This window comes from Afipia sp. Root123D2 (genome assembly GCF_001425835.1).
GTDB lineage: Bacteria > Pseudomonadota > Alphaproteobacteria > Rhizobiales > Xanthobacteraceae > Afipia.
In genome coordinates this window covers 904470-1017383 of the sequence record NZ_LMDP01000001.1, presented here as the reverse complement: position 1 = coordinate 1017383, position 112914 = coordinate 904470, and the positions used below count along the sequence as shown (strand labels likewise).

The window sequence follows — 112914 nt, the reverse complement described above, 5'->3', positions numbered from 1 at the left end:
GGCTGCGAGTTGTCCGGGTGTCGGCAAGGCGCTGGCCTGATTGTTCGCGCCGGCGCTCGACGAGTCGCGCATCATCGCGGTGACGGCAATGCCGATGGCAAGAAGCGTGATGACGGTGAGCGCGCCGTTCGCAAGCGAGCGATCGGCGCGGAACACCGTGATCACGAATATGACCGCGAAAAATCCGGCGGCGATGAGAGTCAGCCACATCGGAAAGTTCGGCGACTGCCAAAAGTGTTCCAGCGAAGATGCCAGGGTCTGGTCGATCGGCTGGTTCATTCGTGATGTCCTCAGGCCGCACCAGATAGATCACGCCGTTGCGGCGCGCAGCTCTCACGACGCGGCGAGCTGGCTTTCCTTGGCAACCCGCTCGAAAGCTTCAGTCGAATTCTTGATCCGGTATTGGCAATCGTCGCCATCGGTCGGGAGAAGACGGATCACCTCGTAGGTGCCACTGGCTGCGGGACGGGCCACGTTGCTGGCGGTGAAATAGACAGTCTCTCCAACTATATACTTGTGCTTCAACACACTGCTCCATTACGCGGTAGCGGAAGGTATAGGCCCGCCGGGGGCCCATGGCGGGGCGGTGGCGGGGCGGCTGAATGTCGGAGATAATGTATACCACCGCGAGGCCGTTTTGGCCAGTCAAACCCGCACATGGCAAATGTGCAAATTTTTCATATTTTTCAGCGTGATAGCGGTGTTTTGGCCTGCTCCGAATGGAACTTTTTGTGTCGATTTCGTGGTGCAGCGCCGCAATCCGGATAATCCACCCGGAAAGACGAAAATACTCATCAGGAACAATAGCCTAATCAGAGTTCTCCGCGAACGGAATCACAGCGCCCCGGCAAGCCGCGGGGCCGGCGCGACCGGCCTCCAACAGGGCGATCGGTAATGTGCTTGCTGTGACCGTTCTGTGACGGAGCGCGATGCGCCCGTCAGGCGTCCTAGAAACGGTCGATCACCAGCGTTTCGGCCAGCGCCGCCTCGGTCCACTCGGCAAACGCCGGGTTGGCCAACATGGTTTCCATGTAGGTGCGCACCGGCGGCCGCACCTCGATGGCATAGAGGCGGAAGCGATGGACGACCGGCGCGAACATCGCATCTGCGCCGCTGAACGCGCCGAACAGATACGGCCCCTGCTGGCCGTAACGCTCACGGCACTCGGTCCAGATCTGCTGGATGCGCGTGATGTTGGCCTGCGCGTCGTCCGACAACGCCTTGGCCTGCACCGGGCGATGGATGTTCATGCCGCATTCGGTGCGAAGAGCGACGAAGCCCGAATGCATCTCCGCCGAGATCGAACGCGCATGCGCCCGCGCGGCAATATCCTTCGGCCACAGGCCTGCATCGGGAAATTTCTCGGCGAGATATTCGATGATCGCCAGTGAATCCCACACGGTGATGTCGCCGTCGATCAGCGCCGGCACCTTGCCCGACTGGGTGAAGCCGAGAATCCGTTTCTTGTCGGCGTCGCCGGTGTAGAGCGGAATCAACACCTCGTTGAACGGAATGCCCGCGCCTTTCAGCGCCATCCATGGCCGCATCGACCACGACGAATAGTTCTTGTTGCCGATCACCAGCGTCAGCGTCATCGCGAGTCTCCGTGAGAAGCCGCCATCCTGACACAGGCCACGCGCAAGGATCAACGTCCCGGCTGCTGCTCTCTCCGTTGCCGCGCTCACCGCATCGTGGCAGCATCCGGATCCTCGCATCAACCGAAGTGCACCATGGCCCCCTTCACCGTTCCCGACATCCTCGCTGTGAGCTTCTTCGTTCTGGCGTGGGCGGCTTACGCCTTCCTGCTCGAGCGCAGCCGCTATGGCAGCGACAGCCTCAGCGCGCGCATGAACATCTACCGCGAGGTGTGGATGCGACGGATGCTCGATCGCGAGATCCGCATCGTCGACACCCAGATCATGGCGTCGCTGCAGAACGGCACCGCCTTCTTCGCCTCCACCACCCTGCTCGCGGTCGGCGGAACCCTGACCCTGCTGCGCTCCACCGATGAGGCGATGTCGGTGCTGGCGACGCTGCCGCTCGGCATCCGCAACACCCCGGCGATGTGGGAGTTCAAGTGCATCGGGCTGACGTTGATCTTCGTCTACGCGTTCTTCAAGTTCGCCTGGGCCTATCGCCTGTTCAACTACGTCGCGATCCTGCTCGGCGCGATGCCATCCCACCATAAAAGCGACACCCCGGAAGCACAGGCGCAGGTGATGCGCCTGACGCGCGTGTTCCAGTCCGCCGGCCGTCATTTCAACCGCGGCCAGCGCGGGTTCTTTTTCGCGCTCGGCTATCTCGGCTGGTTCATCAGCCCATGGATCCTGTTCGCATCGACAGCCGCCGTCGTGATCGTACTGGCGCGCCGCCAGTTCCGTTCGGCGGCATGGCGCGCGCTGGCCCGATCGGAATCACCCGGGCCATAACCTTCGCTTGCCCGCCGCGCCCGAGTAGGTCATGGCATGGGCCATGCCCAAAACCGATTCGAAGACCTCTTCCGCCGACCTGCCGCTCGACGATGCGATCCTTGCCGTGCTGGCGCGTGCCGGCGGCAAGACCCTGAGCGCGCCGGAGATCGCGCATGGCATCGCCACCGAGGGTGACTGGCATGGCTTGCTGATGCCGATCCGCCGAACCGCGGTGGCGCTGGCGCAGGCCGGACGCCTCGTGATCTATCGCAAGGGCAAGCCGGCCGACCCCAGTGATTTTCGCGGCGTCTATCGTCTCGGCCTGCCGCGCCACGATTGAACAGATCCCCTCATCCTGAGGAGCATCGCGCGGCGATGCGTCTCGAAGGAACAGGCCTCCCGGGTGCGGCAAACTGTGCCGGAGGACCAATCAGCGCCGCAAAGGCGTGAACCTATCGGGCCCGCGAACGTTAGACCTTCACGGCAGAGATGAATCTTGCTGGAAGGTCCACGAAAATCTCATGAAAAAACCTGTCGAATCTGACGCCGGCAAAACGCCCGCAGCCTCCGTGATCAGCTTTAGTGCCGCCGACGAGCTGCGCGACTCCATCGCGGACTGGGCCGACCGTCAAACCGATACGCCGACGCTCTCCACTGCCGCACGCCGTCTGGTGGAAATCGCGCTTGCCGATGCGACGGTGGGGCGGCCACAGGCCGATGAGAATTCAACGACAGCCAGAGACCTCGCCGCGGCCCAGATCGACCGGCTCAGTGATGAAAATGCGCCCGCCGCGGAACAAGCGGTCCGCAAACGCCGTCTGCTCAAGGGTCCCAGCGAATTTCGCGACGAACGCGTCGATCGGCCGAAGAAGCAAAATCGCTGAATATCCCGAACTCTGCTCGTGTGACCTTGTATTCGGACACCGACTCGCCATCTGCTCTGGGAATACCACGCGACACCGCGTCCCGATCTCCCACCGAAGGCAACAACCTTGAAGAAGCCGGTCCTTTCAATCGACGAGCCGCAACCGCGCGCGGCTCCAGTGCGTGCAGACATTCCGCCGACCGATGGCTTCGTGCTGACGGTGGATGGCCACTTCAAGACCAAGTACGAGACGGCGAAAGCTGCCGAAGAGGCCGGCCACGCCCTGAAAGCGAAATTCGACCGGATTCAGGTTCAGATTTACGACGCCGCCACCGGAACGCGCACTCCGCTGAGTTAAAGCACGGCGCTCCGTCTCGGCTCGCCTCGCCTCCTCATCCCGCGGAGCGCGCCCCGCTTGCGGAGAGAGGTGAAGTTGCCGCCTCCTTGCCGTCTATTCAATGTCGTCCCCGCGAAGGCGGAGACCCAGGACGACGTGCCCCGGATGCGGTGCGGCGTCCTTCATGCCGCTCCGCTGATCCGGGGCCGTTCCACACTCTGCATATGCGACGATCCCGGGTCTGCAGCGCAACGTGAAGAACGCTGCGCTGCGCCCGGGACACTGCGATTTATGATTTGGCCTTCGGCCCCGGAAACAGTTCGCTGCTGCGCCCGGTGAGCCAGTAGGCGACGAGCCCGATCCATTCATGCATGGCGACGTCGGTGCGGCCGAGACCCCAGCTCAGAGTCTCGAACGGAGTCGCCGCATCGATCCATCCGCGCGAATGCCAGTCCACCGGATAAGCCTCGACCTCGAAACCGGCGGCGCGGAACGAGCCGATGGCGCGGGGCATGTGCCCGGCGGATGTCACCAGCAACCATAACTCACCCGGCTTCGGATCGACGAGGCTGCGGGTGAAGGCGGCGTTCTCGAAGGTGGTGCGCGAACGATCCTCGACAATGAGGCGACCGCGCGCAATCCCGAGGTCTTCAAGCACCGGCACGGCGAACTGCGCTTCCGGCAGCGACCGGTCGATCAGATTGCCGCTGCCGCCGGTGAACACGATTTTCGCCGAGGGAAAGCGGCGCGCGAGATCCGCCGTCGCCGTCAGCCGGTCCACCGCCGTGTTCAACTCCGGCGTGCCGCGCGCGGCGGAGACTTCGGGATTGATCGCGCCGCCGAGCACGATCACGCCAGTCGGCGTCCGCCCATTGTCCTGCCATGCCGGAAACCGCTCCGACAGCGCCAGCGTCATCACCTCGCCGAGCGGCGAATACCCCACCACCAGCGCCAGTACGATACCGACGGCCATCACCCTCACCGCACAGGCGCGCCATCGCGTCGCCAGCAGCAGCACGCCGGCAAGGCAGATCAGGCCGATGACATTGGACGGCGTGGTGACAAAGCCCAACACCTTGGACAGGACAAAGAACATCAGAAACTCATGCAGGCGAGAGGATGAGGCAGGATCAATCCCACTTCGGCGCGAAGCCGTAATCGACGATCCGGCCCTTGGGGTGGGCCATGGCAGATATCGCAGCCATGTCGTCCTCGGCCAGCACGAAATCGAACACGCCGATGTTTTCTGATAGCCGCTCGACCTTGGTGGTGCGGGGAATCGCGATCACGTTCTGCTGGACCAGCCAGCGCAGGCAGACCTGCGCCGGGGTCTTGCCGTAGGCGGCGCCGATGCGGTTGAGCGTCTCGTCGGTCTTCACCCGCCCCTTGGCCACCGGACTGTAGGCAACCAGCGCCATGCCGTTGTCGCGGCACGCCTCCAGCACCTTGGTCTGGTCGAGCCATGGATGATATTCGACCTGATCGCACGCCAGCGGTTCTGGACACTTCGCCACCGCTTCGGCAATCAGCGCCACGGTGAAATTCGACACGCCGATATTGCGCGCGTGACCCTGCTGCTTCATCCGCGCCAGCGCGCCCAGCGTCTCCGCCAGCGGCACCTGCGGGTTGGGCCAGTGCAGCAACAGCAGGTCGACATGGTTGAGCCGCAGCCGCGCCAGGCTTTCCTTGGTCGAGCGTTCGAGATCGAGCGGCGCGAAATGCGTGGTCCAGACCTTGGTGGTGATGAACACCTCGTCGCGCGGAACGCCCGAGGCGCGCACGCCGTCACCGACCTCGCGCTCGTTGTCGTACATCTGCGCGGTGTCGATATGCCGGTAGCCGAGTTTCAGCGCCTGCTCGACGACGCGCGTGCAATCGCGGCCGCGCAATTCCCATGTCCCCAGCCCGATCGCCGGAATCCGCGCGCCATTGGCCTCGACGACATCCATGACGTCTCCCGATTGGTGTTTTGACGCGCTTTCGTCACGCGAAACGGCACCCACTCGCTCGAAAACGCGATGCGGCCGACACTGCAACCGGAGCAGGTTCGGACGCCGACAATATGGCGTGCCTCAGCCGGGCCGTGCGCGGCCGGCCAGGGCCGCGAAGACCGTGTCCGGGGCATGGGCAATGACCGCGAGCAGCGCCTGCGCCGGTCCGCGCGGCGTCCGTTTGCCCTGCTCCCAATTGCGAATGGTCTCCAGCGGCACGCCGAGCCGGGTTGCGAACTCGGCCTGGGTCAACCTGGCGCGCATCCGCAGGTCGCGGACCGCCGGCGTCGCCGGGCGTGGTCCGGAAACGGCTTCGGGGTGTTCGGGCACAAGCGGGGCTTCTTCGCCGTTTTTCAGTTCGACGATCCGTCCGTCCGCCTTCAGCCGCAAGCGCTGCATGTCCGCCTCCGGAAAATGGTATCTGGATGGTCGGCCCGTTATGGTTAAGGGGCGGTTAATGAGGCTGCCGCGCCCCTGCCTTCATCCTGAGGAGCAGAAAGCGCCCATGTTGCGGAAAATTGCGAAATTGCGGACCTCCGCCCGCAAATTCCGCACGCGACACCGCCGCGCCCGGTGCTAAATGTCGGGCGCGCGGACAACCGCGCCCGGACAGGCTCATGACCCCGCTGAAACTTCTGCCCCTCGTTCTCGCCGTTTCGCTCACCGCCACGGCGCAGGCCGCGCCCTGCCCCCGGCCGGACGCGCTCGGCACCGCGCGCACCCTCGCGGTCGATGCGAAAACCTATCCGTCGGTCGGGCTCAAGAGCTTTCCGCAAACCCTGCCGCTGGCCGACAAGGAAGTGGTGCTGACCTTTGACGACGGTCCGTCGCCGCCGTTCACCAACCGCGTGCTCGCGGCGCTGTCCGACCAGTGCGTGCAGGCGACGTTCTTCCTGGTCGGGCGCACCGTGGCTGCCAACGCCGCGCTGGTGCGCCGGATCGCGGCCGAGGGCCACAGCGTCGGCATCCACACATGGTCGCACCAGATGCTCGACACCCTCCCCCCGGCCAGGGCGCAGCAGGAGATCGACCGCGGCATCGCGGCCGTGCAGGCCGTGCTGGGATCGAACACCGCGCCGTTTTTCCGCTTTCCGTTTTTCGCCTCGACCCCGGCGCTGCTCGATTACGTCCACAGCCGCGGCTACAGCGTGTTCGGCGCCGATCTATGGGCCAGCGACTGGAACAAGATGACGCCGGAGGTTCAGCTCAAGCTCTTGACCGAGCGGCTCGCCTTCGCCCGCAAAGGCATCATCCTGCTGCACGATCCCCGGCAGCAGACCGCCGCAATGCTGCCTGCCTTTCTGCGCTATCTGAAAGCCAACGGCTACAAGGTGGTGCATGTGATTCCATCGCAGGCTAGAACCCTCGCGACTCATTGAACCGGAGTCCGGACCGCGCGACTGACCTCTTAAGGCCACGTTCATCGCGCGGGCTTACATTTCGACGGGACTGATTTTGAAACCGCACGCCATGCCTTCCGTTTCGACCTCCCTGTGCCGCGCGGCGGCGGTTGCCGCCTGCGCCATCGTGCTTGCTGCCAGCAACGCGCGCGCGGAGAGCTGCGCCAATCCGAACGCGCTCGGCACCTCGCGCACGCTGGTGGTCGATCCCGCCGAACATCGCCTGATCGGCTCGATGCAATATCCGGAGACGCTGCCGCTCAGGGATCATGAGGTGGTGCTGACCTTCGACGACGGCCCGCTGCCGAAGCACACCAAGCCGATCCTCGCGACGCTCGCGGCCGAATGCGTCAAGGCGACGTTCTTCATCGTCGGCCAGATGGCGACCGCCTATCCCGAAACGCTGCGCGAGGTGTACGCAGCCGGCCACACCATCGGCACCCACACCCAGCACCATCCGCTGGGCATGAACAAGATGCCGCTCGACAAGGCCGAGGCCGAAATCGCCGACGGTATTACCAGCACCGCCGCTGCACTCGGCAATCCCGCCGAAGTCGCGCCGTTCGTGCGGATTCCCGGACTGCGGCGCTCGCCCGCGATCGAAGGCTATCTGGCGTCGAAGGGGCTGATGGCGTGGAGCGCCGATTTCCCCGCCGACGACTGGCACCACATCTCGTCCGCCAAGGTGGTGCAGACCGCGCTGACCCGGCTCGAAGCCAAAGGCCGCGGCGTTCTTCTGCTGCACGACATCCAGCAGCGCACCCAGGACGCGCTGCCGGTGATCCTGCGCGAACTGAAAGCGCGCGGCTATCGCATCGTCCATGTCGTTCCGGCGACGGCGAAGCGGCCGAAGACGCCGACGCAACCGTGGCAATGGCATATCAGCCCAAGCGATCCGTCACTGATCTCCGCCGCGCCGGAGGCGATGCGGTTCGTGTTCACGCCACCGAAGGCGCATCCGTCGGCGGTCGCCAAGGTCAATGCGGTGTCGGCGGTGTCGTCGTCGGCGCGGCGCGGCAAGACTCATGCGCGCAGCGACATGATCTGGCTGGCGCGAACCGGCGCGGCGCGCCCGGACGCCGCCGCGCGGTTGCTGTCGCCGGTGCCGGTCGCTTTCCAGCTTTCAGGCCAGCAACGGCGCACGCACACCGCATCCGGCGATACGCTGTCGCGGCGATAGGCTTGCTCCTTAGCCCTTCTCGACCTCGCCGCCGGCATCGACCCAGCCCTTGAAGCCGCCGAGATTCCGCACGTCGGAATAGCCCATCTCCTTCAACGTCTTGCCGACAAGCGCTGAACGGCCGCCTGAAGCGCAATAGGCCACGACCGTCCTGGCGCTAGCGAACGCGGCGTCATGCATCGCCGATGCCGGATCGGCGCGAAACTCGACGAGGCCGCGCGGCACGGCGAGCGCACCGGGGATTTTCCCGGACGCCGCGACTTCGCTCGGTTCCCGCACATCGAGAAACAGCACATCGGCCCGGCCGACCAGCGCTTTGGCATCGTCGGGGCTTATGCGCGGCACCTCGGCTTCCGCGTCGGCCATCATCGACTTCACGGTTTTCATTCTGTCGTTCCTCCGGTTTGTTAGATGCGCGGCAGACTATCGCGAGTCTGGAACCCGAACCAACCAAATCGCCCTGACCACGCGTGGTCCCGTGACGCAGCAGAAGAACGAAAAATGTCGGGCGCATAGCATGGGATGTCATGGCCGGACTTGTTCCGGCCATCTCGCTTAGGCGAGCATAGTGCGTCCCTAATCGGGGTCACCGGGACAAGCCCGGTGACGACATTGATATGATGGAGCGCCTCCCAGCGCTTCTCAACAACGGAACAGACCCGATCATAACATCACCGCATCGCTGCGCTGTGCGCGTGCCTGCCGTGTGCCACAGCCGGACCATGGTACTGCCGGATTTGGCGACGAACCTCCGCCGATGTTCGCGCGGCCGTTCCGGCGCGCCGATGAAGGAGATCGACGCATGGATGGAACCGTGTACGGCGCGAATGTCGCCGAACGCAGCGTCGCCGCGACTGAACGGGCCGCGGCGACGAAGCGCCTTGTCACGGTTTCGGTGGTGCAGTTCTTCGCCAGCGTCTGCATTCTCGCCCGCCACTATTCGTTTTTCCTCGAAAAGGATTTTCCGGCGGTGACGGCGGCGTTGTCGGGCATCACCTTCACCGATTATTTCTTCTGCTGTTCCGGTTTCTTCATGCATTACGTCAATGCGAGGAAACCCGACATGACCGTTGGCCCGCTGGTCAAGAAGCGATTCATCAAACTCTATCCGCTGCATCTGGCGACGACGCTGTTCTACGTAGCGATCCTGATCGCGTCGGCGCATCTCAGCTCGCTCGGCGGCACGCGGTCGGGCTGGGAATGCGTGCTGCCGACCATCACCCTCACCCACGCCTTCGGCACGGTGGACCAGCAGTGCCTGAATTATCCGTCGTGGTTCCTGAGCGCGCTGTTCGCGCTCACTCTCGCCTATCCCGCGATCCGGTGGACGATCAACAAGTTCGGCGCGGCCAGCGTGCTGACGCTCACCGTGCTGATCGTCGTCGCCTACGAGGCCGCCTATCGCTTCGGCGATGCCCCGCACTGGAGTTCGCTGACCTACAATTTCGGAATCCTGCGCGGCATCCCGACATTCCTCGCCGGAATCCTGATCGCCGAATACCTTCCGCGCATCGCGCCGCATATCAAAAGCTTCACGCTTGGCTATGCGGCGTTCGGGGCGGCGCTCATCGGCATGATGACCGGGCTTGATCCATTGATCTGCTACGGCATCCTGCCGGTGGCGCTGGTCGCGCTGCTCGCGGGCGCGGAAGCCAACGGCGCCCGCAGCGTGCTGCGCAACCGCCGCCTCGCGGCGGTCGGCGGCTGGTCGTTCCCGCTCTATCTGCTGCACGTGCCGATCGCGGCGGTGCTGCTGAACTTCGCCGCCGTGCGCTTCCTGCATCTCCACGGGTGGGTGCTGGTCGGCGCGGCGCTGGCGACCGCCGCCGTGGCGATCATCGCGTCGTGGATCGCCAGCCACGTCCTCGACTCGTGGACGCCGGCACCGGCGACCAGGCGAAAGCCGGCGTGAGAGCGGGAACCCGGATTCCAAAAGGATTCTGACTCTGTAGCCCGCATGAAGCGCAGCGCAATGCGGGATGATGGCGGATCTATTCCCGGATTACGCTTCGCTGCATCCGGGCTACGAACTCATTCGATGTCATGGCCGGGCTTGTCCCGGCCTCCGCTCAGGTGCGCACCGTGCCCATCTGATCGGGGTCACCGGGACAAGCCCGGTGACGACATCGCGTGTGGGTTTCATTCAGCGAGACGTGTCCCGGGCGCGGCGCGGCATTTCATTCCTCAGGACGACGAACTCACCCCAGCTTCGGCTGCCGCAGGTGCCAGTCCGTCGCGTTCTGGTAGGCGAAGCCGATGCGCAGGATCATCGCCTCCGCGCCCGGAGCCCCCACGATCTGCAGCGATGTCGGCAATCCTTCGGCGCTGAAGCCGTTGGGCACCGCGAGGCCGCAGCGGCCCGCCAGATTGACCGGCCGGGTGAAATAGCCCGGATTGAGCGTGGTGGTATCGACCTCGCTCACCGGGATTGCCGTCACCGGCACGGTCGGCGTCAGCAGCGCATCGACGCCTGCCAGTTCGCGATCGAGGCTCGCACGCAACTTCTCCTGCTCGCGCAACACCTGCTGGAAGTCTCCGCCGAACAGCTTGATGCCGCGGCGGACGCGGCCGCGCACCTGCTCGTCGAGCGGCGCCTTGTCGTCGTCGAACAGCGCGCGATTGAACGAATAGGTTTCCATCGCCATGATCGCCGAGGCGACGTCGCTGAACTGATCGAATTCCGGCAGCGAGCGCAGCACCACGATCTCCGCGCCGAGCGACGCGAGTTTCTCCAGCGCGCGGTCGTAGTTTTCGAGCACGGCGGGTGCGACCACCGCGCGATTGCGATCATCGAGCGCACCAAGAATTAGCCCCTTCACCCCGCGCCTGAGCGAAGGATCGGCTGTGCCACCCTGCCCGCGCAGAACATCGAACAGGATCGCGGCATCCTCGACCGAACGCGCCAGCGGGCCGATGGTGTCGAGCAGGTTGCTGAGCGGCAGCACGCCGTCGGTCGGAATGAGTCCGGCAGTGGTTTTCAGTCCGGTGATGCCGCAGAACGCGGCCGGGATGCGGATCGATCCACCGGTGTCGGTGCCGATCGCCCATGGCGCCATCCGCGATGCCACCGCGACCGCCGAGCCGCTGCTCGATCCGCCCGAATTGCGATGGGTCGTCATGTCCCACGGATTGCGCGGCGCGCCCATGTGCTGGTTGGTGCCCCAGGCGCCGAACGCGAACTCGACCGTGTGGGCTTTGCCGAGCAGGATCATGCCGGCCGAAAACAGCCGCCGCGCGAGCTCCGCGGTGACGTCGGCCTTCTCGCGCCCCCTCGCCTTCGAGCCGCCGGTGGTGACGCGGCCCTTCACATGGACGATGTCCTTGAGCGCGAACGGCACGCCATGAAACGGGCCGACCGCATGCCCGGAGCGGATCGCCATATCCGCGCCCTGCGCGGCCATCAGGGCATCATCCGCGAATACTTCAAGATATGCGTGCAGCTTCGGATCGAGCGACGCGATCCTCTCAAGACAGGCTTTGGTGAGATCGACGGATGACAGCTTCCGCTCCTGGAGGAGATCGCTGCTCTCTTTCACGGTGAGATTGGTCAGGTCGGTCATTCAGGCATTCCCTCTGCAAGACCCGATTGGCTTAGCCGAAGTTGTTGCGGGCGGGAACATGCCAGCGCCCGTGTCTTGGCTGGTATGCGGTTTGATCACGTTCGCAAGTTGCTCCCCTCGCCTGTCACGCCTTACGATGCTGCCGCTCGCAACGGCGAGCAAAAACAAGAACACTGCATTTCTGAGAGATCCGTATGGAACGGTATTATCCGGTCGCTATCGTCACACTGCTTTGCGGATTGATGACATTCGGAATGGCGCTGACGGTTTCGAGAACCCATTCGAAAACGGGACTGCTGGCGCCCACCATGACAGGCGATCCTCTGCTCGAACGCGCTATCCGTGGTCATTCGAATACGGTCGAATGGGTCCCGATCTTCCTCCCTTCGCTATGGCTGTTTGCGATCTACTGGAGCGCGACGTGGGCTGCGGGCCTCGGTGCGCTGTGGCTGGTCGGCCGGATCGTCTATTTCGTCGGCTACCTCTCCGCCCCCGCGAAGAGATTTCCGGGCTTCTTCATCCAGTCGATTGCAGCCTTCGCGCTCCTGCTCGGTGCACTGGGGCGCGTGCTCTATCTCGTCATGAACTAGAGCCGGCCGCCGGCGCAAAACAGAAATCGTCCGCTGTCGAGGGATGCTGCGGCGGATCGGGCAGCAATTGCGGCCGCACAATATCGCCACACCAGCTTCATCGAATGGATACAGGGCAACCAGCCCGTCACCGCATTCCGGCGGTATCCGTGTCATCCCCTCCACGATCCGGAAAGGAATGACTCATGCGCGCTTTGACAACTTCAGCAATTCTCCTCGGCCTCGCGCTCGGAACGCCCGCCTTCGCGCAAGGCACGACACAACGCGCGCCGTCGCAATCGGCTCCGCAGGCGCAGCAGTCCGCCCCGCAGATCAAGAGCGTCCAGATCGTCGACATCAAGGACCTGCCGCAGGACGTGCGCTCGCAGGTCGATGAGCTGGCGTCGAAAACCAGCGAGCAGGATATGCAATCGCTTCGGAAGTCGATTGACGCCTCGCCCGGCGTCACCTCCGCGTTGAAGGCCAAGGGCCTGAGCTCGGCGCAGGTCGTGGCCATGAATGTCGACAAGGATGGCGTCCTGACGCTTTTCGCCAAGAAGGCGACCTAGCCCGAACCACATCGCATCGCCGTCTTCCCGGCCGCAGCGGACGCCCCGCTGCGGCCGTTGGCGTTTGCGTGGGCGATTCAGCCTCTGGCCTCGGGCTTGCAGAAAGCAACGTCAGCGACGTTCAGCCCAAGGAAGGTATCCCATCATGAAACAAGCGGTGCTCCGAAGCGGGACGGCTTGTCCCGCAATTCCAGTGCCGCTCATCCGGCAGCGGCGCCCGACCGCGAGGGTGTCGCGTCCTCGTCGCGGCGGGCCGCGATGGGCCTCAATCGTGCTTCTCATTGTCGTTGGCGATATCGCGCTCGCCGCCGCTGTCTGGTCCATCGTCGAGCACATCGCCAAATAGAAGAGACCTGATCCTCGATCGCGAGCGAACGAACACGCCGCCAAGATAGGCAATCTGGCTCACCAGCAGCGCGCCGACGAGAATGATTGCGCCGTCCTTGAATCCAAAGCCGTTGAACTGGAGAAGGAACGCGACTGAAAAGGCGACAGCCAGCGAGACCAGTTCGAGGACGAAAGCCGTTATCCATACCCCCGCGGCGAACCCGAGCAGCCCGCTCGCCACCATCAAGACCAGCCCCAGCCCCATATCCCCGACCCAACCCGCATTCCAATTTCGCGCGCATGTTGCGGATCGGGCCCGCCGGGAACAGAACAACAGGACAAGTTTCCCCAGACGCCGGGTGGTATCCTTAACGTCTCCAAAGCGGTTCAATGTCGGCGCGATTTTTAACGACCCGATCGGGATAAATCGCAGACAGACGCCGGACAGCGGTTCGCCGGACATCGCGCGAACCCGCTTCCGCCATGTTTGCGCCCAGTCAGCCTGCGTTCATGTTCCCTGTTCAAGATGACGCCAGCCATTCCCGAAACGACAGAGGATACATTTGATGAAGATGCTGAAGATCGCCGCCGTTGGTCTCGTTGCGCTGAGCGCATCGCTTGCCGGTTGCGCGCAAACGCCCGGCGAGCAAAGGGCCCTGACAGGCGCAGCCATCGGTGGCGCCGGAGGCGCGCTCCTCGGCCAGGCGATCGGCGGAAATACCGGAAGCACGCTACTCGGCGCCGGTGCGGGTGCACTCCTTGGTGCCGCCGTGGCGAACTCCAGCGGCCCGCGGCCGGGCGAGCCGGAGATGTGCCGCTATCGCGCGCCGGACGGACGAATCTACATCGCGGAATGCGACGAGCGTTACTACCGCGGCGGTTACTGACGGTCAGCGGTCACACGACACTTCAGAATCATGGAAGCCCCGCCCGTCATCGCGCGGGGCTTTTTCTGTTTGCGTTTTTCACGTCCGGCTATGGATGAAGAGCGCTCACAAATGGGCCGGAAAAATCGCGTTTCAGACCGGCGACAGCACGCTCTACATGGAGGAGAACAACGTCAAGCCTGACAAGGACGGCGACCTGGCTCTTGATTTTGTCTGTAAAAAACCAAAGGTGCCGGATGACGACGATGATTTCCCGTTCTGATCGTGCGTGCGTAAGAGCGCACAACGGCCTTCCGCTCAATCCGCCGATCTCAGCCGCTTCATCGTGAACTCGATCTCACCGTCCGGCAGTTCGCGCCAGGATTCGACGGCCGACATGTAGGCTGCGGCCGGCCATTGATCGAGGAATGCCCGTGCGGTCCGGCGGGCTTCTTCCCGGGACTGGGTGAAGGTCTGGCGGATGTAGCCGTCTTCGGCGGATGCCGACCGACGGCGGGACATCCGATCTGCCAAATCTCTGGGATTCCGGTAAGCCATCGCCCCACTCGCAAATGTAGAAGGCCTCAATATGGGGCCTTTTGCCGTTGCGTTGGAGTCCGGAAATCCGCCACGTCGCCAAAACGGCAGTTCTGGAACATGGTCATCCTTTTGGGTGATGAAACCAAACCAGCGGCTGTTAGGTCTTCTCAGGTCGCCATGTTGCGTATCGGCGGCTAAGGCCCGGCCGGTGGGAACCCCCCGCTCTGTAACCGGCCGGGCTGATTATCCGTCGGGGCCGAATAGCTCTATTGGATGAGTTGAACGGATTTGATTTGTGCTTACCGTGCTCCATTACCTTGAGCGAAGGGATGACCACGATGAGCAAATCTCCAGGGACGGAAGCCGACGAGGACCGCCGTAAGTTTCTCGCCACCTGCGGGAAGTTCGCAGCCGTCACACCTCCCGCAATCACGATGCTTTTGTCGACCAGCCTGACTTCGACCGCCATTGCTCATTCCAGCGGGCGAGGAAACACCAAGGGAAACAATGGTTGGGGCAACGGCGGAGGTGATGGAAGCCCGAACGGCAAAGATGATAGCAATCGATAGGCCCGGACGATTTAGGAAAAACCAGTGTATTCACGGCCGATGCCGCGAGAGTCGTGGTGTACCTCTGAATATCCTCTACAAACAGGTCGTCAGCTTAAAGGCGCGGGCGATTCATCACTTTGACGCGAAATGGTAATTTTCGCGATGTCCCGCACCTCCAGCAGCTCCTATCGCCGGGCTTATGGACCGCCCGCACATTTCGCGCGCTGCAGCGGGCAGGACCTCCCAAATCCGGATCAGTTCACCAATTGAACCGGCTTGCATCTTCCGCATGAGATTGCCGCGGTGAAGCTTCACCGTCACCTCGCTGATGCCGAGATCGAACGCGATCTGCTTGTTGACCCGCCCGCGCGCAACTTCGTGCAAAACTTGCCGCTCGCGAGGGGTCAGCTTTTCCAGGCGTTCGACATTGATCCTGACGGCAAGTGCTTTGGCGCGGTACGCCACATCGCGGTCAATGCCGGCGATCACCGCATCCAGCAACGTTTGGTCGCGAACCGGCTTCGTCAGGAAGTCGACGGCGCCGCCCTTCATTGCCTCAACACTCATCGGAATATCACCATAGCCGGTCAAAAACACGATCGGCTTTGGGTTACCGGTTGCAGCAAGATGCCGCTGCAGGTCCAGGCCGCTCGATCCCGGCATACGGACATCGAGAACAAGGCAACCCGGCCGGTCGAGCGCCTTCGCAGCAAGCAGTTCGCCTGTCGACGCAAACGCGATGCATTCCATGCCGGCTGACAACATGAGATTCTGCACGGCATCGCGCACCGATGCATCGTCATCTACGATCATCACGACAGGCTGATCTGATAAAGTGATCGGCCGTTGATATGTCGATCTTCGGAGCCCTATTGGATCATTGATCATTTTCGCCCTCCAGATTGGTATTGCGCAACGTACGATCGATGGCTGCGAGCAAATCCTGACCACCGAATGGTTTCATGAAGAAGCCGCTAATGTCTTTGCCAGTCGCGCGATGCTGATCGCCGATCTCATGACGGCCGGTCAAAAGAAACACCGGCAGCCTTGGCCGCACCTTTTTGACCAGGTCCAGCAATTCAAAACCATCCATACCCGCCATGCCGATGTCGGTGATCAGACAGTCGACCTCCGATAAACCAGTGCCGAGCAATGATGGACCTGATTGAAAAGTCAAAACCGAATAGCCGGCCGATTCAAACAGGTTCTCAAGTGACTCAAGAACTCTCGGATCGTCGTCGACCACCGCGATGACAGATTTTTTGTTCACGCTTATTCTTCTCCTGTCCGGCGCGAATGAGTCACCGGGATTTTCAACCGTTCCGCAATGCGTACGAGATCGGCCAACGATGCCGCCGCCATCTTCTGCATCACGTTTCTGCGGTGAATCTGCAGGGTCACCTCGCTGATCCCGAGTTCTGCGGCCGCCTGCTTGTTAAGCAACCCGCTGATCACAAGGGGCAATACTTCTCGCTCGCGCGGCGTCAATTCGTTATAGCGGTGCCTGAGAACATCGAGGTCCGCCCGCTCCGCATGCACTCGCCTGTCCTGTGCAACCGCCGCACGGATCGCCCGCATAAGGTCCACGTCACTGAATGGCTTGGTCAGAAAGTCCACAGCGCCGCGCCTGATGGCGCGCACCGACGACGGAATGTCGCCATGTCCGGTAATGAACACGATTGGCGGATGATCACCGTCCGCAATCTGACCCTGCAGATCCAGACCGTTGATGTCCGGCAGTTCGACATCGAGAATAAGACAGGCCGGTTTCCTGGGCTTCTCCACATCCATATAAGCGCCGGCGGAAGCGAACGTCATCGTCGTCACTCCGTATGATGTCAGCAATTCGCCAAGTGCTTCCCGAATTGCGGCATCGTCGTCCACGATAAAGACGATGTAGTCTTCGTCACTCATGCCGCTTCTTTCGCCTGGATTGGCAACGTAAAGAGGAACGTTGTGCCATGCGACTTGTTCGTTTCAACCCACAGCTTTCCACCATGGGATTCGATGATGGATCGACAGATGGCGAGCCCCATGCCCATTCCCTGCGCCTTTGTCGTAAAGAACGGCTCGAAAATCCTGTCCGGACTTTCTATACCGCCGCCGCGGTCGCTGACCTCGACCTGCACCGAATCTCCGAGTTCGCGTGCGCAAACCTGCAGGATCTTGTCGCCGCCAAGGGCGTCCATCGCCTCCATCCCGTTTCGTATGAGATTGATCAGAACCTGCTGAAGCTGAACCCGATCGACTTCGACAGGCGGCAGACGATCCTCCACATTGATGTGCATTTGCACGGAGCGGCGCATCGCCTCTTCCGCCATAAGCTCTCGGACTTCAGCCATGATGCTGCCGATCGCAGCAGAACTGCGGGAATCCATCGACTGTCTGAACAAGGCACGTATGCGGCTAACGACATCAGCGGCCGCGTTGGCATCGCGAATGATGCTCTTCACAGTGCGATGGGCTCGTTCGGCATTTGGCGGCTCTGCCATGAGCCAGCGCTGGCAGGCATATGAGTTGGCAACAACAGCGGCCAGCGGTTGGTTCACTTCATGGGCGATCGAGGCCGAGAGTTCGGCAAGGCTCGCCGCCTGACTGGCGCGCGCCAATCTCTCCTGTGCAAGACGCAACGCCTCCTGCGCCCGAACCTCGGCATCGATGTCAAGACACATGACATTCCACTGCACAATGGCGCCGTCGGCATTTCGCATCGCCTCGGCACGAGTCTCGACCCAGCGATATTCACCATCGAAGCGTCGTAATCGGTGCCGACGGGCGTACGGCTCACCGGTTGCGAGGCAATGTGCATATCGTTCCCTGACACCTTCAATATCGTCGGGATGAACACCGGCATCGAGCGTTGCGTCTAACCGGGTTTTGCCCATGCCATCCAGAGCTTCAAGGTCGTAGCCGAGAAACTGGCGCAACCGCTGGCTGCGGTAGATCGGCTCCCCTTTCGGAGAAGCACAATCAATCATGGCCGGAAGCGTTTCCACGAGCTGCCACAAAAATCGTTCTCGTTCGCGGAGTTCTTCCTGCGTCCGGACCTCGTTCTCGATATCAATTGAAACAACATACCATTGCACAATCGCGCCAGACGCATCGTGCAGCGGTTGAGCACGAGCCTCGATCCAGGGGTAGGCACCGTCCTTGTCACGCCGCCGAAATCGATTCACGAAGGGCGTTCCGGTCGTGAAGCCATCCAGTGCTCGCTTCAGCATCGCCGGAAGATCGTCGGGATGGGCAAGATGCCTGGCCAACGCCTCGAAGGTCTCGACATGAGCCGGCGGTGAGCCGACCCCGTCCGCATACCGCTTACTGGCGTAAGTGAGCCTGCGCGAAGCATCGAAGCTCAGGATATTGATGGGCACTGCATCGATCATTTGCTGCAGTTGTCGCGTCGTGTTCCGCAGCGCCTCCTCAGCCCGCACCTGGTCGCCGATATCGATGGAAACCTGATACCAGTGCAAGATTGTGCCATCTCGATCGCGCAGAGGCTCGCAACGACCTTCTAGCCAGCGGTAGCTGCCGTCTTTCCAAAGTCGGCGATATCGCATCATGAAAGGGTCGCCAGTTCTGAGACAGTTGGCCGATATACGCAGCACCTCCGGTGCATCTTCAGGATGAACCAGTGTTTCTGCCACCTTTACGGTATCTTCGAAGTTTGCTTTGGAGAGGCCGAGATCCTCCAGGGATCGCTTGTTGACGTAAGCGAGCTTGCCGGCTGGCGTCCAGCTCCAGATGTGGATTGGCAGGGCGTCGACGAGTCGCTGAAGATTTTGTTCGCTCTGTCGCAACGCATCCTCGGCGTGCATCTGGGCGTCGATATCGAGGCAGACGCCGTACCATCGCACAATTTCGCCTCCGGCATTGCGCATCGGCTCCGCACGGGCGTCGACCCACCGATACACACCATCTGAACGGCGAAGACGATGCCTCAACGAAAAACCTTCGCCGGTCCTGACTGCGGTCGCGACCGCATTCCTGACAGCGACAGCATCATCCGGATGTATGATAGTCCTGACGACCGCGTCGAAACGCTCCGTTTCGGAAGAGCCCAAGTCGTCGATAAGCACACCGCCGTATTCAACCATCTGCTTGTTGAAGTACGTGGGATTGCCTTCGGGCGACAGGCACCAGATCAGCACCGGAACAGTATCGATCAGTTGCTGTAGCGATCGCTCGCTTTCGCGCAGCGCCGCTTCAGCCATTTTCTGTTCGTCGATATCGATCGTCGTGCCGTACCAGCCGACGATGCGGCCGGCGGGATCGCGCTTGGGCAAACCAGAACTCCGATACCAGCGATATGCGCCGGCTCGCCACATACGATGTTCGCAATGGTAGTCCCTGCCCGTTCGGAGGCTGCGCCGCCAGGCTGCGAGAAGCCGGTCGAGATCATCGGGATGAATGACCTTTCGAAAGCCAAACTCGTCATCCTCTGTGGCAACGAGGTCCTCCCTGGGCAAGCCCGTGAATGCCCGGGGACTACGGCTCATATAGAGAAACTTCCCGTTCGCATCGGCAAACCATGCAAGTGCGGGCATGCTCTCGATGATGCGCATGGCCTGTTCAGCCTTGCTGGTCGCCCTCTTCACGCGCTTGCGATCTCTCAAGCTACCCATGGCGGCGATCGCAACGCCGACAGCGGCCACCAGGGCGGCAACTACGGTGATATGGCCGATCGGCACATTGACCAGTTGCGCCGAAACGAACCCGATGCCGCAGCCCGCAAGCGCAAGGCCAAGGCGATCCACATAAGGCACTCCAAGTGTCATCGACGGCTCCCGGCGCGATAGCCCGCCGCATCGGCCCCTGGCTTGGCATCACACCCAACTCAGGGATTTCGATGAAAATTTATCATGGCAGGGCCTGACGGCATCCTATGGAAATCCATGATAGGCAATTGCGCCAAACCATGGAAGCGGCCGGCTTCCGGCCGCGACGGCGTATCCTTTCACCGCAAGCTCTCTTCAATCGCGGCAATTACTCTGGCGCAGCGGCGGGCGCAAACTGATCTCCTGCCTTCACCGATCACCCCATCGGATGACGCTTCAGAGGCCATCCTGCTCGACCAGGGCCGAGGTCAACCTGACCATCGACAGGCGCGAGCTATTCCAAGAGACAGTACCGGCACTTTCAGAAATCTCGCAGTTTTCCCGCGTCAACCAAGGCGCCTGAAGGTCTTCAATGGCCGTAAGGGTGCGGTTACGCGAGGGAAGCCGCCATGAATTTTCCAGCCTGGACCTACGTCATGGGAAAGCGCGGCAACCGGCATTTCGTTTGCGCGCCATGCCGTCCGGGGGTGCCGCAATGAGCAACCCGTGTCGCGTCGACTCCTCGCCATGTTCTCAAACCAACGACCGAGACAGCGCACCGGTCGCCGGTCTCCGCCGCCCGGTGAACGAGATGTCGCGCGTTCTCAAGACCGCGCCGGTTCGGATTGCATCGGACCTGTCGGGAGGTGCGATCGCTCAATGGAGCCACGACCCATTTCACGAGATCGTCGAACCGATGACTGATCATGTGATCATGACATATGTCGGCACCGTACAGCGGCTGGAACGGCGAAACGGCAATTCAATTGTATCCGGCACCGCACGTGACGGCACCGTGACCATTATCCCCGCTGGCTCGACGTCACGATGGGACATCTACCAGCCCATGAATATCATTCAGCTCTATCTTCCAGGAGCAACGCTTGCACGTCTGGCTCTCGAAGCCAGCATTGCCGCGCCTACCGATCTGCTGGAACGGACGGCCCTTCCCGATCTGGTGACGTCGCGCCTGCTGACAAGCGCGGCGGATGTCGCGGAAGGCAATCACACGCTGGATACGTTCTTCAGGCAACAACTAAGCGATCTTTTGGCTACGCGCTTGTTGTCCGCACACACCGGCAGGACGCCTGCCTATCAACCTGCACTTGGCGGCCTCGCGCCAACCGTACTAGCGCGGGCGATCGAGCGTCTGCGATCGGATAGCGATGCAGATGTATCTCTCGCCGCACTGGCCTCCGATTCGGGGCTATCTCGCTTTCATTTCTGCCGCGCCTTCAAGGCAAGCACAGGCCTTTCACCCCACAACTGGCTGCGAAGATATCGGCTGGAGCAAGCCATGAACATGCTGCGTAACACCGACAACTCGATCGCGATGGTCGCCGCATCGCTGGGTTATACCTCGCAGACCGCCTTTGCTGCCGCATTCCGCAAGCTCACAGGAGAAACGCCGACCGATTGGCGCAAACGCAGACGTTAGCCGCAATTTCTCTTCAAGTGCGCCAATCGCTCTGGCGCAGCGAATGACAGGCCTCGCTAAACCACCATCGTGTCCACGCCTAGGAAGACGGAGACAATAGAATGGTCTGCAAAAAGAAGATCGGGCTTCTCTTAGCCCCATCAAGGCGAAGCGTCCTGGCATCAGCGTTCATGTACGGCATCTCGTCCACATTTCATTTCTCATCGGTAGCCGGTGAACAAGGATCTACCTCAACTCGCAATAAGCAAGGGATTGATACGATGACGTCCATTACGACCCGAGACGGCGTTCAGTTGTTTTACAAGGACTGGGGTCCGAAATCCGCCCAGCCAATTGTATTTCATCATGGCTGGCCGTTGAGTTCCGACGACTGGGATAACCAGATGCTCTTCTTTCTCAGCAAGGGCTTTCGCGTCATCGCCCATGACCGCCGTGGCCACGGCCGGTCAACACAGGTGAGCGAGGGGCACGACATGGATCATTACGCGGCGGACGTGGCCGCGCTGGTCGAACATCTAGATCTGCGCAATACGATCCACATCGGCCACTCCACCGGCGGCGGCGAGGCAGCCCGCTATGTTGCACGCCATGGCAAAGGCCGCGTTGCCAAGCTCGTCCTGATCTCGGCCGTTCCGCCGTTGATGCTGAAGACCCCTGCAAATCCCGGGGGCCTGCCCATCGGAGCGTTCGATGGGATTCGCACCGAACTTGCGGCCAATCGCTCGCAGTTCTATTTGGATTGCGCGAGTGGTCCGTTTTTTGGCTATAATCGCCCCAATGCCAAACCTTCGCGGGCTGTCATCTGGAACTGGTGGCGCCAGAGCATGACAGGAAGCGCGAAAGCGCAGTACGACGGCATCAAGGCCTTTTCAGAGACCGACTTCACCGAGGACCTGAAGAGCATCACCTTACCAGCACTGGTGCTGCATGGTGATGACGATCAAATCGTTCCGGTCGGCAACTCTGCACCCCTGTCGGCGAAGCTCCTGCAGAACAGCAAGCTCAAGATCTACGAAAAGTTACCGCACGGTATCTGCACGACCCACGCCGATATCGTCAATGCCGACATTCTGACCTTCATCAAGGCCTAGACGGCACAGCACTCCGAATTCCGCGCGTCGCGATGACTGTCTCTCTCCGCTCATCAGGAGCGGCAACGATGACGCGCGGACCTTCCAAACTCCACCTGATCTACAAACCACGGAGTAGAAAACATGAGACTCGTTATTGTAGGTGCCGGCTTCGCCGGAATGTATGCGGCACTGTCCGCCGCCCGCTTGCGGGACATCGAAGGCGTTTCGCCCGAAGAACTCGAGATCGCACTGGTCGCACCGGAGCCGACGCTGGTGGTTCGTCCGCGGCTTTATGAGCCGAAGCCGGAAACCCTGACGGCACCGCTGCTGGACGTGCTCAATGCCGTCAACGTGGTCTACGTGCAGGGCACAGTCGACAACATCGACAGCAGGGCCCGGACCGTCAGCGTCGTCGGCGTCAAAGGCGACCGCAAGACGGTCCCCTATCATCGCCTGGTGATCGCCACTGGCAGCCGTCTGTTCCGCCCGAATATTCCGGGCCTCGCCGAGCATGGATTCAGCGTCGATCAGCTCGGTGACGCCATTGCCCTCGACCGCCATCTGCATGATCTCCCAAAATGGCCCGTCTCGGAAATGCGCGATACCATCGTTGTTGCGGGCGGCGGGTTTACCGGCATCGAGGTTGCCACGGAGATGCCTGCACGGCTTCGCGCCATCCTTGGGAAGGATGCCTCACCGCGCGTTATCATCGTCGGACGGAACGAGGCGATTGCTCCGGACATGGGAGCCGGTGCTCGTCCCATCATAGAGGAAGCCCTTCGCATGCTCGGCATCGAGACCCGCCTCGGAGCCGGCGTCGCAACACTGGACAAGTCCGGTGTCACGCTTACCAACGGCGAGCGTATCGAAAGCGCGACTGTTATCTGGGCTGCCGGTATGCGCGCCAATCCGCTCACAACACAAATTCCAGCTGAACGCGATAATTTTGGCCGGCTTCTCGTCGATAACCGTCTCCGGGTCGCTTCCGTGCCTGCTGTCTTCGCGACGGGCGATGCGGCACGCGCAGCGTGCGACGGCGTCGGAAACTACGCGCTGATGTCATGCCAGCACGCGACGCGGATGGGTGCCTTCGCGGGCAACAATGCGGCCGCCGAATTGGTGGGCGTTCCGACGCGGCCCTATCACCAGGAAGGCTATGTCACTTGCCTCGATCTTGGCGAAGCCGGTGCGCTGTTCACTCGCGGTTGGGAACGCAAGGTGGAGATGGTCGGCGCGAAGGCGAAAAAGACCAAGCAGGAAATCAACACGGTCTGGATCTATCCGCCGAAAGCCGAGCGCGCCGCGGCACTGGCCTCGGCCGATCCGGAGCATGTAACGGAAGTGTAAGCACGCGCGTCAAACTCATCGGATCGAATGCACAAATGTGCGTTCGATCGACCAATCCTCGCGGCCGCACACAGGCGCGAGGTTGTGCGACGGGCGTCCCCCTCAGCGCCCGGTCCACCGCGACGGCCGGCCTTTTCCCATGTCGAGGCCGGCCGTCGTTTTTCTCGCTATTGCATGCCAGGTCGGGCGGCTGCGACAAGCGGCTTTGTAGCTCACGTTTGTTAGACCTTCGCGGCCGCGTCAGGCAGTTGCTCGTCGCTGCTCAGGCCGGCTGTCCCAAATGTCGGAAGGAAGACAAGACTTTCGGCCGGAAAAGCCAGCGGAAGACCGCTTGTTCTGCATTTGTCATAGAGGAGATCGACGATCTCGTTCTTGGCTAACGTTCCGATGGCGAGGCTGTCGACCCGAAAGTGCAATTCGACTTCGATTGCGATCGCGTCGATTGTCTTCAGGACGACGACGGGCGGGGGATTTTTCACAATACGGCTACTGGCCTGCAGTACAGACCACATGATTTCCTCGACACGCCGCGGCCGCTGCGTGGCGGCGACGCGCACGCTCAACGCAATCTGGTGAGTCTCGTCAGGGCGGCTGCGATTGGTCACGCCCTGCCTTGCCAGAACGCTGTTCGGCAACACCACGACATCATGCGCAGCGGTCAGCAGATTGGTGGAGCGCCAGTTGGTTTCGGTCACCCGGCCCTCGGTCCCGTCGCTCAACTGGACCCAGTCTCCTATCGCATAGGCCCTTCCGAGCGTCAGCGCGATTCCGGAAAAGACGTCGCCGAGCGTATTCTGTAACGCCAGGCCCAGAATAATGGCGACAACGCCGGAGGTCGTGACCAAGGTACCGATCGGCACTTCGAAAACGAAACCGACCACCGAGAGCGCCACGCCGAGATAGATAACGGCGATGGCCATATCCTGGATGAGATGTGCTTCACGCGGTTTTCGATTGAGCCTGACATAGATGTGGATGACACCGATGATGGTCCACGCGAGATGAGTCCACCACAAGATCCTCGCCGATTTGGAGACCAGCGCCGCAAACCCCTGGGTGTAGATGCTATCGGACTGATATGGCGCGATGTGGCCGACGTAAAATACGAGGCTCATGCCGATGAAAAACAGCATCTGGACCATCAGACGGCCCGTCGGGCGGCTTATGCCCTGAAGGTGCCAGACGACGATGCCGGCAATTCCCAGACCGTTTATCAGGGCAAGCTGAAGGAAGCGGTCATCGCCCAACATGGCAGGCGCCCACCGAAACAACGATTCTAGAAATGAAATGTCGATCGCCGATGCTCGCGCCGGCAAGCGCATCCTCGCGATAACGCACAATCAGGGCCGGCCAATTGAGGCCAGCCCTGAAGGTCACACAACGTGGTTCGAAACGAACCTTCACAGAAATCAGTAATCCCAGAAGATGGGGACGAAACGAAAGGTATCGCCGTCGACTGCCACCCGGCCGATCGACGGGAACGGCATATGGGTGGCCACCAGAAGCGACCCCGTCTCCGCGAGCTCCCGCAACAGATCGACCCGCACCCGGGTCGCTTCTTCAGGATCGTGCTCAAAGCCGTTATGCCAATCGGGGTGGTCGAATCCGACGGCAAAAACAGCGTCGCCGGCGAACATCATCCGATCCCCACCTGACGTGAGACGAACCACGGCGTGCCCTGGCGTGTGACCGCCCGTGCGATGGACGACCACGCCCGGCGCCACCTCATGCTCCTCATCGAACTGCTGCAATTGATTGTGGTACGCGTTCACGAACCGTTTGGCAGTCGATCGCAGCGCGTCCGGAAATCCCTGCGGCATGTCGGTGTGGGAGAAATCGGGCGCTTCCCAGAACTTGACCTCGGCCGCTGCCACATGGATACGCAGGTCCGGACGGAGCCGCTCCTTCACCCCGTCGACGAGAAGCCCGCCAACGTGGTCCATGTGCATGTGGGTCAACACCACGTCGGTCACGGACGCAAGATCGATACCGGCGGCTTCCAGCCGCCTGATCACTTGCCCTGCCCGCGGCAGATGCAAATCCGGGTCGGCTCCCAGTCCGGCGTCGATCAGAATAGTCTTGCCGCCGCTGCGCACCACAACCACGTTCAGCGCCCAGTCGAAGGCATCCTGCGGCAGGAACATCTCGTTGAGCCAAGCCGACCGAACAGCAGGATCGGCATTGTATCCCAACATTTTGGTCGGGAGCGGCAGCACACCATCGCTGACGACCATCACGTCGATGTCACCGATCTTTAGCGCGTAGCGCGACGGAACCAATTCTTCAGGCTTCGATTTACCCGGGGCGGGCACGGTCATATCCAGACTCATGTTTTTCTCCTTCCAATCGCCGCCTTACGCACGGCATGGACGACGCTACGTTGGAGCGTGTCTGCGATCGATTGGGCCGACGAATAGGACCATCCATACTTCGGGATAGGTTCAAGCGCGGCGGAATGGAAACCCGACCGACAGGACGATCAGGATGAGCTGGACCAAAATCTACGAACGACGGCGGACTGCGGCCGCTCTCGAATCACGGCCGATCCAATAGGATCGCTGTCGAGAAGCGAAACGGAAACCATCGTCCTCGCACCCATCCACGAGGTGCGGGCGCGAGAGCCGAAAACTGAATAATATCAATGCTGATTTTGCGAGGTGGTGCGCTCGGAGGGACTCGAACCCCCACCCTGTTACGGACTGCCACCTCAAGGCAGCGCGTCTACCAATTCCGCCACGAGCGCTAAACTGACACCGAACCGGCACCAGCGGCGCCCATGTAACAAATCGGCGATGGAGGGACAAGGCCTCGCAGCCTCTCCCGCAAACCTATCTGTGGTCAGGAGATTTCGGCAACATTTGCTTGACTTCGACCGCGATGCGGTTGCGGTTCACGGTCACCACCCCGCTTGCGATCGGCAGGTTGTTGGCGAGAACCTTGACCTCGTCCTGTTCGGTCGCGTCGAGTTCGATGATGGCGCCGCGGCTGAGCCGCATCACCTGATGGATCGGCATCGAGGTGGTGCCAAGCACCACCATCAGGTCGACCGAGACTTTATCGAGGGTTGGCACTGGAGTTTTCGCCCACACATGATGTTGCCAGAGACATCACCACGCTTATGGTTACCCAATGGTTAACGCCCGCCAAAACCTTGCTTTAAAGCCCTTTTCGGCCCCGGCGGCGGGTTCCGTCGAGTGGCGTGTGTCGGATTCGCCGGTTCCCTACCCCGAGGCCGTGGCCGCCATGGAGGCCCGCGCGGCGGCGATCGCGGCCGGCACCGCGCCGGAACTGGTCTGGCTGCTGGAGCACCCGCCACTTTATACCTCGGGCACCAGCGCCAAGGATGCCGACCTGATCGATCCGCGTTTTCCAGTATTCGCCACCGGGCGCGGCGGCCAGTTCACCTATCACGGCCCCGGCCAGCGGGTGGTCTACCTAATGATCGACCTCAAGCGGCGGCGGCCCGACGTGCGGGCCTATGTCGCGAGCCTCGAGGAACTGATCATCCGGACGCTGGCCGCCTTCAATGTGCAGGGCGAACGACGCGAGGACCGCGTCGGCGTCTGGGTCGCCCGGCCCGACAAGGGCGCGCAGCACGAGGACAAGATCGCCGCTATCGGCGTCCGGCTGAAGCGCTGGGTGTCGATGCACGGCATCGCCATCAACGTCGAGCCGGACCTCTCCCACTTCGGAGGCATCGTGCCGTGCGGCGTCGCCGATCCGCGCCACGGCGTCACCAGCCTGGTCGATCTCGGCCTGCCGGTGACGATGACGGATGTCGATGTCGCGCTGAAGCAGGCGTTCGACGAGGTGTTCGGCGCGCTGGAGCCGGCGGGTGCAACAGCGGCAGCTGAGTGAGCGGGTTACACTTGTCGCGCGACCAGGCACGCACTCAACAGCACGTTCGATTGTCATCACCGGCCTTGTGCCGGTGATGACAATGAGGCTGGCACGGTGCGTCCCCAAGCGGGATGGCCGGAATAAATCCGGCCATGACATCCTGAGACACATGGCGACATCACGTCGCGCGTTGCGATCCGCCCTCACACCGCGAGCTGATACGGCGGCACCCACAGCTTGCGCGCGATATAGCGCCGCTCCTGCGTCACGCCGCCGAAGCCGTAGGCGTCCGCGCGCACGTCGTGGACATGGACGTAGCTCTCGGTATGCAGCGGCCCCAGCAGCTCCACCATCCGCTTGTAGACGGCGGTGATGTAGTCGGCCTTCTCGTCCTTGCTGTTGGTGCCGTCGACGATGCGGATGTCGAGCCAGAAACTCGCGAGCTTCTGCTCCGCGAGCGACTTGCCGCCGGCGAACCAGTCGGCCGGATCGGCGGAGTCGACGATCACGGCGGTGACCTTCGGGTCCTTGTGCAAAATCTGCGCGGCGAGCTGGCTGACGGATTCGGCGATGTCGGCCTTCAGCGTGCCGGACTGGCGCTGCGTGGTGTAGCGAACGGTGATGAGAGGCATGGTCGTTCTCCTGTCGAGGCCCGTTGGGGCATGACCGGAAGCTAGACCCGGACCCATCATTTTGATATCTTATCATATCGAATATCAATGATAACATATAGTGATGATGCCATGACCCCGCTCGATCTCTCCAGTGTCCAGGCGTTCCTGCTGGTCGCCGAATTGCAGAACTTCACCCGCGCGGCGGAGGCCAGCGGCACCACGCAGGCCGCCGTCAGCATGAAATTGCAACGGCTCGAAGCCGCGCTCGGCAAGCGGCTGGTCGAACGCTCACCCCGCGCGGTGCGCCTCACCGGCGATGGAGTCGCGTTTCGCGAACATGCCCGCGCACTGATGGAAGCGCACGACCGTGCGCTCAGCGGCACGCAGGCGGTGCGCCAGCAACTCACCCTCGGCATCAGCGATCATGCCGCCGGGCCCGAACTGGTGGCAATCATGCAGCAACTCGCGACACTGGCGCCGTCGCTGACCATCGCGGTGACGGTGGGATTTTCCAGCGAGATGCTGCGGATGTTCGACGCCGGAAAACTCGATGCCGTGATCGTGCGTCAGGAAGCCGGCCGGCGCGGCGGCGAGAAGCTTGCCGACGATGACTTCGGCTGGTTCGCTTCGCCCTCCCTGGTCCGTTATCCCGGCGCGCCGCTGCGGCTTGCGACACTGGCCCCGCCCTGCGGCGTGCGCGCGCTGGCGACCCACGCACTCGACAAGGCCGGCATCAAATGGACGGAAGCGTTCAGCGGCGGCGGCATGGTTGCCGTTGCCGCGGCGGCGCAGGCCGGGCTCGGCGTCGCGCCACTGGCGCGGCGGATCGCGCCGCCGGGCGTCGTCGATGTCGGCGCGGCCTATCGGCTGCCGAAGCTCGGCTCGTCGAAGGTGATGCTGCACTCGAAGGTCAGCGATGCCGTCAAGCTCGCGGCACTACGCACGATTGCGGCCGCGTTCCGCAAAGTCGCGCTGGCGGCGTGAGTGCCGCGTTCCTCATCCTGAGAGTCTGAATCAAACAGCGATCAATGAAATAAGGCACGTATCCATCAACGCGTCATGGCCGGATTTATTCCGGCCATGACATTGAGGAATACAGAAGCACCGCACGGGGTGCCATCCGTTCCGTGCCCTACTTCGCCGCCACCAGCGGACACTGGCTTTCCGACAGCGGCTTGAAGGATTCCTCGCCCGACATTTCAGCGAGCACGTTGTAGAAGTCGCCGCGATACTTCGATTCCGCCGGTGACTTCACCCTCATCAGGAAGGTCCTGTGCATGACGCGGCCATCAGCGCGGATCTGCACATTCTTGTTGTAGAAGTCGTTGACCGGCATTTCCTTCATCTTGGCGGCCACCGCCTTGCCCTCGTCGGTGCCGGCGGCCTCCACCGCCTTGAGATAGTGCAGCACCGAGGCATAGGTGCCGGCGGTGATCAGGTTCGGGATGAAGCCGTTCGAACGCTCCATGAAGCGCTTCGACCAGGCGCGCGTCTCCTCGTTCGCATCCCAGTAGAAACTCGTCGTCAGCGTCAGACCCTGCGCCACGTCGAGCCCGAGGCCTTCGATGTCATTGATGTAGATCACGAGGCTGGCGAGACTCTGGCCCGACTGGACGATGCCGAATTCGCGCGCCTGCTTGATCGACGAGAGAAGATCGGCGCCCGACATCGCAAGACCGATGACCTTGGCCTTCGAGGCCTGCGCCTGCAGAAGATACGACGAGAAATCCGGCGAACCGAACGGGAAGCGCACGCTGCCGAGCACCTTGCCGCCGTTCTGCTCGACGAAGTGGCTGGCGTCCTTCTGCAGCGAGTGGCCGAAGGCATAATCGCTGGTCAGGAAGAACCAGCTGTTGCCGCCCTGCTTCGTCACCTGACTCGCGGTGCCCTTGGCGAAGGCATAGGTGTCGTAGCTCCATTGCGAGGTGGTCGCCGAGCACGCCTTGCCGGTCAGTTCGGTGGTGGCCGCGCCCGAAATCAGCAGCACCTTGTTGCGCGAGCGCGCAACTTCCTGCGCCGCCAATGCGACGGCCGAACCGGCAACGTCGGTGACGGTATCGACGCCTTCGGTATCGAACCACTTGCGGGTCAGCGTGGCGGCAATGTCCGCCTTGTTCTGGTGATCGGCGGTGATCACCTCGATCGGCTTGCCGAGCACCTTGCCGCCGAAATCGTCGACCGCCATCTGGGTCGCCTCGACCGAATGCTTGCCGACCAGATAGGCGAAGCCGCCCGAGTGATCGGTCAGCACCCCGATCCTCACGGCGTCGCCCGAGATCTGTGCATGCGCCACGGCACTGGATGCCATCAAGGCCGCCGCGATCATTCCCAACAAACGTGTTCTCACTATAGTCCCTCCTCTGAATTCCAATGGTCCGGCGTCAAACCGCCAGCGCGATGCCGTCGTGGCCGGGATCGGCGCCGCCATCGAGACGGTCACCGTCGATGCGAATGCCGTGCACGGCGGCAAAGCCGAAGGTCTGCGGGCTGCGGATCACTTCGTAGCCCTCTGCTTCGAGTTTTTGCGTGGTGCCGTGAATGATGCGGTTCGAGACGTCGATCGCGTTGCTGGTCGACGAGAAGCGCGGTGCGCTCACCGCCTCGGTCATGGTCATGCCGAAGTCGAGCACGTTGAGGATCGCCTGCAGCACGCCCATGGCGATCTGCGTCGCGCCGGGCGCGCCGATCACGACATAAGGCTTGCCGTCGCGGAAAATGATCGACGGGCACACCGAGGTGAAGCGCGCCTTGCCGGGCGCAATGCTGCCGGCGCGGCCCGGACGCGGATCGAACACCGCCATGCAGCCGTTATAGAAGAAGCCGAGCCCGTCGGTGATGACGCCGGAGGGCATGCCGAGCGAGTGGGTCATGGTCACGCAGTTGCCGTCGCGATCGACGACGCACACCTGCGTGGTGTCCTTTGACGGAAAGCCGGAGTTGAATCGCGGCACATTGGCCTTGATGTGCGCCACGATGTCCGTCGCCATCGACGCGGCGTAGTCCTTCGAGGTCAGCCGCGCCATCGGAACGTCGTAGAACGCCGGATCGCCGACCGACGTATCCTTGTCGACGGTGGCGCGCTTCATCGCCTCGCACACCACCCGCAAATATTCGGGCGTGTTGTGGCCGATTCCGGCAAGGTCGAACCGCTCGAGGATGTTGAGCATCTCGATCAGCATCACGCCGCCGCCCGGAGGGTGGTTGGTGGTGATGTCGTAACCGCGATAGCTGCCGCGCAGCGGATCGAGCCACTTCGGCTGATAGCTCGCGAGATCCTCGGCGGTGATGAGACCACCGTGCTCGCGCATGTCGCGCGCGATGCGCTGGCCGAGTTCACCCTTGTAGAAGATGTCCGAGCCGCCGTCGGCGATCATCCGCAGCGTGTTGGCGTAGTCGGGATTCTGAACGAGGTCGCCAACTTTCTTGGCGGTGCCGTCCTCACGGCAATAGAGCTTGCGTCCTGAGGCCGAGAACGACAGGCGCTCCAGACCGGAGGCCCGGCCCATCATGCCGGGATCGGACCAGAAGAATTCCACATGCGGGCGCACCATCCAGCCGCGCTCCGCCCATCCGATGGCAGGCGCGACGATGTCGCGCCACGGCAGCACGCCGAATTTCGCATGCGCCTCGAAGTAGGCCTTGAGCGATGCCGGCACGCAGGCCGACTGGTAGCCGAGATCGTTGACCTTGCCCTTCAGGATGAAGCCGTAGCCGTCCCGCGCCTCGCCTTCGATCTGGCTCTCCCACATGTCGGGGCGCGCCGCCGCCGGCGCCGGAGCATGGAAGTCGAGATACTGGTGAAAATTCCGCGACGGAAAATAGATGCCGGCGCTGCCGAATCCCGCAATGCCGGTCATCAGCGGATCGACGACGCCCTGCACCAGCGCACAGGCGATCGCCGCATCGACGGCGTTGCCGCCAGCCTCGAGCATCAAGGCCCCCGCTTCGGCCGCTTCGGCCTGGGCTGCGACGATCATGGCTTTTGCTTTCGGCATTCCGTTCTTCCCTGTCACTGGTTCGTGCGTGTCGTGTCATGAGGCGGCAGCCGCCTCCGGCCATGCCTCCAGTCCCGGCGGATCGGCTGGCGACGCTTTCGATTTGACAGATCACATTGATACCCGTCCAATACCATTTCAGGACCAATTAATGCCTATTGAGCATCAATAAACAGCCGGGACATGATCCATCACGCGTTGCATGCCAGGATGCAGTACTTCCTGGCGGTCGGCGAAACCCTCAGCTTCCGGAAAGCGGCCGAGCAGATCGGGATCGCCCAGCCGGCGCTCAGCCGCAGCATCCGCCAGCTTGAACAGCAACTCGGCTTTGCGCTGTTCGAACGGACCACCCGGCGCGTGACCCTGACGCCCGCCGGCGAAACGCTCTACCGCGACGCCACTGAAGCGATGCAGCGCCTGACGCGCGCCCTCACCCACGCCCGCAAGGTGGCGCAGGGGTTCAGCGGCACCATCATGGTGGGGTATTCAACGTTCGCCGCGACCGGCCCGATGCCCGACATCATCATCGAATTCCGCAAGCAGTATCCCGACGCCCAGGTCGGGCTGCGGCTTCTGGCCTCGTCCGAACAGGCGACGGCTTTCGAGGAGGGTACGATCGATCTCGGCTTCATCATGTCCGTTGTCTCGACGCCGCCGCAGAAGAACATTCCGATCTCGAAAGAACGCCTGATCGCGCTCGTTCCCGCGCGCCATCCCTGGGCGCGGCACCGCTCGATCTCGCTCGAAACGCTGGTGACGGCGCCGATCGTGATCGGCACGGCCAGCCGCTGGCGCGGCTTCCGTTCGCTGGTCAACGACCTGATCGGAACGTATGGACTGTCTCTCAACATCGCGGAGGAAGCCGACGACCTTCCGGTGCTCCTGCAACTCGTCCAATCCGGCTTCGGATGCACGATCCTCGATGCCTCGTTCGTTTCGACGCTGCCGCCCGGAATCAAGGCGGTCGAGATCGAGGACACGGCGGCGACGCTGGATATCGCGCTGGCATGGCGGGACGGCAACCTGTCTCCACTCGCCGCGCGTTTCGTCGCAATTGCCAAAGAGGTTTGCGCGCAGAGGCAGCGATAGTGACTGAGACGACGATGAGATGCGTGCGACTCACTCTCTGAACCGTCATGGCCGGATTTATTCCGGCCATCCACGACCTAGCGAAGCTGCTGCAGAAAAAGACGTGGATGGCCGGGACAAGCCCGGCCATGACAACTGCAACTGCCGCGTCCGTGAAACTGCCGGGCGCAGATTCAGATCCTGCGCGCTGCCGTCGCTTTCATCGATGCGCGTGACGCGTGCCGAGGACGGACCTTGTTTGCAGTCGGCGATCATCGCCGCCACCGCGGCGGACGATCCGGCGAACACCGCTTCCACCGTGCCGTCGCGGCGGTTGCGCACCCAGCCGCCGACGCCATGGCGATGCGCGGCATCCTCGGTCCAGTAGCGAAAGCCGACGCCCTGCACCCTGCCGTGAATGACGACGTGGCGGATGACATCGCTCATCGCAGTCTCCGATGATTGCCGTTACGTCTTCAGGCCGAGCGTTGCGGCGGCACGCGCATTCACGTCATCCTCGCGCGTCAGGCGCGCGGTGAGATCGCGGGACGGCAGGCCCTTGAGATCCTTCGGCGCAACACCGTCGCGCAGCGCCTTCAGCGTATCGTACACCGCCTGCGTCGCGGCGGCGAACGGCGCATGGCCCTGATGGGCGATGCGCACGCGCTGGCTGGCGAGAAAATCCATGTCGGCGAGTTCGCCCTCTGTATTGCCCAGCGCGATCGGCAGCGTCGTCGCCGATGCGATCGCCTGCAGTTCGGCGCGGGTCTTGAGGCCGGTGAAGAACAGCGCATCGACGCCCGCCGCCTCATAGGCCTTGGCCCGCGCGATGGCGTCGTTGAGGGCCGCCGCTGCGGGACCGCCGCCGCGCGTTCCGGTTCGCCCCATGATCACCAGTCCGGGATCGCAGCGCGCATCGAGGGCGGCCTTCATCTTGCCGATGCCCTCCTCGATCGAGATCAGTTGCGGCCCGGCCGCGCCATAAGCCTGCGGCAGCAGCGTGTCCTCGATGGTCAGGCCTGCCGCGCCGGCCGCTTCCAGTTCCTGTACCGTGCGGCGGACATTGAGCGCATTGCCGTAGCCGTGGTCGGCATCGACCAGCACCGGAAGCGCACCGGCGCGCGACATCCGGCGCACCTGTTCGGCAAGTTCCGTCAGTGTGATCAGCACCAGGTCGGGATCGCCCAGCACGGCAAGCGACGCGGTCGAACCGCCGAACATGCCCATCTCGAAACCGAGGTCTTCGGCAATGCGCGCCGAGATCGCGTCATACACCGATGCCGGCCGCACGCACAGCGACCCGGCGAGAATTGCCCGCAAGCTCTCCCGGCGATGACGCCATTGCATGGGGACACCTCACGCGAATTCGAGGATCAGCGCATCCACCGCCAGCGTCGCGCCGGGCTGGACGTGAATTTTCTTCACCACGCCGTCGCGTTCCGAACGCAGCACGTTCTGCATCTTCATCGCCTCGATCACGGCGAGCGTTTCGCCGGCCTTGATCTCCTGCCCTTCGTTGACGGCAATCGAGATCACCAGACCCGGCATCGGACACAGCACCTTCTTGCCGGTGCCTGCCGCCGCGCCGACCGGCATCAGCCGCGCCGCGGTCGCTTCGGTCCCGGTGTAGACCTGCACCGGCACCTCGTAGCCCTGATGCACGAGACGGAAACCATTCGGCATGGCGCGAACCTGCACCACCACCGGCAGTCCGTCGAGCGTGCCCTGCCACACCGCATCGCCCGGCTTCCAAGACGACATCAATGTGTGCGGCTGGCCCGGCTTGCCGTCAGCCTCGATGAAGCGGACCACGATGCCGTCACCCTCGCGGGAGACATCGAGCGCGACTTCGCTGCGGTCGAGCCAGACCACGCGGCTGCGCTCGCGCGTCACCGGACGGCCGTTCATCTGGCCGGAAATCTGGCGCTTGCGCTCGCCGTAGATGTGATCGATGGCGGCGCCGACAGCGGCGATGCGGCGCGCGGCGTCGCCTTCCGGCGTGCGCGGGCCGAAGCCCTTGGGAAATTCCTCGGCGATGAAGCCGGTGGAGAGTTTGCCCTCGCGCCAGCGCGGATGATTCATCAGCGCCGACAAGAATGGAATGTTGTGGCGGATGCCGTCGACGTAAAACGCATCGAGCGCCTGCGACTGCGCCTCGATGGCGGCGGCGCGTGACGGCGCGTGGGTGACGAGCTTGGCGATCATCGGATCGTAATAGATCGAGATTTCGCCGCCCTCCTGCACACCGGTGTCGTTGCGCACGGTGATGTCGCCGGTCTTGCTCTCGGCCGGCGGGCGATACTTCACGAGGCGGCCGATCGACGGCAGGAAGTTGCGATACGGGTCTTCGGCGTAGACGCGCGATTCCACCGCCCAGCCGGTCAGCGCGACATCCTTCTGCGCGATCGTCAGCTTCTCCCCGGCGGCGACGCGGATCATCTGCTCGACGAGATCGATGCCGGTGACGAGTTCGGTCACCGGATGTTCGACCTGCAAACGGGTGTTCATTTCGAGAAAGTAGAAGCTCTTGTCCTGGCCTGCGACGAATTCGACGGTGCCGGCGGAATCGTAGTTCACCGCCTTGGCCAGAGCGACCGCCTGCTCGCCCATCTTGCGGCGGGTGGTTTCGTCGAGCAGCGGGCTTGGAGCCTCCTCGATCACCTTCTGGTTGCGGCGCTGGATCGAACATTCGCGCTCGCCGAGATAGATGACGTTGCCGTGCTTGTCGCCGAGCACCTGGATTTCGATGTGGCGCGGATCGACGATGAACTTCTCGATGAACACGCGGTCGTCGCCGAACGAGGCTTTCGCTTCCGCTTTCGCCAGACCAAAGCCCTCCGCCACTTCCGACGTCGAATGCGCGATGCGCATGCCCTTGCCGCCGCCGCCGGCGGACGCCTTGATCATCACCGGATAGCCGATCTCGTCGGCGATCTTCACCGCGTGCTTGTCGTCCTCGATCACGCCAAGATAGCCCGGCACGGTGGAGACCTTGGCCTCGGCGGCGGCCTTCTTGGATTCGATCTTGTCACCCATCGCGGCGATGGCGCCGGGGTTGGGGCCGATGAACACGATGCCGGCCTTTTCCAGTTCGCGCGAGAACGATTCCCGCTCGGACAGGAAGCCGTAACCCGGATGGACCGCTTCCGCGCCGGTCTTGCGGCAGGCGTCGACGATCTTGTCGATCAGAAGGTAGCTCTCGGCAGCCTGCGGCGGACCGATATGGACCGCTTCATCGGCCATTTCGACGTGGAGCGCATCGCGATCGGCGTCGGAAAACACCGCAACCGTCTCGATGCCCATGCGGCGCGCGGTCTTGATGATCCGGCAGGCGATCTCGCCTCGATTGGCGATGAGAATTTTTTTGAACATGCGGAGCTGACTTACACCTGGATGGGGGGCCGGATTGGCGGACCGTTGGTGGATAATGTGCCATGAACGGCTGGTTGTAACAAATCTGTCGCGGCCAGAAACTACACATTCGGCGCCAAGCCAAGCCCTGCTTTTGATAGCAAAAAGGCTCTTCCACCATGCGCCACAAAACCACCGCCGTTTCCATCGGATTCCTGATATGTTCGGCCCTGCCGGCCCTCGCCGCCAATGCCGCCCCCCACAACCTCATTCTGTTCGTTCCCGACGGGTTGCGGGCGCTGAAAGTCACCCCCGAAACCGCGCCGGCAATGGCTGCGCTGCGCGATCAGGGCGTGAATTTCAAGAATCCGCACGCACTGTTTCCGACCTTCACCATGCCGAACGCCTCGGGCATGGCGACCGGCCATTACCTCGGCGACACCGGCGTGTTCAGCAACACGATCTATTCCGGCTATCCGGTCGGCGCGGCCGGCGGCAGCGTGACGCCGTTCCTCGAGAGCGACCCGGTGATGGGCGACGTCGACGAGCACTATCACGGCAACTTTCTCGATGAGGAATCGATTCTCGCCGCCGCGCGCCGCGAAGGCTACAGCACCGCCGCCGTCGGCAAGCTCGGCCCGACGCTGGTGTTCGACCACACCGCGCGCACCGGCAGTCAAACCATTATCATCGACGACCAGACCGGCGCGATGAAGGACGGCAAGCCGCTCGGCATTCCGCTGTCCGACGACGTCAAGTCCGCCCTGAGCGAATCCGGGCTTCCGCTCGTCACGCCCGCCCGCGGCAAGAATCCCGGCGACAACGGCAATGCCGGCAATTTCGAGAAGCCCGGCGCGACCACCGCGAATGTGATCCAGCAGAAATATTTCACCGACGCCGTCACCAAGGTGATCCTTCCGAAGTTCAAGGCGCGCAACAAGCCGTTCGTGCTGGTGCTGTGGTCGCGCGACCCCGACGGCACCCAACACAATCAGGGCGACAGCTTCGGCAAGGTGACGCCCGGCATCAACGGCCCGACCTCGCTCGCCGCCATTAAAAATGCCGACGACAACCTCGCGCAACTGCGTCAGGCGCTGCGCGAGCTTGGCCTTGAGGCGACCACCAATATTGTCGTTTCCGCCGACCACGGCTTCTCGACCATCTCCAAGGAAAGTTCGACCTCGCCGGCGGCGAAGCGCACCTACGCGAATGTCCGCCGTGGCGATTTGCCGCCCGGCTTCCTCGCGCTCGATCTCGCGCATGCGCTCGACTTACCGCTGGCCGATCCCGATCGAGGCAATGCGGCGGTCGCGGACAACGCCCATCCGCGCGCCGGCAACGGGCTGATCGGCAAGAATCCGGCGAAGCCCGATATCATCGTCGCAGCCAATGGCGGCTCGGACCTCGTGTACGTGCCGAGCAAGGATCGCAGGCTGACGCGCAAGGTCATCGACGCCCTGCTCGCGCAGGATTACGTCAGCGGCCTCTTCGTTCACGACGATCTCGGCAGCTTCCCCGGCACGTTGCCGCTGTCGCGCATCAACCTCGCCGGCCGCGCGCTGACGCCGAACCCGGCGATCGTGGTCAACTTCCGCTCGTATGCCACCGGCTGCGATGAACCGATCCTGTGCACCGTGGTGGTGGCCGACACCGGCCTCCAGCAGGGCCAGGGCATGCACGGCAATTTCAGCCGCGCCGACACCATGAACTTCATGGCCGCGATCGGGCCGGATTTCAAAACCGGCTATGCCGATCCGCTGCCGGTCAGCAACGCCGACGTCGGCATGACGCTGATGAAGGTGATGGGGCTGCGTCCGCCGCACAAAGGCCCGCTGATCGGCCGGGTGATGACCGAGGCACTGCCCAACGGTACGACGCCGAAGGCATTCACCGGCACCATCGCCTCCAGACCGGCGGCGAACGGCTTGCGCACAGTGCTGCACTTCCAGCGGGTGGAGAAGCAGCGCTATTTCGATGTCGCCGGATTTCCCGGCCGCACAGTCGGCATTAATGGGCCGAAGTCGGCGGGTGTGAAGTAGAGATTAGCCCCGATTATCATGGCCGGACTTGTTCCGGCCATCCCGATCAGGGACGCGTGGTGCCCACCTAAGCGAGATGCCCGGCACAAGGCCGGGCATGACATTCTAAGCACGTAATGGCCTTTAGGATTGCGGCGAGGTCCGCCCCTTACATCCCGAGATCGATGACGTTCGGCAGAGTCTGGACCACCGGCAGCGTCGCGGCGCCGACCAGAAGAATCCCCATCATAGCGAACGCGCGATTACTGCGGCGCTTGCCGCGCATCTGGCCCGAAATCCATTCCAGCACTTCGGTGTTGACCCCGACCGCCTTGGTCGGCGCCCAGCTCTCGATCGAGGTGTCGGGCGACAGCGCGACATGGCGCGGCGGCACCGGCAGGCCCGATGCGGACGCGGCGTGATGCACCACCGCCTTGGCGAGCAGGTCGTCGAAGCGGCCGTCGTCGCTGCGCTCGGACGCGGCCTCGTTGATCTGGAACAGCGCTTCGGCCTCGGCCCGGGTGACCGGCTGATCGGCGACCGGCGCGGACATCAGAATGCGCGCGCACCAGTCGGCGTCGGCGGCATCGAGCGACCGCGAAAAATGAACCCGGCCCGCCGTGGTCGGTCCTTCCCCGGTGATGACTCCGTCCCGAACCAGGCCGAGCGCGCGCGCCGCGACGGCGCCATCGGCGATCGACGGGGATTCAATGAACGGCAGCAGGGTGGACAGGGATCGTTGGGTGAGCGTCGTCAAGGCGGCGGTCATGGTACTTTACTCGTTTCTATATCCCGCAGCATTTTCATGCGGGGTTAAATGATTCGTTAAAGATTGGGCTTAACGGCCCGATCTTTCCGCGGTGGTGCCGATAGGTCGCAGCGAAACCACCGCAGGTTCAACGATGTCGCAGTGCGGCCCGGCGGCGTTGCGGCGCATCGAAGGATTCTTTGCGGCACCGCTCACGATTGCGCGCAGTTGTCCCGTTCCGGGATCACTTCAAAATGGGGATAAATTGACTGATCATGCCCCGGTCCGGAGAAGGATATTGTCCTTTTTCCGGCGCGGTTCCGTTCTCACTGCGGCATGGCTATATCTGCCTGCGATTTAAGTGCTTCCCCAAACGATATGAGGCGAGACCATGACACTCCAGATTGGCGCGGTGGCCCCCGATTTCGAAGCGGACACCACCGAAGGACACATCCATTTCCACGACTGGATCGGCAATAGCTGGGCGTTGCTGTTTTCGCACCCGAAGGACTTCACCCCGGTTTGCACCACCGAACTCGGCACCCTCGCCCGCATGAAGCCGGAGTTCGACAAGCGCGGCGTCAAGCTGATCGGCCTGAGCGTCGATCCGGTGGCCCAGCACAAGGCGTGGGGCGATGACATCAAGGATGTCGTCGGCACCGCCCCGAACTACCCGATGATCGGCGATACCGACCTCAAGATCTCCAAGCTCTACAACATGCTCCCCGCCGACACCGGCGGCACGTCGGACGGCCGCACTCCGGCCGACAATGCCACGGTACGCACCGTGTTCGTCATCGGTCCGGACAAGAAGGTGAAGCTCGCGCTGGCCTATCCGATGAGCACCGGCCGCAACTTCGATGAGATCGTTCGCGCGATCGACTCCCTGCAGCTCACCGCCAAGCACAACGTCTCGACGCCGGCGAACTGGAAACAGGGCGAGGACGTGATCATCTCCGGCTCGGTCACCAACGAGCAGGCCAAGGAGAAGTATCCGAACGGCTGGAAGTCGCCGAAGCCGTATATCCGTATCGTGCCGCAGCCGAACTGAGCGCGCATCTCAGCCAGAAACAAAAGGGACGCTGCGGCGTCCCTTTTTTGTTGCGCTTCCTCATCCCGCGGAACTCTCTTTGATGTACAGACACGCCGCGCGCACTCAGGCTAAATGCGCGGATGACAGCGCCCGCTCCCGTCATCGTCTGGTTTCGCGACGATCTCCGCCTCTCCGATCATCCCGCCCTGCATGCCGCGTCAAAGACCGGCGCGCCGGTGATCTGCCTGTATGTGCTTGACGACGAGGCTCCCAAGGCCCGGTCGCTCGGCGGGGCGGCGCGGTGGTGGCTGGCGCAATCGCTGCGCACGCTCGACGAAAACCTGAGGTCGCTCGGACAACGCCTCGTCCTGCGCAAAGGCGAATCCGCCGCGATCATCGAAAACCTTGCGCGCGAAACGCAGGCCGCTGCTGTTTTCTGGAACGCGAGCCACGTCCCGGCGCAGGCCACGCGTGAACGCCGCGTCGCTGAGGCACTCGCCAGCATCGGTGTGCGGCACGAGACTTTTCCCGGCGATTTGCTGGCGCCCCCCGAGCGCATCCGCAACAAGGAGGGCCGTGGCCTGCGGGTGTTCACGCCGTTCTGGAAGCGCGTGCTCAGCCTCGGCGATCCGCCCTCACCGCTGCCCGCGCCAAAAAAGTTTCCGGCGATGAACGGTGTCGCCAGCGATGACCTCGATGATTGGCATCTCGAACCGTCAAAGCCCGACTGGGCGGGCGGGTTACGCGCCACATGGACACCGGGCGAAGCAGCGGCACGCGCGCAGCTTGGCGATTCCTTGAACACGGCATCAAGGGTTACGCAGCCGACCGCGACCGGCCGGATCGCGAGGCGACCTCGCGGCTGTCACCGCATCTGCGCTTCGGCGAAATCTCGCCACGCCGGATTTATCACGCTGCCCGCTTCGCGGCCGACCGCAAACCGGCGCTGTCGCGCGACATCGACAAGTTTCTTAGCGAGTTGGGCTGGCGCGAATTCTGCCGCCATCTGCTGTTCGATCATCCAGATCTGCACACACGCAATCTGCAGGAAACGTTCGACGGTTTTCCGTGGCGGCGCGATGCCAAGGCGCTGCGTGCGTGGCAACGCGGCCTGACCGGCTATCCCATCGTCGATGCCGGTATGCGCGAACTGTGGCACACCGGCGTGATGCACAATCGCGTGCGCATGGTGGTGGCATCGTTTCTGGTCAAGCATCTCTTGATCGACTGGCGCGCCGGCGAAGCGTGGTTCTGGGACACGCTGGTCGATGCGGATGCCGGCAGCAATCCCGCCAACTGGCAATGGGTCGCGGGCTCAGGTGCCGACGCCGCGCCCTACTTCCGGGTGTTCAATCCGATCCTGCAAGGCGAGAAGTTCGATCCCGATGGCGCGTATGTCGCGCGCTGGGTGCCGCAGCTTGAGCACCTGCCGCCGCCGCTGATCCACAAGCCATGGGAGGCGACGCCGATGGAGTTGGCCGCGGCCAACATTACCCTCGGCGAGACCTATCCTGCGCCGATCGTCGATCACAAGGCGGCGCGCGAACGCGCGCTGGCGGCATACAAAAAGACGCGGGAGTGAGAACTTTTGTGTCCCGGGCGCGACGCAGCGTGTAACGCTGCTTCGCAGAACCGGGACCATTCCACACTCAGAGTTTGGAACGGCCCCGGATCAGCGGAGCGGTGTGAAGAACACCGCACCGCGTCCGGGGCACTCTGCCCTAACTCCCCGGCGAAACCTCGACCTTCGCCGGCTTGTTGACCAGAAACACACCCGCCGCACAGATCGCCATGCCGACAATGCCGAGCCAGCCGACGCGTTCGTCGAACAGCACGAAGGCCATCAGCGCCGTCACCACCGGCACCAGATAGAACAGGCTCGCCACCTGCGTCGTGCCGTTGTGACGGATCAGCCAGTACAGCAATCCGATGGAGCCCATCGACAGCGCGATCGCCAGCCAGCCGACGCCGAGCACGAATTCCCACGACCACACAATCTGCCGCGTTTCGAACAGGTATGCGCCGACAGCGTAGAGACAGCCCGCGGCAACGAACTGGATCAGGTTGCCGGTGCGCCAGTCGATGCGGCTGCAGTACCGCTTCTGATAAAGTGTGCCGAGCGTGATGCTGATCAGCGAGACGCAGGTACCGAGCCAGCCCCAACCGAGTTGCCCGGACATCTGGCGCGTATGCAGCACCAGCAGCACACCGGACAGCCCGAGCAGCAGGCCGAGCCATTGCAGCGGCGTGACGCGCTCACCGAGAAAACGATTGGCTAGCGTCGAGGTCAGGATCGGTTGCAGGCCTGGGATCAGCGCCGACAGCCCCGCCGGGACCGAGTGATAGATCGCGATCGCGGTGCCCGCGAGATAGAAGCCATGGACCAGAAGCCCGGCGACCACGCTGTGCCATGTGTCGACACGGTTCGGCCATTTGGGACGCGCGATCGCGATGATGATCGCCATCAGCAGCACCACCGCGGCCATGCGGATGAACAGGAAGGTCAGCGGCTCGGCACCGGCCAGCGCATATTTGGTGGCGATGAAGCCGCTGCTCCACAGCACAACAAAAATCGCGGGCGCCGCCCGCGGCAAAACCCGCTCAAGTGTGACATCCTGATTCATTTGCGGACCTGATTGCCCGAACGTATGCTGGGCCACAATCGTCAATTGCGCGGGTCCACTCGCGCGCAATCACATAACAAGCATCTCCGCCGCCCTCTCCGGCTGCGGCCCCACCGACATTACGAGGATATCACCATGGACGTTCGCGCCGCCGTCGCCATTGCCGCAGGCAAGCCACTGGAAATCACCACCGTTCAGCTCGAAGGCCCGCGCGAGGGCGAAGTGATGGTCGAGATCAAGGCGACCGGCGTCTGCCACACCGACGAATTCTCGCTGTCCGGTGCCGATCCCGAAGGGCTGTTTCCCGCCATCCTCGGTCATGAGGGCGCGGGCGTCGTGGTCGAGACCGGCCCCGGCGTCACCAGCGTGAAGAAAGGCGATCACGTCATTCCGCTGTACACGCCGGAATGCCGCCAGTGCCCGTCATGCCTGTCGCGCAAGACCAATCTCTGCACCGCGATCCGCGCCACGCAGGGCCAGGGCCTGATGCCGGACGGCACCTCGCGGTTCTCGATGGGCGGCAAGCCGATCCACCACTACATGGGCACATCGACGTTCGCGAACTACACCGTGCTGCCGGAAATCGCGGTGGCGAAAATCCGCGAGGACGCACCGTTCGACAAGGTTTGCTACATCGGCTGCGGCGTCACCACCGGCATCGGCGCGGTGATCAACACCGCCAAGGTCGAGCAAGGCGCGAAGGCGATCGTGTTCGGCCTCGGCGGTATCGGCCTCAACGTGCTGCAGGGCCTGCGCCTCGCCGGCGCCGACATGATCATCGGCGTCGATATCAACAACGACCGCAAGGCGTGGGGCGAACGTTTCGGCATGACGCATTTCGTCAACCCGAAGGAGGTCGGCAAGGACCTCGTTCCCTACCTCGTCGACATGACCAAGTCCGGTGCCGACCAGATCGGCGGCGCGGACTATACGTTCGATTGCACCGGCAACGTCACGGTGATGCGGCAGGCGCTGGAGGCCTGTCATCGCGGCTGGGGCCAATCGATCGTGATCGGCGTCGCGCCTTCCGGCGCTGAAATCTCCACCCGTCCGTTCCAGCTTGTCACCGGACGGGTCTGGAAAGGCACCGCGTTCGGCGGCGCGCGCGGCCGCACCGACGTGCCGAAGATCGTCGACTGGTACATGCAGGGCAAGATCCAGATCGATCCGATGATTACCCACGTGATGCCGCTCAATGACATCAACAAGGCGTTCGACCTGATGAAGCGCGGGGAATCGATCCGCGGCGTGGTGACGTTCTAGCCCGTCAGCGCGCGCGCTTTGCCGCCGCCGCGAGTTCGGCGGCGCGGCGCCATTTCGCTTCGGTGTAAAGACGATTGTAGCGCGCGACCTGCCAGCCGGTCGCGCCGTCGAGAAAGCCCGCGCGAAACACCAGCGTTTTGACGAACGCGCCCCACCCGTGCAGCAAGGCCCGCAGCGCCGAACTCTTGCGGCCGCGCGCGGCGATCTGCTGCCCCGCCGCGATCGAATAGCGCTCGATCTTGTCCTCGGCATCGGCCCAGGACTCGATGGAATCGTGATCGATCAGGGCGTCGATCTTGCCAACGGCACCATCGACGACCAGACGCTCGTGGACCAGATCGTCGGAGAACCGTGCCCGGCCGCGGCGAAACAGGCGGACCACATAGTCCGGCGACCAGCCGCAATGATTGACGACGCGCCCGCAAAAACGCGAGCGCCGCGACGTGCGATAGGCGTCCGGCGCGGCGGGATCGGCGATCGCCTGCCGGATGCCCGCGATGAATTGCGGGTCGATCCATTCGTCGGCGTCGAGCGACAGCACCCAGTCGCTTTGCGCGAGATCCAGCGCGCGATTCTTCTGCGCCCCGAAGCCGGGCCAGTCCGCCGTGACGGTGACCCGCGCACCGAGGCCGCGCGCGATTTCCACCGTGCGGTCGGTGCTGCCGCTGTCCACCACGATGATCTCGTCGGCAAACGCCACCGACCCGAGGCAGCGCGCGATCGCGGCTTCCTCGTTCTTTGTGATGACGATCAGGGACAGAGACGGCACGGATCAATTCCGGACATATGAGGATGCTCGTTGCAGCATACCCTGCCCGCGCAGGCAAGCGCGACCGGCACCCGGCGCCGCAGCTTCAACGCTGCATTTCCACGATCGCCCGCTGCAACGGGCGCAGGCGAGACCTGGATCGGGCCCCGGAACGGCACGTTCATGTCAATGATGAGATAAATGGCGCCCGCGATCAGCGCGGCGGACATGATGAAGCTGGCGACGACCACCGCGTTCCGCGGCGCGCGATAGCCGAAACTCGCAAAGATCAACAGCAGCCACGCCACCATCAGCGAGATGATCGGCCACGGCAGCATGCCTTCCGACTGCTCGACCAAAATCCAGTGCAGTTCGACGATCTTGTGAAACTGCTGGATCGCGTCGCTCCACCGCGCGACGTGCTCGGCGTCCGCCGGCTTCATCGCCCGCAGACCGTGACCAACCGCATCGATCAGACTTTCGCGCGTCCGGTCAACAACCAGCGGGGTGCTGTTGCGCATGCGGGACGCCGTCTGCTCGGTGTAAGCCAGCAGCCGCTGCCGCGCCTCGTCGGCATCGGGACCGTACAGGCGAAGCCACCGGTCGAGCAGGATGATGTCGGTCGAGATCGTGTGGACGTTGTGATCGACCGCCTCGAAGGTGCCTTTGGACGAGTTGAGCATCAGCCCGAGCACGAGCGAAGTCATCACCACGAAGATATTGGCGATGGCCCGGACGACGCTTTGCGTATCGTCCTGACGATGTTGCGGCGGAAGCTTCGAATAAAGGACGAGGCTTCCCAGGGAAGCCGCGACCAGACCGACAAAAATCAAACCGGAAACGACAATTTCGCGCATGGATGCTGAAAACCCCGGCGCAGGAAATATCCGGCGCAGGGTATGCTTTCCGTCGCGTTGCAGGAAGAGTGAAAAGCGTCAGAAATCTTCCGGGCACGGGTCGGCGATCCGCCACAGATCGGGGCCGTTCTTGACCTTTTTCATTTCCGGCGTGAGGCCGCCATGACGCGCGATCCACGATTTGATCGCCGGCGTGTAATACGTCATCAGGTCAGAGGTGCCGGCGGCGGTCGTGACCTTGATGCCGAACGTATAGGCCTTGTCGTAATAGGCCTGATGAAAGCCGAGGCTGGCGCGCGGCGTGACGCAGATCTTGCTCAGCGGCACGATGCCGAACACCATGGTGCAGGCCGAGTTGCAGATGCCGTCGATGATCACCCGCTCGCCGCGCTTGCGGATGCGCTCGTACTTCGCCTTGTACTCCTCGACGTAGCCGCCATGGTCGCGGGTGATACGCAGGTCGGCGCGCGCCGGGCCTGCCGCCAGCAACAGCATCGCGATGAGGGACAGAAGCAGAGCACGCATCGAACGTTCGGGAACCTGTTGGGTCGTTGGCGGGCGTGAATCGGCTGCCACCTAACGGCAGAACTCTGGCGTTACTGTGTTTGCAATTCGTTAAGCATGACGGCCGGCCCGGCCAACGCCGGGCACGGCCCATTCGCACCCGCAGGGATGGCCAAATCGTGGCGGATGGGAGGTTTCAGCGAGCCGCGTGAGCCGACGCACACGCGATGTGACGTGCCGGCTTACTTGTTCAGATGACGCCGGATCGCGGCGACCGACGGGCCGACTTCCTGAATCGCAGCAAACAGGGCTTCCGACGACACGTTGAATCGCCCCGCCCAATAGGCGGTTGCCTTGTCGTCCTGCGTGTCGATGGTCTGCGGCGCGCGGCCCGCGGCTTGCGCGGTCACGGCCAGAACATCGGAGACTTTGACGAGGCTGATCATGGCCTCAACGTACCATGATCGGCTCTCGTCAAAATCGCGGGGTGTCCGTGGCGTTAACGAGAGGTTTCCGCCGCCCCGCTCAGAACACCGTCGCCACCGGCAGCCCGAGCGCCATCGCGCCGGCATAATGCGCCTGCGGTCCCTGTTGCAGCGGATGGAACCGGGCGGCCTGAATGTCGCGGAAGCACCGCTCCAGTCCGTTGCGGCGATAGAAGCCCGCCCCGCCCGCCAGTTCGAGCGCCAGTTCGACGGTCCGGATGGCGTTCTCGGCAACCAGCGAACGCCCGATCATCATGTCGTTGACGCTGCCCGCCGACGGCGCATTCCGCTCCATGACCTCGACCATCCAGCGATGGGCGAGCCGCGCGGCGCGCAGCGCGGTCTCCATCCGCCCGGCGAGATCGAGGCCGTACGAGGTCGGCGGCTTGCGCTTCGCAAGGTCGATCGCCAGATCGCGCGCGTGTTCGGCAATGCCGAGATAGACCGCGTAGATCAGCGGAAACGCGGTTGTCGCGATGATCTGGAAAAGCGGATGCCACTCGCCGGCCCTGCGCGTGAGCGAAACTCCAGCATCGGGAATGAACAGATTCTCGATCACCACATCGTGCGAGCCGGTGCCGCGCATGCCGAGCGCGTGCCAGGTATCGGTGACGGTGACTTCCGGCGCTTTCATCGGTGCGGCGAAATGAATCACCGCGGTGCCCTCGCCGGTTTCCGTGATCGCGCCGGTCATCAAGAGATCGCCCGCCGGCGCGCCTGAGGTGAACACCTTGCGCGCCGAGATGCGATAGCCGCCCTCGACCTTGGTCGCCTTGCCCGATCCGCCGATCCAGTCCGAGCCGCCGCTCGACAGCAGGATCAGCCGTTCGGCGACGATGCGCTTGAGCAGAGGCTCGACAGCGGTCACTTTCTGGTGACGCCAGCGCCACGCCGGAATCGCGACCTGGTGGGTGTGCATCGAGAACGCCAGCGCGGTCGAGCCGCAGGCATGAGCCATGATGCGCAGCATCTCGGCCAATTCCGCGACGTCGGCGCCGCCACCGCCTAGTTCATACGGCACGCCCGCCGTGACCAGGCCGGATTCCTTCAGCAGCAGATAGTTCTCGGCGACGAAACTGTCGGTTTCGTCGCACCGCGATGCGCGCTCCGCGAGTATCGGCGCGATCTCGCGTACAACTTTGACGGCAGTGCCAGCGCGGTCGAATGTCGCACCTGCATCCGCGGGCGATATTGATTTCACTGTTCCGAGCATGATTGTCCTCCCATCTATGCTGATGGGCGGAAGATCGGCGTCGGCAGGGTCCGCGTCCAGTTCACGAACTGTACTGCCGCCCTTTCCGGGGATAGCTCTTTTGCATTAGTCTTGCGCACACAGCCACTCGGGTGACCTCAATGGAAGATCGCGGTGGATACTGGCAGTTCTGTCCGGTGGCGATGACCGCCGAAATCCTGTGCACGCGATGGACGACGCTTGTGATCCGCGAACTGCTGTGCGGCACGACGCATTTCAACGAACTGCGCCGCGGCGTGCCGCGAATGTCGCCCGCGCTGTTGTCGAAGCGGCTCAAGGAACTGGAGCGCGCCGGCGTCATCCACGCGACACGCAACACGAACGGCAGCACCGAATATCACCTGACCGAAGCCGGCGAGGAATTGCGCCCGCTCATTCTGGGCTTCGGCTTCTGGGGACAGCGCTGGATTGAATCGCGGCTGTCGCTCAAGAATCTCGATCCGTCGCTCTTGATGTGGGACATGCGCCGCCACCTCAGCCCCCAGCCGTTGCCGCCGAAGCGCTGCACGATTCAATTCCGCTATCCCGAATTGCAGCCCGCGCAGCAGAACTGGTGGCTGGTGGTCGACGCCGGCGCAGTCGACCTGTGCGGATTCGATCCGGGCTTCGAGATCGATCTGCTCGTCACCGGCTCGTTGCGCAGCATGACCGCGATCTGGATGGGGCTGACGGCGGTGCGCAAGGAGGTCGAAGCCGGCCGGCTTGAGATCGACGGCGATCCACGGATTGCGCAGGCGATGCAGCAATGGCTCGGGCTCAGCCCGTTCGCGCCCGGACCGCGCCGCGTGAGCTAAAAATGCCGGATTGATAGTCTGTGGCACAGTCTGGCGATTACGTCATATCTGTTCGCCGCTGGAATTGTATTGCTCACGCGGCGCAGTTGTTAGAGCGGGAATAGTCCACGCCGTATTCCCGACCCGGAGAGGATTGCTGCCGTCGGTGCGTGCGCTGCTCGACTTTCTTGCAGCCGAGTACGGCGTTCTCACCCGAGCCGAGGATGACAAGCCGCAACCGCTGATTTCGATCTGGAGTGAAACCGGCGCGCCCCTCCTGAACATCGTCACGTCGGCGAAAGACGCTGCTGCGATCGGTCGCCGCGACGACTGTCAGTCGTCACCGGAATGTTTGCCGCGCCGGATACTCGAGCTGCATCGCGACGAGATCACCCGTGTGCGGCCCGTAGCGGGCCGAGATCGCTTGAAGAGTTTCGTCCAGTGCTGTGGCCGGCTTCCGATCCCCGATCGGCCGGAGACGCAGGCCGGATTCCTCCGTCACAACCCGATCAGGGAGAACGCGAAGGCCGCTCAGGGTCGGCTGCGCATCCGCGGTACGGGCAAGCGTCACCGCGCGCGAGCGATAGGTTCGCGACCATGCATCCGCGACCAGCGCAAGCGACACCTCGTCGATGCCGCGAACCAGTTCAATGCCGAACTGTTCGCGATTCCAGAACGCGAGCGTGTTGGCGATCGCCGTCAGGGCGAATGGCCGTGTAAATTTGAAGGCGCTGCTGTCGTGCCTCTCGTCCCAATGCGTCAGGCCGAGACTGCGGGCGACATCCTCGGCTTTGCCGCGCCCGGCGATGGCCTCGATCAGAATCAGCGACATCGGCATCGACGCGCTGATGCCGGTTGTCGTTGCAACGCCCTGATCCGCCACCAGCCTCCGGTCCGCGACATACCGGATCGATGGATGCTCCTTTCGCAATTCCTTGAGATAGTACCAGTGGGTTGTCGCCCGCTTGCCATCGAGCAGCCCCGCCTCGCCGACGACCTTGGCGCCCGCGCAAACACCGATGACCATGGCGCCCTTGGCGGCCTGCGCCCGGATCCATGCGAGCGCGGCCGGGTCGTCATCCCGGCTCATGGCAGGCACGATCACATAGTCAGCCCCTTGCGGATGCCGCGCGTCGAAATCGGCGATCGTCGCATCCGGCTCGACCGTCAACGCGGGATACAGTTTCACCGGGCCGGGCCCTGTCGCCAGCGCCACAACGTCCGCGACGTCGGCACGCCGGAGAATGCCGTAAGGCATGACGTAGTCCGTCGTCTCGGTAGCATCATTGATGCCGATAATCGCGATCAGCGGCCGCGAACGCCTGGGCTTCAAGGCCGCGCGCATGGCATCCGCTTCGTCCTGCGCGATAGGCGGCGGCGACGTCGCGGCCGGAGATGAGGGCAACGACAGAAGCCACGTTGCGCCGAACGCCGCGAAAACAGCGACAGCTCCGGTGAGACTCCACAGCAGAACTTTCATCCTCATAGTCACATCCTGGCCACGGCGATTTGCCCCGCCTCCACAATACGCCGGACGGCCCCGCCCGAAATGCCATAGGCCGGGCAAAACCCGCCATATCGCAAACATCCGCTTGAGCGACCGAGCCGGCAGTTCCGTAACCGGGACAACAAGGATATGCTGCGGCCGAGTGACTGGGCGGCGTCGGTTGGATGGAGAGACAACCTTGCGTTGCGTGCCTCGCGCGTTGGCCGAAACCGCCGATCGAATGAGGCGGCGCGATTTCATCGCACTCGCCGGCGGTGCCATGGCATGGATGGTCCCGGCCCGTGCCCAGACCATGCCGGTCATCGGTTATCTCGGCTCCGAAAACCCGGAACGCTACGCCAGCCGTCTCAAGGCTTTCCGCGAAGGCCTCGGGGAAACCGGTTACACCGAGGGGCATAATGTCGCGATCGAATTTCGCTGGGGTGAAGGTCAATACAGCCGGCTGCCGGCGCTCGCAAAGGATCTCGCCGGCCGTCCGGTGAACGTGATCGTCGCAGCGGGCGGCGCAGAAGTTGCGCTCGCGGCAAAATCGGCGACGACGACGATCCCGATTGTTTTCGAGATGGGCGGCAATCCCATTACACTCGGCGTGGTGGACAACCTGTCCCGGCCAAGAGGCAATCTCACCGGCGTGTCGAGCCTGAGTGTCGAGGTCTCGCGCAAGCGGCTGGAGTTCTTGCATGAGGTGCGTCTGGACACCAACGTCTTCGCGGCGGCCATCAATCCGACAAGCCCGACCTCGAACTCGCAACTGGCGAACCTCCAGACCGCGGCGACAGACCTCGGACTTGAGCTTGTTGTCCTGAAAGCCAGTTCCGAACAGGAGTTCGATGGCATGTTCGCGGCGGTGCGTGAAATGCGGGCGGGCGGATTGGTCTTCAGCTCCGATCCCTATTTCGCTTACCGCAGCCCGCAGCTTGCCGCGCTCGCGGTTCGCCATGCCGTACCCGCGATGACGCAATCGCGCGATTTCCCGCTTGCCGGCGGCCTGATGAGCTACGGCGGCGATTTCCATCAGTCGCACCGTCACTCGGGAATGTACGCCGGCCGTATCCTCAAGGGCGAGAAGCCGTCCGATTTGCCGGTGCAGCGGGTCACCAAGGTCGAACTGTTCATCAATCTGAAGGCGGCCAGCGCCCTCAACATCTCGTTCCCGCCCTCGATACTGAGCAGCGCGGACACGGTGATCGAATGATCTGGAGGGCGGCCGTCTCGCGAGACAACACGATGTCTGATCCGCTCGTCGTCCCACGCACGTCACTGTTCAAGAAATACTTTCGCACGCTCTTTGCGGCAACCGTCGTGCCGCTTCTGATCGCGGGCGGAAGCGAGGCGTGGTTCGGCTATCACGACCAGCGCGCCAGGCTGAACGATCTGCTGAACGCGGAAGCCCGGTTCGCGTCCGTGAAGATCCACGACTTCATCGAGGGAATCCGGGATCAACTCGGCTGGACTGTGCAGTTGCCATGGCCGGATAACACCGGCGACAGGCACAGGCTCGACGCCATGCGCCTGCTGCGTCAGGTCCCCGCCGTCGAAAGCCTCAGTCTGGTCGATGCCGCCGGAAAGGAGCGCCTTTTCGTATCGCGCATCGGCCTGAACAGGATCGAGAGCGGTGACGACCATTCCGCAAAACCCGCCGTGGCGGGAGCCCGCCTAGACCGGATCTGGTTCGGACCCGTCACATTCCACGACGGCTCCGAACCCTTCATGACCATCGCAATCGCGGGCAACCGCCCAGCCGATGGCGTGGCTGTTGCCGCGGTCAATCTCAAGTTCATCTGGGAGGTGATCTCGGGGATCCGGGTCGGACAAACCGGCGAAGCATTCGTGCTGGATCGGCCCGGCCGCCTCGTTGCAGATCCGGACATCAGCCTCGTCCTGCGGGCCGACGAAGCCGAACAGCGACCGCTCCAAATCTTGCGGAATGTTCTTCTCGCCCGCCCCGGTCAGGCGGCCATGGGTCAGGACATCTCCGGCAACAAGGTGTTGGCGGCGATGGCGCAGGTTCCCGGCGTCGACTGGAGCGTCATCGTCAAGCAGCCGCTCACCGAAGCCTTCGCGCCGATCTATGCCGCGCTTTGGCGCACGGCCGCGCTGCTCGTGGCCGGCGCTGCCCTTGCAGCAACACTCGCCTACTGGCTGACCCAGCGCATGATTGGACCGATACGCCTGCTGGAGGACGGCGTCGCCCGCATCGGCGCGGGACAGTTCGACCACCGCATCGACATCACAACAGGTGACGAATTCGAGCGGCTGGCGACCCGATTCAACGAGATGGCGAGCGAACTGGCGATCTCACAGGAGCGCTCCGAACGCATCAGCAGGCTCAAGCGCTTTCTTGCGCCGCAAGTGGCCGAACTGGTCGACCGCACCGGCGACGACAGCGTTCTCGATGGGCGGCGCGTCGAAGTCGTCGTGGTGTTCTGTGATCTGCGGGGCTTCACCGCCTTCTCGGCCCAGGCCGAACCCGAAACCCTCATGGGTGTGCTGCGCGAATATTACGACGCGGTGGAAAGAGTGGTCAGCGCCCATGGAGCGACGCTCGTCAACTTCACCGGCGATGGCGCGATGGTGCTGGTCAACGCGCCGGTGTCCTGTACGGATCCGGCATTGCGCGCTGTCCACATGGCGAGCGACATGCAAATGAGCGTGCAGAAACTGCTGGTCGGCTGGCGCGCGCTGAACCACCGGCTTGGCTTCGGCATCGGGCTGGCCATGGGGCCCGCCACGGTCGGGCGGATCGGCTCCGAAAGCCGCCTCGATTACAGCGCGATCGGCAACGTCGTGAACCTCGCATCGCGCTTGTGTTCGAGCGCGGAAGATACCGAGATTCTTATTGATAGCGTCGCGGCCTACGCGATCGGCACGCACGTGTCTCTCGTTCAACTGGATCCGCGGACCCTGAAGGGTTTCGACCAGCCCGTTCCTGTCTTTGCCGCTGTCATCGGGATCGGGCAGCATGTGGGCGCTGGTCATCAGGCGCTCGCGGCGCCCGACCGCATCGCCTAGGCTGGAGCCAAGTGCAGCACGCGACCGCGTCCGCATCGCGCGGCATCGTGGTCTGGGTTGCCAACTGCGAACGGGATCCATGTGAGTATCATCGGCCATGCGCCGCCGCGACGATTCAGGATTTCATCTCACGCAGTTTCGCGAGCAGCGACGGATTGCAGTTGATCGTCGTGAGCTGCGGTGTCGGCTTCCTGTTCGCCCTCATTGCCCTGTGCATCAGCGTCGTCGCATTTCGGGCCGAGAGTGACGGTATCCACTTTCAAAAATAAACGCGCCCGGCGCTTCGGGCGCGTTGCGGCTCAGGAAGCGTTACTAGTCAGCCTCTTCGGCGTCGCCTGCGCCGCGAGCCGACAGCAGCGATCTCAGCGGACTTGGATAGCCGACAATCTCGATCAGATATGACGGCCCCGAAGGATCGTATGTGGCTCTGATGCCCTGCGTCTTTCCGTCTGACAATTCGCCGCCCCAGCGGAATTCGACCGGCACGGGGACTTCGGCGCCCTTGTCATCCTTGTGAAGCAACGCTGCATCGATAGTTCTTATAATTTCACGTTGAACATCGGGCGGATAAAAATCGGCGACCTCCTTGAGCCAGACATTCTCCTGGTTCTGGTCGAGGCCGCAGAACGACGCCGTCAGGTCTCCAAAGCGGTACTGGCCAGACTTGGCGAGCTTTTCGTATAATTTTTTTGTGCGTGTGAGATTCTTTTTCGAAAAGGTCTCGTTGATGTCTGCTTTCCCTGGGATCTGTTTGCGATAAGCGAAACCCATCGAAAGCCTCCCTTGGATGTCAGGACATTTTCAATAGTCATCGACGGTAAGCGCAAAACATAACGCAAGCAAGAAAGGGTGCACGATCGTTTCGATTTGAGCTAGATTGCTTGTCTGGCTGAGGAGATTTCGACCGAGTTCATTTCCGCTGCAGAAGTTTAGATACTTCTCAGAGGCCGGAGGCTCTATGGTCTGCGCGGAGTGCGGCGCCAGAAATTCCCCTCAAGCCCAATTCTGTGGGAGTTGTGGCGCGCCGCTGAGCGAACGATGCGCAGTGTGCGGAGCATCGGTCGCGCGATCGAGCCGGTTCTGCGAATCCTGCGGTTCGGATCGCAGCCCGGAGCGCTTGTACCCGACGAGTGACGACAGAGACGTCATCGCCGCGCCGGTGAATCCACCGCAGCATCTGGCAAAACGCCTTCTTGAATCGCGCGCCGCCATCGAAGGCGAGCGCAAGCAGGTCACTGTTCTTTTTGCGGACATGAAGGGATCGACCAGTCTCATACAGGATCTCGACCCCGAGCAGGTCGAGGAACGCCTCCGTCCAACTCTCCAGATCATGATCGATGCCGTGCATCGCTATGAAGGAACCATCAACCGCATCGAGGGTGATGGCATCATGGCGCTGTTCGGCGCCCCGCTGGCTTATGAGGACAGTGCGGTCCGGGCCGCTTATGCGGCGCTCGATATGCAGAATGCGTTACGCGTGGCATCGGATACCCAACCGGCCATTCGCGTCGGCCTGCACGCCGGAGAAGTTCTGGTCCGGGCCATCAATACGGACCTCTCCGTCGACTACGACGCCATCGGAGCCACAGTTCATCTGGCCGCCCGGATGGAGCAGATGGCGACGCCGGGAAGCATCTACTGCACCGCCGATGTCGTGCGGCTGGCAGAGGGCCTGATCGAAGCCCGGCCGCTCGGCCTTGTTCCGGTGAAGGGTTTTCGCGAGCCGCTCAATCTGTTCGAAATCACCGGCCACACATCTGCCCGCACACGCTGGGAGGTCGCTGCGGCAAGGGGGCTCACTCAATTTGTCAGCCGCGACGCCGAACTGGCTGTTCTGCGCGAGACGATGCGAGTGGCTTCCGAAGGCCATGGCAAACTCGTCGGCGTGGTTGGCGAGCCCGGCGCCGGAAAATCGAGACTGGTGCATGAGGTGCTGCATCTGCCGGAATCTTCGGCATGGACCGTCCTCAGGGCCACGACGGCGTCCTATACAAGGAATACGCCATACCTCGCGTTTTCCAATCTGATCCGGGCCTGGTGCGAAATTCCAGAACAGGCCCCCTCCGATGAAGCCGATCGACGCATCCGCGCAAAGATTTCCGCGCTCGGCGAGGATCTCGCCCTGGCGCTACCGGCAATCCAGTCGCTTCTCGACATCCCCGTCAAGGACGCCGCGTGGCAGTCGCTCGAGCCGGCCGCGCGACGGCAGCGAATTCTGGCTGCCGCAAAGAACCTGATCCTGAGCGCCGCCGCTGTTCGTCCCTTGCTTCTGTGGTTCGAGGACATGCAATGGACCGACGCCGAAACCCGCAGCCTGCTGGAAGAGATCGCAAACGGAATTGAGACCAGCCATCTGCTGATCGTTCTCACCTACCGGCCCGAGTACACGCACAAATGGGCGGGGAAAGAATACTATCGCGAGATTCAGATCGATGCGCTTCCGCAAGCGGCTGCCGATCAACTGGTGCGGAGCGTCCTCGGGAACGACGAAGCCAACGGACAGCTTCGCGAACTCATCGTCCAGCGCACTGATGGAATTCCGTTGTTCATCGAGGAAACGATCCGTTCGCTGGTGGAAGGAGGCGTGCTGCGCGGGCGTATCGGGAATTACAAGCTTTCCCGGGAATTACATGACATCCGGATTCCCGAAACCGTTCAGGCGGTTCTTGCAAGCCGCATCGACCGCCTCATCCCCGCGCAAAGAGACCTGCTGCAAACGGCGTCCGTGATCGGCGCCGATGTTCAAGTGACGTTGCTGGAGAGGATCGCCGGTATCGATGGCCACGAACTGCGAACATTGCTCGCGGACCTGCAGGGTTCCGATTTTCTCTATCAGGTCCCAAACACGACCTCGTTTCAATTCCGGTTCAAGCACGCCCTGACGCATGAGGTCGCCTATGGCAGCCTGCTGTCGAAAACGCGCCGGAATCTGCATGGCCAGATCGTCAGGGCTATCGAGTCCCAGTATCGCGGCAATCTCGCGGAGATGGCCGAGAGCCTGACCCACCATGCTCTGGCCGGCGAGTTGTGGGAAGAGGCGCTGACCTATGCACGCCAGGCCGGCGGCAAGGCTCTGGAGCTTTCAGCCTATCATGAGGCGCGCATCTTTTTTGAACAGGCGCTTCTGGCGCTGACACATCTGCCGCAGGATCGCGCGCGTGTGCAGACGGGAATCGATGTCCGCCTCGGCCTGAGGATGATCTTCGGAGCAACCACCGAGTATGCCGCCCTTGAAACTTACCTGCGTGAAGCCGAGGCGCTGGCAATCTCGATCGACGATCGCCCTCGCCTTGCAGCCATCAGCGTCGCCCAGACTTTCGTCCACAACTGGCAGGGAGATCTGGAAGCGAGCATCCAGTGCGGCGAACGGGGCCTCGAGATTGCGCGAGACATCAAGGACAGCCGCCTCGCACTGTCGGCGAGTTCGTTTCTCGGACAGGCCTATATGTGGCGCGGAAATTTCCGGAAATCCCTCGCGCTCCTGCAAGACAACCGATCCTGGACCACAGGGCCGCTGCGCCTCGAGCGGATCGGAACAACCGGAACCAGCTCAGTGCTATGGCTCGGCATGCTGGCCGCATCACAGGCCTATATCGGCGACTTCGCCGACGCCGAAAAGACCGCGCAACAGGCCTGCGCGATCGCCGATGAGGCCGGCCGTCCCTACGATATGGCCCTCGCCCACTGGTACGCCGGTTTCGTGCAGGCCCATCAGGGGAATCCGCCCCGCGCGCTGAGCTTGCTGGAGCACGGCTATCATATCTGCCGCACCGCCCGGATCAGCTTTCTCATTCCGGTCATTTCGACGAGTCTGGGGCACACCTACGCCTTGGCCGGGCGCTTCGACGAGGGCATCGAACTCCTGACCAAGGCTGTCGAGTACTCCAAATCGGCGAAGTTTCCCTATGGCGTGGCGTGGTCAACGGTCTATCTCGGCTTCGCCAATCTGATGGCGGGGCGCACGCAAGGCGTCACCGAGCAGGCAAAAGACGCAATCGATCTGGCTTCCAGCCATCACTATCGCGCCGTCGAAGCTTCGGCGCGACGTCTGATGGGCGACGCCTGTCAGTGCAGCGACCGTCACGAGACGGCCGAAGCCTATTATCTTGAAGCGCTTCAGATTGCCTCCGACCTCGGTCTGCGGCCCGAAATGGCGCATTGCCAGAACGGCCTTGCGCAGGCCTGCTTCCTGTTGGGCCGCTCAAGCGACGGCGACCGGCTTCGCAGCGCGGCCACCGCGCTCTACTCCAGCCTTAGAATGCCGGCGCCGCCCACGGACTTTACAAGTGCCGGCGGCTCCGCTTACCGCACGTCATGACGAGCGGCTGATTGACGTTTCAATTTGTATCGCACCGGCACGTGCGTGGGGCCGCCGACGAACACCGACGCGCAGCGCCGAGGCTCGCCGCACAACTCGATCTCGTCGATGACGGACAGCATCTCCTCGAAGAAAATACGCATCTCGAACCGCGCCAGGTGCTGACCAAGGCAGACGTGGACTCCATGGCCGAATGAAACATGCGATGCGGAGCCGCGATCGATCCGAAAGCGGTCGGGCTCGTCGAAAACGGCTTCGTCGCGAGTGCCCGACAAATAGCAGAGCATCAGCCAGTCTCCCGCAACGATCCGGCGCCCACCGACTTCGGTATCCCGCACGGCCGTCCGCATGAAATGTTGAACGGGTGTCGTCCAGCGCACCGCCTCCTCGACCAGACCGGGGATCAGACCGCGATCCGATACCGCCTTCCTGAACTCGTGCGGATACTGACATAGTCCCCAGACTCCGCCCGCGATCGAGGATGACGTGGTGTGATGTCCGGCTGTCGCGAGGATCAGCAGATAGCTGATCGCCTCGAAGGGGCGAATGGGCTGCCCATCGATTTCGGCATGCGCGATTGCGGTCAGCACATCGTCGCGCGGCGCAGCGATCCGCGCCTTGATCAGCGGCTTGAAGTAAGCGCGAAAAGCAGACAACACCTCGAAAAGATGCTCTGCGTGCCGCGCCGGATCGCGGACAAGGTCCGTCGGCATCCCGTCATTGTCATCCTGACTGCGAAAAAACGTCTCGGTGAGGCCGAGCACCTGCTCGGTATCCTCCTCGGAAATTCCCAGAATGCTCAGCATTACCTTGAGCGGGAATGGACGCGCGACATCGTTGACGAACTCGCACTGGCTCTCCAATGCCACCATCCGGTCAAGGCATCGGCGTGCGAGGCCGCGGATGCGTTGCTCCATTGAATGGATGCTCTGCCTTGTGAACCAGGCCTGGGTGAGCGCGCGATACGCGGGATGATCGGGCGCGTCCATATGGACCGGAGTCCGAATAAGATGCGGACTGCCACGGGTCAGCGCGCGAATCTTTTCATCGGTGGCACGAGGCACCAGCGCGGTTGCGCGATCTCCATTGTGGAAGACGTCATGCCGGCGGCTCACAGCCAGAATGTCGGCGTGCCGGGTCACCGCCCAGAACGGGTCAAAATCCCGGATATCAACGCGGCCAACCGGATTGGTTTCACGCAATTGGCGGAAGGCGGACAGAAGATTTTTTTGGCGCGCGTAGGCTTGCGGCGAGACGATCAGATTGCTGATCGACTCGGGAATTTGCGACGTCCCCGGAGCAACGTTGCGCATATCGGGCAGTTTGTGCACTCCCGCCATCAGACCCAAGCCATCACCAAATCCTGCATCAGCCGCGCGGTGCGCCCGTCGCGGTCGAGCGCCGGATTGTATTCGACGATCTCGATGCCGACGCAGGCTGGATCCTTGATCAGTTCGCTCCACGGCGCGAGGAAATCCGCCGCGCGAATGCCGTCAGGCGCCGGCGTGCCAACGCCGGGCGCTTCGACAGGATCGAACGCATCGAGGTCGAGCGACACGCCGTAGCCGGCGGTCCCGCTCGCGGCGATTGCGTGCGCCTCCGCGAGCACGGCCTTGACGCCGCGCCGCTGCACCTCCGGCATATCGATGACGCGCACGCCATGGCGCTGCCCGAACGCGGCCTCCTCGGGCTCGAAGCTCCGCGCGCCGATCAGGCACAGGTGACGCGGATCAATCGCAGCACCCCTGTGCGCAACCGAGGTCAGCTGCGGCGCACCGTAACCGAGCAGCGCCGCTACCGGCATTCCGTTAATGGCCCCGCTATGGCTGGTCTCCGGAACGTGCATGTCCATGTGGGCGTCGATCCAGATCAGCCCGAGCGCACCCGATGGCCGCAGCGCATCGGCGGCACCGCTCCAGGTGCCGACCGCGCAGGAATGATCGCCGCCGACCACAAGAAAGCGATTGTCCTTGGTGACGAAATTCCGGGTGACGCGGGCGGTCCAGCGCGCCGTGGACGCCACCACGTCGAGCGGCGACGCCCCGGCGTCGCGCAGGCTCTGCGGCATGTGACGCCACGTCAGCGTGACGCCGCGCGCACGCAATTCCGCCTCCGCCTGTTGCCGAAACCCGGCGGGCCCATCGCGGCAACCGGAATCCTTCGCACCCGCCCCGACCGCCACTTCCACCGCAGCGATGGTTTGCGTCCGCGAATTTGTCCCGAGGCCGTAGAGCATCGCGTGCCCCTGCTAAGAGCAGGCCGAATTGCAGGCGGCCTGTTTTTGATGTGGGGACGGAAAGCGGGAATGCCAGAGCCGGTCAGCCCCTGGGCGACAGATTGGCTGCGGGCGTTGGATGTCAGCTGGCGGACAGCGGCATCTTTGGACGCTGCGGCGAAGGCCATCGGCAAATGCTATGGACGGCGCTCACCAGACGGTGCTGCATCTCAGTCAGGCACAGTTTGCGCGCCTGACGACAGGTGGCATCGGCGGCGAGACGCTTGTTCGGGACATTCAGCCACATCGCGGGGCGAGCGTTCGTGCGCCCTCGTCCGAAATGCACGGCCAGTTCGATCCCAGTTTGCACCGCGCTATGTTGTTTCACTAGAAAAGACATCGGTGCGTTGCGATGTCAGCGCCCTCTGTCCGGACATCAGTTCGAGATCGCATGCAGCGTCCACCTGCACGAAACGCGGACGCCGCTCGACCAGCGTCAATCGCGCTCGCAGCCGAAACGCATCGCCGGGGTGAACCGCATGGCGAAATCGAACGGCGCGGATCGCAGCCACCCGGCCTTGCGCGCCGCCCGTCACCACACAGGCTTCCTGAAGCAGCCTCGGGACAAGAGCCAGCAGCAATTGGCCCGGCACGATCGTCTTCGCCGCCGGCAGCTCACGCGCCGCACGCGCGGCATCCGTATGAATCCAGTTTTGATCACCCGTTAGAGCGACGAAACGATCGATCTCGTCCTGCGTCACCGAAAGCCAGCGGCCCGGCGCAAATTCGCGGCCGACGCAGGCAGCAAGCTCGATCGCCTTGGCGACGTGCAGAGGCGTGCTCACGATCGGCGATGCATGATCGTGCCCGGCTTCACTCATCTCAGCCTGCCTTTCGTCATATCGTCACGAGCAGCGCGCTGCCGAGTCCGCCGGCAGCGGCAATCGCCGCCAGCCCCAGCGCTCCCGGCTCCTCCTTCTGCATTTCATGCCACAACCGCACCGCAAGGATTGCGCCGGATGCACCGATCGGATGGCCGCGCGCCAATCCGCCACCGCTCCGGTTGAGCGCCGATGACGCCACGCCGATCCCCTCTGCACAGGCGATTGCCTGCGCGGCAAAGGCTTCCATGATCTCGGCGACGGCGATCGCCTCCGGAGCAACCCGCTGCCCTGCGAGAAGCTTTTTGGCCGCGCGGATCGGCGCGGCGCCGGGCATTGCCGGATCGTCACCGCATCGGGTTGCGGCCATGATCCGCAACGGCCGCCCCACATTGAGACGCCGCAGCATCGTTTCGGACACCACCAGCAGGGCGGCGGCGGCGTCGGCCTCGACCGCGACTGTCGCGCGCGTCACGCCGGACACCTCATCGCCTGCGATCGGCGGCAAACGCGAACACAGCGCTTCGGTCAGCGCACGGGGAAAGGCATCGCGCGACAATCCCGCCAGCGGCACGATCTCGCCGGAGCCGGGAGGATTTTCGATCGCCTTACGGTGGCTTGCGATCGCGAACGCATCCTGCCTCGTCCGCGAGATGCCGAATGTTTCGGCGAGCACCGCGGCGGCGGCGATCATATCCGGATCGCGCTCGGGCCACGGCGCGAAGGGCGGCCTGTCATACGGCTGCGGGGCCTCGCCGGCATGGCGCGGCCGTCGCGCACGCAGTGGCGCGCGGCTGAAACTTTCGACGCCTCCCGCGATGACAGCATCCGCGCCACCGCTGGTGACCCGGTCCGCAGCCATCATGATCGCATCGAGCCCGCCGCAGCATTGACTGTCGATGGTCAGTGCCGGAACACGATCCGGCAGTCCCGCGCGCAGTGCGGCAAGCCGCACCGGATTGCCGCCGCCATACAGCGCGTTGCCGAAGATCACGTCATCGATCGCATCCGGCGCAATGCCGCAATCGGACAAGACGGCACGGATCGGCGCTTCGCCGAGTTCGTCGGCTTCCACCGCCTTGAACGCACCGTTGCGCGGCGCGACGCCGGTGCGGCGCGCGGCGACGAGATAAGCGGCGGTCACGGGAGCGCCTCGCACACGTCGCTGTCCCAAATGCTGCGCAGCGCCTGAAAATCGTTTTTGCCGGACGACGTCAACGGCCACTTCGGCGGCAGCGCGAACCGGCGCGGTATCTTGTAGGACGGTAGACGGCTGCGGGCATGGCCGATCAGGTCGGACGAAGCAACGGACATCTCCGGATGGAGTTTGAGCAGCGCCAGAAGCCGCTCGCCCCGGCGATCATCGTCGACGCCCAGCACCGCCGCCGCCGTCACCGCGGGGTGGCTCTCAAGCACGCGCTCGATCTCTTCCGGATGCACGTTCTTGCCGGACGTAATGATCATCCGGCTGGCGCGGCCAACAAGCCGGAGATAGCCGCGTTCATCGAGAACGCCGATGTCACCGACGGACACCGCGTCACCATCGCGCAAGAGCGCCGTTGTATTCCCACAGGCGTAGTCGATGAAAACGAAGGGACTGGCCACGAACACCTGCCCGGCCTCACCCGACGGCAGTCGGCGCCCGAGATGGTCCCGGATCGAGAGATCGACGCCGGAAAATGCCCGCCCGACCGAATCGGGCGGCACATCCTCATCATCCTTCACAACCGTAACGAAACTCAATTCGGAAGCACCGTAGAATTCGGCGAAACGCGCGCTTGGGAAATGGTCCCGCAAATCGTCCATCGCGCGGCCCTGCCATTTCGCGCCTGACGACAGAATCCAGCGCATCGTCGCGAATGGTGGCGCGCTATCACGCATGGCCGCGTCGACGATCATTTCAAGCTGTGTCGGCACGCCATAGAGCACGCTTGCCTGATGCGTCGCAATCAGCCGGCAGACCAGATTGGGGCGAAACTGCCGGCAAAGGATGACGGTCGCACCGACGTACAATCCATGCGCAAGCCCGTAAAGAAACAGCGAGTGCGTCAGCGCGCCGGGGGCGAGCACGACATCATCCGCGTTTATATCGAACTCGCGGTCCCCTGCCCGAAAGCTCTCGACCCACGACGAATGGTGGCGTCGATATCCTTTCGGCAGACCTGTCGAGCCCGACGTGAACCCGACATAGAACGGCGTCAACGGATCGGGCTGCGGCACCGACTGGAACGAGGATTTCGCCCCGATTGCATCCGCAACAGTCTCGAACGGACCGTGGGCATCAATCACGGCCAGTGCACCCGCCCCACCGGCCAGCGCCGGATCATGACTGACCACGAGACCCGGCGAGAGCTCCCTGAGCGCAAGCCGCGTCGTCTCGACCGGCCAATTGGGGTCGAGGACCTGCGCCTCCCGCCCCCCGCGCGCGGCGGCAAGAAACAGCAGCGCCAGCGCCGGACCGTTCGGCAAATGCAAGGCAACGCCACGTCCCGCCGGAACGACAGCCGCAAGGTGAGCGGCGAGACGATCCACGGCCAGATCGAGCTCCCACCAGGTAATCGCGTGGCGATCGCAAATCACCGCGATGCGGTCGGGGCTCGCGCGCGCATGTCTCGGAAGCGTTGCCGTGATGGTTGGGTGATCGGTCACGTCCGGCTCGCGATCGCAGCCGGATAGCCACGATACGAAGCCTCTGCGACGAAGGCCGTCGCCAATGCCTTCAGAAGATCGCCCGGCACGAAGACGGCCGTGGCGACAAGCACCTGCAGCAGGCTCATCCGCGCCATCACCATCAAGCCGAAAACACCGCAAGCGTATTCCACCACAATCCCGCCCACGACCGCGGCAACGAGCGCTGCGGCGAACACTGGCAGGGCCTTCAACCGCTCCATCGCGAGACCCGCGACAAATGCCGCGGGAATAAAGCCGAGCAGGAAGCCGACCGACGGTCCGAACAGCACACCGAGCCCGCCGCGACCACCCGACAGCAACGGTGCGCCGAGCAACACCACGAACAGGAACAGCAGCACCGCCAGTGCGCCGTGGCGCGGACCGAGGATAATTCCAGCCAGCATGACTCCAAGGGTCTGCGCCGTGATCGGCACGCCCATGGCGATCGGCAACATCACTCCGGGGAGCATTCCCAGCACACCGATGACGGCCGCCATCAGGGCAATACGGACAATGGCTCGCGATTCCACGTGATCTCTCCTACGATAGCTTCCGTTGACGATCGGCGGCAGCCGTATCGAAGCCCCTTGCATCGAGCGATTCCGCGACCCGATCGGCGAGTTGCAAAATATCGGCAAGGAAGACAGCCACCAGCCGCACCGGAACGCGACGGTGGGTTCGCGCCTTCCAGGCCTCCTCGCGGGCACGCCATCGCGTCAGCAGAACCGGGACAAAGCGCAAGACGAGCGCCACCGCAAGCGCCATCTTGCGCGGATTGACGCCAAGCGGACGAAGCAGGCTGAAGAACGGCGCGAGCACGTCCATCAACGCGGTCATCGTGGTGGTCATGCTGACGAGATCGGCGAGCAAAAGCATTGTCAGCAACCGCAGGCTGACGACAGCCCCCGCGTGCCAGCCGCCTGAGAACGCCTGAACGCCGCCGATGATGAGAAGCAGCGGCACCAGGGGCCGCAGCAATGCCAGCCGCGCGAGCCCCGGGCGCCCGAAGCCTGCATAGGTTGCAAGAACGAGCGTCAACACGCCCGCCAATATCCGCCAGTCATCGACCGGCAGCAGCACAAGGCTGAACAGCGCAAGGCCCGCAAGCTTGACGCCAGCGGGCACGCGATGCAGCCACGTCTTTGGCGCGAGGCCGTCGGTCATCATACCGTGGCGAGATCCGCTTCAGCGGCCATCGCTGCATGCTCACGATAGGCCGGCAGCACATCGGCAGGTGAACCATCCTCGCGAATGCAGCCCGCGTCCAGCCAGATCACCCGATCGAACTGCGCGAGCAGGTCGAGATCATGGGACGCCATCACGATCTGCTGCGGCAACCTCATGATCTTGCGGGAAAGCACCAGCCGGGTCGGAAGATCGAGGCTCGAGAAGGGTTCGTCCATCAGCAGGATCGACGGCTCGGTGGCGAGCACCGCCAGAATGCAGACAAGCTGCTTCTGGCCTCCGGACAGCTCATTGACATTGCGATCGACCCATCCGGTGCAGCCGTGCTGCTCCAGCAGCGTCAGCGCTTGATTTCGCGCCTGCCGGGCGGGCATCCCGCGTTCGGTCAGTCCGAATGCGATCTCCTCGCCGACCGTCGGGAAAATAAGCTGATGGTCCGGGTTCTGAAATACGAAACCGACCTGCGCCGGCAGTTCCTTACGATGACGCGCCGTATCGAGCCCCGCCACGACAATCCGTCCACTGCTCGGCAAGAGAAGCCCGTTGATCAGGCGGAGCATCGTGCTCTTGCCGGATCCGTTGTCGCCGATCACGCCGATGCGCTGCGCATCAAGGCGAAGCGCCGGGATCGAAAGAAGCTGGCGGCTTCCGCGTCGTACTTCCGCGCGTTCAAAAACTATCTTGCTGGCAGAAGCCAGTTCATCGCCTCTGGCTATGGCGGGAAGTTCTCGCAAAACACTAGACATGCACCTGACCATCAAGGGACTCCATGCCCATTTTCCTTGGGACACGGGTCGGGATAATCAGCGCACTATAGTCACTTGAGACGGCCATCACCACCACTGGTCAGGACAGCATTCCCATTGCTGCATCCCCAGCACGTTGGCCATATCCGGATCGCCCAGTCCGATCAGAACGTACGTCCTGGAGGCCTGTAGCACCCGGACGGTGAGAACGACCAAAATCGGCCAAAAATAGTTCCGGCGCGAACGCCGGCAAAATGTCCCTCCCCGCTGGTGCGAACGCGGCTACCTGAGAGCCTCCGTCGAGACAACATGACTGCCGAGGCGCAACTCTTCATGCGACATCCCGAGGGCAAGGCCCACCAGTTGCGGGAGATGAAGAACCGGCATGTCCAGCTTGGTGCCGGCATCCTTCTCAATTTCCTTCTGGAAACTATCCAGCACGGTATGGCACAGCGGGCATGGCGTCACCATCGCGTCTGCACCGTTGGTTTTCGCCGACTGGATGTGCTGGCCCGTCAGCTTGATCGAAATGCGTTCGTCATGAGCGGCGGTATGAAAACCACAGCACTCCGTTCGGCCGGTATAATCGACCGGCTTGCAGCCAAGTAACATGGAGAGCTGCTCGAGCGATTGATTATTGCGGGAATCTATGAAGCCGTATTTGCCCGGCGGTCGCGTAATGTGGCAACCATAAAAAGCCGCGACCGACAGTCCGGTCAGAGGGTTGACCACGAGTTCGCGAAGGCGCTCGGCGCCGATGTCTTCAAACAACACCCACAAGAAATGGGTGACGCGGGTCGTGCCTTTATATTCAAGGCCTTCCTCGGCGAGCCGCAAATTCACCTGCCGGGCAAGATCTGCGTCCTCTGCGAAAATCGCGTTGGCGTCGATAAGGTTAAGTGTGCAGGTATTGCAGATCGTCATCAGCGGCAATTGATCCCGCTCGGCGAGTGCGAGGATGCGCACATTGAGCGCAAGGAATCCGACAGGGTCGATTGCCCTGATCTCGCGGGCTCCTGTGCAGGTAGCCGACTCGAGCTCAGTGAGCTGCAAATCAAGCGCGACCGCAACCTTACGCATTGCCACGTTAAGTTCGGCACAAGTGCTTTTCGCCGAACAGCCGGGATAATAGGCGAATTTCATGATGCAGCCTTCTATCGATCGAGGATACGGGACGCCGCGTTCGCTGCGCTCCCGTTTTTCCCGAATAAAGTTTTGAGTGGATTGATCTTGCCGCGAAGCAGAAGCCGCAACGCACGCCCGACCTGCAGCAACACTTTCGCGCCCTGAACCCGCATCACAAGTTCGCTCGGGTCGATCCGTCCTCGTGAGGCGATAATTGCCCGAAACACGATCGAATGCCGCGCGGCGTGAGGAACCAGGACAGCGGTCTTCGCCTTCAAAGGCTCGATGATCCGGGTCACGATCGGAATCTTGGCGGGGCAGACTTCCTCACATTTATAGCAGGACACGCAGTTGAAAATTCCGGCATGTTCGAGCGCGCTCGCTACTTTCTTCGGGTCGTTCCGAACATCGAGGGCTGTTTGCGCCAGTTGGACCAGCGGCGCCGGTCCCGCAAAATCCGTGAGATCGCCGAGGCCGACGACGGGACAGGCCGAAAAGCACGACATACAGCTAATGCAATCCAAGGCTTTGGACGCATTCTTCATGTCCTTGTGCGACAGCGGTTCAGGAAAGCCGGCATAGTCAGACGAGCGTTCAAGCCAGGGCTCGAATTTCGCGACACGCGCCTCATACGGCGACCGGTCCACCACCAGATCGCGGATGACCGGCAGATTGCGCAGCGGCTCGATCGTCATTTCGGGCTCGACGCTTTCCCAGCACGCCAGCACTTCCCGTCCGTTCATGCGGACGGCACAGGTGCCGCACATCTTGGATCCACATAGCCAGCGGTAGGCCAGATCGGTCGCGAAATGCTCCGCGACATAGTTGAGCGCATCCAGAACGCGCATCGAGGTATCGTAGGGAACCACAAAACTTTCAAAACCGGATTGATCGGCATGATCGGCATCGAACCGCAAAACGCGAATATGCACCGGATCGCCTGGCTGGAGCCGTGTGTTGCGCGCCAGCAACCCGTCGAAATTCTCGGCCTTGCCGATACTTCGCGCGTCGACCTGCACGTTCATCGCGCACCTCCAGACATCGACAGTGTTCGGCGCGCATTCACCACGGCACCGTCATGTTGTCGCGACGAGCGAAACCGGGTTGATAGAACGGCAGTTCGTAGGGACGTTGCTCGAATCGAAACCCATTGTCGGTCTTGACCATGATGTTGGCTGCCAGCCAGTTCTCATTGTCGGTTTCCGGGAAGTCCGTTCGCATGAACGGACCCCGGCTCTCGCGGCGCTCAATCGACGAATGGATAACCAGCTCCGCGGCGTCGATCATGTTGTGAACGTCGATCACGTCCAGCCATTCATAGTTCGCGACCCTCGTCCGGTTCTTGATCTTCATGTTGGGCAGCACCGACGTGCGAAGGCGATCGAGATCCTCCAGTGCACCGGTGAGGCCGGCGAGATTTTTCTCGACACCCACCTTCTCCCACATGATGCGGCGGATCTGCTCCTTGACGGCAACCGGCGAAAATCCGTCACCGGGCATTGCCAGCAAGGCCTCAATGCGCAGCCGCTCCGCTTCGACCTGGTCTTCCGGAAGCGTTGCGGGTTGAAGCTGGTCGAGATCGGCGGCAATGCCGTCCGCAACCGTCTTTCCGTCGAATGTGACCAGCGCGATCAGTCCGTTGCTGTGTCCGCTAACGCCACCTGCGACGTAGAGCCCGGGCACCGAAGAACGCATGTTCGAATTATCGACCAGAATTCCGCCCTGCCGGTAATGCGCTGTGACGGCAGTTTCGATCGGTCCGTTTTTGGGCTCCCGGCCAAGCTGATAGAACGGCTTGCCATAGGTCGTGTAGGCATCGATCTCCTTGGAATCGACGTGATCGAAACCGGCGAAATAGCCGCCATCGTAACGCGCCTTGCCTGCGTGCACCTGCTTCACCAGCGCCTTGAGCTGAACGGTGTAAGGCGCAAACGCCATCGGATCGTCGACCTGCTGATTGAAGAATTCCTCACCGGAGGAATTCACCATGCGCGCCGAGTGATCCGAACCAAGCACGGGGTTGGGATATATCTGGATGCGTTGCCAGGTCGGTGGATGGGCAACATCGTTGGTGTGCCACCACTGCATCTCGAGATTGACGAGACTGGCCCCGGCCCGCCATGCCATTGCGATGCCGTCGCCTGACATCTCGCGCGTACCTGTCGATCGCATATGCAGACGGTCTGAATAACCGGTGGCCAGGACGACGGCACGCCCCAGCACGACGGAGTATTCGCCCGTCATGCAATTGACCGCGAAGACCCCACACACGCTGCCGTCAGAACGCCGCAGCAACGATGTGACCGACGTTTCTTCGAGCCTGCGGATACCGGCTTTCATCACCTGCTTGCGGCGCAGATCCATGAACGGAACGCCCGAATTGCCCTGCGTGTTCGCCGCAACGCTTCGGATCTTTCCGGGATTGGTCACCACGTTGCCGTCGTCGTCGCGGCGAAAATAGAGACCGGCCTCCTCAAGCTCGGGATAGTAGACGTTCTCGATCCACTGACCGCAGCGTTTAGCCCATTTCTGGTCGATCAGAAACTGGTTGTGATACCTGATCAGAAATTCCGCCGTGTTACTTGCCTGTTCCGGCGTGTTGCCGAGCAATCCACCACCGATGACGAGATTTCCGGCGAAAAGAGACGCGCCGCTTTTGCCAACGAGACCCTTGCAGACGATGACCGACTGGATTTTCTTCCGGGACAATTCGAGCGCTGCATAGCAACCGGCGGCGCCACCACCCACAACGACAACATCGGTTGTTATGATCTGCATGGATCAGGTCTCTTGCTGCGCCTGAGCGGTAAACTCGTATCGCCCCGGACCCTCGCCCCGTGACAAGGTTGATGATCAGAACGGCCAGCCCTGTGCAAAACCTAGTGTGGTATAGCGAGCGCCGCATTAGGCGTTTATGCACCCGCCAGTGCTCGCTTGCGACCGGCCGCACAAGCCATTTGCGTTGATCAACGCGCCCGCCCGCGACAATTCGCGCGCCCGATCGGCCTGCAGCAATATTCTTTGTAAATTTCGTATGTTACGCATATCCGGCGAGGAGGAATTAAGATGTCGAAGCTGGAAAGGCTGGCCTGGGACGACCTGCGGGTCGTCCTCGAAGTCGCGCGACAGGGCAGCATTTATGCCGCCGCAAAAATTCTCAAGGTCGACCACTCGACGGTCACCCGGCGCGTCGCACAAGTCGAACTCATCCTCGAGCAACGGCTTTTTGACCGGTCCAATCGCGGCATCCGGCCACGCCCGGAAACCGAGCAGCTTTTTGAGCATATCCGTCAGATGGAGGTGCATGCCGCTGCCTTGAACGAGGAACTCGGGCGGACCATCGGAACGCAGACCCGAACCATTCGGGTCGCAACGATGGAAGGACTGGCAAGTGGATATCTCGCCCGGCGGATTCAGGAGATCACGATGGATGACGCCGGCATCCGCATCGAATTGTTCAGCAACCCGCACATCGTCGACCTCCTGAAGAAAGAGACCGACATCTTCCTCAGTTTTTTCGATCCATTGATTCCCGGCCTCATCAGCCAGCAGATCGGCGAAACCGCAATCTACCTTTATGGTTCGAAACGTTATTGCGCGAATCATGGCCTGCCGAAATCCCGCGATGAACTCGAGTCGCATCGCTACGTCGGTTACATTCCCGAAATGATCACCATCGAATCCGTCAGATGGCTGGAGCAGCTCGTTCCTAATGCGAACCTGGTATTTTGCAGCAACAGCGTGATCGCCCAGCGCAATGCCGCGATCGCCGGCGCCGGGTTGGTCGTTCTTCCGACATTTGTCGGCGAAGAGGCCGGGCTGTTTCGGGTTTTACCCGATCAGATCCGCAGCCTGCGTCCGGTCTGGATGTCGGTGGGGCGCGATCAGCATGTTTTGAAAACCATCAGCCGCTCGGCCAAAGCAATTGCCCGCATCTTCGCCGCAGATGAAAAGTTCCTGCTCGGAGAATCACCGTCGCTTGAAGAGCCCTCCGTTACGATTCCGGCCGTGAAATTCTGACACCACGCTCGGGTAACCGGCACCGTTATGCCGATTACCCAGCGCGCCTGACGCATCACACCGGCATTGCCGACAGATTATGGCGGACCGGCATGTTCTTCAGCAGGTCCTCCTTCGGCACGCGCTTCTGGAGCGCCAGCTTGCCATTCACCACGCGGCTAATATAGCAATCCATGATGCCGACATGATCTTCCTTGCGGATCATCTTGTCGCCCTGCGGATGCCCAAGCGAGTTCTTCATCTCCATGCCTTCAAGCGCCTGGATGACACCCTCGACATCCTTTCGTGTCTTGTAGCCGGCCTTCTCGATCGCCTGCTTGAGCGCGAACAGATCTTCCCAGGCCTGCCAGCAATGGCTCTTGTCCATCACCGCCTGACCACCAATCAGGCGGGCGTCCATATCGTCGATATTGAGCCGCTTGTTGAATTCCTTGTGGTATTCGTCGTTCTTGGACGAAAGCATGCGCGGGAAGTTCTCGAAAAAGTAGACGCCTTCCGCGGCGCCCTGGATATCGTCCGGAGCGATCGACTCGATGCTCGCGGACGATGAAAACATCTTCATCTTCTTGTCGAGACCCATGCTCTTGGCCTGCGTGTAGAAGCCAAGCGATAGCGAGCCGATAAAGGCCGGCAACAGCACTTCGGTGTCGGCCGAAATCTGCGCCAGATAAGGCACGAAGTCCTTGGTATCGAGCGGCACAGCGATGCTGTTGATGATCTTGCCGCCCGCCTTTTCGATGAAGGCGCGCGATTCCTGGTTGGTGCTCTGCCCCCAGGCGTAATCGGCATAAATGATCGACCAGGCCTTGCCGAAGTTTTCGACGCACCACGGCATGCTTGCCGCGGCGATCGAGTAAGTGTCCGTACCAGTGCGGAACGAATAGCGCGTGCCTTTCGATCCCGTTGCCTCGGTCGCCTCGCCGGTCGAAAAGTAAATTGTCTTCAATTCGGACGCGATCGGGATCGCCGCGAGCATCACCCCGGAGTGGACCGATCCAATGACGAACTCGGCATTGGCGCGCTGGATCAGGTTCCTGAGCTTTCGTGCGCCGCTCGCGGGATTGGATTCCGTATCTTCGGTGGCCAGTACGACCTTACGGCCGGCGATGCCGCCACCCTGATTGATGATATCAGCGGCGGCGCGCGCCGCCTTGTCATGCCACACACCCCACGACGATATCACCCCCGTCATATCGCAATGGTGGCCAATCACGAGCGGTCCCGAGGACTGCGCAAAGGCATCCCTCATGATGGTCAGATTAGCGGTACCAGCCGCAGCTCCCCCCGCGAGAGCACATCCGAGAAAGCTGCGGCGCGACAATTTCTTGGCCATGATATTCTCTCCTTGGAAGCCGGGATTAACGCGATAAACCAAGATAGCGATGCACAATCGAGGTCTGCGATTTCAATTCATGCGACGTGCCGGAATAGACCACGGTGCCCTTCTCCATCAGGAACACCCGCGGGCAAAGTTTGAGCGCGGTTTCAACGTTTTGCTCGACGAGCAAGATCGACACCCCACCCTGGTTGATGCGGTAGATTTCGCGACGAATCTGCGACACCAGCAGCGGCATGATGCCTTCCGTCGGTTCGTCGAGAATGATGAGTTTTGGGCGCATCATCAGGCAGCGGGCGATGGCCAGCATCTGCTGTTCGCCACCGGACAGCGTGTTTCCAGATTGCTTCAGCCGCTCTTTCAGGCGCGGAAAGCAGGTGAAGACGTAATCTTCCCGCTCAAGGTCGCGCTTGCCGGGTAGCCCGATGCACAGATTCTCAAACACCGAGAGATTGGGAAATATGCCGCGGCCCTGCGGGACGTATCCAATTCCCGTACGCGGCACCTTGTGCGGCGCCAGACGCGCCAGATCGACGCCGTCGAATTCAATCGATCCGCCGCTTTTGGGCGCGAGCCCCATGATCGCGCGGAGCGTCGTGGTTTTTCCGACGCCGTTACGCCCCAGCAGCGCGGCCGACTCGCCAGGCTTGATATCAAGATTCACGCCCTGAAGAATGTGCAACTTACCGATATGAACGTGAACATTCTGGAGGCTAAGCATTTTCGGCCTCCTCGATGTAGTCTTCATCTTCGGGTCGACCAAGATAGGCTTCGCGAACACGCTCGTTGTTCGCAACTTCTTCGGGGCTGCCGGTCATGAGGATGGCGCCTTGCGCCAGAACGGTGATGTCATCGGCAATGCCGAACACCACCTCCATGTCGTGTTCGATAATGATGATGTCGATCTTGCGCGCAAGTTCACGGATTTTGGCAACGGCGCGCTCGGTCTCCGCCGGGCTCATCCCGCATATCGGTTCATCGAGCAGCAAAAGACGTGGATCCGAAATCAACGCCATGCCGATCTCCAGCATGGCGACGTCGCCGTAGGATAGCGTTCCCGCAATGCGATGGGCGAGTCCGGTCATCCCAACCTGCTCCAGCGTGTAGTCAACGCGCTCGCGCGTCTCCCGGTCACGCGACGCCGGACGAAATGGATGCAAAAATCGCCGCGTCGCTTGCCGCGTGATCCACAGGTTTTCCATGACACTCAGTTGGTTGAACACGCTCTTGATCTGCATCGTCCGCTTGATGCCAAGCCGGCTGATCTCGTGCGGACGCAAGCCGGTAATGTCGCGACCGTGAAAGAAGACGCGACCACTATCGGCTTTCAGCAGGCCGGAAATCAGATTGAAAAGTGTGGTCTTGCCGGCGCCGTTCGGACCGATGATCGCCTGCAGGCGGCCGCTGGGCAGATTGAGGCTAAGATTGTCCGTGGCGATTAAGCCACCGAATCTCTTGGTGAGGTTTTCGGTTCTAAGGATCGCTTCGCTCATGACTCGATCCGTAATTTGGCCGGAGCAGGACGATCCATGCGCGGCGCGGTGATGCGATCAAGGCCGTCGCGCCAAAGCCCGACGATGCCCTTCGGCGCCAGGATGACGGCGAGGATCGCCAGCACACCCACGATCAGCGAGTGATGCTCCCAGTGCGTCGAAACCACCTCGCGAATAATGATAAACAGCGTCGTGCCGACCACCGGGCCGAACAGCGTTCCGGCGCCGCCGACAATGGTCCACACCAATCCCTCGCCGGAGACGTGGTAGAACATGTAGGACGCCGAGGCGTAACGGCCGAAGAAGGCAAACAACGCGCCGGCAACACCGGCCAGAAAGCCGGCCATGACAAAGGCGGTCAGACGCACCAGATAGACGTTGAGGCCGACCAGCGACGCCCTCACATCGTTCTCCCGCACGGCCATGAATGCCTTGCCGAGCGAACTGCCGATAACGAGGTGCATCAAGTAGAAGCAAATCGCCACGGTCGCGAGAATGAAGAAATACTGAAAGTTCGGATCGGCGAAACTCCACTGCGCGGAGCCGAACGAAAACGTCGGCGGCAGGACGAAGTTGATGCCGTCATCGCCGCCGGTAAGCCATTTCATGCTCACCGCAAGGAAATAGAAAATCAGCGAAAAGACGACCGTAATAATCGCAAAATAATGCCAGGTCAGACGGACGGCAAAAATGCCCGCGATCAGCGCCATGGCCATCGAAGCAAAGATTCCCAGGCCGAAGGCCGGCCAGAACGACAGGCCGAGATGATCGATGCCAATGCCGACACCGTACATGCCGAAGCCGAAGAACAGCGCCTGCCCGAACGACAACAATCCGACATAGCCGAACAGAAGGTTGGTGCTGGCCGCAAACAGCGACCATATCAATATCTCGGCAATAACGCTGACCCAGAAGCTGTTGATCAGCATCGGGACCGTCCATGGCACCGTCAGCAAGAACACGGCGCTGACGAGCATGACGACACGCTCGATCCAGACGCGGCGATTGGTTGACGGCGTCACTTGGCGAACCCCTTGAACAAGCCTTGCGGGCGCAGCAGCAATACCGCGCTCATCAGCACCAGCGACGAAATCCGGGCGACGGTGGGATTGGCGACGCTCTGAATGACGCCTTCCATCAACGCCAGAAGAATGGCCGCCGCGGCAGTGCCCGGCAGATTTCCCAGACCGCCGATGATGACGGCGATGAAACAAACCGGCAGCAGGTCGACGCCGCCGCGGAAATCAACCGTCGTAATCGGCGCGGCAACGACGCCGCCGAATCCGGCAAGCGCAAAACCGATGGCAAACGTCATGACGTAGACAAGCTTTGCAGGGATGCCCATCGCGGTCGCCGTTTCGCGATCATGCCGCACCGCGCGCATCCACGTTCCTATTTTGGTGTAGTTCAGGAATAAGAAGAACGCGGCCAGCGCAGCGATCGAGAAGCCGGCGGCATAGAGCCGGTAGATGTCGTACTGGATGCCAAACAACGGCATGGTGCCTTCCACCGGCGGCAGAATGCGGCGCGGCGTCGCACCGAACGTCATACGCACGACTTCCTGGAGGATCAGCGACACACCGAACGTCGCAACGATCGACAACGCGGCGGCACCGCGGATCGGCTGAATGACAATGCGCTGGATCAGCGCGCCGAGAATGAGGCAGATCAGCGGGACGAGGAGAAATCCGATCCAGAAATTTCCAGTCGCCTCCAGCACGAACCAGGCCAGCACGGTCCCGACCATAAAAAAATCGCCGTGCGCGATGTTGATGATGTCCAGCAGTCCAAAGATAACCGAAAGGCCAAGCGCGATGAGCGCGATAATCAGGCCCCAGATCAATCCGTTCAGGGATAGCAGCAGCAGTGTGTCGACCATGGCTGAATGCGACCCGTGCACGAATGAAAACCAATCTCTCCCGGCAGGAGCGCCGGCCGAAAAATAGTAACCGCGCCAAGCGAGGGAGAATGCTTCTTCAAATCCCGCAACCGCTCGCCGCCACATTCCCGGAGCGCGGACCTGAAACACGCAACCTCAACTAAGTCAGTCAGGCGACCACTTGTTTGCGCAGCCAGCAATCCATTTTTTTGCACTACGTTGTGCGGAATTGTCTCGCTGCTTGGTCTTAAACGAGTGCGATGCACCAAATCAGCGATGACCGCGCGACAATGACAATGTTGGGGGAGAATTGTCGGCCGCTAATCGCGGTCGCTGTCGACGCATCGCACAAAAGTGCGGCTTCATATCGCAGGTAGCAGACTAAGGACCAAGTTCGAAAAGGTTTTGCGGAATTCGTTGCACGCATAAGATGCGGGTAAATATCAGGCCCGCTCAGAACTTCGCCTTGGTGATCCCGCACGGCGACTGATCCGCCTTGGTGAGACTCCCCTGTCCGCGACGTTGATCGCGGTTGCCACCCTCCTCATCCAGGCGGCGGAAGGTGTCGTTAAACCGGATCCACGCGCCAATCAGATCGTCCTGGGTATCTTGGCGGACCGATCGCGGACGAACTGGATGATGCGGCTCTTGTTCCTGTCGATCTCTTCATCCCGCGCAATCACTGCCAGTACCGCTGTGAGCTGGTCCTTCCGGCCAAAAAACGGGATCGCTATTGCACAGACCTGGGGGGTCAAATGCCCCCGGTTGATGGCGAAATGCGTGGACCTGATTTCGTCAAGCGCAGTCTTGAGAGCCTTACGATTGCGAACAATCGAGCCGGCACGGTCACTCGCGGCAAAAGCTTCGTCGATGAGCGGCCGGGTGATGACCGCCGGCATCAGTGCACAGAACACCAATCCGGTCGCGGTCGCCAGGGTCGGAAGCACAGCACCGACTTTCATGGTCATGATGACCGGCTGGCTGCTGTCCTCGACGTGCACGATGGTTGGGCCCTTGTTGCCCCATACCGAAAGTGCAACCGACTGATCGATCTCGTCGCGCAGCTCGCGCTGCACCCGGATCGCTGCCTGCAACGGATCGTGGGCCGCGATGGCCCGCAGGCCGATTTCGAATGCGATACGGCCGAGCGTATAGTGCCGGGTTGCGGTATCCTGCTCGATCAAGCCGCCACGAACCATGCTGTCGAGATAGCGATGGACCTTGCTCGGCGGCATCCGCACCGCCTTGGCCAAATCCTTCAGGGCAAGGCGCGGGCCTTCGTTCGAAAACGCCTCGACGATGCGACAAGCAACGTCGACGGACTTCACCCCTGAATAGCGATCGGACATTGGGCGGGTTCGGTTTGCCTTCTTCACGCGATGCAACCCCGTCAGCCTAGCGCAAACCGCAACGCGACCCAACTCCGAACAACGTCAGGGACCGGCGTCAGTGACGCCGGCCCCTGTTTTCAATGTGCCGTCAGTAGGGTTTCCGCATCATTCCGACGCAGATTGCGCTCACAATGCCGGCCGCCAGCATATATGTCGCGATCAGCCACGGCGTGTTGCCGCCGTATGCGAACAAGGCGGTCGCCACCAGCGGTGTGAGCGAAACCGAAATGATCGCCCCAATCTGGTAGATGATGGAAATGCCGGTGAAACGGACGGGCGTATCGAACATTTCGCAGAAGATCGCCGCCTGCGGCCCGTAGACCGGGGCGTAGATGATGCCGAGCGCGAAAACGATCGCGGCCGACGCCCAGAAACTGCTGCCGGAATACTGCATCAGCCAAAGCATCGGGAAGCCCGCGATTCCGCAGATCAACGAGAACCAGATGTAAAGCTTACGCTTGCCCACCCGGTCGGCCCAGATCGATGCGAACGGAATCGTGACCGCCAGCGCCAGCGCGGCCACGGTGATGGCGGTAAGAACCGTCGTACGCGGCATCTTGGCGGCATTAACCAGAAAGCCGACACTGAAGATGGCGTAGATGGCGAACACGATGCCATCGATCAGGCGAGCGCCCCAACCAAGCACAATATCGCGCTTGTAGTCACGCAGGACGTCCAGGATGGGCGCCTTGGCGATCTTCATGCCCTCCTTGGCGCGCAGGAACTCCGGCGTTTCAAGAATCCTGAGCCGGATGAACATGCCGACCGCCAATAGGAATACGCTGAGCAGAAACGCAATGCGCCAGCCCCATGCCAGAAATGCGGCGTCGTCCATGGCGAGCGACAACAACGTGATGACGCCGGACGCGAGACACAAGCCGACCGCCAGCCCGATTTGCGGATAACAGGCGTATTGCGCACGCGTATTCCGATCCGAATACTCGAATGCCATCAGAACGGCGCCACCCCACTCGCCTCCCATCGCGAGACCTTGAACAACGCGGAGCAACAACAGCAGCACCGGCGCGGCAATACCGATTTGGGCGTACGTCGGTAACAAGCCGATCAGAAAGGTTGCCACGCCCATCAATGACAGCGTGAGAACCAGCAGCGGCTTGCGGCCAATCCGATCACCGAAATGTCCGATAATGATGCCGCCGATCGGCCTCACAACGAAACCGACGGCGAATGTCGCATATGCCAGCATCACCGATACCACCGGGTCGCCGGCCGGAAAGAACAGCTTGTTGAAAACGATGGCACTCAGCGTCCCGTAAATGAAAAAATCATACCATTCGATCGCCGTTCCGATCAGGCTTGCAAAGGCAACCGTCTTGACAGATTGGATACTCGCATTGTCTTGCGTCGCAGCATAAGTCGACATGTTTGTCCCCCCGTTCATAACCCATGCATCGTTGCTATCGTCTGTCCACGGCGTGGACTTTCCGTTCGATCGTGTTTCCCTGCGGCCCGATATTGAGGTTTTCGCTTCTCGTGTTCGGCGTGTCCCCGCCGGATTCAGTTTCGGTTACATCGCCATGCAGCCGCACTGCTGACTGCGGCGTACGGTTGACGCTCAGCTCGAAAATATCGAAGCGGTTATAGTGGCCGATGATGTCATGATACTGCTTGGGCTCGATACAACGGTCGAGATCGAGTTCGGCGTAGACGATCCCCTCATCGTCGATCAGCGGCTCGGTGATCAGTCGGCCATCCGGACCGTAAATTCCCGAGAACGCAGCCGGCGTTCCTGACAGCATCGCACGCATCGGCTCGTCGAGCGCCAGCATGTCGACGATCTCCGGTGACATCGCCGAACACGACACGATGGTGAACACCTTGCCTTCGAAGGAATGTGCACCGGCGCGAATCTGAATCGCCGTCGGCATGTCGTAATCCTTCACGAACGGAAAGCCAATGTAGTTGGCGATGTGAATCATTTCTCCCTGTGCCAGCAACGAAAAACGCGCGAGAGTATTGGTGTTTTCGCCGCACGCGAGCATTCCTACGCGGCCAAGCTCGGTGTCGTAGACGCGGATGCTGCTGCCGTCACCGCTCGCCCATGTCAGCTTTTCGGCAAATGTCGGTACGAGCTTGCGGTGCTTGCCGATCACACTTCCCTGCGGCGAGATCATGATATTGGTGTTGTACAGCGTCGCTGTGCTGATCGGGCTTCGCTCGTTGATGCCGATAACGACATAGGCGTCTGCCGCACGCGCCGCACCGCAGAGGGTAGCGATCTCCGGGCCGTCCATCTCGACCGAACTCAGGCACAGCTTCTTGAACCATTCGCTGCCTTGCAGCGGCGTCATGCACCAGTTCCAATAGGGATAGCCCGGTATGAAGACTTCGGGGAAAACGACAAGGTTGGCGCCATTGCTCGACGCTTCCGCAATCAGACGACAGGCTTTCGCCACGCTCGCAGCACGATCTAGAAAGCAGGGAGCCGCCTGAACGGCGGCGGCCTTGAATTTCGGTAGGGTATCCATTGACGTCCTATCCTCTCAGTCTGGATGACGCCGGGAGCCTCCGCTAAGCCGCTACATAAGTCATGTGCAAATGCCGAAACGAATTACGCATGGCGTAATTTTCGCCATATTCCGATGAGTGCAATTCTGGAGCGCGAGGGCAGAGCTTGCCTGCCACAAGGGGACCCGATGCGCCCTTGGCCACTCCCTGAAAGGATCACGATCCAGTTCCGTAATCTCGACGAGGGTTTGACAGAATCCCGCGAGCAAGGGACCGATTGATGGTCACGACGGCTCGAAGCTCTATCCGGAATGGCGTGAAAGTGGCGCGCTCCGAGAGATTCGAACTCCCGACCCTCGGAATCGAAATCCGATGCTCTATCCAGCTGAGCTAGGAGCGCGTCCCCCGGGTTATCCATGAAAAGACAATGGTTTTCAACCACAGAGGTGGCTGCAAACCGCAGAACCAACCCGGACGTGCACACGGTTACAGTGACCGGCGACCTGTGCCGAACCGATTGGGGGCGCTACGATCAGGCACGGACCGCACGCATGTACCCCCATCAACCCGTATAAAGTCTTTTCACTTCGACGATAATTTTCCCGCTATCGACAAGCCGGTGCTGACCAATCGGCGAAAACCGCTCGCTGTCGCAAGAATCTTCACCTACTCTAGGTGGAATCGGGACGCTGAGGAGTTGTTACGGTGGTGGCCGTAGACTACGGGCGGGATGCTTTCGACTTCATCGATGGGCTGAACAGGCACACGACGGTTGTCGGCGTGATGGATGACGCGGAGCGCGCCTTCAATCGTTTCGGTTTTGAAACGATCATTGTCGCCGGGCTGCCCCTCAATCCGAACGGCGATTTTTCATCCCGGGTGATGGCGAAGCGATGGCCTGCCGGATGGTTCGATCTTTACACGCAAAATGACTACGAGCACGACGACCCCGTCGTCCGTCACTGCCGGCGAACGACCCAGCCCTTCGAATGGGCGGAAGCGCCTTACGACCGGATCAAAGAACCCCGTGCGGCGGAGGTCATGAATCGGGCCACAGATTTCCGGATGTCGAAGGGCTTCATCACGCCGATCCACGGTCTCGGCGGATTCAAGGCTGTCGTCTCCCTCGGCGGGCAGAACATCGATCTCAATCTTCGCAGCAAGCCCGCGCTGCACATCATGTCGCTCTACGCCTTTGAAGCCATATGCACGCTTATGGATTCACAACCCGCAACGAGTTACGGGCTGACTCCGCGCGAGCGTGAGACCCTGTCCTGGGCATCACAGGGCAAGACGGCTTACGAGATCGGCGCCATTCTTCATATCGGACAGCGCACTGTCGAAGAGCATCTCACGACGGCGGCCCGGAAACTCGGCGCCTCCAATCGCACTCACGCCGTCGCGATTGCGATCCGCAACCGGATCATCGTCCCATAGGACCCTCACGCGATTTTGGGCGGAACGATTTGCCCTGCCCGCGATTGATATCGGCGTTGGGTAGCAAGGAGTTGCGTTGTGTCGTGGGATCGCCGGTTCGGGAAGATGGAGGGTCTGCCCAACGGGCGGATCGGAGAAACGCCTCGACACCCCGGCAACGGCGCTAGATCTCCCGGAATCTCTCCCAAAGTAAAGTATGACGGCATGGAACAGCGCGTCGCCATGCGTGTGGTGATCGAGAGAGCTGTCGAGAGCGGCCCGGTGGAAGTCTCTCAGATCAGCAAAGTCCGCACCGTCCGGCGCAGCACCCCGTCGAAAGCCGGAAACAAGCCCACTCCTCCCGCGCCCAAAGGACGCAACGCGTGACCGAGGGGCAAGATTCACTCCTGAGCGAACCGATAACAGGCCGGAGTGCCGGAGTAATGACGTGAAGGATTCGGACACGTTCCGGCGCAACGCCGTGAACTGCATGCAGATGGCCGAAAGCGCCAAGGACGAGGCCTCGTTCAGGCGCTTCAAGCGCATGGAAGCGGCCTGGCTTGCGCTCGCCGAAGAGCAGGACTGGCTGGACGGGAACAAGCCTGCCGGTGAGCAGCAGCAATTCTCGATGCACGGCTGACCAGAAAAACCGCCCGGTACGCGGGTCGTTGATGGGGTCACTACGATGCGTGTCACCCCCTCTCCACTCCTCTCGGCTTAACTGAAACCCACCGCATATCCGTCATATCGGCTCCACACTTGACGGAGGCCTTCTTATGTATCATATGAAGTTACATGAGACGCGACGGCAGACTTTCAGCGACACTCCATGCCTTGCTTCATATGGCAGACCAGAGTCGGCCGATGACCTCGGCGGAACTCGCAACCTGCATGAACACCAACGCGGTCGTCGTTCGCCGCACCATGGCGGGCCTGCGCAAGGCCGGCTTCGTGCGCTCCGAAAAGGGCCATGGCGGTGGCTGGGAGATCGCCTGCGATCTCACCAAGGTGACGCTGAAGGATATCTATGAGGCGCTGGGCTCGCCGGCGTTGCTGGCGATCGGCATTCATCTCGAAGGCCCGCCCTGCCTCGTCGAACAGGCCGTTAATCAATCGCTGACCGGTGCGTTTCAGGAAGCCGAGGCCTTGCTGATCGGCCGTCTCGGCGACGTTACCCTCGCCGCGCTCACCGACGACTATCGCCGCCGCGCCGCAAAATTCAAGAACCACACATCGAGAGTACGCACATGACCTATGACGCCATCATCGTGGGCGGCAGTTATGCCGGCCTGTCCGCAGGACTGCAGCTCGCCCGCGCCCGCCGCTCCGTTCTGGTGATCGACGAAGGCCTGCGGCGCAATCGCTTCGCTGAAAGCTCTCACGGTTTCCTCGGCCAGGACGGCCGCGCGCCTGGTGCGATTACCGCAGAGGCCCGCGCGCAATTGCTGGTCTATCCGAGCGTCACCTGGCTTGCGCCCGCGCCGCCGCGTCGCGCAAGACCGCGGATGGATTTGCCGTCGAGGCCGCAAATGAAAGCCACCAAGCGCAGCGCCTGATTCTCGCCACCGGCGTTGGAGATCAGTTGCCGGACGTGCCGGGGCTTGCCGAGCGCTGGGGCAAGAGCGTGTTCCACTGCCCCTATTGTCACGGCTACGAATTGAGGCGCGGCCGCATCGGCGTCATCGCCTCGTCCGAATTGTCGATGCATCACGCCCTGATGTTACCGGACTGGGGCGAGACAACACTGTTCCTCAACGAGGCGTTCGTGCCCGACGACGGGCAGATGGCGCAACTGCGCAAGCGCGGCGTCACGCTGGAGCGCCAGCCGATTGCGCGGATCAGCGATCATGCGACGGTCGAACTGAGTGATGGGCGCGCCGTTGCGCTCGACGGTCTGTTCACGATAACGCGGATCAGCCGCGCCGATCCGCTCGCCGAACAACTCGGCTGCGACTTCGATCACGGCCCCATGGGTCCGGTGGTGAAAACCGATGCGATGAAGGAAACCACCGTACCCGGCGTGTTCGCCTGCGGCGATATCGCGCGAATGGCCGGCAATATCGCACTCGCGGTCGGCGACGGCACGATGGCCGGTGCCGCGACGCATCGCTCGCTGATGTTCGCGGATTTGTGAGCATCCCCTCGGAAACCGATTAAAGGAGAGTGCTCTCCGCGACTGCGTCATGGCCGGATTTATTCCGGCCATCCACGTTTTGGCCGCTCTGAAAGGAATACGTGGATGCCCGGGACGAGCTCGGGCATGACGATTCCAAACCTCAGACAACAGATGACCTTCGATAGAGCATCGGATTTCGATTCCGAGGGTCGCTTGCAGAATCATGCATTTGACGATCCCGCCTTCGCCGCCTCGATCATCTTGCCGAGCTCGACGAAGTGGCGCTTGCGCGGCGAACTGCGCCGCCACGCCAATCCGATGGTGCGCTGGGGCTCGGGATCGGCGAAGCGCATCAGGTGAATCTCGCCGCGCCTGGCCTCGAGCGGCACGGCAAGTTCAGGCAACAGCGTCATGCCGAGATCGTTCACCACCATCTGCACCAGAGTCGAGAGCGACGACGCACCGAAAGTGTTGATGCTTTCGATCCGCCGCAGGCTGCAGAACGCCAGCGCCTGATCGCGCATGCAGTGCCCCTCCTCCAGCAGCAGCAGACGGTCGCCCTTCAGCAGGTCGGGCGTCGCGCGCACGCGGTTGGAGACGCGATGCGATTTTGCCATCGCCAGCAGGAAGCGATCCTCGAACAGACGGATGGTTTCGATGTCGGGATGCTCGACGGGCAGCGCGAGCAGCAGCAGATCGAGTTGGCCGTCGAGCAATTCGCGGGTCAGGAGCTGGGTCTGGGTCTCGCGGATATGGAGATCGAGATCGGGAAACGCGCTCCGCACCGCCGGCAGAAGCTGCGGAAGGATGTAGGGCGCGATCGAGGGGATCACCCCGAGGCTGAGCGGCCCGGACAACACATCTCCCTGCCGCCGGGCGACATCGACAATGTCTCGCACGTCGGCCAGCACCCGCGCCGCGCGCTGCGCGATGTCCTTGCCGCCCTCGGTCAGCATCACGCCGTTGCGCCCGCGTTCCAGAAGCTGCACGCCGAGAAACTTTTCGAATTCCTGAACCTGCATGGACAGCGCCGGCTGGGTGATCGCGCACAGCTCGGCTGCCCTGCCGAAATGCAAGGTCCGGGCGACGGCATCGAAGTATTTGAGCTGCCTGAGTGAAACCATATCGATCAGTTTTTCTTATCTAGAATGGCTATTAATACGATTAGACCTGATCGACAAGCCCTCCTACCGTTGCGTTAAATCCGCAAAGGAGAGCCTCATGACCAAAAAACCGACCATGACCACGGCGTCCGGTGCCCCGGTTGCCGACAACCAGAATTCGCTGACTGCGGGCCCCCTCGGCCCGGTGCTGATGCAGGACTTCCATCTGCTGGAAAAACTCGCCCACCAGAATCGCGAGCGGATTCCGGAGCGCACCGTTCATGCCAAGGGCTCCGCGGCTTACGGCACGCTGACCATCACCCACGACATCACGAAATATTCGAAAGCTGCAGCCCTGAAGCCCGGCACCAAGACCGAGGCGTTCCTGCGCTTCTCGACCGTCGCCGGCGAACGCGGCGCGGCCGATGCCGAGCGTGACGTGCGCGGCTGGGCGCTGCGTTTCTACACGTCGGAGGGCAACTGGGACATCGTCGGCAACAACACGCCGGTGTTCTTCGTCCGCGATCCGCTGAAATTCCCCGATTTCATCCATACCCAGAAGCGGCACCCGCGCACCAACATGCGCTCGCCGACCGCGATGTGGGATTTCTGGTCGCTGTCGCCGGAAAGCCTGCATCAGGTGACGATCCTGATGTCCGATCGCGGCCTGCCGCAGAGCTATCGTCACGTCCACGGCTTCGGCTCGCACACCTATTCGTTCATCAACGACAAGAACGAGCGCTTCTGGGTGAAATTCCATTTCAAGTCCCAGCAGGGCATCAAGAACTGGACCAACAGCGAGGCTGCGCAGAAGATCGCGCACGACCGCGAAACCCATCAGCGCGATCTCTACGAGGCGATCGAGAAAAGCGACTTCCCGAAATGGACGTTCTACGTTCAGGTGATGCCGGAAGCCGACGTCGGCAAGCACTGGTACAACCCGTTCGACCTCACCAAGGTGTGGCCGCACAAGGACTACCCGCTGATCGAGGTCGGCGTGCTCGAACTGAACAAGAACCCGGAGAACTATTTCGCCGAGGTCGAACAGGCGGCGCTCTCTCCCGCCAACGTCGTCCCCGGCGTCGGCCATTCGCCGGACAAGATGCTGCAGGCGCGAATCTTCTCCTACGCGGATGCGCACCGCTACCGCGTCGGCGTCAACGCCGAGCAGTTGCCGGTCAACAAGCCGCGCTCTCCGGTGCACACCTATCACGCCGACGGCGCGATGAAATTGCACGGCCACGCAAATCCGGACGCCTACTACGAGCCGAATTCGGTCGGCGGCCCGGCGCAGGACGAGCGCTTCCGCGAACCGCCACTGAAGATCTCCGGCAACGCCGATCGCTACAACCACCGCGACGGCAATGACGACTATCGCCAGCCCGGCGACCTGTTCCGGCTGATGAGCGCCGACCAGAAAGAGCAATTGTTCCACAACATCGCCGCGGCGATGGACGGCGTCCCGGTGGAGATCGTCAAGCGGCAGGTGGTGCACTTTTATCGTGCCGACCCCGATTACGGCATCGGCGTCGCGACCCGGATGGGTCTCTCCGCCTCCGACCTGCCCTCGGCTCAGGCAGCCGAGTAACCGCACACATCACCGGCGGCGTAGTCGCGCCGCCGGCCTTCAACCCATCACCAGGAGTGACATCATGGCTGCACCGCAACGCGCTTTGAACAACGCCGATGTCGTCGGCGAGGTCTACACCGAAGCGAGGATCGAGGCTCTCAACACCGCACTCGCCGAGCGCGGCATTTCCGGCGAACAGGTCATCGCCATTCTGCCCGAGGCCGGGCAGACCATGGTGAAGCCGACACCGCCGCGATTCCGCGTGCTCTATCGCACGGCGTAAGGGCCAGAAGCCACGCATAGTTAGGAATCTGTCATGGCCGGGCTTGTCCCGGCCATCTCGCTTAGGAAGACAGCCCCTCGCTCGGACACAGGGCGAGCGAAAGCATAACCCGGCCAATCCCGCATCCCTCGAAAGACTGATCCGTGCGCGCCGCCGCGTCGCGTTGACAATACGCCGCGCGGTCCTAGCTTCCAGACACCGCAACGTGGGCTCGGGCAAGAACTTGCAACGCAAGGAGCATGGCCATGCGCGAACCAAACCCGGAAAAACTCGATGCACTCGTGAATCGCATGCTCGGCGATGTCGGCGCCTGTGTCACCGGTGCGCTTGTCGTTCTCGGCGATCACCTCGGACTCTACAAGGCGATGGCCGACAGCGACGGCATGACGCCGGAGGAACTGGCCAAGGCCACCGGCTACAAGGAGCGCTACTTGCGCGAATGGCTCTCCGCGCAGGCGGCCTCCGGCTTCATCGAATATGACGATGAGACCGAGAAGTTCAGCCTCAATCCCGAACAGGCGATGGTGTTCGCCAATGAGGACAGCCCGGCGTTCTTCGCCGGCGGTTTCGAAATCGTGCAGTCGATGTGGATGGACGAGGCCAAGATCGAGGACGCCTTCCGCACCGGCAAAGGATTGGGCTGGCACGAGCACAGCAACTGCCTGTTCCGGGGCACCGAAAGATTCTTCCGCCCCGGCTATAACGCCAATCTGATTGGGAGCTGGATTCCTGCCCTCGACGGCGTCAAGGACAAGCTGGAGCGCGGAGCCAACGTCGCCGACGTCGGCTGCGGCCACGGCGCCTCCACCATCTTGATGGCACAGGCCTATCCGAAATCGCACTTCACCGGCTTCGACTATCATGGCCCGTCGATCGAACGCGCCAAGGAAGCCGCGGAGAAAGCCGGCGTAGCCGACCACGTGACCTTCGAACGTGCCTCGGCGTCGGACTTCCCGGAGCGCAAGTACGATCTGGTGGCGATGTTCGATTGCCTCCACGACATGGGCGATCCGGTCGGCGCCGGAAAGCACGTCAAGCAATCGCTGGCGAAAGACGGCACCTGGATGATCGTCGAGCCGATGGCCAAGGATTGCCTGAAGGACAATCTCAATCCGGTCGGCCGCATTTTCTACGGCGCTTCGACCATGATCTGCACACCGGCCTCACTCTCGCAGGACGTCGGGCTCGGGCTCGGCGCGCAGGCCGGAGAGATGAAACTGCGCAAGGTCGCGCTCGATGCGGGGTTCTCGCACTTCCGCCGCGCGGCCGAGACGCCGTTCAACATGGTGCTGGAGGCAAGACCTTAGAACAGGCTGTGACGACCCTCTCATAGTTTTACGGCGCCATCCCGCATTCTCCGTTGTCATGGCCGGACTTGTTCCGGCCATCCCGATCAGGGGCGCATGTGCCCACCCAAGCGAGATCACCGGGACATAGGCGAGCGGAAGCGACGCCGTTCTTTGAACGGCTATGCCTGGTGATAACATAGAATAACATCGTGGCTCCTGATCACGTCCGCAACGCCGCGACAATCGCGTCGAGGCCGTCGGTCAGCGCCGCAGGTCCCGGTTGCAGGATGATGGTCGACTTGATTTCGACGATGCGGTCGTTGCGCACCGCCGGAATGGCGCCCCACCCTGCGCGGCAGCGAATTTTGTCCGGCACTACTTTTTTGCCGCACCACGAAGCGAGAATGATGTCCGGTGCGGCGGCAATCACTGCCTCGGGCGTCACGATCCGTTCGGTCGCAGACTTTCTCGCTCCCAACTCCGGAAACACATCGTCACCACCGGCGATACGAATGAGTTCGGATACCCAGCCGATGCCGCTGATCAGCGGATCGTCCCATTCCTCGAAATAGACTCTCGGGCGCGCCGCGCCGTTCGCTCTTGCGGCAATCTGCGCCAGCGTGTCCTCATAGCCCTTCGCAAGCGTATCCGCCTTCTCCGGCACGCCGACCAGCGCACCCACGGTGCGGATCATCGCGAGGATTCCGGCGATGTCGCGTTGATTGAAGGCATGGACCGCGATCCCTGCCCGGATCAGCCCCGCGACGATATCAGCCTGCAGGTCCGAGAACGTCAGAACCAGATCGGGTTCGAGCGCGAGAATTTTCGGAATGTCCGCCGAGATAAATGCCGACACACGCGGCTTTTCGCGTCTCACCTGCGGCGGCCGCACCGCGTAGCCGGACACGCCGACGATGCGGTCCTGCTCACCAAGCAGATACAGCGTCTCGACGGTCTCCTCGGTCAGGCAAACGATGCGGAGCGGCGGAAAAGCGGGCATAGGCTGTTATAGGGCGGAGAGATGACGGACATCAATGCGGGAGCGATGCTCCCCATCGTAGTCAGGCTCGGGTGCAGTTCTTGCTCAATTTGTCATCACCGGGCTTGTCCCGGTGATCACGCTTAGGCTGGCACCATGCCTCCCTGATCGGGATTGCCGGGACAAGCCCGGCAATGACACACGTGAGATACGGTAACAACCATGCCCCTCACGTCACTGCTGCGCTGACACCCAGCCGTCCGATGCCGGGAATCTTGATCGCCGGGCGGCGGATGTCGATGCCGAGCACCGCGCCGAGAATGTTGAGTTCGATGCCCTCCAGCCAGCCGATGGTGATGCCGGCGTAACCGCCGAGCGTCGCGCGCCAGCCGGTGCCGGACGCGGTACGGCCAAGCCAGCCGCCGTCATAAGGAAAATCCTTGCCGATCGCGGTCGGCGGCAGCACCGCATTCATCTCCGGCACGGCAGCGATGATCGCCGCGACGAAGGTGTTGGAATTCGGCCCCGGCCACGCACGATAGTCGCCGAGGTTGCGATATTTGTAGGCGTCGATCGCGGCGCGGATCTTCGGGATCAGTTGCGCGGCATGCGCGCCATCGGCGCTGAACACGGTTTCCGGCGTCTGCCCGAACCAGCGGCCGTCCGCAATGAAACCATTGACGCGGATCGGTTCGCCCCACGCAGTGTAGTCGTAGCGGCTGTAGCGCTGCGCGCCCTGCTCCTTGAACACGATCCAGCTATGGACCGCGACGATGCCGCGCCAGCGCACCGTGCGCGCCGCGTAAATTCTGACGGCAGCATGGGGATGCGTGGCGGCAGGCGGCAACACGCCGGCGCTGGAGCGATCCGCCGCCCACCAATTGGCGGACGCACGGCTGGAGAGGAAATAGCTGGCAGCGGAAATGCCGATCGGCACAAGCAGAAGGGCCAGGAAAAGCGTCAGAATCATCTTCCACCGTTTCATCACGCTATCCACAGCCCCCGGGACACGCTCAGGCTATGGTGACGGACAAATCCGGCTTCAATGGGACATGACCACTCCGGCGTCAAAAACCGCGCTACGGCCGCCATGGCTGGACTTTCAGGGCCGCTCGACCTCAAACACGCTGCCGTCGTAGCCTGCCTCGACCGGAATTTGCAGGCGGGTCAGGCCGGTGGCGGTCTTGCTCAATTGCGGCATCACCGTCACCACCGGGGTCTTGCGCGCGAATTCCATCGCCGCCTTCGCGCTGCCGAGCCGGTCGAGCTTTATCAGATTGCGGATGGTCGGGAACGGCAGCTTGAAGCGTCCGCTCTCCGCGCCTGCCAGTGCCTCCTTCGGTGACAGCCAGATCGAGTCCACCGATTCATGGCCGTCGTGACGGCCGACCTGATCCGGCGGCGCCAGCGCGAGCAGGAAGTGCGTGTCGAAACGCTTGGGCAACTGGACCGGCGTGATCCAGTGCGCGAACGGCACCAGGCAATCGATCGCTGGCCTCAATGCGTGCTGGCGCAAAATATCCGCGAAGCTCACCTTGCCTTCGTCGAGTGCCGCGCGCTGCGGCTCAAGCGGTGCGAGCTGGGCCGCCGCGATCAACTCGCCCGAGCCGTGCGGGCGCGCGAGCATGATGCCGCTTTCCTCGAAGGTCTCGCGAATGCCACCGATACGGATCGCCGCGGCCTCGGAATCGAGACCGCCACCATGAGGAACGAGCGCGCTATCCGCAGCGATCTCGCGATCGCCGGGGTCCATGCTGCCGCCGGGAAACACCAGCGCGCCGGAGGAGAACTCGATCTGATGGTGCCGCTGCACCATGAAGATCTCCATTCCCTGTGCACCGTCGCGCAACAACAGCACAGTGGACGCCGTGCGCAGTGCCTTCGCCGGATCGCGTGTCGGCGTCTCGGTCATGCGAGTTTCGCCCGCTTGTCAGTGCGTGCAACACGCGACAGCAGATAGTCGACCTCGGCCTTTGCGGTGGCGCTCATCGCCGAGCCCGGCTTGCGCTGGGCGCTGGAGGCGATCTTGCCGCGCTTGTGCAGCACATGCTTGCGCACCGCGAGGCCGACACCCGGCTGCTGCTCGTAACGGATCAACGGCAGGTGCGCGTCGAACAGATCGTGCGCTTCGTCGCGCTTACCGGCCTTCGACAGATTGACCACATCGACCAGCATATCGGGGAAGGCATAGCCGGTCATCGCGCCGTCGGCGCCGCGCTCCATCTCAAAATCGAGGAAGGTGCCGCCGTTGCCGGTGAGGATCGACATGGGACGCAGCGAGCCGTCTTTCTGGAAACCGCGCAGTGTCGAAATCTTCTCGAGTCCCGGCCAGTCTTCATGCTTGAGCATGACGCACGATTTGCTGTCCATCACGATCTTGCGGATTACCGCCGGCGTCATGACCACGGTAAGCGTCAGCGGATAATCCTGCAGCACCCACGGAATGTCCTCGCCGATCGCTTCAGTAGCCTGGCGAAAGTAAGTCGTGATCTGGTCGTCGGTGCGCAGGTTGGGCGTCGGCGCGATCATCACCGCAGCAGCACCGGCGTCCATCGAAGCTCGCGCCAGCGTCCTCATCGCGGCAAAGCCCGGCGCGGAGACGCCGACGATGACCTGCTTGTTCTTGGCGCGCTTGATGAAGCGGGTCGCGACATCGAGCGATTCCTGCGCCTCCATTTTCGGCGCTTCACCGAGAATGCCGAGCACGGTAACGCCGTCGCAGCCAACCTCGGCGTAAAAATCGGTCAGGCGGTCAATGGAGTCGAAATCGATGCGGCCGTCGTCGAAAAAGGGCGTCGGCGCGATGGCGAACGTGCCGCTCGCCTCATGGGTCAGTTTCATATCCAGATTTTTCTTTCGTTGGACCGCGCTCCGGGACGGTCCCGGATCGCGCAAGGCCAATCATACCCCCGCCGCCGGACGGGTCAAAGGGGTGGATTCGGCAGGTAAAATCTCTGAACTGTCATGGCCGGACTTGTTCCGGCCATCCCGCTTAGGAAGGCACAGTACGTCCCCAAGCGAGATCACCGGCACAAGGCCGGTGATGACATCCAGATTGACAAAAGGCCGGCGTCAATTCGCTAGCACTAACCACCTAAAACCGCCGCGCACCCATCTTGTTGCTGTCATCGAAAAAGATGTCCTTGGCGTGGGTGACGATATCCTGCGCCTTCCAGGGCCCGCCGGGCTTCCAGCCCTCCATCTCGAGCATCTTCATTTCGCGCACGCCGCGCGGGCCGGAGACGCCGAGCACCTTGCCGGTCTGATCGCCCGACAGCTCCGAAACCATGTAGAGGACCGCGGGCGCGACCTCGTCCGGCCCCATCGCGGCACCGGGATTTTCCTTGTAGCGCGGCAGGTCGGCGGTCATGCGGGTCAGCGCGCCCAGCGCCAGCGTCCACAGCCGAATGTTGTACTTGCGGCCTTCGATCGCGAGCACGTTGCTCAGGCCCCAGATACCGCCCTTGGCCGAACCGTAATTACTCTGACCGAAATTTCCGATCAGGCCGGAGGTCGACGACGTATTGACGATGACGCCGCCGCCATTGTCCTTCATCCATTTGTAGACCGGCAGTGTGACGCAGAAAGTGCCTTTCAGATGCACCTTCATCACCTTGTCCCAGCTCTCCTCGGTCATCTTGGCGAAGGTGACGTCGAGCAGGATACCGGCATTGTTGACCAGAATGTCTGCGCGGCCGAAATTCCTGATCGCGTCGTCGAACACCGATTGGCCGCCGGCGATGGTGGAAATGTCCGAACCGTTGGCGACAGCCTTGCCGCCCTCGGCCTTGATCGCATCGACCACCTTCTGCGCCATCGACTTGTCAGAGCCGCTTCCGTCACGCGGGCCGCCGAGATCGTTGACCACCACCGACGCGCCCTCGCGCGCGAACAGTTTGGCGTAGGCCTCGCCGAGACCGCCACCCGCACCGGTGATGATCGCAACCTTGCCATCGAGCAAACCCATATCAAGCTCCTGTCGTTACTCCGTTGTCATGGCCGGGCTCGTCCCGGCCATCCCGATAAGGCAGGCACCATGCGTCCCTAAACGGGATGCCCGGCACAAGGCCGGGCATGACAGCAACTAAGTTCTCAGGCCAGAACCGTCTTGCCGTTCCTGATGACGGTGACGTTGCGCGACTTCACCCGCCCCTCGAGCGAGATCACGTTGCCCTCCTTCCAGAGGTCGAAGCTCACCGTCTCGCCCGGGAACACCGGTGACGAGAAGCGCACCGCATGCTGCTTGAATGCTGCCGGATCGTAATCGGCATAGGTCTGCAACACCGCGCGGCAGCTCAGGCCGTAGGTGCACATGCCGTGCAGGATCGGACGGTCGAAGCCGCCGCGCTTGGCGAACTCCGGATCGCTGTGCAGTGGATTGCGGTCGCCGCACAAACGATAGAGAAGCGCCTGGTCGGGCCGGGTCGTAATGTCGACGGTCATGTCGGGCGCACGGTTCGGAATCTTGTGCGGCTCGGGCTGGCCTTCGCTCGGCCCACCGAAGCCGCCATCACCCCGTGCGAACTGCGAGGCAACCAGCGTGGCCAGCGGTTGCCCACCCTCGTCGCGCAACACGGTCTCGCGCAGGATCACCGCGCCCTTGTCCTTGCCCTTGTCGAACACGCCGAGCACGCGGGAGTCGGCGGTGATGTTGGCCTTCACCGGCATCGGTTTGTGGAAGGTGATGTCGCGCTCGCCGTCCACCACCATGACGCGGTTGACGTCGATGTGGCCCGGCCCCGAACCCCAGGCCGCGACTGACGCGTAAGTCGGCACTACTTTCAATTCGCGCGGCGTGTAGTAGCCCTCGTTGACGAACGACAGTTCCTTCTGGTCCATCGGGTCGGCACCCATACCGATGCCGACGGCGTAGAGCATCACCTCGCGATCGGTCCATGAATATTTCTGGCCGACATTCCTGAGCGCCATCACCTCATCGTACTTGATCGGCATGTATCGTTTCCTCTCGATTCTTGCTTGCTTCCGTTCATGGTGAGGTGGCGCGAAGCGCCGTCTCGAACCATGAGGGTTGGTTCTGACGCCTCATCCTTCGAGACGCGCAAAAGTGCGCGCTCCGCCGGATGAGGACGGCCTATTTGATCGGCGTGAAGAAGGGCAGCGGTGCACCGTCGGTCGGCTTGAACACCACCTTCACCCGCTGGCCGATCTTGAGCGACGACAGATCGCAATCGACAAAATTCGTCACCAGCGACGGACCTTCATCGAGCGTGACGTAACCGATGGCATACGGCCCGTTCGCGGATTTTCGCATCAGGCTGTAGGAGTAGATCACGCCCTCGCCCTTGCTCTCTTCCCACACCGTCTTGTCCGAACCGCAGAACGGACAGATCGAGCGCGGAAAATAATGCGGCTCGTTGCAGGCCGTGCAGCGCATGATCAGGAACTTGCCCTGCTTCGCCGCGTCCCAGAACTGCGCGGTTTCGGGATTGGCGGTGGGGGCCGGAAATTTCGCTGCGGTGTTCATCAGACACGCTCCAGAATCGCGGTCGATGCCGCATGACGAACGCCGAGCAATCCGCCGGTGCCGTGCACCAGCGCGAGATCGCAATTCGGCACCTGCACCTTCGGGTGCGCCTCGCCGCGCAACTGTCGCACGGCTTCGATGATCTTGGTCATGCCGCCACGGTTGACCGGATGGTTGCTGCACAAGCCGCCGCCGTCCGTATTCCACGGCAGCTTGCCGACACCGGAAATCAGATTGCCGTCGGCGACGAACTTGCCGCCCTCGCCCTTCTTGCAGAAGCCGAGATCCTCGATTTCGATCAGCACCGTGATGGTGAAACTGTCGTAAATCGACGCATACTTGATGTCCTTCGGCGTCACGCCCGCTTCGGCGAAAGCGCGCGGCCCGCTCCACACCCCGGCGGAATATGTGAGATCGAGACCCTTGCCACCGCGTGGACCTTTCAGCGCCTCACCGTGGCCGGTCATCCGCACCAGCGGCTTCTTCAGCGACTTCGCGATGGTCTCCGAGGTCACGATCAGCGCGCCGCCGCCGTCCGACACCACGCAGCAATCGAGACGATGCAGCGGATCGGAGATCATCGGCGAATTGAGAACATCCTCGACGGTGACGACATCCTTCAGCATCGCGTGCGGGTTGTATTGCGCGTGATGCGAGGCCGCGACCTTGATCCACGCCAGCTGCTCGCTGGTGGTTCCAAACTCATGCATGTGGCGCATGGCGCACATGCCGTAAGCGTTGTGGGTTGTCGCGTTGTAGGCCGCCTCAAAATCCGCTTCTGCGCCGACGGCCCGCGGCGGCATCACGCCGGTGCGCGGCTTGCCCGCCAATGTGATCAGCGCGATCGAGCATTTGCCGGCCGCAATCGCCTCCGCCGCATGGCCAAGCGCAATGATGTAGGAACAACCGCCGGTGTCGGTGGAATCGAGATGCTTGAGCTTGAGGCCGAGATAATCGGCCATCGCCATCACGCCGCCGGGGGCGTCACCAGCGCAGAAATAGCCGTCGATATCGTCCTTGGTGAGACCTGCATCCTCCAGCGCGCCCTTGGCGACTTCGGCGTGGAATTGCGCGGTCGATTTGTCGGGCGCGTGCCGGGTCGGATGCTCATAGATCCCGGCGATATAGGCTTTTCCCTTGATGCTCAAACGAGGTCTCCGCTGGCGTTTCCTGTCAGCGGAACATCTCGCGCGTCAGAGCGGGAATGGCAAGCGGGTTGAGTTTCGCAGCGCGAACCTGACCGCTTGCGGCGTTCTATTCGGCCGCGATCTGCGGCGCGACCATCGGCGGCGGGTTGACAAGGTCCTTCGCCAACTGGTCGTATCGCACTTTCGCGTCAGCGACGGCCTTCTCCTTCACCGGCCCATAGCCGCGGATGCGATCCGGCAGCGACAGGAACTCGACCGCGATGTCGATGGTCTTCGGCGACAACAAGCCGAGCGTTGTCACAACGTCCCGCTCATAGCCCGCGATCAGATCGCGCTCCATCTTGCGGTCCTTGTTGTGGCCGAACGGATCGAACGGCGTGCCGCGCAAGAACCGCAGCTTCGCCAGCACACCGAACACCTTCATCATCCACGGGCCGAACTCGCGCTTGCGCGGGCGCCCCGCCGCATCGAGACCGCTATTAAGGATCGGCGGCGCGAGGTTGAACTTCATTGTGAAGTTGCCGTCGAACTGATCGCGGACGCTCTTGGAAAAAGTTTCGTCGGTAAACAGCCGCGCGACCTCGTACTCGTCCTTGTAGGCGAGCAGCTTGGCGTAGTTGATCGCCACCGCGCGCGGCAGCTCGTCGCCGTAACCGCCGTCGTCGGCAGCCTTCCGAACCTGATCGACCAGCTTGCGGTAACGCTGCGCATAGGCCGCGTTCTGGTAGTTGGTCAGCAGAGTCATGCGATGCGCAATGATCTCGTCGAGGGTCATGTCGGCGAGCGTTTTCGGCGGCGCGGTTTCTTCCTTCATCAGTGCCGCGAGACGCGCCGGATCGGCGGCCGCCAAACGTCCGAGCCGGAACGCCTGGGTATTCATCTTGATCGCCACCGCGTTAAGCTCGATCGCCTGCTCGATCGCTTCGGCGCTAACCGGCAACAGGCCCTTTTGATAGGCGAAGCCCATCATCATCATGTTGGTCGCGATGGAATCTCCCAGCAACGATTCCGCCGCATGGGTGAAATCGAGGAACGCCGAGTCCTTGCGCAGCGCCGCCTCGAGCACGTGGTTGACCTTGCGGCGCTGGAAATCGAAATCGCGGTTCTGGATGAAATCCGCGATCGGGATCAGATGGGTGTTGATGATGCCGTGGGTACGGGAGGATTCGCACAGCGTGATGGTTTCCTTGGCGATCGCCACCACCTCGTCGGCCGCGATCACCACGTCGGCGGTGCCGGTGACGATGCGCGAGCACGTCACGTCCGCCGGGTTCTTCGACAGCCGGACATGGCTCAACACCGCGCCGCCCTTCTGCGCGAGGCCGGACATGTCGAGGATCATGCTGGCCTTGCCCTCGATATGCGCGGCCATGCCGAGCAGCGCGCCGATGGTAAGCACGCCGGTGCCGCCGACGCCGCCAACCGCGATGTTATACGGCCGGTCGAGTGACGGGATCGCAGGCGGTGGCGGAAGATCGCCGATGTCGCCGAGGTCAGCGGCAGCACGCTTGCGCAAGGCGCCGCCCTCGATGGTCACGAAGGACGGACAGAGGCCCTTCACGCACGAAAAATCCTTGTTGCAGCTCGACTGGTTGATGGTGCGCTTGCGCCCCAGCTCGGTTTCGAGCGGCTCGACCGAGATGCAGTTCGATTGCACCGAGCAGTCGCCGCAGCCCTCACACACCGCCGGATTGATCATGACGCGCTTGGCCGGATCCTCCAGCGTGCCGCGCTTGCGGCGGCGGCGCTTTTCGGCGGCGCAGGTCTGCACGAAGACGATGGCGGTGCAGCCCGGCACCTCGCGCAGCGTTCGCATGACCTTGTCGAGTTCATCGCGATGCGCGAGCTTGGTGCCCGGCGCGATGGTGCTGGCCGGATAGGCGTCGGGATTCTCCGACACGAGATAGATTTCGCCGACGCCTTCGCTGCGGAGCTGGAAGGTGATCTGCTGCGGCGACAGATCGCCGTCATGCTTCTGGCCACCGGTCATGGCGACCGCGTCGTTATAGAGAATCTTGTAGGTGATGTTGGCCTTGGACGCGACCGCCTGACGGATCGCGAGGCTGCCGGAGTGGAAATACGTACCGTCGCCGAGATTGGCGAACACGTGCTTCTCGTTGGTGAACGGCGCAATGCCGGACCATGTCACCCCCTCACCGCCCATGTGGGTGAAGGTCTCGGTGTTGCGGTCCATCCACAGCGACATGAAGTGACAGCCGATGCCGGCGAAGGCGCGGCTACCCTCCGGTACCTTCGTCGAGGTGTTGTGCGGACAGCCCGAGCAGAAATACGGCGTGCGCGTCACCGGCGCGATTGCCTGTACCTGCGAGGCCTGGCGGCCATTGAACCAGTCGGCCTTGGCGCGCAGCATCGCCACGATCTCGGGATTGAGATCAAGCTGCAGCAGCCGCTCGGTCAGCGAGGTCGCGATGCCAGCCACGCTCAGTTCCTGCGCGAACGGCAGGAAGCGCTTGTCATGATCGTCCATCTTGCCGACGATGCGCGGGCGGGCATCATCGCGCCAGTTGTAGAGCTCTTGCTTGACCTGGTTCTCGACAATTTCTCGCCGTTCCTCGACGATCAAAATCTCCTCGAGGCCGATAGCGAACTTGCGCACGCCTTCCGGCTCCAGCGGCCACGGCATGCCGATCTTGTAGAGGCGCAGACCGATCTTGGCGGCGACCTCCTCCGTGATGCCGAGTTCGCGCAGCGCCTGACGCACATCCTCATAGCTCTTGCCGGACGCCATGATGCCGAAGCGCGCGTTCGGCGAATCCATCGTGATGCGGTTGACGTTGTTGGCGCGGGCAAACGCGATCGCGGCGAAGCCCTTGTAGTCCTGCAGACGCTGGTCCTGTGCGTAGCGGTCGTCCGGCCAGCGCAGGTTGAGGCCGTCCGGCGGCATTTCGAAATCGGTCGGGATGATGAACGGCTTCATCTCGTCGGTGAGATCGATCTCCGCCGTGGTCTCCACGGTCTCGGTAATGACCTTCATGCCGACCCAGCAACCCGAGTAGCGCGACATTGCGATGCCGAGCAGACCCATCTCGATCATCTCGTGGACCGAGGACGGATAGAGATACGGCATCAGCGCCGAGATAAAGGCGTGGTCCGACTGATGCGGCACGGTGGAGGATTTCGCGCCGTGGTCATCGCCGGCGAGACACAGCACGCCGCCGTTTTTCGCGGAGCCTGCCGCGTTGCCGTGACGGAACACGTCGCCGCAGCGATCGACGCCCGGGCCCTTGCCGTACCAGATGCCGACCACGCCGTCGTGCTTGGCGCCGGGCGACAGGTTGAGCTGCTGCGACCCCCAGATCGCGGTGGCTGCAAGATCCTCGTTCACGCCGGGCTGGAATTTGACGCCGTACTGTTCGAGATGTTTGCGCGCGGCGTGAAGCTGCTGATCATAGCCGCCGAGGGGCGAACCGCGATAACCGGTGACGAAGCCCGCGGTGTTCAAGCCCGCGGCGCGGTCGCGCCGAATCTGCGCCATCGGCAGGCGGACCAATGCCTGAATGCCGGTGAGAAAAACGTGCCCCGAGTCCTGCGTGTATTTCTGGTCGAGACTGATCGGCCCTTGGTTGATTCCCATTCCGTCTCTTCTCCCGTCGGACGTTGCGGCTTCTTGTTGTGAAATAATGCTTGTTTGGAATCAGTCTATGTCGATTTCCGTGCGTCGCGCATCATAAATCGATGGGCATCAACCGCCCGATTTATCAACGTAATTTCGTTCCGGGAAAGCCGTGACGGATTGTGCGTTATGTCGCTACCGGTGCCTTGGCGGAAAGGACGTTGCGGCTGCCTTTTCGCAGCGCAGCGTGATGGCTCATTCCGCGGTTCAAGCGCTCTCTCGCCACACAATATCTGATTTGTATCCCGCGATATCCATTCTCGCAGACAAGCCATCCTTTTCCGCAAGGCTGCCCCGCGCGGACGTATCACGACTTCGGGAACAACCCCGGCCGCCCATCATTGCCCTTTTAGACAAATAATGGAGGGTCCGGATGAACAGTCATTTCAGGAACGATCCCGACATGTTTCCCACCTCGTTCGACGAAAGCACCCGGTCGAACATCAAGGACTTCGAACATAGCCAGCGCGCGAAACCGCTGAAGGCTCTGATCGGTATGGGCATCCTGATCGCCATCGTCCTCGCGCTGTGGGAGTTTAACCCCAACAGATCCGACACGGCGAATACGGCAACCAGCATATCAACGGATACGAACCGCGCTCCGGGACAAACCACCGGCATAGCACCGTCGCGTCCGGCACCCGCACCATCGGCCAAGTGACAAAACCCGCTCAGACATCGTGCTGAAGGCGGAACCCCTGCGGCGCTGGGCAATTGGTAATGCACCCAACGGAAGGAGGACGGAGACATGGCAATCGAACGCGATCCGCATGAGCGGAATCCGACTAATGAGGAACTGCGTCAGCGTGCCACCAATACCGAGAACAGGCTCGAAGCCGATCCCGAACTGGTAGAAGGGCCTGCGAGCGGCGGACGAATTACCCTGTTTGCCGTTGCGATCATCGCTATTCTCGGCGTGGTGTTTTACGGTTTGAACAATTCCGCGATATCGCCTGAAGGCTCGACCACGGCGTCGCAGACCGCACCGGCCACGACAGCTCCGGCACAAAAGGATGCCCAGAAGAACATGGCGCCGAATACGGCACCGGGCCAGACCACCGGCTCGGCGAAGCCGTCAGCGCCGATGGGGGCGCCTCAGCCTGCACCGGCCACTCCGGCACCTGCACCTGGCGGCACGGCCCCGGCACGCTAAACGCGACTGACATCTACGATGCGGCGGACCGAAATGTCCGCCGCATTTGCTTTGCATACGTTACGCCTTGCGCACGAATGCTGCGTTGAGTTCGGCATAGGCCGCCGCGTTGGCGAATCCGCCGAACGACCCCTTCTCCACGATCTCGCGCGCAGAGCGAATGAAGCCGCCCCACGCCGCCCGCGCCATCGCGCCGCCGACACTGATCCGCCGCACCCCTAGGTCGGCGAGTTCGGCAACACTGAAACCAGGCCCGCCCATCAGCACATTGACTGGCTTCGGCGCGACCGCCTTCACCACTGCTGCGATCTGCTCCTTGGAGCGCAGGCCCGGCGCATAAAGACAATCCGACCCTGCCTCGGCATAGGCGACAAGCCGCGCGATGACCTTGTTGAGGTCGGTCTCGCCGACCAGGAATCCCTCACAGCGCCCGACCAGCATGACCTTGCCTCCGGTCGCGTCGATCGCCGACCGTGCGGCGCGGATGCGCTCGATCGCGAGCTTGCTGTCGTAGAGCGGCGCGTCCGCCTTGCCGGTCGAATCCTCGATCGAGATTGCAGCGACGCCGGTGGCTACCCCGCGCGTCACGTTGGCGGCGACGCCGGCCGGATCGTCGGCGAAGCCCGCCTCGAAATCGGCGTTGACCGGAAGGTCGGTGGCGTCGTTCAGCAATTTCAGATGCGCCAGCACGTCATCGCAAGTGACGTGATTGTCCGGCCGCCCGGTCGACCATGCATAGCCTGAACTGGTCGAAGCCAGCGCCTTGAAGCCCATATTCTGGAGCATCCGCGCGCTGCCGACATCCCACGGATTCGGAATCACGAAACATCCCGCCTCGTGCAGCTTCCAGAAATCTGCGCGCTTTTGTTCGACACTTAAAACCATGACCATTCCCCGATTGAGCGCGGCAACAGCGCCACGCCATGTTGGCAGCATGAAATCGCCGGACGCGCGACTTCACAAGCGAATTCGTTTCGGCGTGCGGCCCTAGGCCTCCACCGATCGCAGAAACGTCCGTTCCTCCGCGAGAATGATCTGTTGGCCTCGGCGAAGCTGAAATTCGCCATGCCTTCGGCATCGCCGCGCAGCCGCGCGCGATAGCTCTCATAATCGGCGAGACTGCGAAACGAGATCAGGCCGAAGGCAATGTTATTGCTGCCCTCGTGCGGCATCCAGTAGCCGACGAGATCGCCGCCGCACTTCGGAATAATGGTCAGCCAGCGCCTCGCATAATCCTCGAACAAATGCCGCTTGAACGGATCGATCTGATAACGGATGAACACGGTGACGGTCACGAAGCCTCTCCTGCATTTGATCGCAGCCGCACCCTACCCCGTTGCCCGGCGTGAACGCTTCGACTATGATCGAAGGATGAAAACAGGCCCCGATATCGCGATGATCGCAGCCCTCGTCGGCGATCCTGCTCGCTGCAACATGCTCACGGCACTAATGAGCGGCCGCGCGTTGACCGCGAGCGAACTCGCCCAGGAAGCCGGTGTGACGCCGCAGACCGCAAGTTCGCATCTCGCCAAGCTGGAATCCGGCCTCCTGATCACGCCGCAGAAGCAGGGCCGCCATCGCTACTATCGCATCGCCGGGCCGGAGGTCGCCGCCGCCCTCGAAAGCCTGATGGTGCTGGCGACCCGCGCCGGGGTGCGGGTGCGCACCGGGCCGAAGGATCCGGCCCTGCGCCGCGCCCGGGTCTGCTACGACCACCTCGCCGGCTCTTTCGGCGTGCGAATGCTCGATGCCATGACCGAGAGAAAATTCATCCGTCAGCACAAGGGCACGATCGCGCTGACCCTAGACGGTGAACGATTCATCGCCAAGTTCGGCATCGACCTCGACGTCCTGCAAGGCTCGCGGCGGCCGCTGTGCAAGACCTGCCTCGACTGGAGCGCGCGGCGCAGCCACCTCGCCGGCACGCTTGGCGCCGCCATGCTGGCGCGGCTGACAGACCTGAAATGGGCGCGGCGCGATCCCGGCAACCGGATTGTCACCTTCACCCCGAAAGGCGAGAGCCAGTTTGCAGCACTTTTCGGCGCTCCGGCGGACTGACGACACCACGTCGCAGTTGACAGCATCCGGCAAAAATCGGCGTAATCGCGCGGCTTTTAATTTCAGCATTTCAAACAGGTGGTTCATGTCGAGACGCGCGTTGCTGGTGGCCGTGGGGCTTGTTGCGGTCGCCTTCCCCGCCTTCGCCTACGAGATCAAATCGAAGACGCCGGACACGGCGTTTCCCGGAAAGCTGCAGCCGGACATTGTCGGGATGTCGAGCGAGGTCGATGCCGATAAGGCCCGCGCAGTCTATGAGAGCTATCTCAAGGATCTTCCCGGCGTGAAGCCGCAGGCGGTGCAACAGAAATTCGGCAGTACCAACGTCACCTATGTCACATCAATGACATTCGACAAACCTGCCACCGCCGACCATGCCGGCGAAACGATGACCAGCGCGTTCTCCTCGCCGGCCAGCGGCAATGTCGCCTATTACGTCCTCCGCAGCCTCGGCTTCAGCAAGACGGGGCAGCCGTCCAAGACCGAAATGATCGCGCACGTGACCGATAAATACGGCAAGCCCACCGTGATCGGCGACGGCCACATCTATTACTTCTACCGCAAGGGCAAAATCGTTTCGGTGAAACAGAAATACACCCCGGCCTCGGCGCTCGACGCGCTCAACGCGCCGGTCAACCCGAGGGCCGCCGTGGCGCTGAACGATTCGAACGGCCGGGGAAGTTGCATCGCGGCGCTCAAGCATGTCGAGGCAGCTTCCGACAAGTCGCTCGCCGGCCTTGTGGCCGAAGCCAAAAGCGCAAATTGCGATGGCCTCCTTAGCGTCGCCCTGTTGCCGGGCGTCACCGCGGACCGCGTCAGCAAGGCGATATTCACGCTGATCGATTTCAAACGCATCGCCAGCGCGGCGAAGATCGACGATGCGGCATTCGCCGCTGAAAAGAGCGAAGCGCAAAATCGCGCGCCCGCCGGCAGCGCGCCGAAACTCTGATTCGAACAGAAGCCCCGCAGCGAATGATTCGCTGCGGGGCTTATTCTCAGAACCTGTATCTGATCAGTAGTAGTAACGGCGGCGATAGTAACGCCGACGCAAGCGGCGGCGCCACGGGCGGCGATAGCCCCAATAGTGACGGCGATAATAGCGGCGACGCCAGTAGCGGCGGCGGCGCCATTGCACCTGCTCAACCCTGGCCTGATCGATATCCTTTTCGTCAGCCACCGCAGGCTGGGCTTCCGGACGCGATTGCGGCGAAAGCCCGTCCGGTGTCAGTGGCTGCACAGCAAATGGTGCTGCCTTCGCTGCTGAAGCCATCGCGACGGCGCCAAGGCCGAACCCGAAAGCTGCTTTCAGAAAATCACGGCGCTCCATGACGTCCTCCTTTCGATTATCGGGACGCATCATCATCGCGCCGCCGGCATGAACTGAAACTGAACCCGCGAGCCTTGCGATCCGTTCCAGATCGAATCAGAGGCAACGACTTTTCATGCGGTTTTCATGCGTTGCCTGAACAGCCATTCATATTCGTTCCTTACTCTTGCCATTGCGCGGAACCACTCTAGGAATGTCGCCGTTAGGCCGACTTAACCGAGGAACATACTCATGAAAAAATTGTTCGTTGCTGCGTTGTTTGCATCCACGATCGCCGGCTTCGGCGTAGCCAACGCGATGTCCCCTGCGCCCGCAGCACCAACCGGCAGCGATGTCATCAATGTCGCGCAAGGCTGCGGCCCCGGCTTCCATCGTGGCGCCTATGGCCGCTGCCGTGCCAATCGCGGCAGGGTCGTGGTGCGTCCGCCCATGGTGCGCAAATGCCGCTACTGGGGTCCCGGCCGCCGCGTCTGCCGGACCTGGTGGTAAGCATCAGTCGCACGACAGAAACCCCGCTTCGGCGGGGCTTCTTGTTGGCGCACGACCTTTAGTGCGCCGCAAGCGTGGCCAGTTTGCCGCGCTGCGGCAACGGGAACTCCCCGCAATGTGATGGTGCGGAGCGGTGTAACGCCCTCGCCCGACGCGACGGCGGCGCGCACTTGGTGTTTAATCGCACCATGAGCGAAACGGGCCCATCATCCAACAGTTTCACCAGCAGATGCGCTCACGTGATCGAGCGGATCGGCCTTGCGATGGCAGGCGCGTCATGCGGCCTGTTCGTCGCCACGCACATGTCCGGCGCACGCATCGAATTGTTCGGCTCGCTCGGCATGGTGCTCGGCATGGTCATCCTCGGCGCGCTCGGCTTCTATGTCGGCATCGACATTCCGCGGGTGTTTCGCCGCCGCGCCCAAAGCGGCGACGACCTGCCGAAAACCGACATCGTCGAATTGCTCAGCGCCGCAGGCACGTTTCTCGCCGCTCTTGCCGCCTTCGTTTCGGTCTACACCATCGTCACCGACCCCGCTATCGGTCTCGGCTGGACGCTGACCATCGCCGGCTGGTGGCTTCTCGGCGTGACCATGCAGATCGCCGCCGGCATCATCGCGCGCTGGCGCAACGGGCACCCCGCGCAGGCCGAGGCCTGACAAGGCCGATCATCACCAGCCTCCGAAGATTGCGGCTCAGTGCGGCGGCGTTTCGCGCTCGTAGATGAATTTCGGCATCTCCCACTTGTAGCGGATCGCCAGCAGGCGGAACGCCAGGCCGATGATGAAGGCGCCGATCACCGCCCCGACGTGGTTCAGGCCATATCGCGTTGCCGCGACATAAATCGCCCCGGTAGTCAGCGATACGGTGGCGTATAGCTCGCTGCGGAAAAGCAATGGAATTTCCGTACACAGCATGTCACGCAGCACACCGCCGACGCAGCCGGTAATCATGCCCGCCACCACCACGATGGTGAGCGGCTGGCCCATCGCCAGCGCCACGTTGCAGCCGATGATGGTGAATACGACGAGTCCGATCGCATCCAGCACCAGAAACAGCGAATGAAAACGGTGGATCACCTGCGCCAGCGCGATGGTGAGCAAGGCCGAAACGCCGGTGAGCACCAGCAGCATGGGATGCTTGACCCACAGCAATGAATAGTGACCGAGCAACACATCCCGCACCGAGCGCCGTGATCGCGCCGAGCATGGCGACGCCGAACCAGTCCATTTTGCGGCGGCCGGCAGCCAGCGCCGCGGTCATCGCCTCGGCGACCATGGCAACCAGTCCGAACATGAAGAGAACCGAGTCGGCGGGAAGCATATGCTTACGTAGCACAGAGGCTCGCCAGGTGTCGTCCCCGCCAACGGGTCCGGCTTCGCCGGCCCGATAACAGACTCAGCGAGGACCTTTGTGGGGAGGGAAAGAGCGCACCTCTCGGGGTGAGCAACGCGCGGCGCAGATCAGGCCGGCCACGTCTCCGCCAGCACGAGAATATCGCGCGAGCGCTTGATGTCCGGCCAGTCGCGGTCGAAATCGCGCACCAGCCGCTTCATCTCGTCGCCGCCAACAGCAGTATCGAGCGAAGCGCGGTCGTCGAACTCATAGAACGCCTGATGCACCGAGGGATCGACCGCGCTCCACGTCCGCCACGCCCGCCTGCAGCCGAACACTTTCACCGCATCGGGCAGATGCTCGCGCGAATACCATTGATCGAACGCTTGGCGTTTTGATTCATCGGGGACGACGGCACGGACGATGAAGAGGATGTGGAGCGACATTGTGACGCTTTCTCCTGATGAAACTACCAATCTTCAGCTTTTCGACCATCAGAGAAAATACGACGCATCCTAACAACGGGATTTCCCGAATCCATATCTATCAGCGCATATGCATTTGTTTCATCTACAGGAAGCCGCTCTCGTTTCGCACCACTGCTGCCTGCAGCTATAATGGTAATCGATCTATTGGCCGCCCTGCTTTCTTTGCTCATCTCCGCGCTCGCCGCAGAAAATACCATCCTCTTCGTAGAATGTTGATGACCATGGAGAACAATTGATACGCCAGCCTCTTGCGAGCGGCGCAATAATCGCGCCGCGTCTAAAGTCATCGAGATTTTCCCGTTGGTCGCGACAACTTCTCGCTCATAAACCGGCAATAGGTGATGATGAAGCACAACAATTTTAGTCACACGGTCCGACGTTTCTCGCTCCAATATATCAAATATTTCGTCGGCATCATCACCAACGTAACCGTACTCGGCGAACTCCGTCTGTTCATTCAAATAAGCAGAGTTGAGCATCCCCAAGAGAAGCACACTCTTTCCATACTCTATATGCACAACATAATTTAGTGGCGAAAGCTTATACACCCCGCAAAACTCTTCTCTAAGGGCGCGAAATCCTTCCTCATGCGAATAATGAAGTAGAGCTTCCTGACTTCGGGCGGCTCGGATGCTTTCCGCACGATGTCATGATTGCCCGGAACAATACAAAAAAGCTTAGGATCAACCGAAATGGCGTCCGAAAGATCATTCAAAAATTCCTTGGCAACATCAAGCCCTGAAAGTTTCCTATCTCCAGATTCGTGAGGCTTAGACCATGCCCCCTTAGTCAAGATATCTCCTGAAATTATGACGCATCCGATCTGACCCAACACATCCAAGCTTCTTAGATCCTCGTAAAGGACTTCAGAAAGCGCTTTTCGAGGACTGGTATCGCTTTTGCTTTTCTTAACCGGATAGCGGAAGGCGTGATCATCACCGAGATGAACATCACTCAAATGGAGCGCCCATCGCGAGCCTTCAATTTGTACTGCCGCTGCGGTGCAGAGTTGATGACATTACTATTTTGATCATAGTCCAAAAAATATATCGTTGGCACACCCAGAAGCGCCTTCAATCGCTTGTCTGCGTCGATTTCTGCGATCCGGGAAGCTAACTCGAACCAGATAGGAACTTCCGCCTTACGCTCCTGATAATATTCAGGAACAAGTGCGTCATCGACATCTGCGATGTTGGAAATAATGCGCTTAACATCACATACGAAAATCTCAGGATTGGACTTTCTTGATGTATTAGCAATGTAAATTCGATCAACCGACTTCGCCGTAAGACGTTTCAAAATTTCGCCGGCATTCTCAAACGATTTCAGCCAGAGCCCCCAAAGCACACTTCCTTTCTCTTTGAAAATCTTGTTGTGTTCTTCAACAGAAAAAACATCTACATCACGAAATCTCAGCATTACGCTGGGTGTTGCCATGACGCCCCCCCAATTTACGTTCCGCGGATCAAACTGCATTCCCATTTTTTCAACAAGAAAGCGGAGAGCCGTCTCGTTTTGATCATTGAGGCCGTCGACAATCGAAATCGGAGAATGCAGCCGAGCTACACGATTCCGGGAAGTCCAAATGTTGATATGTGGGAGAATAGGATCACGTCGACTCGTCGACTTCAAAACAAACGGGGCAAGATCAAACTCATAGGTGTTCACGAACTGCTGCTCTTGCGCACAAACCTTCAAAGCGACCTGCTCGCCCGACAATGTGAACCTGAACCATTCCGACCCCGTAAAAGGGAACGGAGAGTCATCCAAAAGATGCTCGGTCTGCTTGATAAGTCGCAAAAGCAAGCCTTCGCGCTGCGGAGGTAACAGTCTCGTCGCCGCAAAAATGACTTCTTCGAAAGCTGGTAAACGATAGACTGTCTTACCAATCGTTTCGACCCTCCCAACACCGGATAGCGCCTCAAAAATGGAAGAATGCTCATGCTTCGCCGAGGGGCGCACCGTCTCAGGCCAAAGGCTGAATAAAATAGACCCTCCAAGATTGATTTGCGAGAGTCCAATATTCATCCAACGAATGAATTCGTGCAGGTACCATGGAGGATCTATTACACAAAGGTCATAACGATACTCACCTGCAAGCTTTGGCATTCCAAAGCGCAGGTCAATGTTGATGACATCAAAACCGTCAGAGGGAGAAAGGTAGTTAGGATTGCGTTCAATCAATGAGCCTCGACGACCTAAGTGCCCCAACGTCGCCACCAGCGAAGGGCATCCCAATAGCAGAATTCCTTCTGCCATTTTTGCCTCACACGCTATTTTTGACACCGATTCTGGAGCAAACCGCCAGTCATAATCTAGTTGATGCTCTTGAAACACGTCCCCTCTTTCGCTTCCATACGAGTACAAGCCTAGCTTTCGCCAAGCTACTCACAACGGAATGTTGTCGTGCTTCTTCATCGGCACGTCGACGTGCTTGTCCTTGAGCATGGCAAGCGCGCGGGCGATACGGCGGCGGGTCGAGTGCGGCATGATCACGTCGTCGATATAGCCGCGCTCGGCGGCGACGAACGGTGACAGGAAACGATCCTCGTATTCCTTGGTGCGCGCGGCGATCTTCTCAGCGTCGCCAATGTCCTGCCGGAAGATGATCTCCACCGCGCCCTTGGCGCCCATCACCGCGATCTGCGCGGTCGGCCAGGCGTAATTGAGGTCGGCGCCGATCTCCTTCGACGCCATGACGTCGAACGCGCCGCCATAGGCCTTGCGGGTGATGACCGTGACCAGCGGCACCGTGCACTGCGAATACGCGAACAAGAGCTTCGCGCCATGCTTGATCAGCCCGCCATATTCCTGCGCGGTGCCCGGCAGGAAGCCCGGCACGTCCACGAAGGTGACGATCGGAATGTTGAAAGCGTCACAGAACCGCACGAAGCGCGCGGCCTTGCGCGAGGCGTCAGAGTCGAGCACGCCCGCCAGCACCATCGGCTGGTTCGCGACGAAGCCCACCGTCTTGCCGGCGACGCGGCCGAAGCCGGTGACGACGTTCTTGGCGAACGTGTCGGCGAGTTCGAAGAAATCGCCCTCGTCCACCACCTTCAGGATCAGTTCCTTAATGTCGTAGGGCTGGTTCGGATTTTCCGGAATCAGCGTATCGAGCGAGTTGTCGACGCGTTCGATGTCGTCGAAACTCGGCCACTCGGGCACGCCCACGGTGTTGTTGCTCGGCAGGAAGTCGATCAGCCGGCGCATCTGCAGCAGCGTCTCGACATCGTTCTCGAACGCGCCGTCGGCGATCGACGAGCGCGTGGCGTGGACCGACGCGCCGCCGAGTTCTTCGGCGGTAACGACTTCGTTGGTGACGGTCTTCACCACGTCCGGTCCGGTGACGAACATGTAGCTGGTGTTCTTCACCATGAAAATGAAATCGGTCATCGCCGGCGAATAGACGTCGCCGCCCGCGCACGGCCCCATGATGACGCTGATCTGCGGAATGACGCCCGAGGCCTGCACGTTGCGGCGAAACACGTAGGAATAACCCGCGAGCGCCGCAACGCCCTCCTGGATGCGCGCCCCACCGGCGTCGTATAGCCCGATGATCGGCGCCCTCGCCTTCAGCGCCATGTCCTGCAGCTTGGTGATCTTCAGCGCGTGGGTCTCGGACAGCGAGCCGCCGAACACGGTGAAGTCTTTCGCGAACACGAACACGGTGCGGCCGTTGACCGTGCCCCAGCCGGTGACGACGCCGTCGCCCGGCACCTTGTTCTTCTCCATGCCGAATTCGACCGAGCGATGCTCAACGAACATGTCGAATTCCTCGAACGACCCCTTGTCGAGCAGCAGTTCGATGCGCTCGCGCGCGGTCAGTTTGCCGCGGCCGTGCTGCGCCTCGATGCGCTTTTCGCCGCCGCCGAGTTTCGCGCCCGCGCGCCGGCCGTCGAGCTTTTCAAGGATATCTTTCATGTGTATCGCCCCGGAAGGCAGCCGGGCGGCCGCCTGAAATGTGAGTAATTTGGAACCTGTCTAGCACGCGATTTGGCGGTGGAAAACGGCCGATTGGCTGTCCGGGGACATACGGAAATCCCGTACTAAACAGGGGTTTTCGGGGAATCGGCATGACTGAGGCGAGTGACGGAACCACGGCAGGCGCCGTCTACGGCGGCGTGAGGACGCTGCTGCGGCTGGAGGGATTGGCGCTCGCGCTGGCCTGTGCGGTGTTCTACAGCTACTTCGAGGGCTCGTGGTGGATGTTCGCCATCCTTTTGCTCGCGCCGGATTTGAGCTTCCTGGGCTACCTTGCCGGGCCCCGCGTCGGCGCGGCGGTCTACAATGCCGCCCACGCCGCCATCGTGCCGATGCTGCTCGGCATCGTCGGCATGGTGGTGCCCTCGGCGCTGGCGATGCACCTGGCGCTGATCTGGAGCGCGCATATCGGGATCGACCGCGCGCTGGGCTATGGCCTGAAATACGACGGCGGATTTTCCTTCACCCATCTCGGCCGCATCGGCAAGCGCGCGGGGTAACGGCGGCGCGCCACGGAGGATACATGCTGTTTCTGGTGATTTCGACGCCGCGCCCCGAGCGCCCTTCCGATATGGCCACCACGCGGCAGAATTTCTGGCCGTGGCTCGCGCAGTATCAGGACAAGGGCATCTGCAAGCATGCCTATCCGCGCGTCGGCCGTGGCCTCGTCGCGATCTTCGATGTCGACAGCAACGACACGCTGCACCGGATTCTCAATGAGTGGGCGGACAGGATCCCCGCCCATTTCGACACCTATCCGCTGGTCGATGTCGCCGCGACCAGGCAGATGCTCGCTGATCAGGTGGCGGCGAAGGAGAAAGGTTAGCTACCCTTTTTCCCCTCTCCCACAAGGGAGAAGGAAAGAAGCGCATGACCCTCGCCAAGAACCGGCGATGACGTCGCTAGACTACAGTCTTGTCACTGCCGGGCCTGACCCGGCAATCCATCATTCAACAAAGCTCTCACAAAGGATGCGCGGGTCAAGCCCGCGCATGACGACTCTGAGCCGTTCCGTCAGCAAGTTCTCATTGCCTGCGCAGGTCGACTACTTCGCCGCTCGGCTCGCGACGAAGTAGCTCGACTTATGCACCACCATGCCATCACGGAGCGTAATGACGTCGACCAGTTCCATCGTCACCGGCGTGCCGTCCGGCTTGATGGCAGTCAGGATCGACTCGGAGACGAAGTGGTCGTCGTTGCCGTACAGCGCCACGCCCTCGAAATGGATTCCCGGCAAGCCCGAGATATCCTTGCCGAACTGCTCGGCCACCGCGTCCTTGCCTTTGTAAACTTTCGGGCTGCCGTGGCGCTGATACGACGTGTCCTCGACGTGAAACGCCATGATCGCCGGCACGTCGTGCGCGTTCCACGCCGCGTTGTAGCGGGTGGCGAGATCGCGCCAGAATTCATGCGGCGCGGTTTTGGCGGCAGCTGACGTGGACATGGCTTCGCTCCCTGTTGTTTTCTTGGGCAACAGCCTAGAGCGTTTTGGATGAGAGTGGTAGCTGCGCAGCCGCGTCGAATTGTCAGCGAATCCGGCCAGAGAGCCGCATCACGAACACCAGCACCTCGGCGACAGCCTTGTAGATTTCGGCGGGAATCTCGTCGCCGAGTTCGACGTTGGAGAGCGCGCCGGCCAGCACCTCGTTCTCCTCGATCGGAATGTCGTGCTCTTTGGCGACCTCGATGATCTTCGCGCCCAGCGTGCCCCTGCCCTTGGCGACGACGCGCGGCGCACCCTTCCGGTCGTAGTGCAGCGCGACGGCGAGCGTGTCCTTGAGCGAGATCATGACGCGCGATCCATGAAATGACCGGCGCGCGGCGGCGGCGGCGACGGCGGCTGTCCCGCGCCGATCACGATGTCGCCGGGCTCAAGTTCGACCAACCGCAAGGCTTCGGAGAGTTGCGAAGCGTTGCTGCGCAGTTGCGCCGCGGTCAGCGGACGCTCCGCCCACATCCGCACCGACGTACGCTCGCCGCTCAGCGACACCAGCGCATGAACCGGCCCGGCCGGCTCGATGTCGAGCGAAAAGCGCGCCCGCCACACGCGTTTGGCGTCTTCAGTTTCAGTGCCCGCGCCATCGCGCGAAATCTCGAACTGTGCCACGGCAGTACCCTGCGGAGTCGCGAACGGAATCTCGAAATTCCAGCGCGGCGTCGTCTGGTCGGCGCGCGGCGCTTGCAGGTCGGCACGATCCGGCAGTGAGGCCACTTGCAACAGCGTCTGCCGCGCCAGCGCGGCATCGGTGTCGTCGAGCAGATGATGCGCCGTCACGCCCGGCGGCGTGTCCCACGAGAAAGACGGCATCGCCATCGCCTGCGCCGACGGCGCGCCACCGCGGAACGGCGGCGGCGGCACGTTGCTCAGCGCAACCTCATCGATATCGGTTCGTGCCACGGCCGCGCGGCCCGGCGCGGCATGAGGGGCTGCAGCGGCTTCGGCATCGAGCAGCGACTTCACCGCGTCGCGCACGCCCTTGGGAAACGCCTGCAGGATATCCTGCAAGGCATCGAGATTGACCTGCGCCGCGCGGCTCGCTCCATGGGATGGCGAGAAGATGCGGGCCTTGCCGTCGAGATCGAACTCGTCAGGACCCACCTGCAACGACGCCTGCGGCAGCAGGATCTCATCCATCTCGATCTGCATTTGCGGCGCGAGCGAAGGTGACGCCATCGTATCCGACAGCGCCCGCGCCTGCCCCATCTGCGCGAAGGCGGCCGGCGCGGCGGGATCGGCATCAGCCACCGGCCTGGCCGGCGTACCGCCGAGCCAGTTCGACAGGGTTTGCCGGAACACGATCAGCGCGGCCTTGAGATCTGGGATCATCGCAGGTCGCGTACTGGCCAGCGCCGGTGACGATGCCTGCGACGCCAGCGTCTGTTCGAGGAACAGTCCGGAATTCCGGAACGCCGATTTCACTGCATCGCCGGTCAGCGACGGACCGAGTTCCGGCCGCGACGACAGCAATTGCGCCGCAGCCTTCTGCACTTCCGGCGGCAACGTCTCCAGAGAAACGGCAACGCCGAGATTGGCGAACAGCGGCGCGAGACTGCCCTGCCGTGCCGCCGCGCTCTGCACCGCGGCCGACACCGCAAGCGCTTCGAGATTGGTCAGCGGCCGCGCACGCGCGGCATCAGTCGATGCGGACACCGCCGCCGTGCTTGCGACCTCACTGGCAGTAGATGACGCACCTGCTTGCCCTGCGCCGGACGCTGTCGCAACGGCGGACGGTGCCGAGGTCGTGACCGCTGTTGCGGCCGAGGAGACCTGGGCAGGCAATTGCGCCGCGTCGCCTCGCCCCGGCACCACCTGAAGACGGATACCGTCCGGCGTCTGCGACACAGCAAGCTGCAGCGCCTGCCCCACTTTCAGCGGCACTTCGGTCAAGACTTCGATCGAGAGAGAGGCGATCGCAATGCGCACGAGATTGTTCTCGAGCACCTTCAGCACCTGGGCATCGATCACCGTGCCCGGCTTCAACACGACATCCGCCGCCACGCCCTGGGCGGCGATGACCGGAAAGACGGGATTGATCGCAATCGACATAGGGAGCGCTTCCTTTGGGGTGGAAGCTAGCCCGACCTCGTAAACCCATTGTTAACTTAATGGCCTAGGAAAGCGCCTTCAGCACCTGAACCGCTGCGTCGAAATCGCGCTGGCGGGCGACGCGGCGGGCCGCCACCTCATCGTCGACGCCCCATTTTTCGGCGTTCCAGTCCTCGTCGACATGCGCGGCCGTCCATACATGCGTGTCGGTGACGGCCTTCTCGTTCAGCGCCAGCGCCAGCAAGGCCGAACCGG

At 62.1% G+C, this 112914-nt stretch carries 112 protein-coding genes, 2 tRNA genes and 7 pseudogenes (2 of these 121 running past the window's edge); 45 read left to right on the top strand and 76 right to left on the bottom strand.

The genetic code is table 11. From position 1 onward, the window contains the following. The 3 genes from ASC80_RS04960 to ASC80_RS04950 form a co-directional block, all read right to left on the bottom strand. On the bottom strand, window positions 1-279 hold the start of the coding sequence (locus ASC80_RS04960) for a hypothetical protein (RefSeq protein ID WP_244487185.1). Its footprint begins 717 nt before the window's first position; 279 of the gene's 996 nt are visible here — the first part of the coding sequence; its start codon is at window positions 277-279; its stop codon lies off the left edge, out of view. 54 nt (window positions 280-333) lie between these two features. After that, on the bottom strand, window positions 334-525 hold the full coding sequence (locus tag ASC80_RS04955; protein ID WP_056293409.1) for a hypothetical protein: 192 nt from the start codon (window positions 523-525) through the stop codon (window positions 334-336). Window positions 526-947: 422 nt separating this feature from the next. Next, the gene (locus ASC80_RS04950) at window positions 948-1595 is read right to left on the bottom strand and encodes a glutathione S-transferase family protein (protein WP_056293406.1); all 648 of its coding nucleotides are present in this window, start codon (window positions 1593-1595) and stop codon (window positions 948-950) included. Between the two features lie 135 nt (window positions 1596-1730). Between ASC80_RS04950 and ASC80_RS04945 the strand changes: the two genes are divergently transcribed. The 4 genes from ASC80_RS04945 to ASC80_RS04930 all read left to right on the top strand — a co-directional run bounded on the left by ASC80_RS04945 (window position 1731) and on the right by ASC80_RS04930 (window position 3634). After that, the gene (locus ASC80_RS04945; RefSeq protein ID WP_056293401.1) at window positions 1731-2429 is read left to right on the top strand and encodes a DUF599 domain-containing protein; all 699 of its coding nucleotides are present in this window, start codon (window positions 1731-1733) and stop codon (window positions 2427-2429) included. 43 nt (window positions 2430-2472) lie between these two features. Next, window positions 2473-2751: a DUF3253 domain-containing protein gene (locus tag ASC80_RS04940; RefSeq protein ID WP_056295618.1), complete on the top strand. Its 279-nt coding sequence runs from the start codon at window positions 2473-2475 to the stop codon at window positions 2749-2751. 181 nt (window positions 2752-2932) lie between these two features. After that, the gene (locus ASC80_RS04935; RefSeq protein ID WP_056293397.1) at window positions 2933-3295 is read left to right on the top strand and encodes a hypothetical protein; all 363 of its coding nucleotides are present in this window, start codon (window positions 2933-2935) and stop codon (window positions 3293-3295) included. 108 nt (window positions 3296-3403) lie between these two features. Continuing rightward, window positions 3404-3634 carry a hypothetical protein gene (locus ASC80_RS04930; RefSeq protein ID WP_056293394.1) on the top strand — a complete coding sequence of 77 codons (231 nt, stop codon included), beginning with the start codon at window positions 3404-3406 and terminating at the stop codon, window positions 3632-3634. A gap of 268 nt (window positions 3635-3902) precedes the next feature. Here ASC80_RS04930 and ASC80_RS04925 read toward each other — a convergent pair whose 3' ends face one another. The 3 genes from ASC80_RS04925 to ASC80_RS04915 form a co-directional block, all read right to left on the bottom strand. Next, window positions 3903-4709 carry a YdcF family protein gene (locus ASC80_RS04925; RefSeq protein ID WP_056293391.1) on the bottom strand — a complete coding sequence of 269 codons (807 nt, stop codon included), beginning with the start codon at window positions 4707-4709 and terminating at the stop codon, window positions 3903-3905. A 34-nt stretch (window positions 4710-4743) separates the two neighbouring features. Further along, window positions 4744-5562, bottom strand: a complete 819-nt coding sequence (locus tag ASC80_RS04920; RefSeq protein WP_056293388.1) for an aldo/keto reductase — start codon at window positions 5560-5562, stop codon at window positions 4744-4746. 123 nt (window positions 5563-5685) lie between these two features. Next, complete coding sequence (locus tag ASC80_RS04915) at window positions 5686-6003, bottom strand: helix-turn-helix domain-containing protein (RefSeq protein WP_056293385.1); 318 nt, start codon at window positions 6001-6003, stop codon at window positions 5686-5688. A gap of 218 nt (window positions 6004-6221) precedes the next feature. Here ASC80_RS04915 and ASC80_RS04910 point away from each other — a divergent pair, with 218 nt between their 5' ends. Together ASC80_RS04910 and ASC80_RS04905 are read left to right on the top strand one after the other, a co-directional pair. Continuing rightward, window positions 6222-6983, top strand: a complete 762-nt coding sequence (locus tag ASC80_RS04910) for a polysaccharide deacetylase family protein (protein ID WP_056293382.1) — start codon at window positions 6222-6224, stop codon at window positions 6981-6983. Window positions 6984-7074: 91 nt separating this feature from the next. Further along, window positions 7075-8184, top strand: coding sequence for a polysaccharide deacetylase family protein (locus ASC80_RS04905; RefSeq protein ID WP_056293379.1), 1110 nt, complete (start codon window positions 7075-7077; stop codon window positions 8182-8184). A gap of 9 nt (window positions 8185-8193) precedes the next feature. On the opposite strand, the gene ASC80_RS04900 is transcribed toward ASC80_RS04905, so the two are convergent. Then, window positions 8194-8571, bottom strand: a complete 378-nt coding sequence (locus ASC80_RS04900) for a rhodanese-like domain-containing protein (protein WP_056293377.1) — start codon at window positions 8569-8571, stop codon at window positions 8194-8196. Window positions 8572-8986: 415 nt separating this feature from the next. Here ASC80_RS04900 and ASC80_RS04895 point away from each other — a divergent pair, with 415 nt between their 5' ends. Continuing rightward, complete coding sequence (locus ASC80_RS04895; protein WP_162244571.1) at window positions 8987-10096, top strand: acyltransferase family protein; 1110 nt, start codon at window positions 8987-8989, stop codon at window positions 10094-10096. A gap of 286 nt (window positions 10097-10382) precedes the next feature. On the opposite strand, the gene ASC80_RS04890 is transcribed toward ASC80_RS04895, so the two are convergent. Further along, complete coding sequence (locus ASC80_RS04890; protein WP_056293373.1) at window positions 10383-11744, bottom strand: amidase; 1362 nt, start codon at window positions 11742-11744, stop codon at window positions 10383-10385. Between the two features lie 194 nt (window positions 11745-11938). Here ASC80_RS04890 and ASC80_RS04885 point away from each other — a divergent pair, with 194 nt between their 5' ends. Both ASC80_RS04885 and ASC80_RS04880 read left to right on the top strand, forming a co-directional pair. Beyond that, on the top strand, window positions 11939-12334 hold the full coding sequence (locus tag ASC80_RS04885) for an MAPEG family protein (RefSeq protein ID WP_056293370.1): 396 nt from the start codon (window positions 11939-11941) through the stop codon (window positions 12332-12334). A gap of 185 nt (window positions 12335-12519) precedes the next feature. Beyond that, a complete protein-coding gene (locus ASC80_RS04880) occupies window positions 12520-12882 on the top strand; it encodes a hypothetical protein (RefSeq protein ID WP_056293369.1) in 363 nt (120 codons plus the stop codon). 265 nt (window positions 12883-13147) lie between these two features. Here ASC80_RS04880 and ASC80_RS04875 read toward each other — a convergent pair whose 3' ends face one another. After that, window positions 13148-13474 carry a hypothetical protein gene (locus tag ASC80_RS04875; protein WP_056293366.1) on the bottom strand — a complete coding sequence of 109 codons (327 nt, stop codon included), beginning with the start codon at window positions 13472-13474 and terminating at the stop codon, window positions 13148-13150. 301 nt (window positions 13475-13775) lie between these two features. Here ASC80_RS04875 and ASC80_RS04870 point away from each other — a divergent pair, with 301 nt between their 5' ends. Beyond that, window positions 13776-14096: a YMGG-like glycine zipper-containing protein gene (locus ASC80_RS04870; RefSeq protein WP_056293363.1), complete on the top strand. Its 321-nt coding sequence runs from the start codon at window positions 13776-13778 to the stop codon at window positions 14094-14096. A gap of 94 nt (window positions 14097-14190) precedes the next feature. Further along, a complete protein-coding gene (locus ASC80_RS23545; RefSeq protein ID WP_156464259.1) occupies window positions 14191-14358 on the top strand; it encodes a hypothetical protein in 168 nt (55 codons plus the stop codon). Between the two features lie 35 nt (window positions 14359-14393). Here the strand turns inward: ASC80_RS23545 and ASC80_RS04865 are convergent, their stop codons facing one another. Next, window positions 14394-14597 carry a hypothetical protein gene (locus ASC80_RS04865; protein WP_502690929.1) on the bottom strand — a complete coding sequence of 68 codons (204 nt, stop codon included), beginning with the start codon at window positions 14595-14597 and terminating at the stop codon, window positions 14394-14396. Window positions 14598-14944: 347 nt separating this feature from the next. On the opposite strand from ASC80_RS04865, the gene ASC80_RS22900 reads away from it, so the two are divergent. Continuing rightward, window positions 14945-15184 carry a hypothetical protein gene (locus ASC80_RS22900; RefSeq protein WP_156464258.1) on the top strand — a complete coding sequence of 80 codons (240 nt, stop codon included), beginning with the start codon at window positions 14945-14947 and terminating at the stop codon, window positions 15182-15184. 114 nt (window positions 15185-15298) lie between these two features. Here ASC80_RS22900 and ASC80_RS04860 read toward each other — a convergent pair whose 3' ends face one another. Genes ASC80_RS04860 through ASC80_RS04845 form a run of 4 tightly spaced genes read right to left on the bottom strand, consistent with a single transcriptional unit; the run spans window position 15299 to window position 19941 of the window. Continuing rightward, complete coding sequence (locus ASC80_RS04860; RefSeq protein WP_056293356.1) at window positions 15299-16054, bottom strand: response regulator transcription factor; 756 nt, start codon at window positions 16052-16054, stop codon at window positions 15299-15301. Continuing rightward, a complete protein-coding gene (locus tag ASC80_RS04855; RefSeq protein ID WP_056293354.1) occupies window positions 16044-16436 on the bottom strand; it encodes a response regulator in 393 nt (130 codons plus the stop codon). Before ASC80_RS04855 ends, ASC80_RS04860 begins: the two co-directional genes overlap by 11 nt. A gap of 2 nt (window positions 16437-16438) precedes the next feature. Then, window positions 16439-17080, bottom strand: a complete 642-nt coding sequence (locus tag ASC80_RS04850; protein ID WP_056293351.1) for a response regulator transcription factor — start codon at window positions 17078-17080, stop codon at window positions 16439-16441. Then, window positions 17077-19941: a PAS domain-containing sensor histidine kinase gene (locus ASC80_RS04845; RefSeq protein ID WP_082512404.1), complete on the bottom strand. Its 2865-nt coding sequence runs from the start codon at window positions 19939-19941 to the stop codon at window positions 17077-17079. Before ASC80_RS04845 ends, ASC80_RS04850 begins: the two co-directional genes overlap by 4 nt. 535 nt (window positions 19942-20476) lie before the next feature. On the opposite strand from ASC80_RS04845, the gene ASC80_RS04840 reads away from it, so the two are divergent. The 3 genes from ASC80_RS04840 (at window position 20477) to ASC80_RS04830 (ending at window position 23838) form a co-directional block, all read left to right on the top strand. Next, window positions 20477-21418, top strand: coding sequence for a helix-turn-helix domain-containing protein (locus ASC80_RS04840; protein ID WP_056293347.1), 942 nt, complete (start codon window positions 20477-20479; stop codon window positions 21416-21418). 260 nt (window positions 21419-21678) lie between these two features. Beyond that, complete coding sequence (locus ASC80_RS04835) at window positions 21679-22509, top strand: alpha/beta fold hydrolase (RefSeq protein ID WP_056293344.1); 831 nt, start codon at window positions 21679-21681, stop codon at window positions 22507-22509. A 123-nt stretch (window positions 22510-22632) separates the two neighbouring features. Further along, window positions 22633-23838, top strand: a complete 1206-nt coding sequence (locus tag ASC80_RS04830) for an NAD(P)/FAD-dependent oxidoreductase (protein WP_056293341.1) — start codon at window positions 22633-22635, stop codon at window positions 23836-23838. 221 nt (window positions 23839-24059) lie between these two features. Here the strand turns inward: ASC80_RS04830 and ASC80_RS04825 are convergent, their stop codons facing one another. From ASC80_RS04825 to ASC80_RS04810, 4 genes are all read right to left on the bottom strand, one after another. After that, complete coding sequence (locus ASC80_RS04825; RefSeq protein ID WP_056293338.1) at window positions 24060-25088, bottom strand: mechanosensitive ion channel family protein; 1029 nt, start codon at window positions 25086-25088, stop codon at window positions 24060-24062. A gap of 159 nt (window positions 25089-25247) precedes the next feature. Then, window positions 25248-26168 (bottom strand): MBL fold metallo-hydrolase, encoded by a 921-nt coding sequence (locus ASC80_RS04820; RefSeq protein ID WP_056293337.1) that lies wholly within the window; start codon window positions 26166-26168, stop codon window positions 25248-25250. Between the two features lie 328 nt (window positions 26169-26496). Then, window positions 26497-26581: transfer RNA gene (locus ASC80_RS04815), tRNA-Leu, on the bottom strand. Between the two features lie 85 nt (window positions 26582-26666). After that, window positions 26667-26909 (bottom strand): FliM/FliN family flagellar motor switch protein, encoded by a 243-nt coding sequence (locus ASC80_RS04810; protein ID WP_056293333.1) that lies wholly within the window; start codon window positions 26907-26909, stop codon window positions 26667-26669. A gap of 58 nt (window positions 26910-26967) precedes the next feature. On the opposite strand from ASC80_RS04810, the gene lipB reads away from it, so the two are divergent. After that, a complete protein-coding gene (gene lipB / locus ASC80_RS04805; protein ID WP_056293331.1) occupies window positions 26968-27696 on the top strand; it encodes a lipoyl(octanoyl) transferase LipB in 729 nt (242 codons plus the stop codon). A gap of 185 nt (window positions 27697-27881) precedes the next feature. Here the strand turns inward: lipB and ASC80_RS04800 are convergent, their stop codons facing one another. Then, window positions 27882-28310 (bottom strand): tautomerase family protein, encoded by a 429-nt coding sequence (locus tag ASC80_RS04800; protein ID WP_056293328.1) that lies wholly within the window; start codon window positions 28308-28310, stop codon window positions 27882-27884. A gap of 111 nt (window positions 28311-28421) precedes the next feature. Between ASC80_RS04800 and ASC80_RS04795 the strand changes: the two genes are divergently transcribed. Continuing rightward, window positions 28422-29276 (top strand): LysR family transcriptional regulator, encoded by an 855-nt coding sequence (locus ASC80_RS04795; RefSeq protein WP_056293325.1) that lies wholly within the window; start codon window positions 28422-28424, stop codon window positions 29274-29276. 148 nt (window positions 29277-29424) lie between these two features. On the opposite strand, the gene ASC80_RS04790 is transcribed toward ASC80_RS04795, so the two are convergent. Together ASC80_RS04790 and ASC80_RS04785 are read right to left on the bottom strand one after the other, a co-directional pair. Continuing rightward, window positions 29425-30639, bottom strand: coding sequence for an ABC transporter substrate-binding protein (locus ASC80_RS04790; protein ID WP_056293322.1), 1215 nt, complete (start codon window positions 30637-30639; stop codon window positions 29425-29427). A 34-nt stretch (window positions 30640-30673) separates the two neighbouring features. Then, complete coding sequence (locus tag ASC80_RS04785) at window positions 30674-32287, bottom strand: gamma-glutamyltransferase family protein (RefSeq protein ID WP_056293319.1); 1614 nt, start codon at window positions 32285-32287, stop codon at window positions 30674-30676. Window positions 32288-32470: 183 nt separating this feature from the next. On the opposite strand from ASC80_RS04785, the gene ASC80_RS04780 reads away from it, so the two are divergent. Then, window positions 32471-33376 carry a LysR family transcriptional regulator gene (locus ASC80_RS04780; RefSeq protein ID WP_056293315.1) on the top strand — a complete coding sequence of 302 codons (906 nt, stop codon included), beginning with the start codon at window positions 32471-32473 and terminating at the stop codon, window positions 33374-33376. 57 nt (window positions 33377-33433) lie between these two features. On the opposite strand, the gene ASC80_RS24520 is transcribed toward ASC80_RS04780, so the two are convergent. From ASC80_RS24520 to ASC80_RS04765, 3 genes are read right to left on the bottom strand one after another with little or no spacing between them, the layout of a single operon-like run. Beyond that, entirely contained in the window at window positions 33434-33802 is a 369-nt protein-coding gene (locus ASC80_RS24520) for an acylphosphatase (RefSeq protein WP_082512403.1), read from the bottom strand. A 21-nt stretch (window positions 33803-33823) separates the two neighbouring features. After that, a complete protein-coding gene (locus ASC80_RS04770) occupies window positions 33824-34702 on the bottom strand; it encodes an isocitrate lyase/PEP mutase family protein (protein WP_056293314.1) in 879 nt (292 codons plus the stop codon). Window positions 34703-34711: 9 nt separating this feature from the next. Beyond that, window positions 34712-36727, bottom strand: a complete 2016-nt coding sequence (locus ASC80_RS04765; RefSeq protein WP_056293311.1) for an acetyl-CoA carboxylase biotin carboxylase subunit — start codon at window positions 36725-36727, stop codon at window positions 34712-34714. Window positions 36728-36885: 158 nt separating this feature from the next. Here ASC80_RS04765 and ASC80_RS04760 point away from each other — a divergent pair, with 158 nt between their 5' ends. Next, window positions 36886-38745 carry an alkaline phosphatase family protein gene (locus ASC80_RS04760; RefSeq protein WP_056293309.1) on the top strand — a complete coding sequence of 620 codons (1860 nt, stop codon included), beginning with the start codon at window positions 36886-36888 and terminating at the stop codon, window positions 38743-38745. Window positions 38746-38893: 148 nt separating this feature from the next. On the opposite strand, the gene ASC80_RS04755 is transcribed toward ASC80_RS04760, so the two are convergent. Continuing rightward, window positions 38894-39493, bottom strand: coding sequence for a hypothetical protein (locus ASC80_RS04755; RefSeq protein WP_056293306.1), 600 nt, complete (start codon window positions 39491-39493; stop codon window positions 38894-38896). A 370-nt stretch (window positions 39494-39863) separates the two neighbouring features. On the opposite strand from ASC80_RS04755, the gene ASC80_RS04750 reads away from it, so the two are divergent. After that, window positions 39864-40523: a peroxiredoxin gene (locus ASC80_RS04750; protein ID WP_056293304.1), complete on the top strand. Its 660-nt coding sequence runs from the start codon at window positions 39864-39866 to the stop codon at window positions 40521-40523. 122 nt (window positions 40524-40645) lie between these two features. Then, window positions 40646-42087 (top strand): annotated as a pseudogene (locus ASC80_RS04745) (cryptochrome/photolyase family protein). 139 nt (window positions 42088-42226) lie between these two features. On the opposite strand, the gene ASC80_RS04740 reads toward ASC80_RS04745, so the two are convergent. Then, the gene (locus ASC80_RS04740; protein WP_056293302.1) at window positions 42227-43129 is read right to left on the bottom strand and encodes a DMT family transporter; all 903 of its coding nucleotides are present in this window, start codon (window positions 43127-43129) and stop codon (window positions 42227-42229) included. Window positions 43130-43264: 135 nt separating this feature from the next. Here ASC80_RS04740 and ASC80_RS04735 point away from each other — a divergent pair, with 135 nt between their 5' ends. After that, window positions 43265-44392: an S-(hydroxymethyl)glutathione dehydrogenase/class III alcohol dehydrogenase gene (locus tag ASC80_RS04735; RefSeq protein ID WP_056293297.1), complete on the top strand. Its 1128-nt coding sequence runs from the start codon at window positions 43265-43267 to the stop codon at window positions 44390-44392. Window positions 44393-44396: 4 nt separating this feature from the next. Here ASC80_RS04735 and ASC80_RS04730 read toward each other — a convergent pair whose 3' ends face one another. From ASC80_RS04730 to ASC80_RS04710, 5 genes are all read right to left on the bottom strand, one after another. Next, complete coding sequence (locus tag ASC80_RS04730) at window positions 44397-45161, bottom strand: glycosyltransferase family 2 protein (protein ID WP_056293294.1); 765 nt, start codon at window positions 45159-45161, stop codon at window positions 44397-44399. Further along, window positions 45143-45997 (bottom strand): bestrophin-like domain, encoded by an 855-nt coding sequence (locus ASC80_RS04725; protein ID WP_082512402.1) that lies wholly within the window; start codon window positions 45995-45997, stop codon window positions 45143-45145. Before ASC80_RS04725 ends, ASC80_RS04730 begins: the two co-directional genes overlap by 19 nt. A 78-nt stretch (window positions 45998-46075) precedes the next feature. Continuing rightward, window positions 46076-46522, bottom strand: a complete 447-nt coding sequence (locus tag ASC80_RS04720; RefSeq protein WP_056293291.1) for a hypothetical protein — start codon at window positions 46520-46522, stop codon at window positions 46076-46078. A 221-nt stretch (window positions 46523-46743) separates the two neighbouring features. Then, window positions 46744-46947: a DUF3606 domain-containing protein gene (locus ASC80_RS04715; RefSeq protein ID WP_056293288.1), complete on the bottom strand. Its 204-nt coding sequence runs from the start codon at window positions 46945-46947 to the stop codon at window positions 46744-46746. Between the two features lie 79 nt (window positions 46948-47026). Further along, a complete protein-coding gene (locus ASC80_RS04710) occupies window positions 47027-48199 on the bottom strand; it encodes an acyl-CoA dehydrogenase family protein (protein ID WP_082512401.1) in 1173 nt (390 codons plus the stop codon). A 140-nt stretch (window positions 48200-48339) separates the two neighbouring features. Between ASC80_RS04710 and ASC80_RS04705 the strand changes: the two genes are divergently transcribed. After that, the gene (locus ASC80_RS04705; RefSeq protein ID WP_056293285.1) at window positions 48340-49032 is read left to right on the top strand and encodes a winged helix-turn-helix transcriptional regulator; all 693 of its coding nucleotides are present in this window, start codon (window positions 48340-48342) and stop codon (window positions 49030-49032) included. Between the two features lie 91 nt (window positions 49033-49123). Further along, window positions 49124-49222, top strand: a pseudogene (locus ASC80_RS24300) (LysR family transcriptional regulator); the annotation flags it as partial. 129 nt (window positions 49223-49351) lie between these two features. On the opposite strand, the gene ASC80_RS04700 reads toward ASC80_RS24300, so the two are convergent. Then, window positions 49352-50497, bottom strand: coding sequence for a DJ-1/PfpI family protein (locus ASC80_RS04700; protein WP_056293282.1), 1146 nt, complete (start codon window positions 50495-50497; stop codon window positions 49352-49354). 241 nt (window positions 50498-50738) lie between these two features. On the opposite strand from ASC80_RS04700, the gene ASC80_RS04695 reads away from it, so the two are divergent. Genes ASC80_RS04695 through ASC80_RS04685 form a run of 3 tightly spaced genes read left to right on the top strand, consistent with a single transcriptional unit; the run spans window position 50739 to window position 53799 of the window. Further along, entirely contained in the window at window positions 50739-51713 is a 975-nt protein-coding gene (locus ASC80_RS04695) for an ABC transporter substrate-binding protein (protein ID WP_056293280.1), read from the top strand. Between the two features lie 32 nt (window positions 51714-51745). Then, a complete protein-coding gene (locus ASC80_RS04690; RefSeq protein ID WP_082512473.1) occupies window positions 51746-53530 on the top strand; it encodes an adenylate/guanylate cyclase domain-containing protein in 1785 nt (594 codons plus the stop codon). 11 nt (window positions 53531-53541) lie between these two features. Beyond that, entirely contained in the window at window positions 53542-53799 is a 258-nt protein-coding gene (locus ASC80_RS04685; protein WP_056293278.1) for a DUF2189 domain-containing protein, read from the top strand. A gap of 43 nt (window positions 53800-53842) precedes the next feature. On the opposite strand, the gene ASC80_RS04680 is transcribed toward ASC80_RS04685, so the two are convergent. Next, on the bottom strand, window positions 53843-54301 hold the full coding sequence (locus ASC80_RS04680; RefSeq protein WP_056293276.1) for a hypothetical protein: 459 nt from the start codon (window positions 54299-54301) through the stop codon (window positions 53843-53845). A 187-nt stretch (window positions 54302-54488) separates the two neighbouring features. Between ASC80_RS04680 and ASC80_RS24710 the strand changes: the two are divergent. Next, a pseudogene (locus tag ASC80_RS24710) lies at window positions 54489-54614 on the top strand (double zinc ribbon domain-containing protein); the annotation flags it as partial. A gap of 33 nt (window positions 54615-54647) precedes the next feature. Then, a complete protein-coding gene (locus ASC80_RS04675) occupies window positions 54648-57848 on the top strand; it encodes an ATP-binding protein (protein ID WP_056293273.1) in 3201 nt (1066 codons plus the stop codon). Here the strand turns inward: ASC80_RS04675 and ASC80_RS04670 are convergent. The 11 genes from ASC80_RS04670 to ASC80_RS04620 all read right to left on the bottom strand — a co-directional run bounded on the left by ASC80_RS04670 (window position 57833) and on the right by ASC80_RS04620 (window position 69448). Beyond that, the gene (locus ASC80_RS04670; protein WP_244487184.1) at window positions 57833-59188 is read right to left on the bottom strand and encodes a cytochrome P450; all 1356 of its coding nucleotides are present in this window, start codon (window positions 59186-59188) and stop codon (window positions 57833-57835) included. The two genes, ASC80_RS04675 and ASC80_RS04670, sit on opposite strands and share 16 nt — an antisense overlap. Beyond that, window positions 59188-60084: an arginase gene (locus ASC80_RS04665; protein WP_056293269.1), complete on the bottom strand. Its 897-nt coding sequence runs from the start codon at window positions 60082-60084 to the stop codon at window positions 59188-59190. The genes ASC80_RS04670 and ASC80_RS04665 overlap by 1 nt, the downstream gene beginning before the upstream one ends. Window positions 60085-60437: 353 nt before the next feature. Beyond that, complete coding sequence (locus ASC80_RS04660) at window positions 60438-60944, bottom strand: MaoC family dehydratase (RefSeq protein WP_056293266.1); 507 nt, start codon at window positions 60942-60944, stop codon at window positions 60438-60440. Between the two features lie 16 nt (window positions 60945-60960). Then, window positions 60961-62088: an acetyl-CoA C-acyltransferase gene (locus tag ASC80_RS04655; protein WP_056293265.1), complete on the bottom strand. Its 1128-nt coding sequence runs from the start codon at window positions 62086-62088 to the stop codon at window positions 60961-60963. Further along, window positions 62085-63593 (bottom strand): AMP-binding protein, encoded by a 1509-nt coding sequence (locus tag ASC80_RS04650; RefSeq protein ID WP_056293264.1) that lies wholly within the window; start codon window positions 63591-63593, stop codon window positions 62085-62087. The genes ASC80_RS04655 and ASC80_RS04650 overlap by 4 nt, the downstream gene beginning before the upstream one ends. Continuing rightward, window positions 63590-64144, bottom strand: coding sequence for a biotin transporter BioY (locus tag ASC80_RS04645; protein WP_056293261.1), 555 nt, complete (start codon window positions 64142-64144; stop codon window positions 63590-63592). Before ASC80_RS04645 ends, ASC80_RS04650 begins: the two co-directional genes overlap by 4 nt. Before the next feature lie 10 nt (window positions 64145-64154). After that, window positions 64155-64778: an energy-coupling factor transporter transmembrane component T family protein gene (locus ASC80_RS04640; RefSeq protein ID WP_244487183.1), complete on the bottom strand. Its 624-nt coding sequence runs from the start codon at window positions 64776-64778 to the stop codon at window positions 64155-64157. Next, window positions 64778-65392 (bottom strand): energy-coupling factor ABC transporter ATP-binding protein, encoded by a 615-nt coding sequence (locus ASC80_RS04635; protein WP_244487182.1) that lies wholly within the window; start codon window positions 65390-65392, stop codon window positions 64778-64780. The genes ASC80_RS04640 and ASC80_RS04635 overlap by 1 nt, the downstream gene beginning before the upstream one ends. Window positions 65393-65827: 435 nt before the next feature. Further along, window positions 65828-66688, bottom strand: a complete 861-nt coding sequence (locus ASC80_RS04630; protein WP_056293255.1) for a CoB--CoM heterodisulfide reductase iron-sulfur subunit B family protein — start codon at window positions 66686-66688, stop codon at window positions 65828-65830. 11 nt (window positions 66689-66699) lie between these two features. Then, window positions 66700-67695 (bottom strand): succinate dehydrogenase/fumarate reductase iron-sulfur subunit, encoded by a 996-nt coding sequence (locus tag ASC80_RS04625; RefSeq protein WP_056293252.1) that lies wholly within the window; start codon window positions 67693-67695, stop codon window positions 66700-66702. A 37-nt stretch (window positions 67696-67732) separates the two neighbouring features. After that, window positions 67733-69448, bottom strand: coding sequence for an FAD-dependent oxidoreductase (locus ASC80_RS04620; protein WP_056293248.1), 1716 nt, complete (start codon window positions 69446-69448; stop codon window positions 67733-67735). Between the two features lie 288 nt (window positions 69449-69736). On the opposite strand from ASC80_RS04620, the gene ASC80_RS04615 reads away from it, so the two are divergent. Continuing rightward, window positions 69737-70690: a LysR family transcriptional regulator gene (locus ASC80_RS04615; RefSeq protein WP_056293245.1), complete on the top strand. Its 954-nt coding sequence runs from the start codon at window positions 69737-69739 to the stop codon at window positions 70688-70690. A gap of 55 nt (window positions 70691-70745) precedes the next feature. On the opposite strand, the gene ASC80_RS04610 is transcribed toward ASC80_RS04615, so the two are convergent. The 9 genes from ASC80_RS04610 to ASC80_RS04570 form a co-directional block, all read right to left on the bottom strand. After that, the gene (locus ASC80_RS04610) at window positions 70746-72023 is read right to left on the bottom strand and encodes an ABC transporter substrate-binding protein (RefSeq protein ID WP_056293242.1); all 1278 of its coding nucleotides are present in this window, start codon (window positions 72021-72023) and stop codon (window positions 70746-70748) included. A gap of 25 nt (window positions 72024-72048) precedes the next feature. Then, window positions 72049-72747 carry an ABC transporter ATP-binding protein gene (locus ASC80_RS04605; protein ID WP_056293240.1) on the bottom strand — a complete coding sequence of 233 codons (699 nt, stop codon included), beginning with the start codon at window positions 72745-72747 and terminating at the stop codon, window positions 72049-72051. Beyond that, entirely contained in the window at window positions 72740-73519 is a 780-nt protein-coding gene (locus ASC80_RS04600) for an ABC transporter ATP-binding protein (protein ID WP_056293237.1), read from the bottom strand. The genes ASC80_RS04605 and ASC80_RS04600 overlap by 8 nt, the downstream gene beginning before the upstream one ends. After that, window positions 73516-74541 carry a branched-chain amino acid ABC transporter permease gene (locus ASC80_RS04595; protein ID WP_244487181.1) on the bottom strand — a complete coding sequence of 342 codons (1026 nt, stop codon included), beginning with the start codon at window positions 74539-74541 and terminating at the stop codon, window positions 73516-73518. Before ASC80_RS04595 ends, ASC80_RS04600 begins: the two co-directional genes overlap by 4 nt. Further along, window positions 74538-75398: a branched-chain amino acid ABC transporter permease gene (locus ASC80_RS04590; RefSeq protein WP_056293234.1), complete on the bottom strand. Its 861-nt coding sequence runs from the start codon at window positions 75396-75398 to the stop codon at window positions 74538-74540. The genes ASC80_RS04595 and ASC80_RS04590 overlap by 4 nt, the downstream gene beginning before the upstream one ends. Before the next feature lie 590 nt (window positions 75399-75988). After that, window positions 75989-76747, bottom strand: coding sequence for an IclR family transcriptional regulator (locus ASC80_RS04585; RefSeq protein ID WP_056293231.1), 759 nt, complete (start codon window positions 76745-76747; stop codon window positions 75989-75991). Between the two features lie 130 nt (window positions 76748-76877). Next, window positions 76878-78173, bottom strand: coding sequence for an MFS transporter (locus tag ASC80_RS04580; RefSeq protein ID WP_056293228.1), 1296 nt, complete (start codon window positions 78171-78173; stop codon window positions 76878-76880). 34 nt (window positions 78174-78207) lie between these two features. Further along, the gene (locus ASC80_RS04575; RefSeq protein ID WP_056293227.1) at window positions 78208-79278 is read right to left on the bottom strand and encodes a carbon-nitrogen hydrolase family protein; all 1071 of its coding nucleotides are present in this window, start codon (window positions 79276-79278) and stop codon (window positions 78208-78210) included. Window positions 79279-79581: 303 nt separating this feature from the next. Next, a tRNA-Arg gene (locus tag ASC80_RS04570) sits at window positions 79582-79658 on the bottom strand. Window positions 79659-79963: 305 nt separating this feature from the next. Here ASC80_RS04570 and ASC80_RS04565 point away from each other — a divergent pair. From ASC80_RS04565 to ASC80_RS04550, 4 genes and pseudogenes are all read left to right on the top strand, one after another. After that, window positions 79964-80695 (top strand): LuxR family transcriptional regulator, encoded by a 732-nt coding sequence (locus ASC80_RS04565; RefSeq protein WP_056293226.1) that lies wholly within the window; start codon window positions 79964-79966, stop codon window positions 80693-80695. A gap of 427 nt (window positions 80696-81122) precedes the next feature. Then, a complete protein-coding gene (locus ASC80_RS04560; RefSeq protein WP_056293223.1) occupies window positions 81123-81314 on the top strand; it encodes a hypothetical protein in 192 nt (63 codons plus the stop codon). A gap of 155 nt (window positions 81315-81469) precedes the next feature. Then, entirely contained in the window at window positions 81470-81925 is a 456-nt protein-coding gene (locus tag ASC80_RS04555; RefSeq protein WP_056293222.1) for an Rrf2 family transcriptional regulator, read from the top strand. Then, window positions 81922-82808, top strand: a pseudogene (locus ASC80_RS04550) (NAD(P)/FAD-dependent oxidoreductase). The gene ASC80_RS04555 and the pseudogene ASC80_RS04550 overlap by 4 nt, the downstream one beginning before the upstream one ends. 203 nt (window positions 82809-83011) lie before the next feature. Here the strand turns inward: ASC80_RS04550 and ASC80_RS04545 are convergent. After that, on the bottom strand, window positions 83012-83914 hold the full coding sequence (locus tag ASC80_RS04545) for a hydrogen peroxide-inducible genes activator (protein WP_056293220.1): 903 nt from the start codon (window positions 83912-83914) through the stop codon (window positions 83012-83014). Between the two features lie 97 nt (window positions 83915-84011). Here ASC80_RS04545 and ASC80_RS04540 point away from each other — a divergent pair, with 97 nt between their 5' ends. From ASC80_RS04540 to ASC80_RS04530, 3 genes are all read left to right on the top strand, one after another. Next, window positions 84012-85481, top strand: coding sequence for a catalase (locus tag ASC80_RS04540; RefSeq protein WP_056293217.1), 1470 nt, complete (start codon window positions 84012-84014; stop codon window positions 85479-85481). 64 nt (window positions 85482-85545) lie between these two features. Next, window positions 85546-85746, top strand: a complete 201-nt coding sequence (locus ASC80_RS04535; RefSeq protein ID WP_056293214.1) for a hypothetical protein — start codon at window positions 85546-85548, stop codon at window positions 85744-85746. A 245-nt stretch (window positions 85747-85991) separates the two neighbouring features. After that, window positions 85992-87053 (top strand): class I SAM-dependent methyltransferase, encoded by a 1062-nt coding sequence (locus ASC80_RS04530; protein WP_056295605.1) that lies wholly within the window; start codon window positions 85992-85994, stop codon window positions 87051-87053. Window positions 87054-87255: 202 nt separating this feature from the next. Here the strand turns inward: ASC80_RS04530 and ASC80_RS04525 are convergent, their stop codons facing one another. The 9 genes from ASC80_RS04525 to ASC80_RS04485 all read right to left on the bottom strand — a co-directional run bounded on the left by ASC80_RS04525 (window position 87256) and on the right by ASC80_RS04485 (window position 98242). Further along, window positions 87256-88035: a cobalamin-binding protein gene (locus ASC80_RS04525; RefSeq protein WP_056293211.1), complete on the bottom strand. Its 780-nt coding sequence runs from the start codon at window positions 88033-88035 to the stop codon at window positions 87256-87258. 208 nt (window positions 88036-88243) lie between these two features. Continuing rightward, the gene (locus ASC80_RS04520) at window positions 88244-88984 is read right to left on the bottom strand and encodes a DUF3750 domain-containing protein (protein ID WP_056293209.1); all 741 of its coding nucleotides are present in this window, start codon (window positions 88982-88984) and stop codon (window positions 88244-88246) included. A gap of 132 nt (window positions 88985-89116) precedes the next feature. After that, window positions 89117-89926 (bottom strand): NUDIX hydrolase, encoded by an 810-nt coding sequence (locus ASC80_RS04515; protein WP_056293207.1) that lies wholly within the window; start codon window positions 89924-89926, stop codon window positions 89117-89119. After that, the gene (locus ASC80_RS04510) at window positions 89923-90855 is read right to left on the bottom strand and encodes a dihydrodipicolinate synthase family protein (RefSeq protein WP_056293205.1); all 933 of its coding nucleotides are present in this window, start codon (window positions 90853-90855) and stop codon (window positions 89923-89925) included. The genes ASC80_RS04515 and ASC80_RS04510 overlap by 4 nt, the downstream gene beginning before the upstream one ends. A gap of 253 nt (window positions 90856-91108) precedes the next feature. Further along, window positions 91109-91981, bottom strand: a complete 873-nt coding sequence (locus ASC80_RS04505; protein ID WP_056293202.1) for an SDR family oxidoreductase — start codon at window positions 91979-91981, stop codon at window positions 91109-91111. A 125-nt stretch (window positions 91982-92106) separates the two neighbouring features. After that, the gene (locus ASC80_RS04500) at window positions 92107-92967 is read right to left on the bottom strand and encodes a MaoC/PaaZ C-terminal domain-containing protein (RefSeq protein WP_056293199.1); all 861 of its coding nucleotides are present in this window, start codon (window positions 92965-92967) and stop codon (window positions 92107-92109) included. Window positions 92968-93106: 139 nt separating this feature from the next. After that, the gene (locus ASC80_RS04495; protein ID WP_056293196.1) at window positions 93107-93499 is read right to left on the bottom strand and encodes a Zn-ribbon domain-containing OB-fold protein; all 393 of its coding nucleotides are present in this window, start codon (window positions 93497-93499) and stop codon (window positions 93107-93109) included. Beyond that, on the bottom strand, window positions 93499-94647 hold the full coding sequence (locus ASC80_RS04490) for a thiolase family protein (protein WP_056293193.1): 1149 nt from the start codon (window positions 94645-94647) through the stop codon (window positions 93499-93501). Before ASC80_RS04490 ends, ASC80_RS04495 begins: the two co-directional genes overlap by 1 nt. A gap of 106 nt (window positions 94648-94753) precedes the next feature. Continuing rightward, the gene (locus ASC80_RS04485) at window positions 94754-98242 is read right to left on the bottom strand and encodes an indolepyruvate ferredoxin oxidoreductase family protein (protein WP_056293191.1); all 3489 of its coding nucleotides are present in this window, start codon (window positions 98240-98242) and stop codon (window positions 94754-94756) included. Window positions 98243-98684: 442 nt separating this feature from the next. Here ASC80_RS04485 and ASC80_RS04480 point away from each other — a divergent pair, with 442 nt between their 5' ends. Together ASC80_RS04480 and ASC80_RS04475 are read left to right on the top strand one after the other, a co-directional pair. Continuing rightward, window positions 98685-98942, top strand: coding sequence for a hypothetical protein (locus ASC80_RS04480; protein WP_156464256.1), 258 nt, complete (start codon window positions 98685-98687; stop codon window positions 98940-98942). 87 nt (window positions 98943-99029) lie between these two features. Beyond that, window positions 99030-99434: a hypothetical protein gene (locus ASC80_RS04475; RefSeq protein WP_056293187.1), complete on the top strand. Its 405-nt coding sequence runs from the start codon at window positions 99030-99032 to the stop codon at window positions 99432-99434. A gap of 60 nt (window positions 99435-99494) precedes the next feature. Here the strand turns inward: ASC80_RS04475 and ASC80_RS04470 are convergent, their stop codons facing one another. Then, on the bottom strand, window positions 99495-100319 hold the full coding sequence (locus tag ASC80_RS04470; protein WP_056295602.1) for an isocitrate lyase/PEP mutase family protein: 825 nt from the start codon (window positions 100317-100319) through the stop codon (window positions 99495-99497). A gap of 102 nt (window positions 100320-100421) precedes the next feature. Then, window positions 100422-100729, bottom strand: a pseudogene (locus ASC80_RS04465) (NIPSNAP family protein). Between the two features lie 76 nt (window positions 100730-100805). Here ASC80_RS04465 and ASC80_RS04460 point away from each other — a divergent pair. Both ASC80_RS04460 and ASC80_RS04455 read left to right on the top strand, forming a co-directional pair. After that, on the top strand, window positions 100806-101492 hold the full coding sequence (locus ASC80_RS04460) for an ArsR/SmtB family transcription factor (protein WP_056293184.1): 687 nt from the start codon (window positions 100806-100808) through the stop codon (window positions 101490-101492). 85 nt (window positions 101493-101577) lie between these two features. Beyond that, window positions 101578-102441, top strand: a complete 864-nt coding sequence (locus ASC80_RS04455) for a hypothetical protein (protein ID WP_056293182.1) — start codon at window positions 101578-101580, stop codon at window positions 102439-102441. 63 nt (window positions 102442-102504) lie between these two features. On the opposite strand, the gene ASC80_RS04450 is transcribed toward ASC80_RS04455, so the two are convergent. Further along, window positions 102505-102819 (bottom strand): twin-arginine translocation signal domain-containing protein, encoded by a 315-nt coding sequence (locus ASC80_RS04450; RefSeq protein WP_056295601.1) that lies wholly within the window; start codon window positions 102817-102819, stop codon window positions 102505-102507. Window positions 102820-103050: 231 nt separating this feature from the next. On the opposite strand from ASC80_RS04450, the gene ASC80_RS04445 reads away from it, so the two are divergent. Both ASC80_RS04445 and ASC80_RS04440 read left to right on the top strand, forming a co-directional pair. Beyond that, window positions 103051-103308 carry a GCG_CRPN prefix-to-repeats domain-containing protein gene (locus ASC80_RS04445; protein ID WP_056293179.1) on the top strand — a complete coding sequence of 86 codons (258 nt, stop codon included), beginning with the start codon at window positions 103051-103053 and terminating at the stop codon, window positions 103306-103308. A 239-nt stretch (window positions 103309-103547) separates the two neighbouring features. Next, window positions 103548-103967, top strand: coding sequence for a hypothetical protein (locus tag ASC80_RS04440; RefSeq protein ID WP_244487180.1), 420 nt, complete (start codon window positions 103548-103550; stop codon window positions 103965-103967). 36 nt (window positions 103968-104003) lie between these two features. Here ASC80_RS04440 and ASC80_RS04435 read toward each other — a convergent pair. The 6 genes and pseudogenes from ASC80_RS04435 to ASC80_RS04410 all read right to left on the bottom strand — a co-directional run bounded on the left by ASC80_RS04435 (window position 104004) and on the right by ASC80_RS04410 (window position 109052). Then, a pseudogene (locus tag ASC80_RS04435) lies at window positions 104004-104631 on the bottom strand (trimeric intracellular cation channel family protein). Between the two features lie 140 nt (window positions 104632-104771). Beyond that, window positions 104772-105089, bottom strand: a complete 318-nt coding sequence (locus ASC80_RS04430; protein WP_056293174.1) for an EthD domain-containing protein — start codon at window positions 105087-105089, stop codon at window positions 104772-104774. Between the two features lie 23 nt (window positions 105090-105112). Further along, window positions 105113-105679 carry a metallophosphoesterase family protein gene (locus tag ASC80_RS23535; RefSeq protein WP_156464255.1) on the bottom strand — a complete coding sequence of 189 codons (567 nt, stop codon included), beginning with the start codon at window positions 105677-105679 and terminating at the stop codon, window positions 105113-105115. Next, on the bottom strand, window positions 105658-106089 hold the full coding sequence (locus ASC80_RS04420; RefSeq protein ID WP_056293169.1) for a metallophosphoesterase family protein: 432 nt from the start codon (window positions 106087-106089) through the stop codon (window positions 105658-105660). The genes ASC80_RS23535 and ASC80_RS04420 overlap by 22 nt, the downstream gene beginning before the upstream one ends. Beyond that, window positions 106086-107468 (bottom strand): hypothetical protein, encoded by a 1383-nt coding sequence (locus tag ASC80_RS04415; RefSeq protein ID WP_156464253.1) that lies wholly within the window; start codon window positions 107466-107468, stop codon window positions 106086-106088. Before ASC80_RS04415 ends, ASC80_RS04420 begins: the two co-directional genes overlap by 4 nt. 51 nt (window positions 107469-107519) lie before the next feature. Beyond that, window positions 107520-109052, bottom strand: a complete 1533-nt coding sequence (locus tag ASC80_RS04410) for an acyl-CoA carboxylase subunit beta (protein WP_056293163.1) — start codon at window positions 109050-109052, stop codon at window positions 107520-107522. 152 nt (window positions 109053-109204) lie between these two features. On the opposite strand from ASC80_RS04410, the gene ASC80_RS04405 reads away from it, so the two are divergent. Both ASC80_RS04405 and ASC80_RS04400 read left to right on the top strand, forming a co-directional pair. Then, the gene (locus ASC80_RS04405; protein ID WP_056293161.1) at window positions 109205-109612 is read left to right on the top strand and encodes a DUF4260 domain-containing protein; all 408 of its coding nucleotides are present in this window, start codon (window positions 109205-109207) and stop codon (window positions 109610-109612) included. Between the two features lie 23 nt (window positions 109613-109635). Beyond that, window positions 109636-109938, top strand: coding sequence for a DUF3303 family protein (locus ASC80_RS04400; RefSeq protein WP_056293159.1), 303 nt, complete (start codon window positions 109636-109638; stop codon window positions 109936-109938). Between the two features lie 219 nt (window positions 109939-110157). Here ASC80_RS04400 and ASC80_RS04395 read toward each other — a convergent pair whose 3' ends face one another. From ASC80_RS04395 to ASC80_RS04380, 4 genes and pseudogenes are all read right to left on the bottom strand, one after another. Then, window positions 110158-110556 (bottom strand): nuclear transport factor 2 family protein, encoded by a 399-nt coding sequence (locus ASC80_RS04395; protein ID WP_056293157.1) that lies wholly within the window; start codon window positions 110554-110556, stop codon window positions 110158-110160. Window positions 110557-110638: 82 nt separating this feature from the next. Next, window positions 110639-110905, bottom strand: a pseudogene (locus tag ASC80_RS04390) (EscU/YscU/HrcU family type III secretion system export apparatus switch protein); the annotation flags it as partial. Then, on the bottom strand, window positions 110899-112659 hold the full coding sequence (gene fliK, locus ASC80_RS04385) for a flagellar hook-length control protein FliK (RefSeq protein WP_056293151.1): 1761 nt from the start codon (window positions 112657-112659) through the stop codon (window positions 110899-110901). The pseudogene ASC80_RS04390 and the gene fliK, both read right to left, overlap by 7 nt. A 64-nt stretch (window positions 112660-112723) precedes the next feature. Then, window positions 112724-112914 carry the final stretch of an ATP12 family chaperone protein gene (locus ASC80_RS04380; protein WP_056293148.1) on the bottom strand. It continues 583 nt past the right edge of the window, so only the last 191 of its 774 coding nucleotides appear in the window; the start codon falls outside the window, past its right edge; the stop codon is at window positions 112724-112726.

Bases quoted from the DNA above. Each gene is read 5' to 3' on its own strand.
- ASC80_RS04450 (WP_056295601.1), bottom strand. From the start codon at position 102,819: ATGGAGCGCCGTGATTTTCTGAAAGCAGCTTTCGGGTTCGGCCTTGGC.
- ASC80_RS04925 (WP_056293391.1), bottom strand. From the start codon at position 4,709: ATGTTCTTTGTCCTGTCCAAGGTGTTGGGCTTTGTCACCACGCCGTCC.
- ASC80_RS04445 (WP_056293179.1), top strand. From the start codon at position 103,051: ATGAAAAAATTGTTCGTTGCTGCGTTGTTTGCATCCACGATCGCCGGC.
- ASC80_RS04835 (WP_056293344.1), top strand. From the start codon at position 21,679: ATGACGTCCATTACGACCCGAGACGGCGTTCAGTTGTTTTACAAGGAC.
- ASC80_RS04690 (WP_082512473.1), top strand. From the start codon at position 51,746: ATGTCTGATCCGCTCGTCGTCCCACGCACGTCACTGTTCAAGAAATAC.
- ASC80_RS04735 (WP_056293297.1), top strand. From the start codon at position 43,265: ATGGACGTTCGCGCCGCCGTCGCCATTGCCGCAGGCAAGCCACTGGAA.
- ASC80_RS04800 (WP_056293328.1), bottom strand. From the start codon at position 28,310: ATGCCTCTCATCACCGTTCGCTACACCACGCAGCGCCAGTCCGGCACG.
- ASC80_RS04520 (WP_056293209.1), bottom strand. From the start codon at position 88,984: ATGATTCTGACGCTTTTCCTGGCCCTTCTGCTTGTGCCGATCGGCATT.
- ASC80_RS04680 (WP_056293276.1), bottom strand. From the start codon at position 54,301: ATGGGTTTCGCTTATCGCAAACAGATCCCAGGGAAAGCAGACATCAAC.
- ASC80_RS04700 (WP_056293282.1), bottom strand. From the start codon at position 50,497: ATGAGGATGAAAGTTCTGCTGTGGAGTCTCACCGGAGCTGTCGCTGTT.
- ASC80_RS04670 (WP_244487184.1), bottom strand. From the start codon at position 59,188: ATGGCGGGAGTGCACAAACTGCCCGATATGCGCAACGTTGCTCCGGGG.
- ASC80_RS04400 (WP_056293159.1), top strand. From the start codon at position 109,636: ATGCTGTTTCTGGTGATTTCGACGCCGCGCCCCGAGCGCCCTTCCGAT.
- ASC80_RS04870 (WP_056293363.1), top strand. From the start codon at position 13,776: ATGAAGATGCTGAAGATCGCCGCCGTTGGTCTCGTTGCGCTGAGCGCA.
- ASC80_RS04935 (WP_056293397.1), top strand. From the start codon at position 2,933: ATGAAAAAACCTGTCGAATCTGACGCCGGCAAAACGCCCGCAGCCTCC.
- ASC80_RS04405 (WP_056293161.1), top strand. From the start codon at position 109,205: ATGACTGAGGCGAGTGACGGAACCACGGCAGGCGCCGTCTACGGCGGC.
- ASC80_RS04795 (WP_056293325.1), top strand. From the start codon at position 28,422: ATGACCCCGCTCGATCTCTCCAGTGTCCAGGCGTTCCTGCTGGTCGCC.
- fliK (WP_056293151.1), bottom strand. From the start codon at position 112,659: ATGTCGATTGCGATCAATCCCGTCTTTCCGGTCATCGCCGCCCAGGGC.
- ASC80_RS04780 (WP_056293315.1), top strand. From the start codon at position 32,471: ATGATCCATCACGCGTTGCATGCCAGGATGCAGTACTTCCTGGCGGTC.
- ASC80_RS04605 (WP_056293240.1), bottom strand. From the start codon at position 72,747: ATGCTTAGCCTCCAGAATGTTCACGTTCATATCGGTAAGTTGCACATT.
- ASC80_RS04950 (WP_056293406.1), bottom strand. From the start codon at position 1,595: ATGACGCTGACGCTGGTGATCGGCAACAAGAACTATTCGTCGTGGTCG.
- ASC80_RS04580 (WP_056293228.1), bottom strand. From the start codon at position 78,173: ATGTCGACTTATGCTGCGACGCAAGACAATGCGAGTATCCAATCTGTC.
- ASC80_RS04750 (WP_056293304.1), top strand. From the start codon at position 39,864: ATGACACTCCAGATTGGCGCGGTGGCCCCCGATTTCGAAGCGGACACC.
- ASC80_RS04615 (WP_056293245.1), top strand. From the start codon at position 69,737: ATGTCGAAGCTGGAAAGGCTGGCCTGGGACGACCTGCGGGTCGTCCTC.
- ASC80_RS04475 (WP_056293187.1), top strand. From the start codon at position 99,030: ATGGCAATCGAACGCGATCCGCATGAGCGGAATCCGACTAATGAGGAA.
- ASC80_RS04530 (WP_056295605.1), top strand. From the start codon at position 85,992: ATGCGCGAACCAAACCCGGAAAAACTCGATGCACTCGTGAATCGCATG.
- ASC80_RS04785 (WP_056293319.1), bottom strand. From the start codon at position 32,287: ATGCCGAAAGCAAAAGCCATGATCGTCGCAGCCCAGGCCGAAGCGGCC.
- ASC80_RS04625 (WP_056293252.1), bottom strand. From the start codon at position 67,695: ATGAACGTGCAGGTCGACGCGCGAAGTATCGGCAAGGCCGAGAATTTC.
- ASC80_RS04505 (WP_056293202.1), bottom strand. From the start codon at position 91,981: ATGGGTTTGCTCGATGGCAAGGTTGCGATCATCACCGGTGCGGGTGGC.
- ASC80_RS04620 (WP_056293248.1), bottom strand. From the start codon at position 69,448: ATGCAGATCATAACAACCGATGTTGTCGTTGTGGGTGGTGGCGCCGCC.
- ASC80_RS04510 (WP_056293205.1), bottom strand. From the start codon at position 90,855: ATGAAACTGACCCATGAGGCGAGCGGCACGTTCGCCATCGCGCCGACG.
- ASC80_RS04540 (WP_056293217.1), top strand. From the start codon at position 84,012: ATGACCAAAAAACCGACCATGACCACGGCGTCCGGTGCCCCGGTTGCC.
- ASC80_RS04875 (WP_056293366.1), bottom strand. From the start codon at position 13,474: ATGGGGCTGGGGCTGGTCTTGATGGTGGCGAGCGGGCTGCTCGGGTTC.
- ASC80_RS04590 (WP_056293234.1), bottom strand. From the start codon at position 75,398: ATGGTCGACACACTGCTGCTGCTATCCCTGAACGGATTGATCTGGGGC.
- ASC80_RS04890 (WP_056293373.1), bottom strand. From the start codon at position 11,744: ATGACCGACCTGACCAATCTCACCGTGAAAGAGAGCAGCGATCTCCTC.
- ASC80_RS04485 (WP_056293191.1), bottom strand. From the start codon at position 98,242: ATGGGAATCAACCAAGGGCCGATCAGTCTCGACCAGAAATACACGCAG.
- ASC80_RS04760 (WP_056293309.1), top strand. From the start codon at position 36,886: ATGCGCCACAAAACCACCGCCGTTTCCATCGGATTCCTGATATGTTCG.
- ASC80_RS04885 (WP_056293370.1), top strand. From the start codon at position 11,939: ATGGAACGGTATTATCCGGTCGCTATCGTCACACTGCTTTGCGGATTG.
- ASC80_RS04585 (WP_056293231.1), bottom strand. From the start codon at position 76,747: ATGTCCGATCGCTATTCAGGGGTGAAGTCCGTCGACGTTGCTTGTCGC.
- ASC80_RS04630 (WP_056293255.1), bottom strand. From the start codon at position 66,688: ATGAAATTCGCCTATTATCCCGGCTGTTCGGCGAAAAGCACTTGTGCC.
- ASC80_RS04705 (WP_056293285.1), top strand. From the start codon at position 48,340: ATGGAAGATCGCGGTGGATACTGGCAGTTCTGTCCGGTGGCGATGACC.
- ASC80_RS04880 (WP_056293369.1), top strand. From the start codon at position 12,520: ATGCGCGCTTTGACAACTTCAGCAATTCTCCTCGGCCTCGCGCTCGGA.
- ASC80_RS04500 (WP_056293199.1), bottom strand. From the start codon at position 92,967: ATGCCGATCAAGTACGATGAGGTGATGGCGCTCAGGAATGTCGGCCAG.
- ASC80_RS04725 (WP_082512402.1), bottom strand. From the start codon at position 45,997: ATGCGCGAAATTGTCGTTTCCGGTTTGATTTTTGTCGGTCTGGTCGCG.
- ASC80_RS24520 (WP_082512403.1), bottom strand. From the start codon at position 33,802: ATGAGCGATGTCATCCGCCACGTCGTCATTCACGGCAGGGTGCAGGGC.
- ASC80_RS04610 (WP_056293242.1), bottom strand. From the start codon at position 72,023: ATGGCCAAGAAATTGTCGCGCCGCAGCTTTCTCGGATGTGCTCTCGCG.
- ASC80_RS04555 (WP_056293222.1), top strand. From the start codon at position 81,470: ATGAGACGCGACGGCAGACTTTCAGCGACACTCCATGCCTTGCTTCAT.
- ASC80_RS04410 (WP_056293163.1), bottom strand. From the start codon at position 109,052: ATGAAAGATATCCTTGAAAAGCTCGACGGCCGGCGCGCGGGCGCGAAA.
- ASC80_RS04910 (WP_056293382.1), top strand. From the start codon at position 6,222: ATGACCCCGCTGAAACTTCTGCCCCTCGTTCTCGCCGTTTCGCTCACC.
- ASC80_RS04915 (WP_056293385.1), bottom strand. From the start codon at position 6,003: ATGCAGCGCTTGCGGCTGAAGGCGGACGGACGGATCGTCGAACTGAAA.
- ASC80_RS04480 (WP_156464256.1), top strand. From the start codon at position 98,685: ATGTTTCCCACCTCGTTCGACGAAAGCACCCGGTCGAACATCAAGGAC.
- ASC80_RS04535 (WP_056293214.1), top strand. From the start codon at position 85,546: ATGGCTGCACCGCAACGCGCTTTGAACAACGCCGATGTCGTCGGCGAG.
- ASC80_RS04525 (WP_056293211.1), bottom strand. From the start codon at position 88,035: ATGCCCGCTTTTCCGCCGCTCCGCATCGTTTGCCTGACCGAGGAGACC.
- ASC80_RS04755 (WP_056293306.1), bottom strand. From the start codon at position 39,493: ATGACCGCCGCCTTGACGACGCTCACCCAACGATCCCTGTCCACCCTG.
- ASC80_RS04765 (WP_056293311.1), bottom strand. From the start codon at position 36,727: ATGTTCAAAAAAATTCTCATCGCCAATCGAGGCGAGATCGCCTGCCGG.
- ASC80_RS04515 (WP_056293207.1), bottom strand. From the start codon at position 89,926: ATGACCGAGACGCCGACACGCGATCCGGCGAAGGCACTGCGCACGGCG.
- ASC80_RS04575 (WP_056293227.1), bottom strand. From the start codon at position 79,278: ATGGATACCCTACCGAAATTCAAGGCCGCCGCCGTTCAGGCGGCTCCC.
- ASC80_RS22900 (WP_156464258.1), top strand. From the start codon at position 14,945: ATGACCACGATGAGCAAATCTCCAGGGACGGAAGCCGACGAGGACCGC.
- ASC80_RS04470 (WP_056295602.1), bottom strand. From the start codon at position 100,319: ATGGTTTTAAGTGTCGAACAAAAGCGCGCAGATTTCTGGAAGCTGCAC.
- ASC80_RS04920 (WP_056293388.1), bottom strand. From the start codon at position 5,562: ATGGATGTCGTCGAGGCCAATGGCGCGCGGATTCCGGCGATCGGGCTG.
- ASC80_RS04820 (WP_056293337.1), bottom strand. From the start codon at position 26,168: ATGAGTCTGGATATGACCGTGCCCGCCCCGGGTAAATCGAAGCCTGAA.
- ASC80_RS04840 (WP_056293347.1), top strand. From the start codon at position 20,477: ATGAGCAACCCGTGTCGCGTCGACTCCTCGCCATGTTCTCAAACCAAC.
- ASC80_RS04945 (WP_056293401.1), top strand. From the start codon at position 1,731: ATGGCCCCCTTCACCGTTCCCGACATCCTCGCTGTGAGCTTCTTCGTT.
- ASC80_RS04430 (WP_056293174.1), bottom strand. From the start codon at position 105,089: ATGTCGCTCCACATCCTCTTCATCGTCCGTGCCGTCGTCCCCGATGAA.
- ASC80_RS04710 (WP_082512401.1), bottom strand. From the start codon at position 48,199: ATGCTCGGAACAGTGAAATCAATATCGCCCGCGGATGCAGGTGCGACA.
- ASC80_RS04905 (WP_056293379.1), top strand. From the start codon at position 7,075: ATGCCTTCCGTTTCGACCTCCCTGTGCCGCGCGGCGGCGGTTGCCGCC.
- ASC80_RS23545 (WP_156464259.1), top strand. From the start codon at position 14,191: ATGAAGAGCGCTCACAAATGGGCCGGAAAAATCGCGTTTCAGACCGGC.
- ASC80_RS04825 (WP_056293338.1), bottom strand. From the start codon at position 25,088: ATGTTGGGCGATGACCGCTTCCTTCAGCTTGCCCTGATAAACGGTCTG.
- ASC80_RS04495 (WP_056293196.1), bottom strand. From the start codon at position 93,499: ATGAACACCGCAGCGAAATTTCCGGCCCCCACCGCCAATCCCGAAACC.
- ASC80_RS04900 (WP_056293377.1), bottom strand. From the start codon at position 8,571: ATGAAAACCGTGAAGTCGATGATGGCCGACGCGGAAGCCGAGGTGCCG.
- ASC80_RS04695 (WP_056293280.1), top strand. From the start codon at position 50,739: ATGAGGCGGCGCGATTTCATCGCACTCGCCGGCGGTGCCATGGCATGG.
- ASC80_RS04460 (WP_056293184.1), top strand. From the start codon at position 100,806: ATGAAAACAGGCCCCGATATCGCGATGATCGCAGCCCTCGTCGGCGAT.
- ASC80_RS04720 (WP_056293291.1), bottom strand. From the start codon at position 46,522: ATGCGTGCTCTGCTTCTGTCCCTCATCGCGATGCTGTTGCTGGCGGCA.
- ASC80_RS04715 (WP_056293288.1), bottom strand. From the start codon at position 46,947: ATGATCAGCCTCGTCAAAGTCTCCGATGTTCTGGCCGTGACCGCGCAA.
- ASC80_RS04660 (WP_056293266.1), bottom strand. From the start codon at position 60,944: ATGAGTGAAGCCGGGCACGATCATGCATCGCCGATCGTGAGCACGCCT.
- ASC80_RS04600 (WP_056293237.1), bottom strand. From the start codon at position 73,519: ATGAGCGAAGCGATCCTTAGAACCGAAAACCTCACCAAGAGATTCGGT.
- ASC80_RS04740 (WP_056293302.1), bottom strand. From the start codon at position 43,129: ATGAATCAGGATGTCACACTTGAGCGGGTTTTGCCGCGGGCGGCGCCC.
- ASC80_RS04940 (WP_056295618.1), top strand. From the start codon at position 2,473: ATGCCCAAAACCGATTCGAAGACCTCTTCCGCCGACCTGCCGCTCGAC.
- ASC80_RS04770 (WP_056293314.1), bottom strand. From the start codon at position 34,702: ATGCAATGGCGTCATCGCCGGGAGAGCTTGCGGGCAATTCTCGCCGGG.
- ASC80_RS04640 (WP_244487183.1), bottom strand. From the start codon at position 64,778: ATGACCGACGGCCTCGCGCCAAAGACGTGGCTGCATCGCGTGCCCGCT.
- ASC80_RS04545 (WP_056293220.1), bottom strand. From the start codon at position 83,914: ATGGTTTCACTCAGGCAGCTCAAATACTTCGATGCCGTCGCCCGGACC.
- ASC80_RS04665 (WP_056293269.1), bottom strand. From the start codon at position 60,084: ATGCTCTACGGCCTCGGGACAAATTCGCGGACGCAAACCATCGCTGCG.
- ASC80_RS04860 (WP_056293356.1), bottom strand. From the start codon at position 16,054: ATGATCAATGATCCAATAGGGCTCCGAAGATCGACATATCAACGGCCG.
- ASC80_RS04845 (WP_082512404.1), bottom strand. From the start codon at position 19,941: ATGACACTTGGAGTGCCTTATGTGGATCGCCTTGGCCTTGCGCTTGCG.
- ASC80_RS04895 (WP_162244571.1), top strand. From the start codon at position 8,987: ATGGATGGAACCGTGTACGGCGCGAATGTCGCCGAACGCAGCGTCGCC.
- ASC80_RS04865 (WP_502690929.1), bottom strand. From the start codon at position 14,597: ATGTCCCGCCGTCGGTCGGCATCCGCCGAAGACGGCTACATCCGCCAG.
- ASC80_RS04850 (WP_056293351.1), bottom strand. From the start codon at position 17,080: ATGAGTGACGAAGACTACATCGTCTTTATCGTGGACGACGATGCCGCA.
- ASC80_RS04395 (WP_056293157.1), bottom strand. From the start codon at position 110,556: ATGTCCACGTCAGCTGCCGCCAAAACCGCGCCGCATGAATTCTGGCGC.
- ASC80_RS04455 (WP_056293182.1), top strand. From the start codon at position 101,578: ATGTCGAGACGCGCGTTGCTGGTGGCCGTGGGGCTTGTTGCGGTCGCC.
- lipB (WP_056293331.1), top strand. From the start codon at position 26,968: ATGGTTAACGCCCGCCAAAACCTTGCTTTAAAGCCCTTTTCGGCCCCG.
- ASC80_RS04830 (WP_056293341.1), top strand. From the start codon at position 22,633: ATGAGACTCGTTATTGTAGGTGCCGGCTTCGCCGGAATGTATGCGGCA.